The sequence below is a fragment of the Knoellia locipacati genome, from assembly GCF_007992835.1.
Classification (GTDB): domain Bacteria; phylum Actinomycetota; class Actinomycetes; order Actinomycetales; family Dermatophilaceae; genus Knoellia; species Knoellia locipacati.
The window spans coordinates 340713-453938 of record NZ_BKBA01000003.1 but is presented as its reverse complement, the minus strand read 5'-3'; the positions used below and the strand labels follow the sequence as shown (position 1 = coordinate 453938).

Below are 113226 nucleotides of genomic sequence, written 5' to 3'. Positions count from 1 at the left end.
CCACGCTGCTCGTCGGAGCGGGGTCGGCGTGGTCGGTGGTCGGTGGCTGGTGGCCCTCGCTCTCGAAGCCCGCGCAGCTGGGCACGGGCCCGCGGCACGTGCTCGTCATCGGGTCCGACGCCCGGGTCGGCGAGCCGCTCAAGGGCACGCGGGGCGACACGCTCCAGCTCGTCGGGATCGACACCGTCGGGGGCGCCGGGGTCATGGGACTGCCGCGCGACATCTGGGCGGAGATGCCGAACGGTGGGCACGCCAAGATCAACGCGGCCTTCGCCTTCGGCGGCGGCAAGGGGCAGCAGCAAGCGGTCACGGGCGTGACCGGCATACCCATCGAGGGCTACGTCGCCGTCGGGTTCGACGGCTTCGAGAAGATCGTCGACGAGGCGGGCGGCATCCCGATCACCGTGCCCAAGGCGCTGCGCGGTGCCGGGGGAGTGGGCATCATCGGGGCCGGCGCCCAGGTGCTCACCGGCGCGCAGGCCCTCGGCTACGCACGCGAGCGCAAGACGCTCCCCGACGGGGACTTCGGGCGGTCGCGGCACCAGGGCGACCTCATCCTCGCTGCCGCGATCAAGGCCCGGCTCGAGGGCGTGTCGTCGGTGCCGGCCCACCTCACGACCGTGTCGAGGTACGCAGACACCAACCTCACGGCCGCACAGGCGCTGACGTGGGCGGCGGCGTTCCACAAGGTCGACCCGACCAAGGTCGGCCGCACGGTCGCCACCGGAGGGTTCGGCTGGAGCAAGGACCGTCAGTCGATCGTCATCCCGAGCGCCCAGTCGCGGGCGGCGTTCGTGCGGTTCCGGTCGGGGCGGCTGTGACGCGTCTGCGCGTCTGTCGACACGCGGGCATGGTGGACTTGCGTGAAGGGTGGGACTGGAGTTACAGTCGTGTAGTTCTGTGACAGGATTGAATTCTGTGACGGATGTGACGTAGCGTCCTTTGTCGTCCCCTGACGCAAAGGACTTCGGTCATGCTGTTCGCCCCTGAGTTCCCCGCCCAGCCCACGCGTCGCCGGCCCCTGCGCCGCGCCGCCGTCGGCACGGCCCTCCTCGCCACCACGGCCGCTGCGGCGGTCCTCGGTCTGGCGACCGGAGCAGGCGCCACGGAGACGGTGTGGGACCGGGTCGCCCGGTGCGAGAGTGGCGGCAACTGGGCGATCAGCACGGGGAACGGCTACTACGGCGGGCTGCAGTTCTCGGCCTCGACCTGGACGGCCTTCGGTGGCCAGCGCTACGGCGCGACGGCCAACCTCGCCCCCAAGGCCCAGCAGATCGAGATCGCGCAGAAGGTCCTCAAGGCCCAGGGCCCCGGTGCCTGGCCCACCTGCGGCAAGCGCGCCGGCCTCACCGTCGCCAACGGGACCACGACGGCCGTCTCGCGCGACACGACCCGTTCGCTCTTCCCGCTCGCCGTCGACGGTCAGAAGGGGTCGATGACCCGCAAGGGTGTCGAGCAGTGGGTCGGTGGCACCGTCGACGGGTCGTGGTCACGCTCGGACGTCACCAAGCTCCAGCTCAAGGTCGGGTCGCGGCCCGACGGCAGCCTCGGTCCGAAGACGACGAAGGCTCTGCAGGCCAAGGTCGGGGCGACGCAGGACGGCTCGTGGGGTCCGAAGACGACCGCTGCGCTCCAGCGCTACCTCAACCGGCTGTTCGGCTGAGGCTCACGCCCCGGTGAGCTTCGCGACCTCGGCGACGTAGTCCGCCTCCGCCTGCTCGCCCGGCGTCCCGGACAGCGCCGACCACGCGTCGTACTTCGCGCGCCCCACGGGGTTGGTGAAGCCGGGTCGCCTGCCCTCGACGTCGCCGGAGGTCGCCTGCTTGTAGAGCGCGTAGAGGCGCAGCTTGGTGTCGTTGCCGGGATCGTCGGCGAGGTCTCCCACAGCCGCGACGGCCTTCTCGAACTCGGTGCCAGCCATGCCCGACAGGCTAGCGGCCGGATGTTCGGGCCGGGCTCGAGGAGCAGGTGTGCGGTGAGAGCGTCCGGCCGCCGTGCTTCCTCGTTGCGGGACGGCCCCGATCTGCAGTGTTTGTCGGCCAACGGCGCGCGACACGTATATCTTCCGTGGGGGCCCCGGCGAGCGGGGGCCGGGACCTTCTGGGAAACTGGCGGGAGAGGTGAGGAAGGTTGGGCATGGGGCCAACGAGGGAGTCGTCCGCGAGCGATCGCGAGATCGAGCGCTACGGCGTGCTCAGGGACCCCGCGGGCAAGGACCTCCAGGCCATCGTCGACCTCACGGCGGACCACTTCGGCGTGCCGTCCGCGGCCATCAACCTCATCACGAGCGACAAGCAGCACCAGATCGCGGCGGCCGGTTTCGAGCCCTCGATCTGTGCCCGTGAGGACTCGATGTGTGCGGTCGTCGTCGACGAGCCGGACGCGGTCGTCGTCCCCGACGCCCGGCTCGACGCCCGCTTCCGGAGCAACCCCTTCGTCACCGGCGCCATCGGGTCGGTGCGTTTTTATGCGTCGGCGCCGCTCCTCACCCCGGACGGCGTGCCCCTGGGCCGGCTCTGCGTCTTCGACGACGAGCCCCGTGAGACCACGCCCGAGGAGGACCGTGCCCTCGTCGTCCTCGCCGAGCGGGTCATGGACGTGCTCGAGCTGCGCCTGTGTCACCGCGAGGTCGAGAAGTCGCTCGGTGAGCTGACCCGCACGCGTGACGAGCTGCGTCGTTCCAACGATGCGCTGGCCCACTTCGCGAGCCAGGTCAGCCACGACCTGCGCAACCCGCTCATGGTGATCAGCGCCAACGCCGAGATGCTCGCCGCCGAGCCCGGTGTCGCCGACAGTCCCGAGCTGGCCGAGATGGTGCGCGAGATCAGTGACGCGGGCACCCGGATGGGCCGGCTCATCCGCAGCGTCCTCGCGCACGCGAGCGAGGGTGGTGGCTTCGCCGCCGACCTCGTGGCCCTGGGGCCGGTGTTCGGCCAGGCGGTGAGCGACCTGCGTCCCGTCGTCGGTGCCACGGCGGCCGAGGTCGTCGTGCACGACCTGCCGCACCTCCCGGGTGACCCGGACATGCTGTATGCCGTCGCCGTCAACCTCCTCGACAACGCCCTGAAGTTCACCCGGTCCGGCGTGCCGCCCCGGGTCGACGTGCGCGCCGAACGGCACGACGGGGTCTGGCGCGTGCTCGTGCGTGACGAGGGCATCGGGATCCCGGCGCAGCACGCCGAGTCGGTCTTCCTTCCCTATGTCCGCCTGTCGAACGACGGCCCCGACGACCCGGTGGACGGGCACGGAGTGGGCCTGGCGACGGTCAAGCGGATCGTCGAGGCGCACGGTGGCCGGGTGGGCGTCGAGCCCGACGCCGGCACCGGGGCGACCGTGTGGTTCGAGCTCCCGTCGGGCCCCGGCGCTGCCGAGTCCGGCGACCTCGCCGACGCCTGACCGGGCGGACGGGCGCAGCAGGCGACGTGGCGTCACGGCGCCGAATGTGTGGAATTTACGGCCAGTGGGCACTGTGCTGTGGAAATTGCACCGTGAGGGTGAGATGTGGCGAAGTTCCGCCTCCGGGGCCAATTTGTGGAACTCACGGGTAACCCGTGTGGAAGAGCCGTGGAAGTTGAATCTCTAACGTTCTTGGTATCCCACACCGGACTCGCCGGATCACCACCAGCCAGGAGCAGAAGTCATGAGCATCGCCGCCAAGAAGGTCCTCGTCCCCCTCACCGTTCTCCTCGCCGCCGGTGCGCTGGCCGTCGGGTCGGGTGCGACCTTCAGTTCCGAGTCGAACAACACCATCAGCACCGTCACCTCGGGCACGCTGCTCCAGAGCAACTCCAAGAACGGCGCCCAGATCTTCGGTCTCGACAACCTCAAGCCGGGTGACACGGTCAACGGGTCGGTCACCATCACCAACACCGGCTCCCTCCCCGCGACGTTCTCGCTGACCGAGGTCGCGTCGTCCAACACCTTCTCGGGCGCCAACCTCAAGCTCGCGATCAAGAACACCACGACCAACACCACCGTCTTCGACGGCACCTTCGGCGCCCTGGTCGACGGCGACAAGACCGACCTCGGCACGGTCGCGCCGGCCGCCGCGAACACCTACGTCTTCACCGTCACGCTGGACCAGAACGCCACGAACACCGAGCAGGACAAGACCGCGTCGGCCACCTACAAGTGGAGCTCGGTCCAGCAGGCCGCGACCGTCACCAACCAGTGACGCCACGGGGGCGTCGCCACGGCGCCCCCGTCACGGCTCGCCACCCCGGTGGCGAGCCGGAGTCAGGACAGCCACTCGGACACGGTAGGAGCCCACCATGCAGCGTCTCGCCACGACGACGTCACGTCTCGCGACCATCCTCACGAACGTCGTCCTCATCGTCGTCACGCTCGCCTGCACGGCATACCTGCTTCCGTCCGCCTTCGGCTACGAGCGCTACGTCATCACCGGCGGCTCGATGACCGGGTCGATCTCCAAGGGCTCGATCGCCTTCGAGAAGCGGGTGCCGGTCGAGGACCTGCAGGTGGGGGACGTCATCACCTACCTCCCGCCGGCCGCGAGCGGCGTCCCGAACCTCGTGACGCACCGCATCGTGGAGCTCGGCACCGACGACCGCGGCGCCTCGCGCCTGCGCACCAAGGGTGACGCGAACCCCGCGGTGGACCCGTGGACGTTCTCGCTCGTCTCGACCGAGCAGCCGGTCGTCCAGTTCTCGGTGCCGAAGGTGGGCTACCTGTTCATCGCGCTCGCCGACCGCCAGACCCGGATCCTCGTCATTGGGGTGCCCGCCGCGCTCATCGCGCTCATGGCCCTGGTCGAGCTCGTCAAGAACGTCGGCTCGTCGATGTCGTCCCGCCGCGGCGAAGTCGCGCGCACCACGTAGCACACCGGGGACCGCCCGGGGAGGTTCTGTGGACATCCCGTGGAGCGCTCTTCCGTAGCGTTTCTCCTGAGCACGCGGCACGCGTGCGCCAGACCTTCTCCACCCGACCGACCGACGAGGGAGCAGCCGTGTTCGACCGCCGCGCCGCCGCCCTCGTCGTCCTCGCGCTCGCGGCGGCGATCGGTCTCAGTGGCCCCACCTTCTCCTCGGCCGCCTTCACGACAACCACCGCCAGCACGGTCACCATCAAGGCCGCCTCGGACTGGACCCCGCCCGTCGTGACCATGGTCGCGCCCCCCACCCCCGTGGTCGGCACGGTGACCCTGACGGCGAACGCCTCCGACGCCGACAGCGGCGTGCGCGACGTGACGATCGAGCAGCGGGCGGCCGGCGCCGGCAGCTGGACCACGGTGTGCACCACCGCCACGGCGCCGTACTCGTGTGCCTGGAACACCACCTCGGTCCCCGACGGCACCTACGACGTCCGCGCCCGAGCGGTCGACCGCGCCGGCTACTCCACGACGTCGACCTCGGTCCGCACGAGCGTCGCGAACACGACGGCCGTGGTGCTCGCGTCACCGGGATCCTTCGTCCGTGGCGCCGTCCCGCTCTCGGCCAGCATCCAGAACTCCGGTGGCCTCACCTACACCGTGCAGATCCAGTCATCCGTCGCCGGCGCCAACACCTGGACGCCGCTCTGCTCGAACCTCTCCTCGCCCTACTCGTGCTCGTGGACGACGACCGGTGCAGCCAACGGCACCTACGACCTGCGGGCGGTCGCGACGACCGGGAGCTCCACCTTCACGTCGGCCGTCGTCCCCAACGTCACCGTGGACAACCTCGGCCCCACCGTGACGATGACCGACCCCGGGACTCCGCTGCGCGGCATACGGACCTTCGCCGCCACGGCCTCCGACGCCCACTCCGGCATCGACCAGGTGGCGCTCCAGTATGCCCTCTCCGGGTCCTCGACGTGGCAGGTCCTGTGCACCCGCACCGCCACGCCCTACTCGTGCTCGTTCGACACCGCGACCCTGGCCGACGGGACCTACAGCTTCCGTGCCGTGGCCCGCGACGTCGCCGGCAACGTCACGACCTCGGCGTCGGTGACGAACCGCGTCGTCGACAACACCGTCTCCTCGGTGTCGATGGTGGACCCCGGTGCAGTGCTCGCCGGCACGGTCTCCCTCGCGGCCAACGCGACCTCCACCGCGCCCATCACCTCCGTGCGGATCCAGTACGCCACCACCGGCAGCTCCACCTGGACCGACGTCTGCACCGACACCACGTCGCCCTACGCCTGCCCCTGGGACACGACCAAGGTCGCCGACGGCGCCTACGACTTCCGCGCGATCCTCACCCCTGCCACGGGCCCGACGACGACCTCGGCCGTCGTCACCGGCTCCCGCGTGGAGAACGACCCGCTCCGCGGCGTCGACGTCCAGGCCATCAACGGCGGGTCCACGGCCGGTCTGCTGGAGACCGGTGACCGCATGACCTTCACCTGGAACGCACAGCTCAACCTCGCCTCGGTGACGAGCGGCTGGACCGGGGCCAACCAGACCGTCTCCGTGGACGTCACCGGGAGGAGCCTGACCATCTCGCGCAGCGGAGGGTCGGTCAACCTCGGGTCGGTCGATCTCATCCAGAGCTACACCAAGAACCCGGTGAAGTTCGACGGCACCATGACCGCGAGCACCACCACGGTGGGCGGCGTCGCCCGCACGACGATCACGGTGGTCCTGGGCGCCAGGACCTCCGGAGGCGGCGGCCTTCTCAACACCGTGACCCAGCCGGGAGCGATGGTGTGGAACCCCTCCGGCACGGTCACCGACCTCAACGGCAGGGCCTGCTCGACGGCGCCCGTCACCGAGTCCGGCGCCATGGACGTGGAGTTCTGATGGCCTGCCACATCACCCGGTGCTCGGTCGGCGCAGCCGCCTGCACCGCCGCCCTCGGGCTCCTCCTGCTGGGGCTCGCGCACCAGGGATCGAACCCTGCCGTCGCCGTGACCGGCGCGATCGGGGCGCTCGCCGCCGCGTACTCCGTCGTCGGCCTCCTGCGCGGCCAGCGGTTCGAGGCGCGCCTCACCGCCGTGATCCTCGCGGCGGTGAGCGGGGTGCTCGCCCTCGTCGAGATGGTGCTCGGACCTCCCGGCTCGTCGGCCGCCGGCGTCTCGCCCCGCGGCCTGCTCGTGGTCGTGGCCAGCCTCGCCACGCTCGTCCTGCTGGACAGGGCGGCGCACCACCGCGGCGCGCGAGCCTTCTCGACCCGCATCTATGCTCAGTGACCATGGCGCACGTGCTGGTCGTCGAGGACGACGACAAGATCGCAGCTCCGCTCGTGCGCACGCTTGAGCGCGAGGGCTACACCGTCGAGCGCGTGGCCGAGGGGCTCGTCGCCATCGAGCGCGTGCGCGACACCGCCGTCGACCTCGTCCTGCTCGACCTGGGGCTCCCGGACGTCGACGGGCTCGACGTCTGCCGCACGATCCGCGACAGCGGCTACCGCGGCGGCATCATCATCCTCACCGCCCGTGACGGCGAGCTCGACCTCGTCGTGGGTCTCGACGTCGGCGCCGACGACTACCTCGCCAAGCCCTTTGGATTGTCGGTGCTGCTGGCCCGGGTCCGGGCGCTCTTCCGCCGCAACGGGATCGGCCCCCAGCCCACCCCCCAGCCCATGGCACCGCTCGAGCCGGTCAGCCCCCCGAGCGGGTTCCGCGTGGACGTCGAGGCGCGTCGGCTCTGGGCCGGCGACACCGAGGTCCAGGTGACGTCGAAGGAGTTCGACGTCCTCGCGCTGCTCGACTCCAAGCGTGGCGCCGTCATCAGCCGCGAGCAGCTCATCAACGACATCTGGGACGAGAACTGGTACGGCTCGACCAAGACCCTCGATGCGACCATCGGGCGACTGCGCCAGAAGCTCGAGGAGTCCCACGCGCCGGCGCGGATCACGACCGTGCGCGGTGTGGGCTTCCGTCTCGAGGACGTCCCCGATGCGTGAGCGACTCATCGCCCTCTTCGTCGGCCTCACGGTCGCGGTCCTCGCGCTGTCCGGCATCCCTCGCGCGTACGCCGTCGCGGACCTCGTCCACGTCAACGAGCAGAGCAAGGCGGAGCGGTCCGCGGACCTCATCGCGGTCGTCATCGGCGAGCGGGCATCGAGCAGGGGAGCCGTCACGGAGGCGTCCCTCGCGCCATTGCTCGACTCGGCGGAGAGCATCGAGTACGTCGCTCCCGGCGGCACCGTGACCCGTGCGGGCACCGCGGCGCAGCGCCCGTCACCCGACGACATCTCGGTGAGCCGCGAGGTCCCCGGCGGCGGCCGGGTCACCCTGTGGCGGTCGGGTGACGTCGTCGAGGAGGGCGTCTCGGACGCCGTGCTGCCGATGGTGCTGCTGGCGCTCGCGCTGCTCATCGCCGCCGCGCTCGTCGGCTCGGTGCTCGCCCGGCGCCTGTCGAGGCCCTTCGCCGAGCTGGCCACGGTGGCCGACGACATCGGTCAGGGCAGGTTCGACGTCGAGGTGCCGCACTACGCGGTCCCCGAGGCCGAGGCCATCGGTGACGCGCTGCGACGCGGCGCGGGGCGGCTCGACGAGCTCGTCGAGCGTGAGCGGTCGCTCGCGGTCAACGCCTCCCACGAGCTGCGCACGCCCATCGCGGCGCTGCGGCTCGAGCTCGAGGACCTCGCGATGTGGCCGCAGACGCCGCCGGAGGTCGCCGACGAGCTGCGTGGCTACATCCCCGAGCTCAAGCGGCTCAGCGCCGCGGTGACGCAGTACCTCGACACCGCACGGGACCAGCGCCGCGCCAACAACGACTTCGGCGCCTGACCGCGAGGCCCTAGATCGCCGGCTCGGCCACCTGCCCGAGCGCGGCGAACCGCTCGAGCCGGGCTGCGTGCCTCTCGTCGTCCGGGGTGGCGAGCAGCGTCGCGAGCTCGTGCTGCAGCACCGCGCCCAGTCGCCGGCAGAAGGCCTCGGGCTCCACCGTGGCGTCGGGCAGCTCGGGCACGACCCGGTCGACGAGACCGGCCCGGAGGAGGTCGGTGGACCTCACGCCCTGCGCCTGGGCCATCTCGGGGGCGTGGCTCACGTCGCGGTGGACGATCGCCGAGGCACCCTCGGGCGGCAGGGGTGAGAGCCACCCGTGCTCTGCCGCGACGGTGCGGTCGGCGGGGACGAGCGCGAGGGCGCCGCCCCCGGTGCCGGGTCCGAGCAGCACGGACAGCGTCGGCGCCCGGAGCTCGACGAGCTCGGCGAGGCAGCGGGCGATCTCACCGGCCATGCCGCCCTCCTCGGCCTCCTGCGACAGGGCCGCGCCCGGGGTGTCGATGACGGCGACGAGCGGCAGGTGCAGCTCGCGGGCGAGGCGCATGCCGCGCTGGGCCTCACGCAGGGCCGCCGGACCCATGGGTCGGGTCTCGGTCTGGCCGCGGCGGTCCTGGCCGAGGACGACGCACGGGACCTCGCCGAACCGGGCGAGCGCCAACAGGAGCCCGGGGTCGGACTCACCGGCCCCAGTTCCGTTGAGCGGCACCACATCTCGGGCCGCATAGCGCAGAAGCCGGCGTATGCCGGGTCGCTCCTTGCGTCGCGACGTCACCACGGAGTCCCAGGCCGGCGCGTTCTCGACGAGGGAGTCGAGGTCGGTGGGCAGGCTCGGGACGGCCGGGGTCCGGGAGGCAGTGAGGACGGTGAGCGCGCGGTCGAGGACGTCCGCGACACGCTCGGGTTCGAGGACGGCGTCGACGATGCCGTGGGCGAAGAGGTTCTCGGCACGCTGCACGCCCTCGGGGAAGGGGCGGCCGTGGAGCGCCTCGTAGACGCGGGGTCCGAGGAACCCGATGAGGGCTCCGGGCTCGGCCACGGTGACGTGCCCGAGCGAGCCCCAGGAGGCGAGGACGCCTCCGGTCGTGGGGTGGCGCAGGTAGACGAGGTAGGGGAGGCCGGCGGCCTTGTGCGCCGTCACGGCCGCCGTGATCCGCACCATCTGGAGGAAGGCGACGGTGCCCTCCTGCATACGGGTGCCGCCGCTCACGGGCGCGGCCAGGAGGGGCAGCCCCTCGGCGGTCGCTCGCCGGACGGCGCGGGTGAGCCGGTCGGAGGCGGCGACGCCGATGCTGCCCGCGAGGAACGCGAACTCACCCGCGACGACGGCGACGCGCCGACCGCGCAGCAGGCCCTCGCCCGTGATGATGGCCTCGTCGACACCCGACTTCTCGCGTGCGGAGGCCAGCGCGACGGCATACTCCGGTCCGGGACGGACGTCGACGGGCTCCTCGTCCCACGACGAGTACGACCCGGTGTCGAGGACGAGGGCGAGCAGGTCGTGGGCCCCGAGGCGCGTCGTGCTCACGACTGGTCCAGCCACGCGAGGACCGAGGCCTTGTCGGCGTCGAGGACCGGGGGAGCGGTGTGCTCGGTCCGGGTGGTCTCGGCGCCGTCGCCGTCGAAGAACCGCAGCGGTGGGCCGGGGAGGGTGACCGGTCCGAGCGCGTCGTGGTCGACGTCGACGAGCAGTCCCTGGGACCTCACCTGGTCCCACGCGTAGACCTCGTCGAGGGTGCGGACCTTGCCAGCCGGTATGCCGGCCTGCGCCAGTCGCGCGAGCAGGTCCTCGGCGTCGTAGGGGGCGAAGGCCTCCTCGACGAGCGCGATGACGTCGTCCCGGCGTGACACCCGCTCGGGGTTGCTCGCCAGGCCGGGGGCCTGCGCGTCGAGCCCGAAGCTGTCGCAGAAGCGTCGCCACAGGCCCTCGCTGCCGACCGCGATCTGCACTGCGCCGTCCCGGCAGCGGAAGAGGCCGTAGGGCGCGATCGACGGGTGGTGGTTGCCCTGCGCCCGGCCGGTCTCGTGGGCGACAGTCTGACGGGTGCCCTGGAAGGCGTGGATGCCGACGACCCCGGCGAGCAGCGAGGTGCGCACGACCTGGCCGCGACCCGTGCGCTCGCGCTCGAGCAGGGCGGCGAGGACGCCGTAGGCCCCCCACATGCCGGCGAGGAGGTCGGCGATCGGCACCCCGACCCGCTGGGGGTCCTCGGGGGAGGAGCCAGTGAGCGACATGAGACCCGCCTCGCCCTGGGCGATCTGGTCGTAGCCGGCGCGACCGCCCTCGGGTCCGTCGTGCCCGAACCCGGTGATGCTCAGGACGACGAGACGCGGGTTGATCTCGAGCAGGCGCTCGGCCGAGAAGCCGAGCCGGTCGAGCACCCCGGTCCGGAAGTTCTCGACGAGGACGTCGGCCCGCTCGAGCAGCGCGGTGAGCACCTCGCTGCCCGTGTCCGACTTGAGGTCGAGGGCGATCGACTCCTTGTTGCGGTTGCACGAGAGGAAGTAGGTCGACACCCCGTCGGCCGACCCGGAGGCGCGGCCCGCATCGTTGACGAAGGGCGGGCCCCAGCCGCGGGTGTCGTCGCCGTGGCCGGGTGCCTCGACCTTGATGACCCGGGCCCCGAGGTCACCGAACATCTGGCCGGCGTGCGGACCCGCGAGGGCGCGGCTGAGGTCGACGACGACGGTGCCGCTCAGCGGCCCGGCGCTCACAGCCATCCCGGGACGACGAGGACGGTCCACGTCACGAGCGGGGCGACGACGACGAGGCTCATGCCCCAGCGCATGAGCTGGCGGAAGACGGAGTCGCGGTCGCGGGCCTCGGCGTTGGCGACGCAGAGCGCGCCGTTGGTCGAGAACGGGCTGATGTCGACCACGGACGAGGAGATGGCGAGCGCGATGACGAGCCCGATGGCCCCGACCTGCCCGGTGAGCAGGAACGGGACGGCGAGGGGGATGAGTGCGCCGAGGATGCCGGTGGTCGAGGCGAAGGCCGACACGGTGGCCCCGATGAGGCAGATGAGCAGTGCCGCGAGGAGCGGTGCGCCGACTCCGGCGACCTGCTCGCCGAGCCACTCGACGGTGCCCTGGTCCTGCAGGAGGCTGACGTAGGTGACGATGCCGCCGACGAGGAGCACGGTGCCCCAGGCGATCTTGTCGACGGCGCCCTTGGCCGAGTTCGGGAAGACGAGGGTGAGCACGACGGCGACGCCGAGGGCGGTGAAGCCGACGTCGAACTTGAGCAGGAGCGCCGAGACGGCGAGGAATGCCAGACCGACGAGGGTCAGGGTGCGCTCGGGGTTGAGGCGGGAGTCGTCGTCGGCGGGTGCGGCCTCGGCGTCGCGGGCGGTGACGCCGGAGGAGGCCGAGGTGGGGGCCGGGGACGTCGACGAGGCGGTGGTGTCGGCGGAGGCGCCGCCGGTGCGGGCGCGCTCGACGGCCGACTCCGGGGTCCCGGTGACGGTCGCACGCGTGGCGGTGCGGCTCGCCGCGACGGCGGTGCTCGCGAGCTCGTCCTCCGCCTCGGTGTCACGACCGCGGCTCATGAGCTCGCGACCGCCGAAGAGCACGAAGGCGAGCAGCGTGATGACGAAGCACGACACGAGCGACAGCCCGAAGAGCAGGGCGGGGTTGGCGGGGAGGTCGTTGTCGGAGACCACGCCGTTGGTGATGGCTCCGAAGATGCCGATCGGCGAGAACGACCCACCGGTGGCGCCGAGCGTGATGGCCATGCCCATGAGGACGGGGCTGATCCGGTAGCGCGCTGCGAAGCCCATGCCGACCGGGGCCACGATGGCGACCGTCGCAGGGGTGGCCGCACCGATGCCGGCGATGACCGCGCAGATGCCGAACATCGCCCACGGGACGAGGGCGACACGGCCGCGCACGGCACGCACGCTGGCGTGGACCATCCAGTCGACCGTGCCGTTGTTCTTGGCCAGGGCGAAGAGGTAGGTGACGCCGACGAGGATGACGAACAGCGAGGCGGGGAAGCCGCCGACGACCTCGTCCGGGCCGACACCGAAGACGGTGACGCCCACGACGGCCGCCGACACGAGTGCGAGGGCGCCCATGTTGATGGACCGCACCGTCGCGACGAGGAAGACGAGGGCGAGGACCCCCAGGGCGATGACGTCGTGCATGCGAGCTCCTTTGCTCGTCGCGGCCCGGTTGGCCGTGGTTCAGTGGCCTAGCCTCTTGGCCAACGGACCATCTGTCAATAGATTGAGCCCATGACCACTGGGCCGCGAACGGGGGAGAGACGGTGACGAGCGTCGAACCGATGACGTCCAGCCACGTCGAGAACGCAGGTCAGGGCGGGTCGGCCGGGGGGCCGAAGCCGCTCGCGAGGCCGCGGCTCTACGAACAGCTCGCCGACCACATCGCGGACTTCATCGAGGCCCAGGGGCTCGCGCCGGGTGACCGCCTGCCGCCCGAGCGACGTCTCGCCAAGGACCTCGGCGTCAGCCGCGCCACGCTGAGCCGTGCCCTCGTCGCCCTCGAGGTGCGCGGGCGCCTCGAGGTCCGTCACGGTGACGGCGCCGTCGTCCGGGACCCGAGCGGGACGGTGGTCCTCCCGGCCCTCGACGAGGTCCCCCTGCACGAGCTGCGTGTCACGCGGCTGGCGACGATGACGCAGCTCGCGCTCGAGGCGGCCTCCCACCCCGACACCGCCTTGCGCTCCGCACTGCTCGCCGACGACGGCAGCCGGCGGACGCTGGGCGACGTGTGGTCGTGCGTCCTGCGCCTCGTCGACGAGGGCTCTCTGCTGGCCAGGCTCGACGCCTCGCTCGCCGTGCGGATGCAGCAGCTCGGAGCCGTGGAGGGTCACCCCGACGACGTCGCCGCGCTCGCCGAGGCCGTGCGCCGCGGAGGTGCCGACGCGGTGCCGGCAGCGGTCCGGGACGTCCTCGACGTCGTCGACGCGTGAGGCCCCGTGTCGGCCGCTGACGTCGTCGCCGTGCTCGCGGCCGGACTCGGGGCCGGCATCCTCACCTCGACCGTGGGCGTCGCCTCGCTCCTGAGCTTCCCCGTGCTCGTCGCCGTCGGGCTGCCGCCGGTGACGGCCAACACGTCGAACACCATCGGCATGACTCCCGCCGGGCTCAGTGGCTCCTTCGGCTACCGGGAGGAGCTGCGCGAGTTCCCGCGCGTCACGGGGATCGTCCTCGTGACGTCTGCCGTCGGCGCCGTCGCGGGGTCCGCCCTGCTCCTGGGCCTGCCGGGCTCGGTCTTCGAGGTGGTCGTGCCGTGGCTCATCCTCGCCACCTGCCTCCTCGTCGGGATCCAGCCCACGCTCAAGGCGTGGGTGCGCCGCCGCCACCCCGACGGGCACCACGACCAGGACCCCTCGCGCATGCCGGTCCTCACCCGGGTCCTGGCCACGGTGACCGGCGTCTACGGCGGCTACTTCGGGGCGGGGTCCGGCGTGATGATGCTCGCCGTCCTCGGCCTCGGGACCTCGCTCGAGTTCCGGACGCTCAACGCCCTCAAGACGTTCGCGGTCATGGTGTCCAACGTCGTCGCGACCGTCGTGTTCGTCGCGATCGCACCCGTCGACTGGCGGGCCGTCGTGGTGCTCGCCGCGGGCTCGGTCGTGGGTGGCTACGTCGGTGCCCGGATCGGCCGGGTCATGCCCGAGGCGCTCCTGCGCGGGCTCGTCGTCGCAGCCGGCGTCACTGCGGCCGTGCTCTTCTGGGTGCGCTGACCGCCGGCCACTCCGGGCGCGGTGACGCGAGTACGGTTCCGGAGATGAGCCAAGAACCCGCCGATGCCTCCGAGGACCGCGACGACGACGCCAACGTGGGCAGCCGCGCCGAGCTGCTGCCGGAGGAGCGGGCCGTCGACAGCGACGACCCCGAGGAGCAGGCTCGCGTCATCCTCGCCGAGTCGCAGGAGCGCACCGAGCAGCCCGAGGCGACGCGGCGAGAGTCGACGCAGACCCCCGACTGACGCAACAGGCCCGTCGTCCGGGGCGTCGCGGCGAGGGTCGTGCGGGAGAGCTGGCGAGGGGACTTGAACCCCTAACCACCTGTTTACAAGACAGGTGCGCTACCGATTGCGCCACGCCAGCGCGCGTCGGCGAGCAGTGCGCCCCCGACGGCGACCCGAACTTTACCCGCCGCGAGCCGGTGCCACGGTCCGGGACGATCGTCCCTGCCGAGCACGACCGGCCACCGACAGGGTGAGGGCATGACGCTGATGAGGCTCCTCGACCTCGAGGAGCAGCCGACCGTGACGGTGACCGGCAGACAGGGACTGGCGGAGGCCGACGTCCGGCCCGGCGTCATCCCGGCGTGCAGGGCCGTCGAGGCCCTGCACGCCGGGTCCCACGACACGCTCTCGCGCAGCCTCGGTGCCAACTCCGTCGCGGCGACGTGGCGCCCTCGCCTCCTCGTGCGGTGAGCTGACCGGGAAGGCGCAGCCGCGTCGTGGACGGGGGCGGCCGGCATACCCGCGTCGTCCCTAGAATCAAGCGGTGACGCGACCCCTCCGACGACAGATCCACGACATCGGTCGTCGTCGCGCGTGGGTCATCTGGGCCGTCGCGCTGTCGGTCTACGTCGTCGCCGTCTTCCACCGCACGTCGCTCGGTGTCGCCGGTCTCGTTGCGGCAGAACGCTTCCACATCACTGCGTCGCAGCTCGCGACGTTCACGGTGGTCCAGCTCGTCGTGTATGCCGGCATGCAGATCCCCGTGGGCGTGCTCCTGGACCGCTTCGGCTCGCGCCGGCTCCTGCTCGTCGGGCTCGCGCTCATCTCGGTCGGCCAGCTGTGGTTCGCGTTCGCCGGCAGCTTCGGGGTCGGGCTCGCCGCGCGCGTGCTGCTCGGCATGGGCGACGCAATGATCTTCACCAGCATGCTGCGCCTCGTCGCGCTCTGGTTCCGGGTCAAGCAGGCGCCGGTCATCACCCAGGTGAGCGGCATGGTCGGGCAGCTGGGTGCGGTCGCCGCCGCGACACCGCTCGCGGCCGCGCTGACCCGGTTCGGGTGGGAGCGGTCGTTCGGCATCTCGGCAGGCGTCGGCGCCCTGCTCTCGGTCGGGCTGTTCCTCGTCGTCAAGGACTCGCCCTACACGGGGATGGCCGTCGAGAAGATCAAGGTGCGCGCGCTCGCCCGCACGCTCGCAGAGGTGTGGGGCAACCCCGGGACGCGGCTCGGGATGTGGATCCACTTCACCGGCCAGTTCGGCGCCACGGTCTTCACGATGCTCTGGGGCTACCCGTTCCTCGTGCAGGGGCAGGGGCTCAGCGCCTCGACCGCCGGCGCCCTGCTCATCACGCTCACCCTGTCGGCGATGGTGGCCGGGCCGGTCGTCGGGCACCTCACCGGACGGCTGCCCTACCGGCGCTCGCAGATCGTGCTCACCATCGTCGCGGCGATCGCGGCCACCTGGGCGCTCGTCCTGCTGTGGCCAGGTCGTGCGCCGCTGCCGCTCCTCGTCCTGCTCGTCTGCGTCACCGGCTGCGGTGGCCCGGGCTCGATGGTCGGCTTCGACCTCGCCCGCAGCTTCCACCCCTCCGACCGGCTCGGGCGCGCGAGCGGCGTCATCAACATCGGCGGCTTCTTCGCCTCGCTCGTGACGATGGCGCTCGTCGGCCTCATCCTCGACGCCCGTGCTCCGGAGGGGCCCGGCAGCTACACCCTCACCGACTTCAAGGTCGCGATGTCGGTGCAGTTCCTCCTGTGGGGCCTCGGCGCGTTCCAGATCTGGCGCTACCGCTACAAGGGGCTCGAGTTCGTCGACGAGCACCCGGGAGCGCTCGACGCCCTGCGCTCCGGCGAGACCCTGCTGCCGGGCATCTCGCGCGACCCCGACTGATCCCGCGGCGTTTGCCGGGCGGACGCGTGTCGGTCACCGGCCGGGCCGGTTGCGACACCTATAAAGAGGTGACCGGGCCGTGTATGAGACGGCCCGGTCTGACGTTCTCCGGGGGAGACGGGGCCGGGCGGCGGGGTCGAGACAGCAGGACACGCCGCAGCGCGGGTCTCCGCACGGCGTGTCGTGCTACCTCGACCGGACGAGGGCCGCGGGCGGGCCGTCAGCGCAGGACGTGCCGACTGATGACGAGCCGCTGGATCTGGTTGGTGCCCTCGAAGATCTGGGTCACCTTGGCCTCGCGGAACATCCGCTCGACCGGGAAGTCGGCGGTGTAGCCCGCCCCGCCGAGGACCTGGATGGCGTCGGTCGTCACCTTCATGGCGGCGTCGGTGGCGAGCAGCTTGGCGACCGCGGCCTCCTTCGAGAAGGGGCGGCCGGCGTCCTTGAGGCGCGCGGCATACAGGTAGGCCGCCCGGGCCCCGGAGACCGCAGCCTCCATGTCGGCGACGAGGAACGCGAGTCCCTGGTTCGACGCGATCGCGCGCCCGAACTGCTGCCGCTCCTTCGCGTAGGCGGCGGCGACGTCGAGCGCGGACTGCGCGAGTCCCGTTGCGGCGGATGCGATCCCGAGCCGTCCGGCGTCGAGAGCGGACAGCGCGATGGCCATGCCCTGCCCCTCGTCGCCGATGCGGTTGGCGCCGTCGACGGGCACGCCGTCGAAGATCACCTCGCGCACCGTGTCGCAGTGCAGCCCCATCTTCTTCTCCGGCGCACCGAACGTCATCGCGTCCGAACCCGCCGGGACGATGAAGCACGAGATGCCGCGCCCTGCGTCGTCCGAGGTGCGTGCGAACGTCGTGTAGTAGTCGGCGTGGCCCGCGTGGCTGATCCAGGCCTTGCGGCCCTTGATCGCGTATGCCGTCCCGTCACCATCGCGGTTCGCGCGCGTCGTCATCGAGCCGACGTCGGACCCGGCCAGGGGTTCGGACAGGCAGTAGGCGCCGAGCTGGTCGCCGGAGAGCATCCCGGGCAGCAGCGCCGCGCGCTGCTCGTCGGTCCCGAAGGTCGTCACGGGGTAGGCCGTGAGCGAGTGCACGGACACCCCGACCGCCACGCTCATCCACGCCGAGGCGATCTCCTCGACGACCTGGAGGTAGACCTCGTAGGGCTGGCCTCCGCCACCGAACTCCTCGGGGTGGGGGAGCGACAGCAGTCCCGCCTGCCCGAGCGTGCGGAACACCTCGGTCGGGAACGACTCGCCCTCGGCCGCGGCCCTTTCGGCGTCGTCGACGCGCGGGCGCAGCTCCTTGGAGCAGATCTCGCGGGTCAGGGCGATGAGGTCGTCACCGTCGGAGGTGGGCATGAGGCGGGTCACCGGCATACCCGCGACTGTAACGCCAGCCGCAGCGGGTCCGGACGGGCCTCAGGGCCCGTCGACGAAGGGACGCATCGGCGAGAGCTCGGGTCGCTTGGGGTCGAGGTGGTCCCCGCTGGACTGGCCCTTCATCCGGCGCTGCACCCACGGCGCGAGGTGCTCGCGCGCCCACGCCGCGTGGGCCGCGAGCTCTTGGCGGCGGGTCGTCGCGTCGCCGGCGGGCAGCGGTGTGCGCCAGTCGTCCTCGTCGGTCGCGTGACCGAGCGAGGCCAGCGCGGCGAGGGCGACCCGACGGTGGCCCTCGGTGGTGAGGTGGATGCGGTCGTCCGCCCACAGCCGCCAGTCGCGCAGCGCGGGCATGCCCCAGAGGTTGAGGACGTAGCAGCCGTGGCGCTGGGCCAGCGTGAAGATGTTGGCGGCATGGACGGCGTGACGCCCGCGCAGCGGCTTGAGCAGGCCGGCCTCCTGCGGGTCGACAGGCGTGGCGAGCAGGACGTCGGAACCGTTCTGCCGCAACCGGACCACCGCCGCCTCGAGCGTCTCCATGAGCTGGTTGGTGTCGGCGTTGGGTCGCAGGAGGTCGTTGCCACCACCGACGAGCGAGACGAGGTCGGGCGACATCTCCATCGCCCGGTCGAGCTGCGGTCCGACGACGTCGTCGAGCAGCCGCCCGCGGACGGCGAGGTTGGCGTACGCGAAGGGCAGGTGCTCGACCTCGGCGAGGTCGTGCAGCGACTCGGCGAGCCGGTCGGCCCAGCCGATGTAGGCGTTGGCGTTCTCGGGGTCCGGGTCGGACATGCCCTCGGTGAACGAGTCGCCGATGGCGACGTAGCTGCTCCAGACGCGGTTGGCCCTGGGTGGGACGGGGTTCACGGCAGACTCCAGTCGAGCGGTGTGGCGCCCTGCTGTTCGAGCAGGGTGTTGACGCGGCTGAACGGTCGCGACCCAAAGAACCCGGAGTGCGCCGACAGCGGAGAGGGATGGGGGCTCTCGACACACGGTATGCCGTCGAGCCGGCTCCGCAGCGATCGTGCGTCCCTGCCCCAGAGGAGGGCGACGAGCGGGCCGCCGCGGGCGACGAGCGCGTCGATCGCGCAGTCGGTGACCTGCTCCCAGCCCTTGCCGCGGTGGCTCGCCGAGGCGCCGGGCCGGACGGTGAGGACCCGGTTGAGGAGCAGCACCCCGCGCTCGGCCCACGGGGTGAGGTCACCGGAGGTCGGCGCGGGGACACCGAGGTCGCTCTGGAGCTCGGTGTAGATGTTGGCCAGGCTGCGCGGGACCGGCCGGACGTCGGGCGCGACGGCGAAGCTCAGGCCGATGGGGTGGCCGGGCGTCGGGTAGGGGTCCTGCCCGACGACGAGCACCCGGACGTCGGCGAGGGGCTGCTCGAAGGCACGCAGGACGTGGGCCCCTGCCGGCAGGTAGCCGTGCCCGGCGGCGACCTCGGCCCGGAGGTACTCCCCGAGCTCGGTGAGGGTCGGCTCGACGGGCGCGAGCACCTGTGCCCACGACGGGTGCACGAGCTCGGCGAGGGGGCGGGTGGTCATCACCTCAACCTAGCTCGCAGTCCAAGACCCTTGACAACATACAACCGTTCGGTTGTATGTTGTCGTCATGACCACGACCGAGGAGCAGGAGGACAGGGCCGACGCCCTGTTCCACGCTCTCGCCGACAGGACCCGGCGCGACATCCTGCGTCGCGTCCTCGCGGGCGAGCACTCGGTCTCGACCCTGGCCCGCGGCTACGACATGAGCTTCGCGGCCGTGCAGAAGCACGTCGCGGTGCTCGAGCGGGCCGGTCTGGTGAGCAAGCGCCGTAGCGGGCGCGAGGCGCTCGCCAGCGGGGAGGTCGAGGCCCTGCGCTCGGTCGCCTCGATGCTCACCGAGCTCGAGTCGGTGTGGCGCGGGCGCATCGCGCGGATCGACGACCTGCTCGCCGGCCTCGCCGACGCCACGAACGACGCGCACCACACGATCGACACGACCGACACGCACCACCCCACCCAGGAGAAGGAGTAGTTCCCATGCCCGTCACCGACATCACGACCAACAGCGACGACCGCTCGATCGTCGTCACGTGCGACTTCCCGGCGCCCGTGAGCCGCATCTGGGAGTTCTGGACCGACCCGCGCCAGCTCGAGCGCTGGTTCGGTCCGCCCGGCTACCCGCTCACCGTCACCGATCACGACCTGCGCCCCGGCGGCCGCGTCACCTACTACATGACCTCGCCGGAGGGCCAGAAGTTCGGCGGCTACTGGGACGTGCGCTCGGTCGAGCCCACGAGCCGGCTCGCCTACGTCGACGGCTTCGCCGACGCCGAGGGCAACCCCGCCGAGGACATGCCGCTGGGTGACACGGTCGTCGACTTCAGCGAGCACGAGGGCGGCACCCGGGTGTCCTCGACCACGGTCTACGGCTCGGCGCAGGACCTGCAGAAGGTGCTCGACATGGGGATGGCCGAGGGGCTGACCCAGGCCGTCGGCCAGCTCGACGAGGCACTCGTGGCCGACGCCGCCTGATCCCCTCGCCCCGGGTCGGGGATGATGGCGCGCGTGACCTCACCGCGCTGGCAGACGATCTTCTTCGACCTCGACGGCACCCTCGCCAACACCATCCCGCTCATCGTGGCGAGCTATCAGCACGCCTTCCGCGAGGTGCGCGGGGAGGAGATCGACGAGGTCCGGGCCAGGTCCTGGATCGGCCGCCCGCTGCTCGCCGCCCTCCTCGAGGAGGACCCCGAGCGCGGTCACGACCTGGACCGGACCTACCGCGAGTGGAACCTCGCCAACACCGAGCGCCTCATCCAGCGGTATGCCGGCGTGCCCGAGATGCTCGAGAGCCTCACCTCGGCGGGGGCGAGGGTCCACGTCGTCACGAGCAAGCGCCGCGAGACGGCCCGACTGGCCCTGGCCGGTGTCGGGATCGACCACCTCATCGAGGTCGTGGGGGCGCTCGAGGACACGACGCGGCACAAGCCCGACGCCGAGCCGCTGCTCGCCGCCTCGCGCGCCGTCGGCATCGACCCCACCACGGCGGTCTACGTCGGTGACGCCACCGTCGACATCCTCGCCGCCCGCGCCGCCGGCATGCCGGGCGTCGCCGTGACGTGGGGCGCCGGTGAGCGCGAGGCCCTCGAGGCGACCCGCCCGGAGATGGTCGTCGACACCGTCGACGAGCTCACGGCATACCTGCTCGACGGGGCACGTGTGACTCGTGAGACGCGTGAGTAGCCCACCCCGAGATCTGTCCAGCGGACACGCCGACCCTAATGACAGCCGTGTCATTCGACCGATAGGGTGGCAGTCGCAGCCGCCGCATCATGAAGGGTCGAACCGTGAACGCCGTGCACGAAGAGCAGTCCGCAACGCCCGAGGTCGACGGGCTGACCGATCGTGACCGCCGGATCATCGACTTCGAGCGGCAGTGGTGGAAGTACGCCGGGTCCAAGGAGTCGGCGATCAAAGAGCTCTTCGACATGAGCCCCACGCGCTACTACCAGGTGCTCAACGCCCTCATCGACAGCCCGGTCGCGCTCGCCCACGACCCGATGCTCGTCAAGCGCCTGCGCCGCCAGCGCGCCACCCGCCAGCGCGCGCGCTCGGCCCGCCGCCTCGGTCTCCAGCCGCAGGGCTGACCCGTGAGCGAGCTCGACTGGAGCACGCCCGAGGGCCTCGCGGCCATCAAGGACCACCTCGCCGCACAGGTCGAGGGCTGGCGCCCTCCCGTCGCGCATGCTGTTGGGCTGAGCTCTGCGTCGAGCTCGGCCGAGTGGGGCTTCGCCCACGTGAACGTCCCCGGCGGCCGGCACGAGCTTCCCGCGGTCGTGCTCGCGACCATCCTGGGTCACGACGGGTCCACTGCGACCCTCGACCTCACCACCGCCCAGCTGGCCGCCGCCGTCGAGTCGCTCGCACCCGCCGAGGCCTGCACGTCGCTCGACCACCCCAACCTCGCCGCGTGGCGCGAGGTGCTCGCCGACGCCGGGTCAAACCCGGCCCGCTCGCTCGTCGCGGTGTTCGTCGCCGACCTCGACGACCCGGTGGCCTCGCAGGCCGACGGGGCCATGCGCGCCACCTTCGAGGGTCACGCCCCGACCCTCTGAGCCGCCCTGCGGGAGGTGACGGGTCCGCGAGGCAGGCGGACGGCACACCGAGTCGTTTGCACTCTCCACCCGCGAGTGCCAATAATGGGTTAGCACTCTCGGCATGAGAGTGACAGAACCTGGCCAGTCCGGTGAGGGTCGGCACGTGCGCAGACATGAGGTGCGCGGGCTCGGCTCGTCCGTCGCGGGCACCACCTGGCCGACACCTTCGTCGTGTGGGAGGAACCACTCGAATGGCCAAGATCATCGCTTTTGATGAAGAGGCTCGCCGCGGTCTCGAGCGAGGAATGAACATCCTCGCCGACGCCGTCAAGGTCACCCTGGGCCCCAAGGGCCGCAACGTCGTGCTGGAGAAGAAGTGGGGAGCCCCCACGATCACCAACGACGGTGTGTCCATCGCCAAGGAGATCGAGCTCGACGACCCCTACGAGAAGATCGGCGCCGAGCTGGTCAAGGAGGTCGCCAAGAAGACCGACGACGTCGCCGGTGACGGCACGACGACGGCGACCGTCCTCGCCCAGGCACTCGTCAAGGAGGGCCTGCGCAACGTTGCCGCCGGTGCCAACCCGATGGCGCTCAAGCGCGGCATCGAGAAGGCCGTCGCGGCCGTCTCGGACGAGCTGCTCGCCAACGCCAAGGACGTCGAGACCAAGGAGCAGATCGCTGCCACGGCCTCGATCTCCGCTGCTGACCCCCAGATCGGCGAGATGATCGCCGAGGCCATGGACAAGGTCGGCAAGGAAGGCGTCATCACCGTCGAGGAGAGCAACACCTTCGGCCTCGAGCTCGAGCTCACCGAGGGCATGCGCTTCGACAAGGGCTACATCAGCCACTACTTCGTCACCGACGCCGAGCGCATGGAGACCGTCCTCGACGACCCCTACGTGCTCGTCGTCAACTCCAAGATCGGCTCGATCAAGGACCTGCTGCCCCTCCTCGAGAAGGTCATGCAGTCCGGCAAGCCGCTGCTCATCATCGCCGAGGACGTCGAGGGCGAGGCCCTGTCGACGCTCGTCGTCAACAAGATCCGTGGCACGTTCAAGTCGGTCGCCGTCAAGGCTCCCGGCTTCGGCGACCGCCGCAAGGCCATGCTGGCCGACATCGCCATCCTCACCGGTGGCCAGGTCATCTCCGAGGAGGTCGGGCTCAAGCTCGACACCGCCGAGCTCGACCTGCTCGGCAAGGCCCGCAAGGTCGTCGTCACCAAGGACGAGACGACCATCGTCGAGGGCTCGGGCGACGCCGACCAGATCCAGGGTCGCGTCAACCAGATCCGCGCCGAGATCGAGAAGTCGGACTCCGACTACGACCGCGAGAAGCTCCAGGAGCGCCTCGCCAAGCTCGCCGGCGGCGTCGCCGTCATCAAGGCGGGCGCGGCCACCGAGGTCGAGCTCAAGGAGCGCAAGCACCGCATCGAGGACGCCGTGCGCAACGCCAAGGCTGCCGTCGAGGAGGGGATCGTCGCCGGTGGTGGCGTCGCCCTGCTCCAGGCCGGCAAGGCTGCCTTCGAGAAGCTCCAGCTCGAGGGTGACGAGGCGACCGGCGCCAACATCGTCCGCGTCGCGATCAGCGCCCCGCTCAAGCAGATCGCCATCAACGGCGGTCTCGAGGGTGGCGTCGTGACCGAGAAGGTGTCGAACCTCGAGTCCGGATGGGGCCTCAACGCCGCCACCGGCGAGTACGTCGACCTCATCAAGGCCGGCATCATCGACCCGGCCAAGGTGACGCGCTCCGCGCTGCAGAACGCCGCGTCGATCGCCGCGCTGTTCCTCACGACCGAGGCCGTCATCGCCGACAAGCCCGAGAAGTCGGCCCCGGCCATGCCGGGCGGCGACGAGATGGGTGGCATGGGCTTCTGATCTCCTGATCAGGACTCACCGGCACACGCCGGCACGAGGGCGGTCTCCCCACGGGGAGGCCGCCCTCTCGCGTCCCCTGTCCTGTCAGGGTTCTCTCAGGGTCGCCTCGGGGAGGAACCCCCTGCCGGTATGCCGGCCACGGTCCTACCGTTGACCGCATGACCACTGACCTCGCCCAGGAGCGCCGCGACACGACGGCAACGCCCAAGGTGGCTGCCCGCGTCACCGACCTCGTCAAGACCTACGGGTCCGGCGACACCGCCGTCACCGCGCTCAAGGGCGTCAGCCTCGACATCGCCGCCGGTGAGTTCACCGCCATCATGGGACCGTCGGGCTCGGGCAAGTCCACGCTCATGCACTGCGCGGCCGGGCTCGACTCGGTGACGCAGGGTTCGGTACGCCTGGGTGACACCGAGCTCACCACGCTCAAGGAGAAGGACCTCACCAAGGTCCGGCGCGACCACATCGGCTTCGTGTTCCAGTCCTTCAACCTCATCCCGACGCTCAACGCGGCCGAGAACATCCTGCTCCCGCTCTCGATCGCAGGCCGCAAGCCCGACCCGCAGTGGTACGACCACGTCATCGCCACCGTCGGCCTCGGCGACCGCCTCGGCCACCGGCCCGGCGAGCTCTCCGGCGGCCAGCAGCAGCGCGTGGCCTGCGCCCGCGCACTCGTGAGCCGGCCCGAGATCATCTTCGCCGACGAGCCGACCGGCAACCTCGACTCGACGTCGGGCGCCGAGGTCCTCGGCTTCCTGCGCCGGTCGGTCGACGACTTCGGCCAGACCATCGTCATGGTGACGCACGACCCGGGTGCTGCCAGCTGGACGGACCGCGTGGTCTTCCTCGCCGACGGCCGGATCGTCACCGAGCTGCGCGAGCCCACGCCCGAGCGGATCCTCGAGACGATGAAGAGCCTCGACGCGAAGGTGCAGGGCTGACCCATGCTGCGTGCCAGCTGGAAGAGCCTCATGGCCCGCAAGCTGCGGCTGTTCATGAGCGCCTTCGCGATCATCCTCGGAGTGGCGTTCGTCGCCGGTTCCTTCGTCTTCACCGACACCCTGGGTCGCAGCTTCGACTCGATCATGAACAGCACCGTCGGCGACGTCGTCGTGCGGCCCGTCTCGGGTGAGGTCGACCTCGAGTCGCAGCCCTCGTCGGCCACCGTGCCGGGCTCCCTCGTCAAGGAGCTCGCCTCCACGCCGGGCGCTGCCCGCGCCGACGGCAACATCACCAACTTCGGCACCTTCGTCGTCGGCAAGAACGGCAAGCTCATCGGCGGCTTCGGCCCGCCCGGGATCGGCGCCAACTACACCGAAGGGCCCGCGGCCAAGGGGCTGCAGCCGCTGAGCATCGACGTGGGTCGCTGGCCCACGGCCGCGGGCGAGGTCGTGCTCGACGAGAAGACCGCCGACAAGGCCGGCTACCTCGTCGGCGAGAAGGTCAACCTCGTGAGCTCGGGCACGCAGCCGCGCATCACCGCCAGGCTCGTCGGGATCGCGACGATGGAGGGCGGCACGGCCGGTGCCAGCCTGGCGATCTTCGACACCGCCGAGGCGCGCACGCTCTTCATGGACGGCAAGGACGTCTACACCGACATCTGGGTCACCGCGGCCGACGGCACGAGCCAGCAGGAGCTGCGCGACGCGGTGGCCGCCAGGCTCCCGGCCGGGGTCGAGGCCGTCACGGGTGACTCCGCGGCCAAGGCCGCAGCCTCGGACATCCAGGAGGCGCTCGGGTTCATCACGACGTTCCTGCTGATCTTCGCCGGAGTGGCGCTCGTCGTCGGGTCCTTCCTCATCGTCAACACGTTCAGCATCCTCGTGGCCCAGCGCTCCCGTGAGCTCGCGCTCTTCCGGGCCCTCGGCTCGACCCGGCGCCAGGTGGCGCGGTCGGTGCTCTTCGAGGCCAGCGTCATCGGGCTCGTCGGGTCGGTCATCGGCCTCGGTCTCGGCGTCGTCATCGCCATCGGCATCCGGACGCTGTTCGGCCAGTTCGGTCTCGACCTCAGCGGCCAGTCGCTCATCATCTCGCCGCGCACCGTCATCGTCTCGCTCGTCGTCGGCCTCGTCGTCACGCTCGTGGCGGCCTACCTGCCCGCCCGCAAGGCCGGCAAGGTGCCGCCCGTGGCGGCCATGCGTGACGACGCCGTCCTCGCCGAGAGCGGCATGCGCGGGCGGACCATCGTCGGCACGGGCCTCACCGTCGCCGGTGTCGGCCTCCTCGGGGCCGGCCTGTTCGCCGACGTCCCCAAGCCGACCTACTGGGTGGGCGGCGGCATCCTCGGGATCGTCCTGGGTGTGGCCCTCATCAGCCCGATCGTCGGGCGCCCCGTCATCGCCGCTATCGGCTGGCTCTACCGACGGACGTTCGGCGCCGTCGGCCTCATGGCCCAGCAGAACGCCCAGCGCAACCCGCGCCGGACCGGCGCCACCGCGTCCGCGCTCATGATCGGCGTGACCCTCGTGTCGATGATGGCGGTGTTCGGCGCCAGCGCGAAGGCGAGCATCGACAAGGCGGTCGAGAAGGAGTTCGTCGCCGACTACGTCGTCTCCAGCGTCGTCGGCACGCCGTTCTCCACCGAGGTGACCAAGGAGCTCGCGGCCGTCCCCGGCGTCAAGGAGGTCGCGGCGTTCCGCTGGGACGCCGTCAAGTCCTCGGCCAAGGGCGAGAACAGGGGCGTCATCGGGATCGACCCGAGCCACGTCGGTGTCCTGGGCCCGACCCCGATGGTCACCGGCCGCCTCGCCGACCTCACGGCGACGTCCGTGTCGATCTCGCAGGAGCGCGCCACGACGGACAGGCTCGAGGTGGGTTCGCGGATCGACCTCACCCGCGGTGGGACGACCAAGCCGTTCACGGTCGCCGCCATCCACGGCGAGTCGGCCCTGCTGTCGGCCGACTACCTCCTCAGCCTCCCGGCGCTGGAGTCGCTGGACGGCCCGAAGACCGACTCGTTCGTGTTCGTCTCCCGTGAACCGGGCACCGTGCCGGCTCAGGTGGGGCGCGACCTCGACAAGGCTCTGGCCGACCTGCCGGTCGTCACCGTCAAGGACCAGGGCGAGTTCGCCGACGAGCAGCGGGCCCAGGTCAACCAGATGCTCTATCTCATCTACGCGCTGCTCGGGCTGGCGGTCATCATCGCCATCCTCGGGATCATCAACACCCTCGCGCTGTCGGTGATCGAGCGGACCCGCGAGATCGGCCTGCTCCGGGCCGTGGGCCTCAGTCGGCGCCAGCTCAAGCGGATGCTGCGCCTGGAGTCGATCGTCATCGCCCTGCTCGGCGCCACGCTCGGGATCGGGCTGGGAGTGGCCTTCGGCGTCGCGCTGCAGCGTTCGCTCGCGGACGACGGCATCGACGTGCTCGCCGTGCCGTGGCCGCAGCTGGTGCTCTTCGTGGCCCTGTCAGGCCTCGTCGGGATCCTCGCGGCATGGTGGCCCGGGTGGCGGGCCTCGAAGCTCGACATCCTCAGGGCGGTCACCACCGAGTGACCCGGGGTGACCGGACCGGTGGCGGGTGCGACCTCAGGGGTTGTCGCGCCCGCCACCGGCGTCGCGGGGGCTCCGTCAGGTGAACATGCGCATGTTCTGGGCCTCGGTCTCGGCGTACTGCGCGCCCGCGGTGGCCAGCACCCGCCCGATCGAGTCGAGCGAGGTCTGGACCTGGCGCTGGGTGCCCTGCCACTGGGTGACGACGCCGTGGAACTGGGTGGCGGCCCCGCCCTTCCACGCGTCCTGGAGGGCGGTGAGCCGGGCGAGCATCTGGGCGACCTGGGCCTCGATCTCGCCGGAGATGCGCGCGATGTCGCCGGACGCCGCCTGGATGCGGTCGGTGTCGACCTGGAACTGCGTTGCCATGTCTGGTCCCCTCTGTCGGACCCGCACCGGCTGGTGCGGTCTGTGGCTTCGACCGTAGGGAGTTCGGCGTGATCGGCCGTGGAGTTGTCCACAGGCCCGGGGCCGCGAGCGGCATACGATCGCGGGGTGCTGCTCATCGACCCTCCCGCCTGGCCGGCCCACGGCCGGCTCTGGTCGCACCTCGTGAGCGACACCTCGTTCGACGAGCTGCACGCCTTCGCCGAGCGGGCCGGCATACCCCGTCGCGGGTTCGAGGGTGACCACTACGACGTCCCGGAGGAGCGCTACGACGCTGTCGTGGCCGCGGGAGCCGTGCCGACCGCTGGGCGTGAGCTGCTGAAGCGCCTGCAGCACAGCGGACTTCGCATCCCCAAGCGCAAGCACGAACGCGTCGTCATGAGCACGCCCGATGCTCCGTGGCTGCCGACCGGCGGGCGGGCGGACGTCATCGCCTCACGCCAGGACGACCCGCCACCCAACACCGTCGTCGTGCGCGCCGTGGTCCGTGAGCGACGAAGCCTGCTCCTCGGCGACCGCGCGGACGGAGGGGGACTGGACCTCCCGAGCCGTGAGGTGGCGGTGGGCGAGACGGCCCGTGAGGCCCTGCACCTGCTCTGCGAGGACCTCGGGACCCGGGCGGTGGGCGCCCAGCTGCTCGGCTACGTGCGCAACGTCGTGCGCGCCCCCGATGCGGGCTACCCGTGGCCGGTGCCGTTCGCGTGCTTCGCGCTCTTCACCGTGCCGGTCACCGACGTCGTCGTCGGGACGTGGTTCGCGCCGGAGGCGCAGCAGGCCGAGCTGGGGGAGCGCCACTGGTGGCCGCTCGTCGCTCCCGGCGCCGACGCGGTCGTGGGGCACTGACACTCCTGAGCCGACTGCGGGGCCTCAGCTCCGTCGCGCGAGGCGGTCGAGCTCGCGCCCGAGGTTGTCGCGGGCGCTCGCCTCCCACCGGCGCCGGGCGTGGTCGGTGCGATAGACCGACCCGCGCTCGAGGAAGGGTCGGAGGATGGCGCTGCGCCCCGTGGCGAAGGCGTCGTCCGGCACGGAGGCGTACTCCCGCCGGACGTCGTCGCAGTAGCCGTCGAAGCGCTCGGTCGGTGCGCCGAGGATCCAGAGGTCGGCGTCGTGGAACGCCGCCTGCGGCCCCGTCGTCTCGCTCACCTCGTGGGTCTGCGACGCCTCGACCAGCGAGCAGGTCAGGTCGACGACCCGACGGTCGACACCGCTGCCGGACAGGGCTGTTCGCGCCAGCTGCGAGCTGAGCCGTTCGTTGTCGGCAGGCGTCTCGACGTCGTAGACCGCGTCGTGGAACCACGCCGCGAGGACGGCGCCGGCCCAGTCCCGGTCGTTCTCGATGGCCGACGGCCGCAGCTCCGCGAGGGCACGCAGGACCTCGTCGAGATGCCGCAGGTCGTGGTAGCCGCGATGGGGCTGCGACCAGCGCCGCTCGAGGTCCTCACGGACGGAGAGGAGGCCGCGCACGTCACCCCTGACGACTCGCGCAGCCTCCTCCCACAGCTCGTCCCGCTTCATGCGGGCAGTCTGTCAGGCGGTCGCCTCCGGCAGCCGCGTCCGCTCCAGGGCCCTCGCGTATGCCGTCCCGCTGGCGAGGAGGAGCAGTCCCGTGACGATGAACGCCACGACCCGCCACAACCCGTCGAGGGTCGCGAGGTCGAAGAGGAAGAGCTTGGCGACACTCACCGCCGCCAGCCCGAGCCCGAGCCGCAGCGACAGGGCCCGGCGCGACTCGGCGCGCAGGCCGTGCAGCAGCAGCCACGCCGACGTCACCATCCACATCACCGTGGCGAGGGCGTGTCCGGCGAGGAAGCCCGCGGACGTGGCCCCGAGCGCCTCACCGAGGAGCAGGCCAACGGAGATGACGGCGACGGCGGACGTGGCGAGACCGGCGATGAGGGCGGCCACCCTCGTGAGACGACGGATGCGGGCCGGGATGCCCCGGACGACGTCGACACCCCAGGCGCCGAGCGCGGCGACCCCGCCGGCGAGGGCGCTGTCGAGCAGTGCCGTCGCGGCGTCGTGGTCCCGGGCCGACCAGAGGTCGACGTAGGCCGCGGGGTGCGTGAGGTAGGCGACCGAGGCCACCACGGTGGTCCCTGCCGCGACCCACAGCGTGACGCGAGAACGCGTCGTCACGGCGGCCGCGGCATACCCGAGGGCCGTGACGAGGATCCCGGAGACCACCCAGCGCTCGGGAGCGCCGCTCGTGACGGCGAGGAGGGCCGAGAGGCCGGAGATGGCACCGAAGGTCGTGGCCAGCGGCGTCGGAACGGGCCCGACCGGGCCGCGCGACGACACGGCGAGGGCCACGGCGAAGGCGACGGCGACGAGTGCGAAGCCGGTCGTGCGCAGGGTCTGGCCGTGGACACCGAAGGCGGTGAGGAGGGCGATCGTCGAGACGGCCACGATGGCGCTGCCGACGAGGTCGGTGCGGTCGTGGCGTGCGGCCGAGACGGCCCCCACGACGGCAAGCAGGGTGAGGGCGCCGGCCGCGACGATCGCGAGGCGCGACGGTGCGGAGTCGCCGGCGTCCACGGCGATCCCCGCCAGGATCAGGCTGGTCGCGGGCAGGGTGCGAGCGATGGCGAGCATCGGCCAGCCACGGTCACCCCGGACGAGCAGGGCGGCTGCCGACAGGACGACGACGAAGAGCGACACGTCGTCGCCGAACCCCTCGGTGACGACAGGGGCGAGCAGGCTCGCACCGAGGACGGTGACGACGGCGAGCAGCTGGCGGTCCCAACGACGAGCCAGCAGCAGCCCGCTCACCGCGACCACGGCCGCGATCGCCAGCCCGGCGACGCGGGGGACCCAGCCATAGACCGTGGTGACGGCGACGACGTCGAGGTAGCCCGCGGCATACCCGGTGGCCGCGATGGCGACGGGAGCGGCACTGGAGCGGCCCAGCCGGCTCTCACGACCACGGACCACGTGCGCGGCGGCGACGAGCCCGACGGCGAGGAGGACCCCCAGGGCGACCCTGAGCTCGGGCACGAACCAGCCCTGCTGCATCGCGAGGGCGAGCAGCAGCGCGACACCGATGAGCGTGACGACGGCGCCGGCCAGGGCGAGGACACGTGTCACGGCACCCTCGCGCTGCCACCACGACGGCACGGGAGCCGCGGCCGGCACCGGCGGGACGGGAGTCACGGGCGCGACCCGGCTGTCCGGAGCCGGTGCGGCCGCGGCGGGCGCGTGCGAAGGCCGGGGCGCCGTCGGGGCGGCGGCGGGCGCGTGCGCCGACCACGTGTCGGGCGAGGTCGCGGTCTGGACCTCGAGAGCCGCGCGCATGCGGGCGAGCCCGTTGCCCACGGCATACATCCGGTTCATCGCGTCGGCGAACTCGTTCTCGAGGCGCCGCACGTCCTGCAGCTGATCGGTCATGGGTACAGCGTGGAACAGTGAGTACCCCGACTCCATGAGTCGGGGTACTCACCGGTCCACCTCTCGAGGTGGTTCTTTGGTGCGGAGTCAGCTGGCCGGGGCCGCGGCGAGGGTCGCCGAGATCTCCTGGCTCTTGTTGTCGCGCAGGACCGTGAGCTTGACGGTGTCGCCGACGGAGTACTCGCGGATGTGGGCCACGAGCGACTCGGCCGAGTCGACCCGCTCGCCGTTGACGGCGGTGATGACGTCGCCCGACTTGAGGCCGGCCTTCTGCGCCGGGGTGTTCTCGGAGACGGTGCGCACCTGGGCGCCGGCGCGGGTGGCGTCGCCGTCGGATGCCGTGCCGTCGGTCGGCGCGACACCGAGGTAGGCGTGCTCGGCGGTGCCGTCGGCGATGAGCTGCTCGGCGATGGAGGCCGCCTCCTTGACCGGGATGGCGAAGCCGATGCCGATGTTCCCGCTCTGCGAGGAGCCGGAGGAGCCGAGCGAGGCGATCGAGGAGTTGATGCCGACGAGCTGGCCGTTGGCGTTGACGAGGGCGCCGCCGCTGTTGCCGGGGTTGATCGCGGCCGACGTCTGGATCGCGTTGGTCACGACGGGGTCGGCGTTCGACTGCTGCTGCTGGGGCTGGCCGAACGGGTTCTGCTGCTGCGGCTGCTCGTCCTGCGCCGCCTCGGTCGTCACGGGCCGGTTGAGCGCGCTGACGATGCCCGTCGTGACCGTGCCGGCGAGACCCAGCGGGTTGCCGACGGCCATGACCGGGTCGCCGACCTTGAGCGAGTCGGAGTCCCCGAGGGAGATCGGCTGGAGGTCCTTGGGCGCACCCTCGATGGTGACGACCGCGAGGTCGGTGGAGGGGTCGGTGCCCTGGATCCTGCCCTTGAACGTGCGACCGTCCGACAGCGTCACGGTGAGCTGCTTGGCGCCAGCGACGACGTGGTTGTTGGTGAGGACGTGGCCCGAGCCGTCGATGATGACGCCGGAGCCCTCGCCGCTGTCGGTCTTGATCGCGACGACGCTCGGCGACACGGCCGCGGCGGTGGCCGTCCAGTTGGGGGCCTGGGGGTTGCTCTGCGACACCGGAGCCGTCTGGGTGCCGCGACCCAGGCTGGAGGAGGACGACGCAGCGGAGGCGGTCTGCGTGTCCGGCGACCCCAGCTGGGTCGCGGCATAGGTGCCTCCCGACGCGAGTGCGGCGGTCAGCGCAGCCACCGCGAAGAGCTCGCCGACCCGGCGCCGCTGTCGCGGCTGGGGCTGGGGGCTCTGCGGCGCTGCCCCGGGGGCCGGCGGAGGGGGAAAGACCGGTCCTGCGGGTTCGTGGGCGCCGTACCAGGTGGTCGGCGCGGGCTGGCCGTGCTGCGACGAGGAGTACGCCCCGGTGGGGTGCTCGCGCGTGGCCTGCTGCGGAAGCGTCTGCGTGGTCGCACTGCCGTATCCGGGGTGCGGGGGGATGGGGGCGGAGGTCGAGGCGGGGGCCTCGGGAGCCTTCGGAGCCTCGGGGTTCGTGCCGGTCTGCTGTCCGGTCGGTCCGGGCTGCTGGTCGCTCATTGCGTCTCCTTCGTCGGGCTGGCACTGCTCACTCAAGTGGCCCGACCTCAAGGGGCGCTGGGCCGGGCCTGTGAGGCGCCTGTGGGTATCCGCACGACGAACGTCGCGCCCCCGCCGGTGGTCTCCTGCACGCCCACGCGGCCACGGTGCGCGGCGACGATGGCGGCGACGATGGCGAGCCCGAGGCCGTTGCCGCCCCCGGCCGTGCGTCCCCGCGAGGGGTCCGCACGGTAGAAGCGCTCGAACACGCGATGCGCTGTGCCAGAAGGGATTCCGTCTCCGTGGTCGCGGACCTCGAGCACTCCGTCGGATCCGTCGACGCCCACCGCCAGCTCGATCGGCGTGCCCGCCGGGGTGTGCCGGACGGCGTTGGCGACGAGGTTGGTGACGACCTGCCGGAGCCGCGACTCGGAGCCCCAGACCACGGTCGCGTCGACCGGTCCGGTGAGGCCGGTGAGCGAGATGCGACGCTCGGGCTCGCGGGCCCGGGCGTCGGCGGTCGCGTCGGCGGCGAGGACGGTGAGGTCGACCTGGGCCATCGCCGTGGTGGGCTCCTCGTCGAGCCGGGCCAGGGTGAGCAGGTCTTCGACGAGACCGCTCATGCGACCCGACTCGGACTCGATGCGCTCCATCGCGGCGCGGGTGTCCTCCGGCTTCGACAGGGCGCCCTGACGGTGGAGCTCGGCGTAGCCGCGGACGGTGGCCAAGGGGGTGCGCAGCTCGTGGCTCGCGTCGGCCACGAACTGGCGCATGCGGTCCTCGGAGGCCTCGCGCACGGCGAACGACGACTCGATCTGGGCGAGCATGGCGTTGAGACTGCGTGAGAGCGAGGTGACCTCGTCATCGGCTGCCCGCACCGGGATGCGTCGGGTGAGGTCGCCACCGGCGATGGCGGCCGCGGTGTCCTCGATCTGGGTGAGCGGGCGGAAGGCGCGGCGGACGGCGAACCACCCGAGCAGCGCCGAGGCGGCGAGCACGACGGCGCTCAGGGCGCCGGTGGTCACGAGGAGTCGCGCCACGGTCTGCTTGACCGAGCGCAGCGGGACGCCGACGGCGAACGTCGCCTCGTTCTTGCCGACGGTGCCGGCGATGAACCGCCAGTCCATCTCGCCGTCGACCGACTGCACGGTGAACGGCTTGCCGTTGCGCACCCGCGCGTCGGTGAGAGCGAGCCGCGGGACCTCGGGGTGCATCCGCTCGGTGGTCGGGTTGACGCTCATCGTCTCGCCGTCCACGGGGAAGAGGACGAACGCGTAGTTGGTGGGGGTGGTGTCCTCGTCGCCCTTGGTGAGATCCGTCAACGCCTGTGTCGCAACGGGTTTGGCGACACCCTTGAGCTCCGTGTCGACCCGCCCCAGGAGGTCGCGCTGCATGAGGTAGGCCGTCGCGAGGTTCGACACGAGCAGCGCCGCCGCGAGCACGATGAGGACGATGGCCACGAGGCGCACGCGCAGTGGCATCGCCTCGAGCCGCCTCACCACGGCCTGGGACGGGACGGTCGTCGACATCAGGTCTGCGGCGGCAGGCGCAGCACGTAGCCCACACCACGCTTGGTGTGGATGAGGGAGGGCAGTCCCTCCGTGTCGATCTTGCGCCGCAGGTACGAGATGTAGGACTCGACGATGCCGCTCTCGCCGCGGAAGTCGTACTCCCACACGTGGTCGAGGATCTGCGCCTTGGACAGCACCCGGTTGGGGTTGAGCATGAGGTAGCGCAGCAGCTTGAACTCGGTCGGGCTCGTCTCGATGACCCGACCGGCGCGGCGCACCTCGTGGCTGTCCTCGTCGAGCTCGAGGTCCTCGAACCGCAGGGCCGCGCTGTCGTCGACCTCGCCGCGGGTGCGGCGCAGGACCGCACGGATGCGCGCGACGACCTCCTCGAGGCTGAACGGCTTGGTGACGTAGTCGTCGCCGCCCACGGTGAGGCCCTTGATCTTGTCGTCGACGGAGTCGCGCGCCGTGACGAAGACGATCGGCACGTGTCGACCGGACTCGCGCAGCTTGCGGGTCACGGCGAACCCGTCCATGTCGGGCAGCATGACGTCGAGGACGCAGAGGTCGGGGTGCCGGTCCTCGGCGAGCTTGACGGCCTCACCACCGGTGGCGGCCGTGACGACCTCGAAGCCGGCGAACCTCAGGGAGGTCGCGAGCAGCTCGCGGATGTTGGGCTCGTCCTCGACGACGAGGAGCGTGGCCTCGGGGGTTGCTGGGTTGGCGCTCACCCGTCCAGTGTCCCGCTCCTGTCTGGGAGTTGGCTGGATGTATGCCGTGTCCTCGCCCTGCGTGCCTGTGGCTAGCGCGACTGCAGCGCGTCGAGGGCGACGGCCATGGCGGCACCGATGCGCCAGTCGAGCGCGTGGCCGTCGACGGGCGGCAGCTCGACCTCGTAGACGTCGCGCAGCGCCGGCTTCTTCGTGCTGCTCAGGACGACCTGGCCGTCGGGCATCGTGAAGTCGAAGTGAAAGAGGAACGGCACGGGGATGTCGCCGATGACCGGGATGAAGTCCCAGATGCGGCGCACGACGGCGATGGTGTGGTTGCGCTCCTGACCCAGCGAGGTCCGGCCGGCGCCGTCGGTGAGGTGCCAGGTCGAGCGGAGCAGCGACTTGCCGAAGTCCTTGCGGAACTGCCCGATCGGCGCTCCCGCAGCGTCGGTCACGTCGTAGGTCGCGCCGAGGTCCATCCGGGTGCGCGCCTTGAACCCGAAGACCGGCTGGCTCTTGCCCGCGTCGGAGAAGAACGTCACCTGCTCCTTGAACGCCATCCGCTTCTGCTCGGCGAAGGCCCAGAGACCGACCTCGGTGCCGTCGGGACCCACGCCGTGGATCTCGTAGCGGTTGACCATGAGGGTGAGCTTCTGGCGGACCCGGAAGCGGGTCGGCTGGGCGGTGGGCTCGGTCGGGGTGCCCTGCGGCGGCTGCGTCATGGGCGCCACTCTCACACACGTCGCACGCAAGAGCCGGTATGCCGTCCGCTCGCCTGCCGTCAGTCGAGGTCGGTGGCGTCGATGATGCGGTAGGCGTAGCCCTGCTCGGCGAGGAAGCGCTGGCGGTGGGCGGCGAAGTCGGCGTCGACGGTGTCGCGCGCCACGACGGTGTAGAAGTGCGCGGTCCGGCCGTCGCCCTTGGGTCGCAGCACCCGTCCGAGACGCTGGGCCTCCTCCTGGCGCGAGCCGAAGGTGCCCGACACCTGGATGGCCACGCTGGCCTCGGGGAGGTCGATCGAGAAGTTCGCGACCTTCGAGACGACGAGCAGGCTGATCGCGCCGGTCCGGAACGCGTCGTAGAGGCGCTGCCGCTCGGTCACCGTCGTCTCGCCAGTGATGACGTCCGCCCCGAGCCGCTGGGCGAGCTCGTCGAGCTGGTCGAGGTACTGGCCGATGACGAGCGTCGGCTCGCCGCGGTGGCGGGCGACGAGCTTCTCGACGACCGGGAGCTTGGAGTCCGAGCAGGAGGCGAGGCGGTACCGGTCCTCGGGCTCCGCGACGGCATACGCCATGCGTTGTCCGTCGGGAAGCGAGACCCGGACCTCGACGCAGTCGGCCGGTGCGATGTAGCCCTGCGCCTCGATGTCCTTCCACGGCGCGTCGAACCGCTTGGGCCCGATGAGCGAGAACACGTCGGACTCGAGGCCGTCCTCGCGCACGAGGGTGGCGGTGAGGCCGAGCCGACGACGGGCCTGGAGGTCGGCCGTCATCCGGAAGATGGGCGCCGGCAGCAGGTGCACCTCGTCGTAGACCACGAGCCCCCAGTCGCGGGCGTCGAGCAGGTCGAGGTGCGTGTAGACGCCCTTGCGACGCGTCGTGAGCACCTGGTAGGTCGCGATGGTGACCGGGCGGATCTCCTTGCGCGCGCCGGAGTACTCGCCGATCTCGTCCTCGGTGAGGCTGGTCCGGCGGAGCAGTTCGTCCTTCCACTGCCGTGCGGACACGGTGTTGGTGACGAGGATGAGCGTCGTCGCCGACGCCTTGGCCATCGCGGCCGCCCCGACGAGCGTCTTGCCCGCGCCGCAGGGGAGGACGACGACGCCGGAGCCGCCGTGCCAGAAGCCGTCGACCGCCTGCTCCTGGTAGGGCCGCAGGCTCCAGCCCCCGCCCTGGTCGAGGCTGATGGCGTGGGCCTCGCCGTCGACGTAGCCGGCCTCGTCCTCGGCCGGCCACCCGACCTTGAGCAGCTCCTGCTTGAGGTGGCCGCGCTCGCTCGGGTGGACGACGACCGTGTCCTCGTCGAGGCGCTCACCGATGAGCGGCTTGATCCGCTTGTGCCGCAGCACCTCCGCGAGCACGGCGCGGTCGGTGGTGCGCAGCACGAGACGCCCGTCGCCGTCCTTGGTCAGCGTGAGGCGGCCGTAGCGCGCCATCGTGTCGGCGACGTCGACGAGCAGCGCGTGCGGCACGGGGTAGCGGCTGTGCGTGACGAGGGCGTCGACCACCTGCTCGGCGTCGTGCCCCGCCGCCCGCGCGTTCCACAGCCCGAGCGGGGTGATCCGGTAGGTGTGGATGTGCTCGGGAGCCCGCTCGAGCTCGGCGAACGGTGCGATCGCCCGTCGTGCCTCCGCGGACCGAGGGTGCTCGACCTCGAGGAGGAGCGTCTTGTCGCTCTGGACGATGAGTGCGCCGTCAGTCAAGGGACCTCAGTACGAGTAGTCGGAGTCGTAGCTGCTGCCGCCGTCGAACCCACCCGAGGCACCGACGGCGATGAAGATGACGACGCCGATGACGGCGAGCGCCATGCCGATGCCGAAGGCGATCCAGCCCCACTTCGTGAGGCGGCGCGAGCCCTCGGGGTCGGTGGAGTTCTTGGTCAGCGCGATGATGCCGAGGATGAGCGGGACGATGCCGGGCACGCAGCAGCTCACGGTGACGATGCCGGAGATGATCGTGAGGACGAGTGCGCTCGTGTTCTGGGGCGGAGGGGCGCCGTAGGCGGCCGGCGGGGCCTGCCACTGGCCGGGCGCCTGGTAGGGCGGGTAGCCACCGGGCTGCGGCTGGGCTCCGCTCGCGGCGTACGGGTCGTATGCCGGCTGCGGCGCCGCGTAGGGGTCGTACGGCGGCGGTGGGGGCGTCGCGGCATACGGGTTGGTCGGCTGGGCGCTCGAGCCGGCGTAGGGGTTGCTGTCACCACGCGGCTGGACGTAGGGGGCGTCGTAGCCGGGGTACTGGGGGGCCGGCGGGACCGGGGGAACGGGAGCCTGCGGGGCCGCCTGGGTGTCGCCGCCCTGCGGGATGTGCTCGGTCGGCGCCGACTGCGGCTGTGGCGACTCGGGCGCGGGAGGGGTCGGGTCCTGTGAGGAGTGGGGTGCCGCCCAGTCCGGGCTGGCCGTCGGATCCGAGTACTCCCCCTGCTGCGGGTCCTTGTCGTTCTCGCTCATGGCGACAAGGTATCCCGCCGTGCCCTCCACGCGTGCCCAGGTCCGGAGGACTCGCACGAGGTGCGTGTCAGGATGAGGCATGAGCATGCGCACGCCACAGGTCGAGGCCGACCCGACGCTCCCGTCGGAGATCACGATCTACGAGGTCGGTGCCCGAGACGGCCTCCAGAACGAGAAGTCGGTCGTGCCCGCGCAGGTCAAGGCCGAGTTCATCCGGCGCATGGCGTCCGCCGGGCTCGCGACGATCGAGACGACGTCGTTCGTCAACCCCCAGTGGGTGCCGCAGCTCGCCGACGCCGCCGAGGTGCTCGAGCTGCTCGGCGACGAGGGGCGCGGCCCCCGCCGTCCGGTGCTCGTGCCCAACGAGCGTGGCCTCGACCGCGCCCTCGAGGCCGGTGTCGGGGCCGTCGCGATCTTCGGCAGCGCGACCGAGACGTTCGCCCGCAAGAACCTCAACCGCTCGGTCGACGAGTCCATCGACATGTTCCGCCCCGTCGTCGAGCGCTCGCGCGAGGCGGGCCTGTGGGTGCGCGGCTACGTGTCGATGTGCTTCGGCGACCCGTGGGAGGGCCCCGTGCCCGTCCAGCAGGTGGTCGACGTCGCCGAGCGGCTCATGGACCTCGGCTGCGACCAGCTCTCGCTCGGCGACACCATCGGCGTCGCCACCTCCGGCCACGTGGCCCACCTGCTCGATGCGTTGCAGGAGAGGGGGATCGGCCTCGACCAGACCGCCGTGCACTTCCACGACACCTACGGCCAGGCCCTGAGCAACACCCTCGTCGCCCTGCGCCACGGCATCACCGTCGTCGACTCGTCCGCCGGCGGGCTGGGCGGCTGCCCCTACGCCGAGAGCGCCACCGGCAACCTCGCCACCGAGGACCTCGTCTGGGCGATGGAGGGTGCCGGCATCCGCACCGGCGTCGACCTCGAGTCCCTCTTGTCCACCAGCTCGTGGATGGCGCAGCAGCTCGGGCGTCCCTCGCCCTCCGCCGTCGTCCGCGCTCTCACCAACCCCCTCTGATTGCCCCTCTGGGACGGCCCTGCTCGCGCGCAGCGCCCCTCGGGCTGTCCCGGAGGGGCAATCAGTGGGGCAACCTGAGCGTCGCCCCGGGCGGCGGACCGCTCACGTGGGGCGATGCGCGCTAGCTGCTCCTTCGTCGCAGACGCACGCCTCGCCCCACGTCACGCGACCGCCGCGAGGGGGCTCAGTCGGCGACGACGCCGGTGATGCGGTGGACCGAGAGGGTGCGCGTGACGCCCTCGCTGGTGCCGGTGACGCGTCCACCGTCGAGCCGCTCGGGATAGAAGAGCAGGCGCTGGGTGCGGCCGACGCCGTCGGAGTACCCGAGCCACACGGCGCGTCCGTCGGCGATGGCCTCGCGGAGCACGGCGACGGAGGTCGTCGGGTCGTTGGCGGGGATGGGTGGGCCGGTGCGACCGCCGGGTGCGGCGGCGGCGCGGGCGCGCGACTCCGTCTCGGAGGCGCGCAGGCCTGCGACGAGGGAGGTGATCTGGGCGTCGTCCATGGCCTGCACGAGGGCGGGGTCGACCGAGCTGCGGCGCACGACACGTCGGGCCGGCCGGGTCGGCACGGTGACGGTCCCGGCGGCGGACTCGGCGACGGGGGAGAAGCCCTCCTCGCGCAGCACCTCGAGGACGACGTCGGGTCGCACGGGTGAGGTGAGGACGGTCGGCGCGATCTTGCGCAGCTGGAGGGCGGAGAGCTGGCGGTGGGCGAGCATGACGTCGAGCCCGGCCTCGTCCTCGCTGCGGATGACGGCGCTGACACCGCGCACGCGCACCGTGCCGTGGCGGCGTGCGGCGTCGCGCACGAGGTACTCGAGGGGTTGTGGCACGGGGGTGCTGCTCGCGTCACGGAGTCCGGCGAGGATGTCCTCGCCGGTCCAGCCGGTGTCGAGGCAGCGACGGATCGAGTCCTCGCTGAAGCGGTGCACGGTGGCGCCACCGCGGGACTCGACGTCGGCGACCATCCGCAGGAAGGCGGCGAGCGAGCCGGTGACCGGCCCCGGGGCGATCGCGGTGAGGTCGGCCTGGAGCAGCACGGCCTCGACGGGTGTCGGCAGGTGCGGGTGGATCGACTCGGCGACACCCGCGATGTCACCCCCGGACGCGAGCAGCGCACGTCCGGCGACGCTGAGCGCGCCGTGCCCGGTGACACCGAGCCAAGCCGCCTCCGCGAGGACGGCCTCGACGACGCTCTCGAGGGTGCGGGGGACCCGCCGGGGCCTGCGCCACCGGACGGCTGCCGCGAGGTCCGAGGCGAGCGGGGCCACCCCGACGTCGGTCGCGGCGAGCAGGTCGAGCACGCCGCGGCGCAGGGACCGGATCGGCGGCCACTGCACGTCGCCGCCGAGGGCGTTGACCACGGACGAGGCGTCGGTGCGCGACCCCACGCGGTGCGGCGCACGGGTCGTCGACAGCCACGCCTGTGCGAGCCGGGCCCACCGCTCGCCACCGGGTTCGGTCTGCCACGCGTCGTACTCCGCGGTCGGCACCCAGTGCGGGTCCACCTCGCCGTCGTCGGCGACGAGGTCGGCGATGAGGGCGAGCTCGACGAGGTATGCCGTGTGCTCCGGTGCCGTGTCGAGGCGCGTCGCCGCGGCCTTGAGGTCGCGGACCGCGAGACCGCCGGTGCGCAGGACGCGCGGCGGCGTCTGCGACCACGCATCGAGGAGCTCGTCGAGGAGGGCCAGGACCTCGGAGGCGGCGGCGCCGGCGGCGGCGTCGACCGCGTCGACCTTGCGCTCGGGTCCGGTGACGGTCGGGGGCTCGAGCTGGACCTCACGGTGGACCCGGCCCTCACGCAGGGTCATCGCGACCTCGCGCGGGAGCGCGATCTGGTCGGCGGCGACCGCCCGCACGAGGCCCTGGGTGAGCAGCCAGCGTGGGCCGTCGTCGGAGGGCCCACGGCGCCCGGGGGCGTCCTCGGCGGCCACGATGCCCACCGCCGGGCCCCAGGTGAGGCGGTCGAGGACGGCGCGAGCCCGCGGGGGCGCCTGGGCGACCGCCGCACGGATCGTCGTCTCGTCGAGGGCGTCGCCCCCGGGCAGGTCGTCGCCGCTCGGTCCGAGCCCGGCGAGGGCCTCGCCGAGGACGTCCTTGGCGGTCCGCGTCACGACGGTTCCCTCGGGGGCGCGCCACACGAGGGCGAGGCGCCACAGGTCGTCGAGCAGGCGTGTGGCGCTCGCGGCGTCGATGCCGCCGAGCAGCCGCGAAAGCTCGGCGGGCGTGACGCTGTCGCCGGCCACCGCTGCGGCCTCGAGCGCCTGGATGTGTGCGAGGTCGAGTCCGTCGACCGCGCGCAGGGTGCTGGCGCGCGTCGAGCTGCGTGACGCGAGGGCCGTGAGGTCGCTGGGTGCCGGCCGGGCGAGGTCCGGCCTGGCTGCGAGCAGCGCGGTCAGCTCCGCGTCGGAGCGTCCCCGGATGTCGTCGGCCAGGGAGCGGCTCGGGGCAGGGGAGGCAGGCGGCACTGCACCACCGTAGTCCTGCGGTGCCACGCGTAGATTCGGCTTCCATGAGCGCACCCACGCCGTCCCCCACCGGCGAGCAGTGGCACCTGTCCGCCGGCTCCGACGAGCTCGTCGTCGTCGAGGTCGGCGGCGGCCTGCGCACGTGGACCCGCGACGGCGTCGACGTGCTCGCGGGCTACGCGGCCGACGCCCCGTGCACGAGCGGTCGCGGCCAGCAGCTCATCCCCTGGCCGAACCGGATCCGGGACGGTCTCTACTCGCGCGACGGCGTCGAGCACCAGCTGCCGCTCACCGAGGTCGAGCACTCCAACGCCAGCCACGGCCTCGTCCGCTGGGCGCCGTGGCGCCTCGTCGAACGCACCGCCTCCTCGGTGACCGTCGGTCACCGGCTCTTCCCGCAGCCGGGCTGGGACTGGCACCTCGAGTCCACGACGACGTATGCCGTGGCACCGGACGGTCTCACCGTCACCGTCCGCGTCGCGAACGTGGGGCAGGGGGTCGCGCCGTTCGGCTACGGCGCCCACCCCTACGTCGCCATCGGGGACGCACCCGTCGAGGACGTCGAGGTGGGCATCCCGGGCGCCACGTGGGTCGAGGTCGACGAGCGGCTCATCCCCACCGCCACGCACCCGGTCGACGGCTCGCCGTTCGACTTCCGGGCCCCCAGAGCGATCGGGACGCGGCGTCTCGACACGGCATACACGGATCTCGAGGTCGTGGACGGGCGCTGGACCGTCACGGTGACCACCCCCGGTCGCGGCTCCGTCGACGTCTGGGCCGACGCGGAGGCGCTGCCGTGGGCGCAGGTGTTCTCGGGCAAGGCCGAGGCCGGCCAGTCCGGCGAGCACGGGATCGCGGTCGAGCCGATGACCTGCCCGCCCGACGCCTTCCGCTCCGGCGACTCGCTGCTCGAGCTCGGCCCGGGCGAGGCGTGGACGGGGACGTGGGGGATCAGCCCGCGGTGACGCCGTTCTCGGTCGGGGTGAGGTGACGCTCGAGCACGACGATCGCGCCGGCCATGACCACGAGGCCGCCGACCATCGCGACGATGAACACTCCGGAGAGGTCGTGCTGGAGCAGGAACCCCGAGACGATCGGCCCCAGGATCGCGCCGCCCTGGAAGGCTCCGGCGTTGACGGCGTTGGCACGGCCGCGCACGTGGTCGTCGGCCATGTCGTTGGTGATGGCCGGGATCGCGATCTGCATGAAGATCTCGCCGAGCCCGAACACGCCCATGAAGGTGACGACCGCGACGGCGGCCAGCACCGCCGGTCCGATCCCCGCCGCCGAGAGGATGAGCCAGGACAGCACCCACAGCACCACCATGACGAGCAGACCGCGGGTGCGGCGGCGCCCGGTCACCGCCTTGAGCACCGTGAACTGGAGGGCGACGATGACGAGGGTGTTGATGGCGAACGCGAACCCGATGACCTGGGTCGAGACCTCGCCGACCTGCCGCGAGAACGCCGGGAAGCCCGACTCGATCTGGCCGTAGCCGATGAACGTGCACAGGAAGGTGATGAACGTCAGCCAGAGCACGGGCGGGCGCCGGAGCAGGTCGAGGTAGCCGACCGTCGGGGTGTCGGCGGAGCGCTCGGCCCGCCCGGAGACGGAGCGCAGGGGGCCGAGCAGCAGCCCGAGCGGCACGAGCATGCTCACCGCGTCGGCGAGGAAGATCAGCGTGAAGGTCATCGGCTCGCGCACGTCGACGAAGAGTCCGCCGATGACCCCGCCGAGCCCGATGCCGAGGTTGACGAGGGCGAAGTTGACCCCGAAGTACTGCTGGCGCAGCGGCCCCGACACCACGGACGCGATGAGGGCGTTGAACGCCGGCCACGACACCCCGAAGTTGAAGCCGAGGAGCACGAAGCCGACGACGAACATCGGCACGGAGGTGGCGAACGCGAGCACGGTGCAGCCGAGCAGCTGGGCGCTCGTGCCGGCGATGAGCATGCGACGGGCGCCGACCCGGTCGGTGAGCGAGCCGCCCGGCCCGGTGACGCACAGGGCGACGACGGCGATGAGGGCGAGCAGCGTGCCGGCCGTGCCGAGCGAGATGCCCCGGACCTCGTGGATGTAGATGACGGTGAACGGCAGTGTGAGGCCACGCCCGAGGGTCTGGATCGCGACCGTCGAGAGCAGCCACCGGCCCGGGGTCGGCAGGTCCGCCCAGAACTGCCTCAGGCTCACCTTGGGTCGCTCGGTCGCGGTGCTCACCGGAGAACTCTCGCAGGCAGGGCCGACACCCCCCAACCGAGTTTCCCGGGGTGGCCGGGCGGCGCGGGAAAGGTGTGCGCACGGCATACGGCGTCCGGGATAGCCTGTGCGGGTCAGCCCGGAGGTGCGATGCCCGCACTCCGGACCACCCACAGCAGTGACAGAGGTGCTCCGTGCCGACTGGCAAGGTGAAGTTCTACGACTCCGACAAGGGGTTCGGGTTCGTCTCGACCGACGACCCCGCCGAGGGCGGCGACGTCTTCGTGCCCTCGAGCGCCCTCCCCGAAGGCGTGACGTCCCTCAAGAACGGCGCCCGCGTCGAGTTCGGCATCGTCGAGGGCCGCCGTGGTGCGCAGGCCCTCTCGCTCCGCCTCCTCGAGCCCACCGCGAGCGTCACCGCCAACCGCAAGGTCCGCGACCGCAAGCCGGCGCAGGAGATGGAGGTCATCGTCGAGGACCTCATCACGCTGCTCGACTCGGTGCAGAGCTCGCTGCGTCGCGGCCACTACCCCGACAAGGGCCACGGCGGCAAGGTCGCCCAGGTGCTCCGGGCCGTCGCCGACGACCTCGACGTCTGATGCCGGCCGTCAAGCCCGATCCCACCCTCAAGGGTGCGCTCGACCTCGCCCGCGAGGCCGCCGAGTCGATCGCGGAGGCCGGCACCGTCGGTGACCACCTCGGCATGGAGATGGTGCAGGACCGCGTCGCGACGCACTACTTCGCATGCACGGCGAAGGCCTACCCCGGCTGGCGCTGGGCGATCACCGTCGCGCGCGTGCCGCGCTCCAAGGTCGTCACGGTCTCCGAGACCAACCTCGTCCCGGGTGACGGCGCGCTGCTGTCGCCGCAGTGGCTCCCGTATGCCGACCGGCTGGCTCCCGGGGACATCGGTCCCGGCGACGTCACGCCCAAGGTCGACGACGACCCGCTGCTCGAGGCCGGCTTCGAGGCCACGGGCGACGAGGACGTCGACGCGGTGGCGCTGCACGAGCTCGGCCTCGGCCGTCCGCGCGTGCTCTCGGCCGAGGGTCGCGAGGCTGCCGCTCAGCGCTGGTACGACGGCGACCACGGGCCCAACGCCCCCGTCGCCCAGAAGGCTCCGGCGCCCTGCTCGTCCTGCGGGTTCTTCATCCCGATGGCGGGTGCCCTGCGGTCTTTTTTCGGCGTGTGCGCCAACGCCTGGTCGCCCTCCGACGGTTCCGTCGTGAGCCTTGACCACGGCTGCGGCGCCCACTCCGAGGTCGACATCGACGCCCCCGAGCCCGAGGTCGTCGCGCCGCCGGTGCTCGACGACAACCAGCTCGAGACGGTCTGAAGCCCGACCATGGGTGAGGCCGACGGCGGGAGCGAGTCGCGCGTGGACGGCATACCGGCGTCCGAGGTGCCCGACGGCGTGACCGAGAGCGAGGTCGAGGTCCTGCGCGCGATGCAGGTCCCGACCCAGCGGATCATCGCCATCGGCCTGGTCCTGTGGCTGGTCGCGCTCGTCGTCACCCTCGTCGTGCCCGCGCTGCACGAGGGTGAGCGCTCCTGGTGGCCGTGGGGCTGCGTCGCCGGGTTCGTGCTCGGCTCGATCGGCTTCCTCTACGTCCGCCGCGGTCGCGGCAACGCCCACGACGCCGGCTGAAACCCCCGACTTATTGCCCGAATGGGACGGCACCAGCCGCGCGAAGCGCCGCCGTGCCGTCCCATTCGGGCAATAAGTCGGGAGAAAACGTCAGACGCCGAGGGCGGTCTTGATCGGGTCGATCGCGAAGTAGAGGACGAACAGCCCGGCGACGAGCCACATGAGCGGGTGGATCGCCGCAGCCTTGCCACGCACGACCTTGATGAGGACGTAGGCGACGAAGCCGGCGCCGATGCCCGCGGTGATCGAGTACGTGAACGGCATGAGCACGATCGTGAGGAACGCCGGGATGGCGATCTCGACGTCGTCCCAGTCGATCTCCTTGACCTGCTGCATCATGAGGAAGCCGACGAGGACGAGGGCCGGGACGGCCGCCTCGGAGGGGACGACCTTGATGAGCGGCGCGAAGACCATCGACAGCAGGAAGAGCAGGCCGGTGACGACCGACGCCAGGCCGGTGCGGGCACCCTCGCCGACACCCGAGGCCGACTCGATGTAGCTCGTGTTGGACGAGACGCCGGCGGCGCCACCGGCGGCGGCGGCGAGCGAGTCGACGACGAGGATCCGGTCGGTGTGGGGCGGCAGGCCGTCCTCGTCGAGGAGGTCGGCCTCGTGGCCGATCGCGGTCATCGTGCCCATGGTGTCGAAGAAGTCGGCGAGCATGAGCGTGAAGATGAGCAGCGCGGCCGAGACGATGCCGACCGACTGGAACGAGCCGAGCAGCGAGAACTGGCCGACGGTCGAGAACGACGGGGTGTCGATGATGTCGTCCGGCAGCGTCGGGACGATGAGGCCCCAGCCGGTCGGGTTGACCTTGTCGCCCATGACCATTGGGCCGATCTTGGCGATCGCCTCGATGACGATGGCGAGCACGGTCGTCGCGGCGATGGCGATGAGGATCGCGCCACGGACCTTGCGGACCCAGAGCACGACGATGAGGACGAGCCCGGCGACGAAGACGAACGTCGGCCAGCCGCCGAGGAAGCCGTCGACACCGAGCTGGACGGGCACGGTGCCCGAGGCGGTGCGGCGCACGAACCCGGCGTCGACGAAGCCGATGAGCGCGATGAAGAGGCCGATGCCCACCGAGATCGCGACCTTGAGCTGCTTGGGCACGGCGTGGAAGACCGCCTGGCGGAAGCCGGTGAGCACGAGCACGAGGATGATGAGGCCCTCGAGGACGACAAGGCCCATGGCGTCGGCCCACGTCATCTGCGACGCGACGGCGAACGCGACGAAGGCGTTGAGCCCGAGCCCGGTGGCGAGCGCGAGCGGGAAGTTCGCGACGACGCCCATGAGGATCGTCAGCAGGCCGGCGACGAGGGCGGTGCCCGCGGCGATGGCCGGGAGGTTGGACCCGTCGCCCGCGCCACCCCCGAGGAAGTCGCCGTTGACGTCCTTGGCGAACCCGAGGATGAGCGGGTTGAGCACGACGATGTAGGCCATCGTGAAGAACGTGACGACCCCGCCGCGCACCTCCCGGCCGATCGACGAGCCGCGCTCGGTGATCTTGAAGTAGCGGTCGATCGTGGAGGACCCGGTGCGCGGGTCGGCTGAGGTGGCAGTCGGCATGGCGGAACCATAGCGACCGGGGGGAGCGGACGGCATACGACGTCCAGCCCGGCCCTCGCGCACGCGGGAGGAAATACTTAGCACACGTAATGAGTTAGGCTAAGTATCATGACTTCTGACACCACGACCTCGTATGCCGCGCTGCGGCCGTCCGCGGTGTCCGCCCTCGCCGGTGAGCTCCGCCTGGCCTGCATGCGCATCTCGCGCCGGGTCCGCTACGAGAGCACCGACCTCATCGCGCCGCACCACTTCTCCGTCATGGCCCGGCTGGAGGAGTCGCCGCGCACCCCCGGTGAGCTGGCGGAGATCGAGAAGGTCAGCGCCCCGAGCATGACCCGCACCGTCGCCGGGCTGGCCGAGCTGGGCTACGTCGAGCGGACCCCGGGTACGGCCGACAAGCGCCAGGTCATCGTCACCCTCACCGACGAGGCCCGCAAGGTCCTCAAGGACACCCGTCGCAAGCGCGACGCGTGGATGTCGGTCCGTGTCGGCCACCTCGACCCCGAGGAGCAGGCCGTCCTGCTGCGGGCCTCCGAGATCCTCACCAAGGTGGCCAGCGAGTGAGCCCCACCTTCACCTCGTTCACCGAGCGCAACTACCGCATCTTCTACGCCGGGTCCTTCGTCTCCAACGTCGGGACCTGGATGGGCCGCGTCGCCCAGGACTGGCTCGTCCTCACCGAGCTCACCGACCACTCGAGCCAGGCGCTCGGCATCGTCACCGGGCTCCAGTTCCTGCCGTTCCTCCTGCTCGCCCCGTGGGCCGGCGCGATCGCCGACCGCTTCCCCCGGCGCCAGATCCTCCTCGTCACCCAGAGCCTGCTGCTCGTGACGAGCCTCCTGCTCGCGGGCCTCGTGCTCCTCGACGTCGCCACGCTCTGGCAGGTCTACGCGATCGCCCTCCTCCAGGGCGTCATCACCGCCATCGACAACCCGGCGCGGCAGTCGTTCGTCTCCGAGATGGTCCCGCGCGACAAGCTCGCCAACGCGGTGGCGCTCAACAGCGCCTCGTTCAACGCCGGCCGCCTCATCGGCCCCGGCGTCGCCGGCCTCATGATCGCGGGCTACGGCACCGGCTGGACCCTCCTCGTCAACGTCGGCACGTTCGTCTTCGTGCTCGTCGCGCTGGCACTGCTGCGCACGAGCGACCTCATCCCGGCACCGCTCACCCGCGGCAAGGGCGCGATCCGCGAGGGCATCCGCTACGTGCGCAACCGACCGGACATCCAAGTCGTCATGCTGCTCGTCTTCGTGCTTGGCACCTTCGGCATGAACTTCCAGGTGACGACGGCGCTCATGGCCACGCAGGAGTTCGGCAAGGGCCCGACCGAGTACGGCATCCTCGGCTCGATCATGGCGATCGGATCGCTCACCGCCGCGCTGCTCAGCGCCCGCCGCGGCGAGCCGCGGCTGCGGGTCCTGCTCCTGTCGATGGCCGGCTTCACCCTCTCGACGACGGCGGCCTCGCTCGCACCGACCTACGCGCTGTTCGCGCTGGCCCTCGTCCCGACCGGTCTCTCCGCGCTCACCGCGCTCACGACGGCCAACGCCATGGTCCAGCTGCGCACCGACCCACTCGTGCGCGGGCGCGTCATGGCGCTCTACATGGCGATCTTCATGGGCGGCACGCCCATCGGTGCCCCGATCATCGGCTGGATCGGTGAGGTCTGGGGAGCCCGCTGGACCATCGCCATCGGCCCCATCGCCATCGGCATCACGCTGGTTGCCGTCACGTGGTGGATCGCGCGGCAGCAGAATGTCCGCGTGAGCTACGAGTCGCAGCGCTCCCCGCGCATCACCATCGAGGCCTTCCCGGTGCGTGACACCGTGACCGAACCCGCGCCCGAGGCCGCGCGGTGACGCCGGCGTTCCGTCGCCGGATGACGCTCGGTGTCCTCGCGGTCCTCGTCGTCGTGGCGATCGTGTATGCCGTTCTCACCTGACGCGTCGCGCCTCACCTGACGCCGAGCGCGGCCCGACCCGACACCCCCTCCTGCTGGTGCCGGGTCGTGCCGCGTCGTGGTGGGGCGGCTCAGGGCCGCTGGGGACAGGCTCGTCAGGGGAGGAGCGTGACGGCGCTGTAGGGCAGCACCACGGGGACCGTGAGCAGGCCGCTCTTGACGGACACGGTGACGGTGTCCTTGACCGTGTCGACCTTGAGGATCTTCGCGGTGACCCCGAGGTAGGGGCCGGCGGTGATCTTCACCGTGTCGCCCACGGCGAACGGGTCGGGGTCGACGGCGACGGTCGGCGTCGGCACGGGGACCACCGGAGGCTTGGGCAGCGGCACGGTGGGCGGCTTGGGCAGCGGAACCGCCGGGGGCTTGGGAGCGGGGACGGGCGTCGTCGGCTTCGGCGCGGGCGCGGGTGCGACCGGCGACGTCGGCTTCGGGGCCGGTGCCGGCGTGGTGCCCGCCGCCGGCGTCGGGGTGGCGGTGGCGCCGGGCGAGGCGCTCGCCCCGGGGCCGGGCTGGGAACCGGCGGGGGGAAGGTAGGGCGAGCGCCCGGCATACCCGGGCGGGAGGGCCGTCGCAGGGACGACGGAGTGCCCGGCCCGGTAGGACGCGGCGATGCTCGTCACCTTGGCGACGTAGTCCATCGAGTAGTTGTAGCGGAGCACCGCGCGGGTGAGGTCGCCCGGCTGGGTGAGGTCACCCGGGCCCGAGCAGAGGTAGATGCCGGCGGCGGTCGCCGCGTCGGCCATGTTCTGGGGGTCGCGCCGGCCGTCGCCGTTGCCGTCGGCACCGACGGACTTCCAGGTGCCGGGGATGAACTGCATCGGCCCGACGGCGCGGTCGTAGACGACGTCGCGGTCGTAGCGGCCGCCGTCGGTGTCGGTGATGCGCGCGACGCCGCTGCCGGTGAGCGGGATGCCGTAGATGCCGGGCACGGCGGTGCCGGCGGCGTCGAGGAGGTTGCGACCCCAGCGGCCGTGGTCGCTCTCGACCTTGCCGATGCCGGCCAGCAGGGCCCAGTCGATCTTGCAGCCCGGGTCGGCCTGGGCGAGCAGCCGCTGCGCGGCCTGGTAGGCGGCGAGGGCCTGAGCGGGGATGCCGCTGGCGACACTCGTCATGCCCCAGGTCTGGGTCTGCGTGGGCAGCGCCTCGGGCGAGATGGAGGAGTTGCCCGCGGGCATCGCGAGCGGGGGGAGCGCGGGAAGTGCGGGCAGGGAGCTCACGCCACCGGCCTGCTCGACGGCGACGGGCGGGACGACGACGCGGGGGCGGGCCTGCTTCTGCGGCTCGGTGGCGGCGACGGCAGCGACGCCGGTGGTGGTCACGGCGATCGCGACGACCGCGCCCGCGACGCGCCGGCCCGTGGTCGTGCGCAGTGCGTCCAGCGTTGCCCGAGGTGTCAGGCCCATGTCCGCTCTCCTTGATGTCACGTCGTCGTGAACTCTCGCTCTCGCAAGGTTACCCGGAAGAAACCCCTGCACAGGCCTTGCGCGTGAGGGAACCCACGTCCCGGGGTGCCCACGAGTCACCACCTGCCACAGCGGTCCCGCCAGAACGCCAACCACCCCTCAGGAAGGGCTGCGATCGCAGCCTCTCCTGAGGGGTGGGTGGAGCGGGGAGCCGAGGGTCAGAGGGCCGCCACGACGTGCTCGATCGAGGCGATGAGCTTGCTGACGTCCTCGGGGTCGACGGCCGGGAAGGTCGCGACGCGCAGCTGGTTGCGGCCGAGCTTGCGGTAGGGCTCGGTGTCGACGACGCCGTGCGCACGCAGCGTCTTGGCGATGACCGAGGCGTCGACGGCGTCGTCGAAGTCGATCGTCGCGACGACCTGGCTGCGGGCGGCGGGGTCGGCGACGTAGGGCGAGGCGTAGTCGACCGACTCGGCCCACGCGTAGAGCCGGTCGGACGAGTCCTTGGTGCGGGCCGTCGCCCAGTCCAGGCCACCCTGCTGGTTGAGCCAGCGGACCTGCTCGTCGAGCAGCGCGAGGGTCCCCACGGCGGGCGTGTTGTAGGTCTGGTCCTTGCGGCTGTTGTCGATCGCCGTCGGGAGGCTGAAGAAGTCGGGCACCCAGCGGCCGGTCGCGGCGATCTCGTCGACGCGGGCCAGCGCGGCGGGGGAGAAGAGCGCGAGCCAGAGGCCACCGTCGGCGGCGAAGCACTTCTGCGGGCCGAAGTAGTAGACGTCGCTCTCGGCGACGTCGACCGGCAGGCCGCCGGCGCCGGAGGTGGCGTCGATGAGGACGAGGGCGTCGTCGGCGGCACCCTCGACGCGCGTGACGTCGGTCATGACGCCGGTGCTCGTCTCGTTGTGCGCCCACGCGTAGACGTCGATGCCGTCCTCGGCGACGGCCGTGGGGCGGGTGCCGGGCTCACTCTTGATGATCGAGGACTCGCCGAGGAACGGCGCATTGGAGGTCACGGCGCCGAACTTGCTCGAGAACTCGCCGAACGCGAGGTGCTGGGCGCGCTCGCGGACGAGGCCGAAGGCGGCGATGTCCCAGAACGCCGTCGCGCCGCCGTTGCCGAGCACGACCTCGTAGCCCTCGGGGAGGGAGAAGAGGTCGGAGAGGCCGGAGCGCACGGACTTCACGAGGTTCTTGACCGGGGCCTGGCGGTGGGAGGTGCCGAGCACGGTCGTGCCGAGGGAGGCGAGGAACTCGACCTGCTCGGGACGGACCTTGGACGGCCCGGAGCCGAAGCGGCCGTCGGCGGGAAGGAGGTCTGCGGGGATGGTGATGGCTGCGTCAGTCACCCGGCCATCCTCGCGCACCCGTCCGGCCCGTCCGTGCAGCAGTTCACCCACCGGACTCCTGCCCGCGGACCGAGACGGCTCGCGCACGAGGGACGGCACGGCATACGAGGAAGGAAGGACTCCGTATGCCGTGCCGTCACGTCGTGCGGTGGGGCTCAGCCCTCGCGGTAGCCGGCCACCGACTCGATGCCGCGGGTGGACTCGCCGATGTAGCGCGAGCTCGGCCGGATGAGGCGACCGGTCTGCTTCTGCTCGAGGATGTGCGCGGCCCAGCCGGCCGTGCGCGCCGAGACGAACAGCGGCGTCATCATGTTGCCGGGAACCTCGGCGAAGTCGAGCAGCACCGCCGCCCAGTAGTCGACGTTGGTCTCCATCTTGCGCTCGGGGTGGCGTTCGGCGAGCGCGGCGATGGCCGCCTTCTCGAGCTCGAGGGCCACCTCGTAGCGGGGTGCGCCGAGCCGCTTGCACGTGTCGCGCAGGACGGCGGCACGCGGGTCGTAGGCCCGGTAGACGCGGTGACCGAAGCCCATGAGGCGCTCGCCGCGGTCGAGGACACCCTTGACGTATGCCGTCGCGTCACCCGTGCGCTCGACGCCCTCGATCATGTGCTGGGCACGCGACGGGGCGCCACCGTGCAGCGGCCCGGACAGGGCCCCGATCGCGCCCGACATGCAGGCCGCGACGTCGGCGCCGGTGGAGGCGATGACGCGCGCGGTGAAGGTGGAGGCGTTCATCCCGTGCTCGGCCGCGGAGATGAAGTAGGCGTCGATGGCCTCGACGTGCTTGGGGTCGGGCTCGCCGCGCCAGCGGATCATGAAGCGGTCGACGATGGTCCGGCCCTCGTCGACGCGGCTCTGCGGCACCATCGGCTTGTCCTGGCCGTGGGCCGACTGCGCGATGAACGACAGCGCCATGACGGAGGCGCGGGCGAGGTTGTCGCGGGCCTCGGCGGCGTCGATGTCGAGCAGCGGCTTGAAGCCCCAGACGGGCGCGAGCTGCGCGAGCGCCGACTGGACGTCGACGCGGATGTCACCGGTGTGGACCGGCAGCGGGAACGGCTCGGCCGGCGGCAGGCCCGGGTCGAACTCGTTGTCCACGAGGAGGCCCCACACCTGGCCGAAGCTCACGCGGCCGACGAGGTCCTTGATGTCGACGCCGCGGTAGCGCAGCGCGCCACCCTCCTTGTCCGGCTCGGCGATCGTGGACTCGAAGGCGATGACGCCCTCAAGTCCCGGCCGGAAGTCGGGGTCGGGGGCGGTCTTCGCGGCCGCGCCTGCGGCAGTGGTCTCGGTCTCGGACTGCGTTGTCACAAGTTCCCTCGTCTCGGGTTCATCCGGTGTCGGGCAGCAACATTGTGCATGCCGAACCTCGGTGCGGGTGGATCAGTCTGTGGGTGGTCGACAGGTGGTCAGGAGTGGTCACGAGGTGGTGCGTCGATGGCGATCCACGTCTGGTCGGCCCGGGCGAGCAGCCGGCCGTCGGCGGTGAGGAGGGCCGAGCCCGCGTGCCGCTTGCGCCCGTCGTCGCCGCGCGACCACGACACCACGACGTGCTCCTCGCCGAGCACCGGAGGCGTGAAGACCCGGGCGGTCATCGTGCCGAGGACCATGAGCGTGGCCGGGAACCCGGCCGCCTTGCCGCCGGGGCAGTCGAGCGCGGCCCACACCTCGGGAGGTGAGTCGTCCCGGGGAGTCCAGGTCGCGGCATACGTGCTCGTGCCCTCGACCCGGCCGGAGCGCATCCGCAGGCCGGTCGGGTGGGCGGGGCCGCAGCCGTAGCAGGTGGGGAACGGGTGCTCGTCGGCCGAGAGCGCGTGCGCCTCGGCAGCGCGGGCCTGCTCGATGGTCACTCGGTCGGGCAGCGGCCCGTCGGGCGTCGGCGCGGCCGTGGCGCTCGCGACGACGTCGTCGCCGTCACGCAGGGTGGTCGTCTCGCCGACGTCGAGGGTGAGCTCGCGGTCCAGGGGCGGAGGGAGGCGTAGCCGCACCGACACCGCGGGGGACTCCTCGTTCACCGGCGTGGAGCTCGCCACGAGCCCGCTGACCCAGCCGCCGTTCCCCGACGTCGGGGGGCCGTTGTACCGACCGGGGATCACCACGTGCACGGGGACAACCTACGTGTGAGAGTGGCGGACGTGCCCGCCGCCGACGAGTTCTCGCTGCGCAGCATCGCCCTGCCGGCCTTCGGTCCCACGGCGGTGTGGTCGGTCGGGATCGGCGCGGCGCTGCCGGTCGTCGCCCTCAGCGCGCGCAACCTCGGGGCCAGCGTGGCGGTGGCGGCGGCGTTCGTCCTCATCGAGGGGATGACGGCCTTCGTCTCATCCCTGCCCGCGGGTTCGCTCGTCGCCCGGATCGGGGAGAGGCGAGCGCTCGCGGGCGCTGCGGTCGTCGACGCCCTCGGTGCCCTGCTCGCCGTCCTCGCGCAGAACCTCTGGACCCTCGGCATCGCCATCGGGCTCATGGGGACGACCGGGTCGGTCTTCCTCCTCGCGCGGCAGTCGTGGCTCACCGCCCGGGCCCCGGTGCGCATCCGGGCGCGGGCGATGTCGACGATGGGTGGCGTCCAGCGCGTCGGCCTGTTCGTCGGGCCCTTCCTCTCGGCCCCGATCATCGCCGTGTGGGGAACGCAGGCCGCGTATGCCGTCGCGGTCGTCGCGGGTCTGCTCGCCGCCGTGTGGGCGTGGTTCGGGCTGCGCGACCACGCCGGCGCCGACGGTCTCGAGGGGTCGGCGGCCTCCGGTGCCGCACCGCGCGAGCGCGTGGGGCTGCGGGACGTCGTGCGCAGCCACCGCAGGGTGCTCCTGACGATCGGGCTCGGGGTGCTCGTCATCGGCGCCGCGCGCCAGGGGCGGTTCGTCCTCGTGCCGCTGTGGGCGGAGTCGGTCGGCATCACCGACAGCCAGACGGCGTTGATCTTCGGGATCGCCGGGGGAGCCGAGGTGCTGCTGTTCTATCCAGCGGGCTCGGTCATGGATCGGTTCGGGCGGGTGTGGGTCGCCGTGCCGTTCCTCCTCGTCCTCGGCGTCGGGATGGTGCTGCTCCCGCTCGCCCACGGGTTCGGTGCCGTCGCCGCCGTCTCGACGGTCATGGGCATCGGCAACGGGCTCGGCTCGGGCATCGTCCAGACCCTCGGCGCCGACGCGGCGCCCGTGGCGGGACGGGCCCAGTTCCTCTCGGCCTGGCGGTTCCTCTCGCTCATCGGCCAGAACGGTGCACCCCTGCTCGTCAGCGGGGTGACCCTCCTCGCGGGGCTGGGCCCGGCCTGTGTCGTCCTGGGCGTCCTCGTCCTGGGAGGGGCGCCGTGGCTCGCACGATGGCTCCCGGCATACGACCCTCGTCGCGGGAGGGTCGGGGCTGCAGCGAGGTGAATGAGAGAATGTGCAGGTGACCGACCTCATCGACACCACGGAGATGTACCTCCGCACCGTCTTCGAGCTCGAGGAGGAGGGCATCACTCCTCTGCGGGCCCGCATCGCCGAGCGCCTCGGCCACTCCGGACCCACCGTGTCGCAGACGGTGGCGCGGATGGAGCGCGACGGGCTGCTCGCCGTGGCGGGCGACCGTCACATCGAGCTCTCCGACGAGGGCCGTCGCCTCGCGACGCGGGTCATGCGCAAGCACCGCATCGCCGAGCGGCTGCTCGTCGACGTCATCGGCCTCGAGTGGGAGTACGTCCACGACGAGGCGTGCCGGTGGGAGCACGTCATGTCCGACCGCGTCGAGCGCAAGATCCTCGCCCTGCTCGCCGACCACGCCGAGTCGCCGTACGGCAACCCGATCCCCGGGCTCGAGGAGTTCGGGGAGGCGGTGGCCGAGGGCTTCCTCACGGGGCTGTCCACACTGGCCGAGGTGGCCGAGTCCGAGCCGGTCACGGTGACCGTGCGCCGCATCGGTGAGCCCGCCCAGGTCGATCACGAGGCCCTCGGTCTCATCACCGCCGCCGGCCTGCTCCCCGGCCAGCTCGCGGTCGTCCGGCGCGACGGCGGCCGGGTCATCGCCGCGCTCCACGGTGCCGACGAGGCGACCGGTGTCTCGCTCCCGAACGACATCGCCAAGCACGTGTTCGTGGCGCGTGCCGCACGTCACACCTGACGTCCGGGAGGCGCTCCGCGCCGTGTCGGTGGCCGTGCTCGGCCACGCACGCGAGGACGCGCCGGTCCGGTGACGGCCCCTGGGGACTGTCGAGCGATCGCCGTTACCGGAATGTGACTTTGGGTGCAGGCGCCGCTACGGTGGGCGAACCCCTGATCCACCGAGAGGTTCTCTTTCGTGCTTTCCCCTGACACCCGCGCCGGTCGACGCCGCGCGCAGACGAACCGTCGTCTGCCCGACCTCACCACCGCGTTCTCCTCCCTGTCCCGTCCGACCCTCGTCAAGGGTCTCGTCGGTCTCGGTCTCGCCACGAGCGTGGCCGCCGCCGTCGCGATCCCCGTGCAGGCCTCACCCGGCCAGGTCGAGATCGGGTCCCAGACCACCGCCCTCGTGGCACGTGAGCGCGCCCAGGCCGCCCAGGACACGACGTCGCGCAGCACGGCTCGCACGTCGGTCTCCGGCTCCCGCGCCGCGATGAAGGCACCTGCGGCCGGCCAGAGCGCCGCCGTGTCGGCCGGCCCCGCCGGTGTGACCGCCGTGGCCAAGCCGAAGCCCAAGCCCACCCCGACCCGGACGCCCGCCAAGGTCGAGGCCAAGCAGGCCAAGGAGCAGCCCACGACCTCGTCGACCACCCCGCGGGCGGCCAAGGTCACCGGCAGCGGCGTCTCGATGGCGTTCTACGACTGGTGCCACGCCAAGAGCCTGGGCTCTAACGCGTCCAAGGTCTGCTCCGCGGTGCGCTCCAACTTCGGCATCGAGAACATCGGCGGGTTCCGCGCCGGCGCCGGCGACCACGGCTCCGGCAAGGCCGTCGACGTCATGGTCACCGGGTCGCGCGGCGACGCCGTCGCCCAGTGGGCCATCAACAACATGAGCGCCTACAACATCACCTACGTCATCTGGAAGCAGCGCATCTGGCTCGCTGGCGCCTCGAGCTGGCGTGCGATGGAGGACCGTGGCTCCGTCACGGCCAACCACTACGACCACGTGCACATCTCGGTCGAGTGACCTGAGAAGGCCGCGCTGAGGGCGGGTGGAGCCGAGAGGCCCCACCCGCCCTCCGTCGTCCTCCGCGGCGCCATCACGGGCTCTGAGGGCCTCCGGACGGCGCTGCGAAGTTCCCGCCGGAGGGCGCCGTGACCCAAACGTGACTTTCCCGAAAGGGTCCGGTACGGTGGCTTCGGCTCATCCTCCCCTGGGGTGAATCGTCATGACGGACTGCTGAGTCCTGCCACCGTCACTGACTGCAACGCAAACCGCTTGGCAGGAGCGGGGGACCCAATTCCGGGTCGACCTTCGGGTCGTCCCTTGGGGTTAAGCCAGTTCCGACTGGCCGGGCAGAACCTCCCGCCCGAACCCGACAGCTCACCCCGTAGGCATCGAGAGGTTCACCGTGGCTCACTCCACCCATGGGCGTCATCGCGCGCCCGGGCGACACAACCCCGTCGCCGAACTGTCCACGATCGCGTCGCGCGCAGGTGTGACCGGCGCCAAGGCATCCGCGGTTCTCGCAGCCTCGGGTGGCCTCGTCGCAGCCTTCGCGCTCCCGGCCTCGGCCGCGCCCGAGTCGGCCCCGAAGAGCGTCACGTCCGCCGCCCCGGCTGCTCCGGCCGCCGCGTCGGCAGCGCCCGCGATCTCCGCTCCGGCCTCCGCCACGCCCGTCAAGGGTGCCGCCGTCGGCGTCACCGGCGTCACGGTGGTCGCGAAGCCCAAGCCGAAGCCCAAGCCCAAGCCCAAGGCGAAGCCGGTCGTCAGCCAGGACACCCGCGAGGGGGCCCTCGTGGCCGCCGGCGAGCGTTCCACGCAGAAGGCCAGCCGCAGCACCACGCGCCTGCCCGTCTCGTCGGGCTCGGTCAAGCAGTCCTCGAGCGAGATCGTCAACATCGCGCGCAGCCTCCTCGGCATCGCCTACGTCTACGGCGGCGACGACCCCTCGGGCTTCGACTGCTCCGGCTTCACCCAGTACGTCTACCGCAAGGCCGGGATCTCCATCCCGCGCACCGCGTCGGCGCAGCAGCGTGAGGGCACCCGCGTCAGCAGCCCCCAGCCCGGCGACCTCGTCTTCTACGGCAGCCCTGCCTGGCACGTCGGCATCTTCACCGGTGGCGACATGATGATCGACTCTCCCCGCACCGGGAAGTCGACCAGCGAGCGCAACATGTTCGGCACGCCGACCGAGTTCCGCCGCTACTGAGCAGCGACTCCCGGCACGACGCCTGAGCGAGCGCCCCTGACCCGCACGGGTCAGGGGCGCTCGTCGTCCGTGGCCGTGCCCGGTGTGCTTGGGTGGAGAGATGGCCGAGCTCGTGCTGGATCTCTGGGGTGATGTGATGGACCCGTGGTCGCACGTCGCCAAGCGTCGCGTCGAGGCGGCGGTGGTGGCCTCGACCAGACCTGCCGACATCGTCCTCGTCCACCACGTGCTCCCGGGTCCGCCGGTGGCGCCCGCAGAGCTCGAGGAGGCCGGCGTCCTCGGGCGCCCGGACGGCATCGACGTCACCCTCTCGGAGGTGCCCTCGACCGACCCGACGGACGCGCACCGGCTCGTCGCGCTGGCCCACGCGCTCGGCGGGCCCGCCCTCCAGGGCGCCATGCTCGAGCGCCTCTTCGTCGCCGTCTTCACCGAGCAGCTCGACGTCGGCGACATGATGGTGCTCCAGCGGCTTGCAGCCGAGGCGGGCCTCGACGAGCGCCGGGTGGCGGCCGTGCTCGCCTCCTCGGACCACGCCGCCGACCTCGCGTCGGACGTCTCGACCGCCCACGACCTCGGCATCGAGAAGGCACCGCACCTCGTGGTCGACCACCGGTTCGGCCTCGGTGGCCCCGCCGAGGTCGAGGACTACCTCGCCCTCATCGAGCGGGCACTGGCAGAGCAGCCCTAGTCCCGAGGGGGCGCACGCGCGAGGGGGTCCCACCGCCGGGTGCGGACGGCATACCCCTGAGGTCCGTGAGGCCGGCGCGGAGGTGACCACACCGGTCGCTGAGCCGACCCCCGTCGTCAGGAAACTGGCAGGTTGGGCTGCATAGGTTCGTTCCGTCACCCATTTCGAGGAGCTGCCATGTTCGACCTGATCAACGGAATCCCCCTGCACCCACTGGTGGTGCACGCCATCGTCGTCCTGCTCCCGTTGGCGACCCTCGGCACGATCGCCATCGCGGTGCGACCTCGGTGGCGCCGGTCCTACGGCCCGCTGGTCGTCGCTGCCGCCGCCCTCGCTGCGGTGCTCAGCCCCGTCGCGACCCAGAGTGGGGAGGCGCTGGAGCGGCGCGTGGGCGACCCCGGTGTGCACGCCGAGCTCGGCGACACCCTCGTCTTCTTCGCCATCGCGCTCACGCTCGCGTCGGCCGCGCTCGTCTGGCTCGAACGGCGCGCCTCATCGCCGACGCGCGCGGCATCGGCGGGTGGGTCACGTCTCACGACGGTGGTGGCGATCGTCGCCGTCGTCATCGGGCTCGCGTCGGCCGTGCAGGTCTATCGCGTCGGTGACTCCGGCGCCCGCGCCGCCTGGGGTGACGCGGCGACCCAGTCCGGGAGACCATGACGCCATGCTCGTCGGCGTGTGTGAGGACGACCCGGGGATCCGCTCCGTCGTCGCCCAAGCCTTGTCGTTCGCGGGGCACGACGTCGTCACGGCGCACCGCGGCAGCGAGGCGCTGACCCGTCTGGGACGCGACAGCGGGGTGTCGGTGATCGTCATGGACATCGGGCTGCCGGACTCCGACGGGCGCGACGTCGTGCAGGCGCTCCGTTCGGCGGGCCAGCCGGCGCCGGTCATCTTCCTCACGGCGCTCACCGACGTGCACCACCGCATCTCGTCGTTCCACGCCGGGGGTGACGACCACCTCGGCAAGCCCTTCGACGTCCGCGAGCTCATCGTCCGGGTCGAGGCACTGGGCCGTCGCATGTCGTCGCCGCCCCTGCCGGCCCCGGCCGGCCTCGGCAACCTCAGCATCGACCCGACGGCCCACGCGATCAGCACGGGCGACGACGAGGTGCTGCTCAGTCCCACCGAGTTCCGCGTCCTTGCCGCCATCGCGTCCCGGCCCGGTGAGGTGGTGCGGAGGGCCTCGGTCGTCGCCGCGGCCTGGTCCGACGGCGCGCTCGTCACGGACAACACGCTCGACTCCTTCATCCGGCGGGTGCGGCGCAAGCTCGACGAGGTCGGCGCCACGGTCGGCATCGAGACCGTCCGTGGTGTCGGGTACCGCATCCGATGACCGACTCGCGCAAGTGGCGCTCGCTGCGCCGCCAGCTCGTCCTGGCCACGCTCGGCGTGACTGCGGTCGGCGTCGTCGTGCTCACGGCGGTGTTCCACCTCGTCCTCGAGGACCTCGGTCGCGGCGACGTCGATCGGGTCCTCGCGACCCGGTCCGACGCCGTCGTCCGTGCCGTGGAGGCGGAGCGTGGCGACCCGTTGACCGTCCCCGCGGGGGTGCTGGACGCCGGGGAGGTGGTCTACGACGCCCGCGGTGAGCGCGTGGCGGGCACGCCGCTGCGAGGCCTCGACGACGCCTACCTCCGCCTGGCCGCGAAGGGCGGGCCCGCGGCGACCCGGGTGGGGGAGTCCGCCAGTCTGCGCGCGGCCCCGGTGACGACCGACGGTGGGCGCGGGATGGTCGTCGTCGGTGTCTCGCTCCGGCCCTACGAGACCGGGGAGGGCTATGCGCTCGCCCTCAGCGTTGCCTCGGGGCTGCTCGTCGTCGCCTTCTCCGGTCTGGTGGCGAGCTGGGTGGCCCGGCGCGCCCTCCGGCCGGTGGGGGAGATGGCGGCCACCGCGGCCTCCTGGAGCGAGCACGACCTCGGTCGGAGGTTCGACCTCGGGCCCCCGACCACCGAGCTCACCGCCCTCGGCGCCACCCTCGACGGCCTCCTCGACCAGGTCGCCACCGCCATCCGGGCCGAGCAGCGGCTCACCGCCGAGCTGGCCCACGAGCTCCGCACGCCCCTGACGACCCTGCAGGGCCTCACCGACCTCACCCTGCTCCGCGACGACCTCACCCCGCCGGTGCGCCGACAGCTCGAGGACGTCGCCACGACGGCCCGCTCGATGGGGCAGACGGTGACGACGCTGCTCCACGTCGCCCGGACCGAGTCCGCGACCGCCTCCAGCGCCTCGCTGCGTGACGTCGTGGCGGCTGCCGTCGACGCGGTGGGCGAGCTCGAGGGCAGTGCGGAGGGCTCCGGGGGAGGCGCTGGGGAGGGCTCCGGGGAGGCGCCGGCGATCCGCGTCGACGTCGGCGACCACCGGCTCGGCATCCCGCACGACGTGGCCGTCCGTGCCCTCGTGCCGGTGCTCGACAACGCCGTCGTCCACGCTGGCTCGGCCATCCGCGTCACGAGCGGTGCCGCGCAGAGGGGGTTCGTCTGCGTCGTCGTGGAGGACGACGGTGGTGGCGTGGCCACCGACCTCGACATCTTCGAGCCCGGGGTGTCCACGCGTGGCACCGGACTGGGGCTCGCCCTGGCACGCCGGGTCGCGCGCTCGGCCGGTGGGGACGTCACCCTCACGAGCCGGTCGGAGCCGACGAGGTTCGAGGTCCGGCTGCCTCTGGGCTGACCCTCGGCCCGTGGTCAGGTGTCTGGCAGGTTCGCGAGCGCAGGATGGAGGGGCGGCCCGTCTGCCACGACCGCCAGAACCCGAGCACCGGAGCACGATGAACCTCCTCAGCCACCACCTCTTCACCTGGACGAACTCCCTGTCGCGAGCCACACCGGTCCTCCACGGACCCGCTCGGGTGTTCGCCACCTACGGCGTCGTCCTCTTCGGGATGGCACTGCTCGTGGCCCTGTGGCAGGCGCGCCACGCGTCCGACACCGCCCTCGCCTCCGTGGGCTGGGCCGGGTTGGGGACGCTGGTGGCGCTGGGCGTGAACCAGCCCGTGGGTGCGCTGTTCGCCGAACCACGGCCGTATGCCGGGCATCCCGAGGTCCTCGTCCTCGTGTCCCGCACGACCGACTGGTCCTTCCCCTCGGACCACTCCGTGATGGCCGGGGCGTGCGCCGTCGGTCTGCTGGTCGCCGCCCGCCAGCACCGGGCCTTCCGGCGCCTCGCGCTGCTGGCGGTCGTCGCCGCGGCCCTCATGGCGGTCGACCGGGTCTACGTCGGCGCGCACTACCCCCTCGACGTCGTGGCGGGTCTGATGCTCGGAGGCGCGGTCTCTGCCGCCGGGTGGCTGGCGCTGCGGTGGTTGCTCGTCCCCGTCGCCGCCTGGCTGAGGCGCCTGCCGGGGGTCCAGTCCGTCTTCCAGGCACGGGTCGGGAGCGGTCCGGAGCCCGGCAGCGCGGCGATGGGTCCAGCGTGAGTTCGCTCCTCGACTCGATCCTCACCGCGCCGGCGGTGTGGGTGCTGGTCGTCGTCGGGCTGGTGGTCTTCGCCGAGGACGCCCTCTTCGTCGGGTTCGTCCTGCCGGGCGAGTCCGTCGCGGTCCTCGGCGGGGTGGCCGCCCACCAGGGACACGTCCACCTCTGGGAGGTGATGACGGTCGTCGTCGTGGCCGCGGTCGTCGGTGACACCGTGGGGTTCGAGGTCGGTCGCCACTTCGGGCCGCGCATCCTGTCGTCACACCTGCTCGAGCGTCGCCGCGCCCGCATCGACTCCGCCCGGGACTTCCTCTCGCGCCGGGGTGGCTGGGCGGTCTTCCTCGGCCGCTGGACCGCGTTCTTCCGTGCGGTCATGCCGGCCCTCGCGGGGACCTCGGGGATGCCGTACCGCACGTTCGCGACCTACAACGTGCTCGGCGGGGTCCTGTGGGGCTGCACCGTCGTCACCGCGGGCTACCTCGCGGGCTCCTCGTATGCCGCGGTCGAGAAGGCCATCGGACGTGGCAGTGCGCTCGCGGTCCTAGCCGTGGTGCTCGTGGCCCTGCTCGTCTGGCACCTGCGACGGCGTCGCGCCGACGCGGACACCGCGTGACCCAGCCCGGCGGATCGGTCGACGGTTGGTCGTCTGGTGCCCTCGGCAGGATTCGAACCTGCGACACCTTCTTTAGGAGAGAAGTGCTCTTCCCCTGAGCTACGAGGGCGGGGAGGCCGGATGGCCGCGGACCAGCCTAGTTGACGTGCGGCGCCCGGTCGCACGCGCGACTGCGCAGGGGAAACGGGCACTTCGCAGCACCGCGGCGGGGGTGCCCAGTGCACGCAACCCACCTCGGGCGGGAAAGGTGGGGCGCGGACGGCATACTTCGGCGGGTGACCGCAGCCCCCGCACCGGAGACGCATGACGACCCCGTGCAGCGGCGGACCGTCGCGACGTTGTCGATGTCGCAGGTGCTCGGCGGCGTCTCGCTCGCGAGCGGGGTGGCCGTCGGCGCGCTGCTCGCCGAGCAGGTGTCGGGGTCGCCGACGTATGCCGGTCTCGGCTCGACCTTCCAGGTGCTCGGCTCGGCGCTCATCGCCATCCCGATGGCCCGGCTCAGCGCGGCACGCGGACGACGCCCCGGGCTGGCGCTCGGCTACGTCCTGTCGTTCGTCGGCGCCCTCGGCCTCATTGCGTCCGGCATCGTCGGCAGCTTCGCGCTGCTGCTCGTGGCCAGCCTGCTCTTCGGCGGCTCCACCGCGTCGAACAACCAAGCGAGGTATGCCGCGGCCGACCTCGCGAACCCGGCCCACCGTGGGCGCGACCTCAGCCTCGTCGTGTGGGCCACGACGATCGGCAGCGTGCTCGGACCCAACCTCGTCGGCCCGAGCGAGCCGGTGTCCCGCCTGCTGGGGATCCCGCGGCTCACCGGGCCGTTCGTCTTCTCGCTCGTGGGGCTGACCCTGGCCGTCCTCGTCCTGTTCGTCAGGCTGCGACCGGACCCGCTCGTCGAGGCCCGGCGCCGCGCGGCCGACCTCGACCCGCACGCCGTCGGCCCCACGCACGGCTCGATCGGGCGCGGTCTGCGGGTCATCGCGGCCCGGCCGCAGGCGCTGCTCGGCGTCATCACGCTCGCCCTCGGCCACGTGACGATGGTGAGCGTCATGGTCATGACGCCGCTGCACATGCGTCACGGGCATGCCGACCTCACGATCATCGGGTTCGTCATCAGCATGCACATCCTCGGGATGTTCGCGTTCTCACCGCTCACGGGCATGGCCGTCGACCGGCTGGGCGGGCGCACCGTGGCGATGGTGGGGTCGGGCATCCTCGTCGTCGCGACGCTGCTCGCGTCCACGGCGCCGATGGGGCACTCGAACCGGCTGCTCGCCGGGCTGTTCCTGCTCGGGCTGGGCTGGTCGTGCACGCTCGTCTCCGGCTCCACCCTGCTCACGAGCGCCGTGCCGACGACCGAGCGGCCCGGCGCGCAGGGGGCGAGCGACCTCGTCATGGGGCTCGCGGCCGGCATCGGCGGCGCGCTCGCGGGGGTCGTCGTCGACCGCGCCAGCTTCCACGCCCTCGCGCTCGGTGCGCTCGTCGTCGCCGTGGCGATCGGCGTGGCGGCGCTCGTCCTGCGCGACCGGGAGCCGGTCAGCGTCCGCTGAGCCCGGGCCAGCTCGGCGTGCGCTTCTCGGCGAACGCCGCGACACCCTCGGCGCGGTCCGCGCTGAACGCCGTGTCGTGCCAGCGCGCGTCCTCGATGTCGAGGCCCTCGGCCAGCGACACGTCCATGCCGCCGCGCATCGCGGCCTTGGCGTTGCGCACCCCGACGGGGGAGTGGGCGGCGATCCGCGTCGCGAGCTCGAGCGCGGTCGCACGCGGGTCGTCGACGACCCGGTCGGCCAGACCCAGTGCGAGGGCGGCCTCGCCGCCGACCCGGCGCGCGGTGAAGATGAGGTCGGCGGCACGCGACCAGCCGATCCGGCGGGTGAGCAGCTGGGTGCCGCCGCCGCCCGGGATGACGCCGACCGAGACCTCGGGCAGCCCGAAGGTCGCCTCCGGCGAGGCGACGATGAGGTCGCAGGACAGGGCGATCTCGCAGCCGCCGCCGAGCGCGTAGCCGTCGACCGCCGCGATGACGGGCACCGGCAGGTCCAGGACGCTCCGGTATGCCGTCCTGTTCCCGGGCCGCTGCGCGCGCAGCTCGTCGTCGGACAGGGCGTTGCGCTCCTTGAGGTCGGCGCCGACGCAGAAGGCCTTGGGGTGCGACGACGACACGACGACTGCCCGGGCGGTGTCGTCGGAGGCGACCGACTGCGCGGCGTCGGTGAGGGCCCCGGCCATCGCGGTCGAGACGGCGTTCATCGCCTCGGGACGGTCGAGGACGAGCTCGACCACCCCCGAGTCGTGCCGGACGACCCGCACGAGGTCGGAGGACGAGGGGGTGGGCTGCGGCGCTGCATCCTGGGACATGACGCCATCCTCGCCGATCCCGCCGGCGCGCAGGCAGGTGGTCGTGAACGCGGGCGTCCGCCACGAGTGGCGGCACACGGCATACGGGCGGGTCGTTGTTAGCCTGCTGAGGTGAGCGAACCGGGACCGCAGTCAGAGATCGACTCGCGGACCGAACGGGTCCGCCACGCCGTCGCGGGCTGGACCCGGCACCTCGTCGACCTGGGCGGGCGCAACACGCTGCTCTGGTACCGCGACCTCCCGTCGGGCACCCTCGACCTCACGACGGCCCACCCCGGCGGGGTCGCGATGCTCCTCGCCGGCCGACCGACCCGGCTGAGCGACCTCGTGCGCGAGCCTGCGGCCTTCGACGAGGCCCGGCGGCGGGCCCGCACCATCGCCGGAAAGGCGCGTGAGCTGCGCGAGGAGCGGGGCATCGACACCGGCTTCGTCGCCGTGGGCATGGCGACGTGGAGCCTCGGTCGCGGTGGCGCCGCAGCGGCCCGACAGCCGGCGGCCCCGGTGCTGCTGCGCAGCTGCACCCTGCGGCCGACGACGCCGCAGCACGACGACTACGAGCTCGACCTCGGCGACGAGATCGAGCTCAACCCGGTGCTCGAGCACTATCTCGCGTCCGAGCAGGGGATCACCCTGGACTCCGAGCGGCTCGAGGGCCTGGCCCACACGTCCAACGGGTTCGACCCCTACCCTGCGTATGCCGCGCTGACCGAGGAGTGCGCGTCGGTCCCGGAGTTCGAGGTGACGCCCCGGATCGTCCTCGGCACCTTCTCGTACGCCAAGCTGCCGATGGTCGCCGACCTCGCCGCGCACGGTGACGCGCTCGCCGACCACGACGTCATCGCGGCCATCGCCGGCGACCCGACGGCGCTGCGCTCGGTCCGGCACGAGCTGCCCTCGCGTGCCGCCGACGTCGTGCCCGACCCCGCGAGCGGTCTGCTCATCCTCGACGCCGACTCGTCGCAGCAGGAGGCCATCGAGGCCGCGCGCTCGGGTGCCCACCTCGTCATCCACGGGCCGCCCGGCACCGGCAAGTCGCAGACCATCGCCAACCTCGTCGCGGCGCTGGCCGCCGACGGCAAGCGGGTCCTCTTCGTCGCCGAGAAGCGCGCGGCGATCGACGCCGTCGTCGGCCGGCTCGACCGCGTCGGGCTCGGCGACCTCGTCCTCGACCTGCACGACGGCGCCCGCGGCCGGCGCCGCATCGCCGGTGAGTTCGTGGCTGCGCTCCCGGGTCGTTCGCCCCGCCCCGCCGACCCGCCGAGCCGCGACGTCGACCGGCTCCGCGCCGCGGCCGCCACCCTGCGCGAGCACCGCGACGCCATGCACGACCCGCGCCACCCGTGGGGCGTGTCCGTCCACGACGTGCAGGAGGCGATCAGCGGGCTCGGTGCCGTCGAGCGCCCGCCGCACTCGCGTGTCCGCATCCGGGGTGAGGCGCTGCAGTCGCTCCCGCGCGACCGCTACGAGCTGCTCACCCGCGAGCTCACCCGCGTCGGCTCCCTCGGCGCCTGGCGCACCGACCGTGGCGAGGACCCCTGGTACGGCGCCACCGTGCGCACCCCCGAGGACGCCGTGCGGGCCCGTGAGCTCGTCGAGCGCTGGTCCGGGTCCGCGGTCGCCGACGTCGGGCAGACCCTCGCCGACGTCTTCGCCGGGCTGCGGCTCCCGGACTCGCGCACGGTGCGCGACTGGGGCCGCGTGCTCGACACCGTCGCCGAGGTGCGCGACACCCTCGAGACCTTCCGGCCCGAGATCTTCGACGTGCCGCTCGGCGAGTTCGTCGCCGCCACGGGGACGGGGGACTACCGCGCGTCGGTGGGCTCCGACCTCGGGTGGTGGGAGCGTCGGGGGCTGCGGCGACAGGTGCGGCGCTACGTCCGCCCGGGCCGACCGCCCGCCGACCTGCACGTCGCCCTGCTCGCCGCCAACGAGCAGCGCAGTGCGTGGAAGGAGATGGCCGGTGCCGGTGGACGGCCCGAGATGCCGGCCGACCTCGACCGCGCCATGGAGGCGTATGCCGGCTTGGCCGCCGACCTCGCATGGCTCGACGAGCGGGTGCCGCGCACCGGCGACTCCGCGTCCCTGCTCGACGTGCCCCGCGAGGAGCTCGCCGAGCGGCTGCAGACGCTCGCCGACGCCCCCGAGCGGCTGGCCGTCATCCCCTCGATCATCGGGCCCGTCGAGTCCATGCGCGACGCCGGTCTCGGTGCGCTCCTCGACGACCTCGCCGCACGACGCGTCCCCGCCGACGACGTCGCCGCCGAGGCCGACTTCGTCTGGTGGAGCTCGGTACTCGACGACATCGCCCTGCGCGACGCACGCATCGGCGCCCACGACGGCGAGGACCTCCGCCGCACCGTCGGCGAGTTCGCCGGTGCGGACCGGGAAGTGCTGCGGCAGAACGCCTCCCGCGTCCGCGCGGCCGTGCGGGCCAATGTCGACCGGGTGCTCGGCGACTCGCCCGAGCTCGAGAGCATCGTGCGGGCCGAAGGTGCGAAGGCCCGCCGCCACCGCCCGCTGCGCGACCTGCTGCCGGTCGCCGGTGAGCTGCTCACCGCTGCCCGCCCGTGCTGGGTCATGAGCCCGCTCGTCGTCGCCTCGGTGCTGCCCCCGGGGGTGTCGTTCGACGTCGTCGTCTTCGACGAGGCGTCGCAGATCCCGCCGGCCGAGGCGGTGTCGGCGATCTCTCGAGCCCGCCAGGTCGTGCTCGCCGGTGACGCCAAGCAGCTGCCCCCGACGTCCTTCTTCACCACCGTGAGCGAGGGTGGCGACGCCGCTCCGGACGACTCGCTCAGCGAGGGGGTCGAGTCCATCCTCGACGTTCTCGCCGCCACCCTGCCCAGCCGCCACCTGTCGTGGCACTACCGGTCGCAGGACGAGCGCCTCATCTCGTTCGCCAACGAGCACGTCTACGACGGCTCGCTCGTGACCTTCCCCGGCACGGGGTCCGCTCCGGTGCTGCGCCACGAGCTCGTCGACGGCGTCGGCGTCATGGCCGACGGTGCCGCCAGCGTGGAGACCACGCAGGCCGAGGTCGAGCGGGTCGTCGAGCTGGTCCTCGAGCACGCCCGCACCCGTCCGGGCGAGAGCCTCGGTGTCATCGCGCTCGGACTGGCGCACACGCAGCGGCTCGACGACGCCGTCCGGCGCGCGCTCCAGGGGCTCGACCCGCAGACGGCCGCGTTCTTCACCGAGGACGTGCACGAGCGCTTCTTCATCAAGAACCTCGAGCGGGTCCAGGGCGACGAGCGCGACGCCATCATCCTGTCCGTCGGCTACGGCAAGACGCCGCACGGCCGGGTCCTGCACCGGTTCGGTCCGCTCAACGTCGAGGGCGGCGAACGCCGGCTCAACGTCGCCATCACCCGGGCCAAGCGACGCATGACCGTGGTGTCGTCGATCGGCGCGGACGAGCTGGACCCCACCCGTCTCAAGGCCCGGGGTGCACAGATGCTGCGGGACTTCCTCGCGCACGCCGCTGCGTCGACGGCGGCCGCCGCGACGGGAGAGCCGGCCGAGGTGGCCCCCAGTGCTCCCGTGCAGTCCGTCGTCATGGCCGAGTTCGCCCGGCGGCTGCGGGCCGGCGGGCTCGTCGTCCACGAGCGCTACGGCTCGTCGGCCGACCCGATCGACCTGGCGGTGGAGGACCCGAACCACCGCGGTCGACTTCTCGTCGCGGTCGAGTCGGACGGACCGGAGTATGCCGCGATGCCCAGTGCCCGCGACCGTGACCGGCTGCGTGCCGAGCACCTCTCGCGCCTCGGGTGGAAGCACGTGCGGGTGTGGACCCGTGACGCCTTCCGCGACCCGGCCCGTGACGTCGCCCGGATCCAGGCCCTGGCCGAGCGCGGGGGACAGTGACCCGGCGCAGCCGTCGCGCGTCCAGCGCCCCGCAGCGGGTCGGCTCGGACGAGGGCCTCACGTCGAGCCGCCCCACGGCCGAGACCTCGGGTCAGGAGCCCGAGGCGGCGACGCCGACGGAGGCCGAGGCGGGCGCGAAGGTGGGCGGACGGCATACGCCGCGCAGGGCCGAGCAGACCAAGGACGACACGGACGAGGGCTGGGGCGAGCCCGGGGACGACGACGCGTCGGCCCGGTGGCTGCGCGAGAACCGTCCACCGCACTGGTCCTGAGGACGCGGCACGGGGCGGCGGCCAGCGAGTGCTGGCCGCCGCCCCGTGGCGGTTCGGACGTGTGACACCCCGGAAGGGACTCGGTCAGAGGGTGGGACGCGCGCGCAGGCTGTCGCGGATCTCCTTGAGCAGCTCGGTGTTGGGGTCGACCGTCTCGGCCTCCGGCTCGGAGGGGAAGAGCCGCTCCTTGGCGGCCTCGTAGGGCTTGACGACGAAGAAGTAGACGACGGCCGCGAGGATGAGGAACGCGATGAGCGCCGTGATGAAGGCGCCGAGCGGGATGCCGCCGGGCTTCCAGGCGTTGAAGTCGGGCTGGTCGCCAGCCTTGCCCACGATGCCCATGATGACGTCGACCATCTTCTTGACGACCTCACCGAACGCTCCGGCGATGACGAAGGCGACGGCGAGCTCGACGAGGTTGCCCCGCATCACGAAGTCCTTGAAACCCTTCATGGGTCCTGTCCTTTCAGTAGGAAATGGCACCTGACATGCAGTGTCGAGGCCTTCCCACGCTACAAGCGTGCACGGCGGTTCGCTCGGCACAGTGCCGGACTTCTGAGGACCGGCACGCGAGGGCTCAGCGGGTCACGACGACGAGGACCGCCGGTGCGCCCCCCTCGGGTCGCCCACCAGCGAAGATGCGCTCGAGGTCCTCCGGGGCGAGGGCGACGACGAGCCCCCTCAGGCCCCCGTCGGCACCCGGCAACGATCCGGTGAACGACGGCTTGTCGGGCGTGTCGACCCCCAGCACGAGGACCTCGCGGGCCAGGGCGGGGCCGCCGGTCTCGGGATAGACGACGACCCGACGGCCCGCCGACACCAGGTCGAGCGCCTGCCCGTCGGCGACGACGAGGTGCGCCGCGACGGTGCCGGCCGGTGCGCCGTCGGCGGCTGAGCGGGGGACGAGCCGCGTCGACGTGACCACCTCGCCCGGCTCGACCCGTGAGGCGAGGCGTCGCCCCACCACAACCCCCGGGTCGGCGACCGTGGCCACCGGACGGGTGTCGCCGGCGACCTCGACCACGCGCACGTCGGACGGCGCCAGGACCGAGCCGGCTGCCAGCGACGAGGTCGAGACGAGCACCCGGGTCGTCGCCGGTGGGGGTGGCCGCACGACCCCGACGAGCAGGAGCGTGGCCGCGGCGGCACAGAGCCCGGCCAGGGCCCGCCGCAGCGTCCGGCGCCGCCACCGGGCCCGGCGGGAGCGACCGAGGACCCGGGGACGACGCAGGCTGGGGAGGAGGAGGCGGGGCATGTCCCGACGCTAGGGAGCGCGCCGTGCCCGGAACAGGCGACGGGGCGAGGTTGTGGACGGTGACCCACCTCTCGGGGCGCCTGTGGACGAGCAGGAAGTCGCCGTTCGAGGCCCTGCGGCACTACGGTCAGGTTGTGAGTGACGACGACGCGACCCCGACCGAGACCGAGCCCGAGACCGAGCAGCCCACCTTCGCCGAGCTCGGCCTCGACGAGCGGGTCGTCAAGGCGCTCAAGGACATCGGCTACGAGACCCCCTCGCCGATCCAGGCCGCGACCATCCCCGCGCTCCTCGAGGGCCGCCACGTCGTGGGCCTCGCCCAGACGGGCACGGGCAAGACGGCGGCGTTCGCTCTCCCGATCCTCAGCCGCCTCGACGCCAAGCAGAAGTCGCCCCAGGCCCTCGTCCTCGCACCGACGCGCGAGCTCGCGCTCCAGGTCTGCGAGGCGTTCGAGAAGTACGCGTCGAAGATGCCGGGCATCCACGTCCTCCCGGTCTACGGCGGTCAGGGCTACGGCGTCCAGCTCAGCGCCCTGCGCCGTGGTGTGCACATCGTCGTCGGCACCCCGGGCCGGATCATGGACCACCTCGAGAAGGGCACGCTCGACCTCTCCGAGCTGCGCTTCCTCGTCCTCGACGAGGCCGACGAGATGCTCAAGATGGGTTTCGCCGAGGACGTCGAGACCATCCTCAAGGACACCCCCGACGAGAAGCACGTCGCGCTGTTCTCGGCGACGATGCCCTCCCAGATCCGCCGGATCTCGAAGAAGTACCTCACCGACGCCCTCGAGATCACCGTCGAGCGCAAGGCCACGACCGCCCCCAACATCACCCAGCGCTACCTCTTCTGCTCCTACCCGCAGAAGATCGACGCCCTGACCCGCATCCTCGAGGTCGAGAACTTCGAGGGGATGATCGTCTTCGTCCGCACCAAGAACGAGACCGAGATGCTCGCCGAGAAGCTCCGGGCCCGTGGCTTCTCGGCCACGGCCATCAACGGTGACATCGCCCAGGCGCAGCGTGAGCGCACGGTGGCCCAGCTCAAGTCGGGCAAGCTCGACATCCTCGTCGCCACCGACGTCGCCGCCCGTGGCCTCGACGTCGAGCGGATCAGCCACGTCGTCAACTACGACATCCCGACCGACACCGAGTCCTACGTCCACCGGATCGGCCGTACCGGCCGCGCCGGCCGCTCGGGTGACGCGATCTCGTTCGTCACGCCGCGCGAGAAGTACCTCCTCAAGGCGATCGAGAAGGCCACCAAGACCACGCTCACCGAGATGCAGCTCCCGTCGGCCGAGGACATCAACGCGACCCGTCTCGGGCGCTTCGACGACCGGATCACCACGGCGCTGCAGTCGAGCGACATCGACGCCTTCCGCGACGTCATCGCGCACTACGTCCGCAACCACGACGTGCCCGAGTCCGACGTGGCCGCGGCGCTCGCCATCGTCCTCCAGGGCGACGAGCCCATGCTGCTCGACCCCGAGCCGGTCCGTCCGCCGCGTCGAGAGCGCGACGAGCAGCGGCGCGACCGGGACGACCGCGGCGGGAAGTTCGACCGCGACGACCGCGGCGGGCGACCGGACCGCGGCCCCAAGCGGGGCCAGTCGGGTCCCATGACGAACTACCGCATCGCCGTCGGGCGGCGCCAGCACGTCGAGCCACGCCAGATCGTCGGCGCGCTCGCCAACGAGGGGGGCCTCGGTCGACAGGACTTCGGGCGGATCGACATCCGGGCCGACCACTCGATCATCGAGCTGCCCGCGACGCTGCCGGCGGGCGCGTGGGAGAAGCTGCGCGGGACGCGGATCTCGGGTCAGCTCATCGAGCTGCGCGAGGACTCCGGCCGTCCCGGACGCCCCGACAGGAAGCCGCACCGCAAGGGCCCGCGCCCCTGAGCGCCGACGCCGTCCCGGTTGGGGAGACTCAGGCGGAGGCGGCGGTCGAGCTGCTGCTCGAGGACGTGCTGGACGAGCTCGACGGGGTCGAGGTCGACGACGTCGACGACGAGGAGCTGCTCGTGCTCGACGACGAGTCGGACGGCGGGCTCGCCGGCGTCGAGCTGGTCGACGAGGAGCGCGAGTCGGTCCGGTAGAACCCGGAGCCCTTGAAGACGACGCCGACCGAGTTGAAGACCTTGCGCAGGGACCCGCCGCACTCGGGGCAGACCGTGAGCGAGTCGTCGCTGAACGACTGGACCGCCTCGAAGTGGTGGTCGCAGTCGCGGCACGCGTAGGCGTACGTGGGCACGGGGTTCCTCCTGGGCGATGCGGGTGAGCAGGGTCAAGGATACGGAACGCGCGGACATGCTCCGGTATGCCGGCCGCCCACCGGGCGCACCCGGCATACCGCACCGCCTGTGGCGTCCGCAGGAGTGGTCGCCTTCTCGACCAAGGTCGCGGACGCACGGGTATGCCGTCCTGTGGCGCCCGCAGGAGTGGTCGCCTTTCCGACCAGGGTCGCGGACGCCGGCCGGGGAGCCGGTCAGTCGGGCGAGGACCAGCCGGCGAGGCGGCCCTGGAGGCTCACGGCACGCAGCCGCTTCTCCACGGCGGCGCGGGCGGTGGCGGGGGTGACGATGAGCAGCTGGTCGCCGCGGCGCAGCGGCGTCGTCTCCTTGGGCACGAACGACGCGCTCTCCCGGACGACGAGCGCGACGTTGGCGCCGGGTGGCAGCCGCAGCTCGTAGACCTGGACCCCGGCGAGCCGCGACCGTGGGCCGACGGTGACCTCGAGGAGGTGGGCCCCGATGTCGTCGAACGGTGTCGCCTCCAGCGCGAGGTCGTAGGTGTGGTGGGCGCGGTCGAGGCCGAGCCGGTGCGCCACCCACGGCAGGGTCGGGGCCTGGACGAGGGTGAACATGATGACGAGGACGAAGACGAGGTTGAAGATCCACTCGACGCCCTGCGTGCCCGCCGTCATCGGGACGGTGGCGAGCACGACCGGCACGGCGCCGCGCAGACCCGCCCAGGCGAGGAAGCCCTGGGTGCGCCAGCCGATCCCGAACGGCGTGCACGACACGAGGACGGACAGGGGTCTGGCCAGGAGCAGCAGCACGAGCCCGAGCACGAGCGCCGGGACGATCTGGGAGGGGAAGCCGCGCGGGTCGGCGAGCAGCCCGAGCATGACGAAGAGGCCGATCTGGGCCAGCCAGCCCAGCGCTGTCGCGAAGCCGGCCACGGGCGCACGGTGGGGCAGGCCCATGTTGCCGAGCACGAGCGAGGCGAGGTAGCAGGCGATGAACCCGGAGGCGTGCACGACGTCGGCCGCGGCGTAGGCGAGCACCGACACCGACATGACCCCGATCGCGAACAGCGCCGAGGAGCCTCCGGCGACCCGGGCCATGAGCTTGCCGCCGAGCCAGCCGACGCCGAGACCGACGATGGTGCCGACGACGAGCTCGAGGGTGATGAGGGCGGCGAGCGACCACCATGAGCCGACCCCGGTGCCCGCGGCCGAGCCCGTGGCCAGCGCGGTGACGATGATGACGACGGGGGCGTCGTTGAAGCCCGACTCCGCCTCGAGCATGCCGCTCACGTGCCGGGGGAGCGGCACCTTGCGCAGCACGGCGAAGACCGCGGCGGCGTCGGTCGAGGCGAGGATCGCGCCGATGAGGAGCGCGGTGTTCCACGAGAAGTCGAGGACGAACCGCGCCGCGACGGCGACGACGGCGATCGACACCACCGCGCCGACGGTCGCCAGCGCCGCCGCGGGCGCGAGCGAGCCGCGGATCGTGTCCCACTTCGTCGTCACCCCGCCCTCGGTGAGGATGAGGACGAGGGCGGCGTACCCGAGGACCTGCGTGAGCTCGGTGTCGGAGAAGTCGATGCCGAGTCCGCGGTTGCCGAGCACGAGCCCGATCGCCAGGTAGATGAGCAGCGACGGCAGGCCCGAGCGGGTCGAGAGCCGGACGGCGGCGATCGCGACGATGAGCACCGCGGCGCCCACGAGCAGAGCGATCGAGAGGGCGTGCAGGTTGTCGGGCTCGGCGGTGACCACGGTGTCGACGGCGACCTTGGACGACATGCCGGCGCCCGGCAGACCCAACGTCGTGATCACGGCCCGTCCTTGCAGGTGGTGAGGATGTCTGTCCTAGTCTCGCAGGGTGAGTCCTCTTCGCGTTGCGCGTCGCGCTGCCCTGGTCCTGGCCGGCATCCTCGTCGTCGCTGCTCTCGTCCTCTCGGTCGTCGGCGTCTCCCTGGTCCGCAGGTCCTTCCCGCAGACCGAGGGCGAGATCAAGGTCCCGGGGCTGGCGGCCAAGGTCGACGTGTTGCGCGACGAGCGTGGCGTCCCCCAGATCTACGGCGACAGCCTCACCGACATCGCCAAGGCACAGGGCTTCGTCCACGCGCAGGACCGGTTCTTCGAGATGGACCTGCGCCGCCACGTGACGTCCGGCCGGCTCTCCGAGCTCGTCGGCGACGCGGGGCTCGAGACCGACAAGGTCGTGCGCACCATGGGCTGGCGCCGGGTCGCCGAGACCGAGCTCCCGACGCTCGACCCGCAGACGCGGACCACGCTCCAGGCCTATGCCGACGGCGTCAACGCCTATCTGCGTGGGCGCTCGCCGTCGCAGGCCTCGCTCGAGTACGTCGTCCTGGGCACCCGCGTCTCGGACTACCAGATCGAGAAGTGGACCCCGGCCGACTCGATCGCCTGGCTCAAGGCGATGGCGTGGGACCTGCGGGGCGACTACTCCAACGAGCTCGCCCGGGCCCGGCTCTCGACGCGGGTCACCGGCGCCCAGATCGCCGAGCTGTTCCCGCCCTACGACACGGCCAACACCCCGATCCTCACGGCCGACCAGTGGGCACCCCGCTCGACGCCCGGCCAGGTCTCGTCGAGCGTCCCGTCCGCACTGCGGTCGGCCGCCACGGGCGCCTCCTCGCGTGACGTCGCCGACGCGCTCGGCAGCTCCTCGGCGCAGGACGCGTATGCCGCAGTCGGCCGTGCGCTCTCGGCGGTCCCCGCGCTCATGGGTCGCGGCGAGGGCATCGGGTCCAACTCGTGGGTCGTCGGCCCGCAGAAGTCGGCCACCGGCAAGCCGCTGCTCGCCAACGACCCCCACCTCGCCCCCGGCATCCCCGGCATCTGGTACCAGGTCGGCCTGCACTGCCGCCAGAAGTCCGAGCAGTGCCCGCTCGACGTCGCCGGGTTCTCGTTCTCAGGGGTTCCGGGCGTCGTCATCGGCCACAACGACAAGATCGCGTGGGGCTTCACCAACCTCGACCCGGACGTCAGCGACTTCTACCTCGAGAAGGTCGACGGCAACCGCGTGCTGCGCGGCCGGACGTGGGAGCCGCTGCAGACCCGGCGCGAGGTCATCAAGGTCGCGGGCAAGCCCGACGAGACGATCACGGTGAGGTCGACGCGCCACGGGCCGATCATGTCCGACGTGCTGCCGGCGCTCGACGACGCCGGTGAGCGCTCACCCGTGCCGGTGGTCGAGGGCCAGGCACCCGCGACCCAGCAGGACTTCGCTGTCTCGATGGCGTGGACCGGTCTGCAGCCCGCCAGGACCGCCGACGCGATCTTCGCGCTCAACACCGCCCAGGACTTCACCGAGTTCCGCCAGGCGGCCAAGCTCTTCGCGGTGCCCGCGCAGAACCTCATCTATGCCGACGTCGACGGCCACATCGGCTACCAGGCCCCGGGCCAGGTGCCGGTGCGCGTCTCGGCCTTCAAGGGTGCGCCTCCTGGCTTCTGGCCGGCGCCGGGCTGGGACGAGACCTACGACTGGCAGGGCTACGTCCCGTTCGACTCGATGCCCTACGCCCTCGACCCGGACGAGGGCTTCATCGTCACCGCCAACCAGGCCGTGACGGCGAGCCCGACGCCGTTCCTCACCACCGAGTGGGACTACGGCTACCGCTCCCAGCGCATCCGCGAGCGCATCGAGGCCGCGACCAAGGGCGGCGGGACGGTCACGGTGGCCGAGATGGCGCAGATCCAGATGGACTCGCGCAACGAGTTCGCTCCCACCCTCGTCAAGGCCCTCCTCGCCGTGCCGCTGGCGGGTCCCGGCGACACCGACGCCCAGGTCGCCTTCACGCGTGAGGCGCAGGACCTGCTGCGCGACTGGGACTACACGACCCCGGCCGACGGCTCGCGAGCCGGTGCGGCCGCCGCCTACTACAACGCGGTCTGGGCCAACCTGCTGCGGCTGCTCTTCGACGACGAGGCGCCTAAGGGGCTCGAGGCCGACGGCAACAGCCGGCACATGGCCGCGGTCGCCCGGTTGCTCGAGAACCCCAAGAGCGCCTGGTGGGACAACCGCCAGACCCCGGGTGTCACCGAGAGCCGCGACGAGATCCTCCGCCAGGCCCAGGTCGAAGCCCGGCTCGAGCTCACGAGGAAGATTGGCAAGGACCCCGACGACTGGCGCTGGGGCAAGCTGCACACCCTCGAGCTCACCCACCAGGTCCTCGGTGGCGACAGCGTCCCCGGCATCGTGCGCAGCATCTTCAACCGCGGCGACTACGAGATGCCCGGCGGCTCCTCGATCGTCAACGCCAACGGCTGGCGCGCCAACCTCGGCTACGAGACGAGCTGGGCGCCCTCGATGCGCATGGTCGTCGACCTCGGCGCGTTCGACCGCTCGACGTGGGTCAACCAGACCGGCGCGAGCGGCCACGCCTTCAACGGCCACTACGACGACCAGACCGAGGACTGGGTCGCCGGTCGACAGCACCCGTGGCCGTTCACGCAGAAGGCCGTGCGTGAGGCCACCGACGAGGAGCTCACGCTCGTCCCCGGCAGCTGACCGGGGCTGAGCGGGTCCGGCGCCTCAGAACCAGGTGGTCCCGTCGACGGTGAGCACGCCGTCGACGGGCAGGTCGTGCGCGTCACGGGGGAGGGGTGCCGCGCGGACGTCGCGCACCTCGCCGGGGTGGAGGACGACGACGATGCGTGACCCCGCGCCCCGGCGCAGCAGCGCCCGGTCGTAGCTCCCCCCGCCACGCCCCAGCCGCGTGCCACCGGTGTCGGCCGCGAGGCCGGGAGCCAGGACGAGGCCGGCGGCCGAGACGGCATCGGGACCGAGCGGCATACGACGTCCGTCGGCCGCGTCGCACCAGTCGAGGTCGTTGTCGGGCAACGTGATCGGGACGAGGACCCGTATGCCGTGGGCCGCGAGAGCCGAGAGCGTCGCCGCCGTGGGTGGCTCGGTCCGCATCGCCTCGTAGGCCGCGACGGTGGAGCCGGCGGTGAGCCCGAGCTCATGCACGAGCTCGAGGACCCGCTGCGCGAGGGCGGCGTCGTCGGTGTCGCGGTCGCGGTCGGCGACGATCCCGCGCCGCGCCGCCAGCAGCCCGGGACGGAGGGCAGCCTTGTCGCCGCTGTCGCCGTTGCCGTCGTCGCTCGCCGGGGTCACCGTCATGCCACCAGTGTCACCGGCGACTGGCACGGCATGGGCACGGCTCGCTCACCTAGGGTTGCCGACATGGGCGACGACGGGCTTCGACAGGCCACACACCTGATGCGTGACCGGGGCGTGGACGCGCGCGCCATCGGTGCGTTCACCCGCTTCTACGGCCTGCTCGAGGCCGAGGCGACCGGCTACATCACCGAGGACTCCATCGAGCCGCTCGGTGCGGTGCAGTCGCTCGCCGAGCTCGAGGTCGATGAGGCCGAGCTGCCGGCCGTGCTCGCGGCGTCGGCGGTGCTCAAGCTCAACGGGGGGCTCGGCACGTCGATGGGGATCTCCGGGCCCAAGACGGCCCTGCCGGTGCGTGACGGACTGAGCTTCCTTGACATCATCGCCAGGCAGGTCCTCGCGATCCGGGAGAAGTACTCCGTCGACCTCCCCGTCGTCTTCATGGACTCGTTCCGGACCCAGGACGAGACGCTCGAGCTGCTCGCGAAGCATCCCGGGCTCGAGGTCGAGGGCCTGCCGCTGTCGTTCCTGCAGAGCGCGGAGCCCAAGCTGCGCTCCGACGACCTCACCCCCGTGTCGTGGCCCGCCGACCCCGAGCTCGAGTGGTGTCCTCCCGGGCACGGCGACGTCTACATCGCGCTCCAGTCCAGCGGGCTGCTCGACACGTTGCGGGACAGGGGAGTTCGCTACCTCTTCCTCTCCAACGGCGACAACCTCGGTGCGACGTTCGACCCCCGCATCCCCGCCTGGATGGCGCGCGACGGCGTCCCCTACGTCGCCGAGGTCTGCGCGCGCACCCGCAACGACCGCAAGGGCGGGCACCTCGCCCGGCGCCGCAGCGACGGCCGGATCGTCCTGCGCGACTCCGCCCAGGTCGCACCCGGTGAGGAGGAGTACTTCGCCGACAACGAGCGCCACGAGTTCTTCCACGTCAACAACCTCTGGGTCGACCTCGACGTCCTCGCCGACCAGCTCGCGCAGCGGGCGGGCGTCCTCGAGCTCCCGATCATCGTCAACCGCAAGACCGTCGACCCGACCCGCAAGGACTCCACGCCGGTGATCCAGATCGAGTCCTCGATGGGCACGGCGGTCGAGGTGTTCGAGGGCTCGCAGGCGCTCTTCGTGCCGCGCGACCGCTTCCGTCCGGTCAAGACGACCAACGAGCTCCTCCTCGTGCGCTCCGACCTCTACGAGCTCGACGACGAGAGCCGGGTCGTCTCGCTCATCGACCACGACGAGCCATTCATCGACCTCTCGAGCGAGTTCCGGTTCATCCAGGACTTCGACGCCCACTTCCCGCACGGCGTCCCCGCGATCCGCGAGGCGCACTCGCTCGTCGTCGACGGCGACGTGACCTTCGGCCGCGACGTCAGCTGCGTCGGCGACGTGACGATTCGGGCGGACTCGCCCCGGGTCATCGACGACGGCGCCCGCCTCGAGGGGGAGGTGTGAGGTCGGTCGAGGAGCACCGGGCGGCGCTCGTCGCCCTCGTGTCGCCCCTCCCTCCGGTCCGCGTCGCCCTGGGTGACGCGCTGGGGCGCGTCCTGGCTGCCGACGTGGTCGCGACCGTGGACCTCCCGGGCTTCGACAACAGCGCGATGGACGGGTATGCCGTCCGCTCGGCCGACGTCGCCGGCGCCAGTGCCGCGTCCCCCGTGGTGCTCGACGTCGACGGCGACATCGCGGCCGGTGACACGCGCCGTCACGTGCTCCGGCCCGGTGCCACGATGCGCATCATGACCGGCGCGCCGCTGCCCGAGGGCGCGGACGCGGTCGTGCCGGTCGAGGAGAGCGACGGCGGCGTGCAGCGGGTGACCCTGATGCTGGCGGCCGAGTCGGGGCGGCACCTGCGCCGTCGTGGTGAGGACGTCCGAGCCGGAGACGTGGTGCTGCGAGCCGGCGTCCGGGTGAACCCCGGCAGGCTGGCCCTCATCGCGGCGGCCAACGTGCCCGAGGTGTCTGTGGCCGCGCGGCCCCGGGTGTCAGTCGTCTCCACCGGTGACGAGCTGGTGCTCGCGGGCTCCTCGCTCGACCACGGCCAGATCGTCGACTCCAACCGGCCGATGCTCATGGCCCTCGTCGAGGCGGCCGGAGCCGAGCTCGTGGGGTTCGGGCACCTGGCCGACGACGCCGAGGCCATGGCCGCCCTTCTCGCCGACGTGCCCGGGCAGCCCGACCTCGTCCTCACGACCGGCGGCGTGTCGATGGGTGCCTACGACACGGTCAAGGAGGTGCTCACGGCCTCGGGTGAGGTCGAGTTCAGCAAGGTCGCCATGCGGCCCGGCATGCCGCAGGGGGCGGGTGTCGTGGGGGAGCGGCGGACCCCGATCGTCACCCTGCCGGGCAACCCGGTGAGCTCCTACGTCTCGTTCCACGTGTTCGTGCTGCCCGTGCTGCGCGCCCTCGCCGGCCTGCCACCCGAGGCCGCGACGACCGAGGCCGTGGCGTCGCAGGGCTGGTCGTCCGTGCCCGGCAAGGTCGAGTTCACCCGGGTTGTGCTCGAGGGCGGTCGGGTGCGCCCCTCGGGTGGTCAGGGCTCGCACATGCTCGGCGCCCTGGCCGAGGCGACCCACCTGGCCGTGGTCGACGCGGCGACCACGGGCGTGAGCGAGGGTGACGTGGTCCGCCTCCTCCCGCTCGTGGGTGAGAATTGACCTCGTGGCCACCGACGACCCGGGCTCGACCCGACAACCTCTCGCTCCACCCGAGATGCCAACCCGGGTCGAGGCCAGCATCCTCGGGTCACCCGATAATGCTGACCGCGGGCAGGTGGGGGAAAACGGTCGGTTGACGCATGTCCGCGCCGACGGCACGGCGCACATGGTCGACGTCTCCGCCAAGGCCGTCACCGCCCGTGAGGCCAGTGCCCGCGGACGCGTGCTGCTCTCGCCCGCCGCCGTCGCCGCCCTGCGGGACGGGACCGTCCCCAAGGGTGACGCGCTCGCGGTCGCGCGGCTGGCCGGCATACAGGCGGTGAAGCGCACCCCCGAGCTCATCCCGCTCGCGCATCCCGTCGCGGTGCACGCCGCAGCGGTCGACCTCGACGTCGCCGACGACGGGGTCGACATCTCGGCCACCGTCCGCACGGCCGACCGCACCGGCATCGAGATGGAGGCGCTCACCGCGGTGGCCGTCGCCGCGCTCGCTCTCATCGACATGGTCAAGGCCGTCGACAAGCACGCCCGCATCACCGACGTCCGGGTCACCGCGAAGTCCGGTGGCCGGTCCGGCGACTGGAGCGCGCAGTGACTGCCGACCTCGCGGGACGGCGCGCCGTCGTCGTCACCGCCTCGACCCGGGCGTCGCAGGGCGTCTATCCGGACAAGGGCGGGGCGCTCATCGTCGAGACGCTGCGCGCGTGGGGCGCGGTGGTCGACGACGCCACCGTCGTGCCGGACGCCGAGATCTCCTCGACCCTCGTCGCCGCGATCGGCGCCGGCCCCGACCTCGTGCTCACGACGGGCGGCACCGGCATCAGCCCCACGGACGCGACGCCGGAGGCGACCGCACCCCTGCTCGACCGCGAGGTCCCGGGCATCGCCGAGGCGATCCGGGCCGCCGGTGTCGCCGCCGGCGTGCCGACCGCCATGCTCTCGCGGGGGCTCGCCGGCGTCGCCGGACGCACGCTCGTCGTCAACCTCCCCGGCTCGACGGGTGGCGTCCGCGACGCCCTGGCCGTCCTCGAGCCCGTGCTCGGCCACGCGCTGAGCCAGCTCGCCGGCGGGGACCACTGATGCGCTGGGGCCGCGCCCGCGAGGAGTGGTCGGTCGTCCTCACCGGCACGACCCCGAGCGGCCACCCGATCCTGCTGCGGCCGTTGCGCCACGAGGACGCCGACGACTACGTCTCGGTGCGCGCCCGCAACCGGCACTGGCTCTCGCCGTGGGACGCGACCTCACCGGTCCGCGTCACCGGCTCGCGCACCTTCGACGACGTCGTCGCGTTCTACCAGGAGGAGGCGCTCGCCGGGCGGATGCTGCCGTTCGTCATCGAGACCGGGGGTGAGCTCGTCGGGCAGGTCAACGTGAGCAACATCGTCCTCGGGTCGTTCCGCTCCTGCACCGTCGGCTACTGGGTGGCCCAGGCCGTGGCGGGGCGCGGCATCGTGCCGACCGCGCTGGCCCTGGCCGCCGACCACGCGTTCGGGGTGCTGGGGTTGCACCGGGTCGAGGTCAACATCCGCCCCGAGAACGTCGCCAGCCTCGCCGTCGTGCGCAAGCTCGGCTTCCGCGACGAGGGGCTGCGGCCGCGGATGCTCCACATCGACGGCGACTGGCGCGACCACCGGTCGTTCGCGCTGACGACCGAGGACCTCGACGGGGAGAGTGTCATGGCCCGTCTGACCCACTCGTCACAGCAGTCACTTGGGCGACACACCGACTGGGGTCCGACTGCCTGACGTCCCGCACGCATAACGTCGGGTCCGTGCAGCCGAGCAGCCTCATCTTCCTGGTCATCATCGGGATCTGGGCTGCCTATTTCGTCCAGTACTGGGTCCGTCGGCGCGAGCACCTCGCCACGATCCGGTCCGTCGACGCCTTCTCCGAGACGATGCGGGTCCTGCAGCTGCGTGCCCCGCTCTCGACCGTGGACACGGGCAGCCAGGCACCCCGCACGTATGCCGTGAGTCCCGCCCGCGCGATGCGCCCGCAGGTGACGGTCAAGCGGGCCGAGGCCTCGACGATGTTGCGTGAGGACTCCGCGGCGGCGACGTCGGCGTCCTCGCCCTCGACGCAGTCCACCTCCGTTCCGCGCCAGCGGCCGCTCCCCGCCCGTGAGGTCGAGCCGGAGGTCGCGACGATGCGTCCCGGCCGCGCCACCCGGGGCATCGTCCTCGTCGTCGGGCTCCTCGGCACGGTGGTCTTCGGTCTGCTCGCCGCGTTCGGCGTCCTCGTCGCGTGGGCACCGCTCGTGCCGCTCGCCATGGCCGGCGCCGGCTTCGGCTGGCTGCGTGCCGGGGTCCGGGCCGAGGTCCGTGCGCGCCGCGAGGCCCAGCGCCCGCTCCGCCGTGCCTCCGCCCCCGTCCGTCCGGCGGCCCCCGCCGTCGCGCCCGAGCCCGTCGCGTCGTCCGAGCAGCCTGTCGAGGCCGAGGTCGCGACCCCGGTCACGTCGGCCCCGTTCGACGTCTCCGCGCACACGAGCGAGTCCCAGGCCGAGCCGGTCCTCGAGCAGCCCGTCGTCGAGCAGCCGGTCGTGCAGCAGCCGGTCGTGCAGCAGCCCGCCGCCGAGCACGAGGTGGCCCTGCCCGAGGTCGACGAGGACGACATCCCACTCACCTGGGACCCCCGTCCGGTGCCTCGCCCGACCTACACGATGAAGGCCAAGGCGCCCGAGCGTCCCTTCGCCGCACCTCAGGCGGAGCCGGAGCGCGAGGCCGAGGAGACGGCATACGACGAGCTTCCCCAGCGACGGATCAGCGGCCTCTGACCGCAGATCCCCGCACGACGACAGACGCCGGCCCCCGAGAACCTCGGGGGCCGGCGTCGTCGTGTGAGGGGCTACTTCTCGGCGTCGGCCTCCTCGACCTCCTCCTCGAGGTCCTCGGGGACCTCTCGGCTGTCGAGGAGGTGGTGGCCGACCGCGTTGAGCACGGCGACGAGGGGGACGGCGATGAGGGCGCCGAGGATGCCCGCGACGACGACACCGGCGGCGATGCCGAGGATGACGGCGAGCGGGTGGACGCGGACGGCGCGGCCGAGGAGGAACGGCTGGAGCACGTGCGACTCGAGCTGCTGCACCGCGATGACGCCGCCGAGCATGATGAGGGCCTGGACCGGTCCGAGGGCGACGAGGGCGAGCAGCACCGGGACGGCGCCCGAGATCGCCGCGCCGATGACCGGCACGAACGCGCCGAAGAAGACGAGCACGGCGATGCCGGAGGCGAACGGGACCCCGAGGACGGCCGCGACGATGCCGATGCCGAGGGCGTCGACGGCGGCGACGAGGATCGTGGCGCGGGTGAACGCAGACAGCTGCCCCCAGGCGATGACACCGGAGGTGTGGACGCGGTCGCGCGAGGTGCGGGGGAAGAGGCGCACGACCCAGGCCCAGATCCGCTCGCCGTCGTAGAGGAAGAAGAAGAGCGCGAACATCGCGATGAAGAACCCGGCGACGACGTGGGTCACGGTGAGGCCGGCCTGGGCGGCGGTCTGACCGAGGCTGCCGCTGCCCGAGCTCGCCTGCTCGCGCACCTTGTCGATCCACTCGTCGACCTGGGTGTCGGTGATCCCGAAGGAGGTGCGGAACCAGCTGCGCACCTCGTCGACGCCCTGCCCGACCTGGTTGCTGATGTCGCCGAACTGCGAGGTGAACTGCGACCCGACGAAGCTCAGCGCGCCGATGATGAACGCCAGCGTCCCGACGACGGTGAGTCCCGCTGCGGCTCCACGCGGCAGCACCCTGGACAGCAGGCGCACGACGGGGAAGAGGAGGGCGGCGAGCAGCAGCGCGACGATGAGCGGCACCGTGACCTCGGAGAGGTAGGCGAAGAGCCACAGCGTCCCGAGGAGCGCGGTCGCCACGACGATGAGCCGCCACGCCCATTCACTCGCCGTGCGCACCCCCATCGGGACCTGCCACGCCGCCGGCTGGTGCGTCGGGTCGGTGTCGACGGGCTCGGCCGTCGTGGTGGGCTGAGGCGCTGGTGCCCCGAGTCGGGGGAGGCCCGCGGGGTCGGCCTGACCGGCCCTGCTGGACGGCATACGAAGTCGCATGTGTGTGAGCGTATGCCGGGCGATCCCGGTTTCGTCCGCGGCTGTCCCCGGTGTTATCGTGACTCCGCTCTGGGGCTGTGGCGCAGTTGGTAGCGCGTCTCGTTCGCAATGAGAAGGCCAGGGGTTCGAATCCCCTCAGCTCCACCAGTCGCAGAAGGGCCGAGTCATCCGACTCGGCCCTTCTGTCGTCTCCTGACCCGTGCGGGCCGTGCCGCACGGTGGCCGCCGGGAACCGACTAGTGCATCTCCGGCAGCGGGTTGGGCCGGTTGGGCCGATCCCAAGATGGCCCCCGGTGCGGTGACCGATCGCTTCGGGCCCGTGTCACGGTGAAGGGCATGAGGCACCTCCGGTCACCCGCGCCGACGACCCGTCAGGGCCGGCTCGTGGTCGCGCGGGCGACGGCCGTCGTCCTCTGGCTGGCCTTCGGCTATGGCGCCATCGGGGCGATCCTCTCGGTCTACATCGCGGACACCTACGGGCGGCCCTCCATGCTGCGCGTCGGTGCCGCGCTCGTGCTGCTCGCCGGGGTGTCGGCCGTGGGGCTCTCACGGGTCCAGGCGGTCTCGACGCGGCACTGAACTGAGCGGCCGCGGGACCACGAGCCGTGTGATGTGTCGTGAGAAGGTGAGGGAGCGTACCCCTGACGCTCCATCCCTTCTCGAGGGCCGAGTCTCATCCGACTCGGCCCTCTGTCGTTCCCGAGAGGACCCCGTTCCATGGACCCCAGGACCATCGTCATCACCGGAGCCAGCGACGGCATCGGCGCCGCAGCCGCGCGCGAGCTCACCGCCCACGGTCACCGGGTCGTGCTCGTCGGACGCAGCCCCGAGAAGACCCGGGCCCTGGCGGAGGAGCTCGGCGCGCCCTTCCACCTCGCGGACTACGCCGAGCTCGACCAGGTGCGCCGGCTCGCGGACGAGCTCTCGACGGCATACCCCCGGATCGACGTCCTCGCCAACAACGCCGGCGGGATCATGGGCGACCGGACCCTCACCGTCGACGGGTACGAGAAGACGTTCCAGGTCAACCACCTCGCGGGCTTCCTCCTGACCCAGCTGCTCCTGCCGACGCTCGTCGCCAGCGACGCCACGGTCATCCAGACGTCGTCGCGCGCGGCCCGGGCCTTCGGCCGGTTCGACATCGACGACCTCCAGAACGAGAAGGCGTACTCACCGCAGGTCGCCTACGGCAACGGCAAGCTCGGCAACATCCTCTTCACCCGCGAGCTGCACCGGCGCTACGCCGACCAGGGCATCTCGACCGTCGCCTTCCACCCGGGCATCGTCGGCAGCAACTTCGCGCACGACACGACCCACCCGATGCGGTTCGTCTACCACACGCCCATCGTGCGCAACCTCTTCACCGTCTCGTCGAGCAAGGGTGCCGAGCAGCTGGTCTGGCTGGCGGAGGGGCAGCCCGGGACGCAGTGGGAGCGGGGCGGGTACTACGAGAAGAAGAAGCCCGCGTCGTCGAGCCCGCACGCCCACGACGACGAGCTCGCCCGGCGCCTCTGGGACGCGTCCGAGCAGATGGTCGCCTGACCGGACTTCGTCATTCGGCATCCGCCGAGGCCGCCGGGTGGGCGCGGGCCCATGCGACGATCTCGTCGGGCCGGTTGATCGCAGTGCCGTCGTCGAGGACGAGCACCGGCACGAAGAACGAGCCGGTGAGCGCGTGCACCTCGCGTCGGACCTTGCGCTGGAGGAGGCGCGGCAGGTGCTCCTGTCCCCTGGCCTTGACGATCTCGGGGCTGTGTCCGGCGTCGACCAGGGCCTGGTGCGCCTTGTGGCAGTCGTGGTGCTCGTTGCCGCCCGTGCCCCAGCAGATGTACAGCCTCATGTCGCCCTCCTGACGCTCGCTGCCTCCGGCGGACCTACAGGTCGAGCATCCTCGGACGGTCGGAGTCGGCACGCACGAGGTAGCCGCAGCGCCGGCACTCACGCATGTCGAGACCCTCGCGACGGAACCGGCGCCACCGGTGCCCGCGCACCCGGCATACGAGGTCCTTGGCCCTCATGCCGGTCAGTCTCCACCCTGGCTCGACCACCGTCCATGGCCCGCTCGGTCGGTGCCGGCGGTGGCCAGCTGCCGTGGGCACCTCGCGGGCAACGTCGCGGCTGGTGCCGTCGCGAGGCCCTCGGTGTGGTGAGATTCGTCGCGTGGGTGTCGTCGACTCGCTGGACCGCTTCCAGCGCAAGCACCGCGTCGTGGGCTACCCGCTCGCGGTCGTCTACAAGTTCTTCGACGACCAGGCGGGCTACCTCGTGGGCCTCATCGCCTACTACGCGTTCCTGTCGTTCTTCCCCCTGCTCATCATCTTCACGACGGTCCTCAGCGTCGTCCTGTCGAACTATCCCGACCTCCAGCAGCGGGTCCTGGACTCCGCGCTCTCGGAGATCCCCGTCATCGGAGCGCAGCTGGGTGAGCCGCAGTCCCTGCGCGGGAGCGCTACGGGGATCATCGTCAGCGGCATCGTCGCGCTCTACGGCGGGCTCGGTGTCGGACAGGCGTTCCAGTACGCGATGAACTCGGTGTGGGGGGTGCCGCGCAACGCACGGCCCAACCCGTTCCACGCACGGGGCCGCAGCTTCGTCCTCCTGCTGACGATCCTGCTCTTCGTCGTCATCACGACCACGATCACGATCCTCAGCGCCCGAGGCATCAACAGCTACCCGGTGCTCACCCGGGGCGCCGTGACCGTCGCGACGCTGCTCGGGACGGCTCTCGCGTTCGCTCTCGGGATGCGCCGAGCCGTGGCCCTCGACCTCAGCCTGCGACAGGTCGCGGTCGGTGCCATCGGGGCGGCCCTCACCTGGCAGGGGTTGCAGACCTATGGAGTGGGGTTCGTCGAGCGAGCGATGAGCTCGACCTCTGCGACCAACGGGGTCTTCGGGCTCGTCATCGGTCTGTTCGCCTTCTTCCACCTTGCCGCCCTCGGCACGATCCTGTTCGCCGAGGCCGACGTCGTGCGGGCCAACAACCTCTACCCCCGGGCACTGCTCACACCGTTCACCGACAACGTCGACCTCACCGACGGCGACCGCCGCGCGTACGCGCAGCAGGCCCGCATCGGCAGGTTCAAGCAGTACCAGCAGATCGACGTCGACTTCGAGCGCGTCGTCGACCCGCCGCCGGCCGACCCGAGCGACTCGCGGCGCTGAGACCCACGGGCTCAGCCGGCGGACCCCGCCGGCGCGGCCGCCACCTGCGTCGTCGTCACCGCGCGCTCGCAGAGTCCGAGGAACGCGCCGAGGGCGATGAGCTCGTCGGGTGTGCGCGGAGCGAAGTCCGTGAGCACGCTCGACCGCACGATGTATGCCGCGTGCTTGCCCCGTGAGACCGCCACGTTGATGCGGTTGCGCTGGAGGAGGAAGCCCATCCCGCGGGAGACGTCGGCGTGGGCGGACGCGGCCATCGACAGGATCGCGACCGGCGCCTCCTGGCCCTGGAACTTGTCGACCGTGCCGACGGCGACGTCGTCGTAGCCGGCCGCCCGCAGGCGAAGCTTGAGCACGCCCACCTGGCTGTTGTAGGGGGTGATGACGCAGAAGTCCTGCTGGGTCAGCGCCCGTCCGGTCGCGGCGTCCGGTTCGTCCGGAGCGGTCCACGTGCGCCCGATGAGGTCGTCCACGAGGGCGACCACGGCATCGGCCTCCTCGGGCGAGAAGTTCTTGTTGTCGCGGTGGTCGACGAGCACCTCGTGGACGCCGGGCTCGACGCCGTCGAGCGAGCGCCTCGCCGTGACGTGGTCCTCGGAGGTGAGCTGCCCGGCATACGACAGGTGTGAGACGGCCTCGGTGAGCCTCGGGTGCATGCGCCACGTCGTCTCGAGGAAGTAGCCGAGCTCGCGCGGGAGGAGGTCGTCGTCGCCGGCGAGCCAACCGAGTGCCGAGTGGTCGATCGGCTCGGCATGGGTACCCTGCGACACCTGCGGCAGCTGGGCCGGGTCGCCGAGCAGCAGCAGGCGCTGGCCCGCCATCGACACCGCGAGGGTCTTGCCCAGCGAGAACTGCCCCGCCTCGTCGATGACGACGAGGTCGAGTGAACCGCGCTCGATCCGGTGGGTGTTGGTGAGGTCCCAGGCCGTCCCGCCCACGACGACACCAAGGCCGGCCGCTGCGCGCTCGGCGACGAACCCGGCGAGGTCGTCGGACTTTGCGAGGGCGGTCCACTCGGGGGCGTCGGCGTACTTGGGGGCCTTGCCCACCTGTGCTCCGTCGACACCGGCACGGACCACGGCGTCGAGGATGTTCTCGACCGCGGCGTGCCCCTGCGAGCAGACGCCGACCTTCCAGCCCAGACCCACGAGGCGGGCGATGACCCGGGCGCCGACGTAGGTCTTGCCCGTCCCGGGCGGCCCCTGCACCGCGACGTAGGAGTCGTCCATGCCGGTCAGGGCGGCGGTGATGGCCTCGATGAAGCGGCCGTCGCCCGTGCCGGGACTGGGAAGGGGCTCGCCGGAGCGCAGGCGTGGTGGCGTGCGCAGCAGGACGTCGATGCCCGCGCGCTGGGGGAGCCTCGGGTGCCCGTGCAGGACCTCGCGCGCGAGCTCGCGCAGGGCGGCGTCGATGCTCCCCGTGCCGACGGTGCCCTTGGGGACGAACGCCACGGGGAAGTCGTCGATCTCGGTCTTGGCGGGGGCGTTCTCGAGGATGGTGAGCCGTTGGAAGACCCTGCCGTTGTCCGAGATCTCCTCCTCGGCCTCGATGATCTCCACCCCACCGGGGCTCCGGGCGTGCGCGTTGCCCGGGAGGTGGTCCGCCGGCGGCGGGAACGCTGGCGGGGCGGCGTAGAGCGCGGCCACCTGGCCTCCGACGTCGAGCAGGGTGCCGCCGGCCGGGTCGACGCGCACGGCGTAGCGGCGCTTCGAGCCGCTGCGGGGAGTGGGCTTGTGCCACCCCTCGAGCAGCTCCGGCTCGCCCTCGATGACGGCGACGCCGCTCGAGCGCATCCAGCTCTGGACCGGGTGCTTGATCCGGTCGTAGTGCTCCCACCAGAAGGGCTTGTCCTCGCGGGCATGGAAGAGCACCGACGCGGCGACCAGCGCGACCGCGTGGTCCCGGGGGGTGCGTTGCGCCGGCTGGACGTCCTCGACGAGAGCACGCAGGGCGGCCTCGAGCTCGAGCGCGGCGGCGCGGTCCTCACTCACCGGTTTGGGTTCCACGACCTCGACGACCTCGCCCGTCCCGCCGCCCGGGACCTGGCGCACGAGCCAGTCCCGCAGCAGGCGGGTGGAGATGCAGTCGTCCTTGTTGTACTCGGCGATCCCGTCGAGGATGTCCTTGGCGGCGTCGTAGCGCTGCTCGACGCGCGCCATCATGAACCGGTGGTACTCGACGATCGAGTCGTCACCCTTTTGCAGGTCCGCGGTGCGCGCCTGCATGTAGAGGGGCTCGAGCTTCTTGATCGAGTACGACCGCTGCGAGACCCGGATGGCTCCTCGCACGGTCGCATAGAGGTCGACGAACACGTCGTCGCGCAGGAACTGGTCGACGTCGTCCTCGCACACGGCATGCCGTGAGGCCAGCCTCTTGAGTGCCGCCGTCTCGTACGGCGCGTAGTGGTAGATGTGCAGCCCCGGCCACTGGCGGCGCCGCTCCTTGACGTAGTCCACGAACGCGATGAGCGCCTGCTTCTCCTGCGCCCGGTCGTGGGCCCAGAAGGGCAGGAAGACGTCCTCGCCGGAGTCCACCTCCACCACGCCGAAGAGGTACTCGAGGCCCCAGTCCCGTGACCCTCGCTCGGACCAGAGGGGGTCGCCCTCGAAGTCGAAGAAGAGGTCGCCCGGGCTGGCCACGGGGAGCTGGCGGATGGGCGCCTCGTCGTGGACCTCGAACGCCATGGGGGCGTGGGGGTCGTCGAGCTGGGTGAGCTGGAGCCGCGCCTGGGCGCGCAGCCTCTCGACCCGGGACTCCTGGATGCCGGCGACGTGCCCGGTCGAGGCAGCCAGGTCGTCGATCGTCGTGATGTCGGCAGCGAGGAGGTGCTTCCTCGTGCTCGGCCGCACGCCCGCGACGAGCAGCAGGTCGCGGTGTGCTAGCACCTCGGCCTCGCAGACCTCGCAGCGCCCGCACGCCAACCACCGCTCGTCGCCCCACCGTCCGGGCGCGTCCGACGCGAGGTGCTCGTCGATGACGCGCTGGAGCCGGGCGAGCCGTGACCGGTAGACCGGCACGATCTCGGCGAGGGGGTAGTCGCGACGGTCGTCGTTGCCGAGCACGAGCCGAGCCACGGGCGCGGTCGGGACACCGTGATCCTGGAGCTGCGCGGCATACGCGGCGACCTGCAGCAGGGCGGGGACGTTGGCCGAACGCGCGAGCTTGGTGTCGCTGACGAGCCAGCCGTCGTCGGTGCGCTCGAGGAAGTCGGCGTAGCCGAGGACATCACCGTCGAAGAAGGTCGCCTGGCACAGGACGGCCGCGTCCGACTCCAGTGCCGCGAGGGTCTCGCGCATGGCGGCCTCGCGGCCGGCTCGGGAGTGCTCGCCACCGGTGAGGTCGCGCACCCGACCCGGGTACAGCGCGCCCAGCCGGATCCGCTCGAGGTTCTCGTGGGCGTTGCCCAGCTCGATGATGCGGTCCATCATGTCCGAGCGCTCCTCGTCGGCCCGGGGAGCACGCCCGAGGAGCCCGTCGAGGTCCCGGATCAGCGCGAACTCGCACTCCGACGCGGTGCGCAGGTCGTGCGGGCTGATGACGGGGCGGTCCTCGCCCGGGAAGAAGAACACCACCTCACCGTAGGCGTGGCGACTGACAGGGCGGGGGACCGACTCAGATCCAGGAGCGGAACCACATGAGCCGCAGCCAGTGGTCGTAGGGGACGACCTGCGCGGTGTAGATCGGGTAGAACCACGCGAACAGCGCGATCGTCAGCAGCAGGTACGCCCCGACCACCAGGGCCCCCGTCCGTCGTCGCTCGCGCGTCGCCTCGGGCCCCCCGAGGACGAGCCCGATGCAGAAGACGATCGCGAGCACGACCCACGGCTCGAACGCCACGGTGTAGAACGCGTAGATCGTCCGCTCCTGGTACAGGAACCACGGTCCGTACCCAGCGAGCACCCCGGCCAGCGCCGCACCCGCGCGCCAGTCGCGGCGCACGACCCAGAAGAACGCGCACACGAGCAGCGCCACGATGCCGACCCACCACACCGACACCGTGCCGATGGTGTGCACCGCCTGCGAGCACTGGTCGACGGCGCACCCGCCCTGCCCCTTGGTCGTCCCCTCGTAGAAGAACGACGTCGGCCGCGCCTGGATCATCCAGCCCCACGGGTTCGAGGCGTACGAGTGCGGGGTCGTCAGCGTGGTGTTGAACTGCCACATGTCCTGGTGGTACTTCACCCAGTTGCGCAGCACCGGCGGCAGCCACTGGATCCCCTCGCCCGGATGGAAGGTGTTCCACTGCCGGTGGTAGCCGTTCGACGTCGCGAACCAGCCAGACCACGACGCGACATAGACGACGGCGGACGTCACGACGAGCTGCACCGCGGCATACGGGCCGTCCTTGAACACGCCCTCGCGCCACCAGGGACGGATCCCCACGGCCCGTCGCGCCCCCATGTCCCAGAAGACGGTCATGAGGCCGAACACCGCGAGGAAGAACAGCCCCGACCACTTCGTCGACAGGCAGAGCCCCAGCGAGAGCCCCGCGAGCCAGCGCCAGGGCCGCGCTCCCAGCCACGGCCCTCGGTCAAGCCGTATGCCGTTTGCCTGGCTCCCGGCCCACGTCGCCAGGCGTTCGCGCGTCGTGTCGCGGTCGACGACGAGCGCGGCGAACCCGGCCAGCGCGAAGAACGACACGACCATGTCGAGGATGCCGGTGCGCGACATCGCGACGTGCGTGCCCTCGACGGCGAGGAGGAGCGCGGCGGTGCAGCCGAGGAGCGTCGAGCCGAACATCCGCCGGGCGACACGTCCGAGGATGAGGATCGAGAGCGTGCCGAGGGCGGCGACGGCGAAGCGCCAGCCGAACGAGCTCGTCGGCCCGAACAGCCACTCGCCCGCGCCGATGAGCCACTTGCCCACGGGCGGGTGGACGACCATGTCGCCCTGGTCGCTGAAGACGGCGGTGGTGCCGGCGTTCCAGAGCTTGTCGGCGTCCTCGTTCTTGCCCTGGACGCGCAGCTCGACGCCGTGCTGGATGAGCGACCAGCCCTGCTTGACGTAGTAGGTCTCGTCGAAGACGAGCGAGTGCGGCCGGTCGAGGTGCCAGAAGCGGAGGAACCCGCCGACCGCCGCGACGAGCAGCGGTCCGACCCAGCCCCAGACCACGTCGGTGGGTCTGGTCCCGAGCAGGCGGGCGCGCAGCTCGTCGGTCCGGGTCACCGGCACATCGTAGGCATCCCTCATGTGCGCCGCCCGTGCAAGGATCGCGGCATGACTTCTGCGTCGGGTGAGGGTGTGCTCGTCCTGGCGGCGACGCCGATCGGCGACCCGCGTGACGCGGCGCCACGGCTGGCCGACGAGCTCGCCACCGCCGACGTCATCGCCGCCGAGGACACCCGACGGCTCCGGCGGCTCTGCCAGGCCCTCGACGTCAACCCGACCGGCTCGGTCGTGAGCTACCACGAGCACAACGAGGCCTCACGGACCGCGGACCTCGTCGAGAGACTTCGCGAGGGCGCTCGCGTCCTCGTCGTCACCGATGCCGGTATGCCGTCCGTCTCCGACCCGGGGTACCGCCTGGTGTCGGCCGCCGTCGGGATCGACGTCCGCGTGACGTGCGTACCCGGCCCGTCGGCGGTGCTCATGGCGCTCGCCGTGTCGGGGCTGCCGGTCGACCGGTTCTGCTTCGAGGGGTTCCTGCCACGCAAGGGCGGTGAGCGGGTGCGGGCGCTGAGGGCCCTCGCCGACGAGCACCGCACGATGGTGTTCTTCGAGGCGCCCCATCGGATCGCGAAGTCGCTCGCCGACATGGAGGCGGTCTTCGGTGGGCAGCGCCGCGCGGCGGTGTGCCGCGAGCTCACCAAGACCTACGAGGAGGTGCGCCGCGGCTCGCTCGTCGAGCTCGTCGCGTGGGCCGACGACGGCGTCAAGGGCGAGATCACCGTCGTCGTCTCGGGCGCGGACGTGGTCGTCGGCGACGTCGACAGCCAGCTCACCGGCATCCTCGACCGGGTCGCGGCGGGGGAGCGACTTAAGGACGTGTGCGCTGACGTCGCGTCGGCGACGGGCCTGTCGAAGAAGGCGCTCTACGACGCGGCGCTCGCCGCCCAGCGCTGACGCCCTCGGCCCTCCCGGTCCCCATCCGACTTATTGCCCGATTGGGACATGTGCGCGGGATCTTCGATCCGTCGACCATGTCCCAATCGGGCAATAAGTCGAGTCAGCAGGTGACGCAGGTCCGCGCGGTCGGTCGCGCCTCGAGCCGCGCCGCTGCGATCGCCCCGCCGCACCGCTCGCACGTGCCGTAGGTGCCGTCGTCGAGCCGGGCCAGGGCGGCGTCGACCTCGTCGAGGTGCGCACGCGCCTGCTGCGCCAGGGCGTCGACCTGCGAGCGCTCGAAGGCGATCGTCGCGCCCTCGGGGTCGTGCTCGTCGTCGGCGTTGCTGTCGCGTGAGGCGTCGACGATCCGCTCGAAGTCGCCGGTCAGCGCCGCCAGGCGCTCGAGCGTCGTCCGGCGGTCCTGCTCGAGGACGTCACGGGTTCGCTCCATCACCTCAGGCTGTCACGCGGCCCCGACACCGTCGGGGCCGCGCGCTCACGGCGCCGGGTAGTCCACGACGTAGCTCGGCTGGCCCGACCGTGTGCTGTCGACCCGGGCGCCGGTGTCGTTGACGACGTGCTCGATCGCCCCGGCGTCGAGGTTGACGGTGAGGACGTGGTGCAGCCGCACGCCGGCCCGCTCCGGCACCTCGAACCCGCGCTCGGTGACGATCGAGGGGTCGTTGCGGTTGAAGACGTAGACGCCGCCACCGAAGAGCCGGTGCCGCTGCACGCCGTCGCCGACCTTGAAGCCGGTCCAGCCACGGGTGCCGTCCGGACGGTTCCACTGTGCCTGCGAGGGCGGGTCGTAGGGCAGCTCGTTCTGGTAGAGCACGACCTCGCCGTCCTCGCCGTTCCAGATCGTGTTGTGCTGCTGGTAGTGCTCGACGAAGAGCCCGGTCGCGTGCACCCGGTCGCCGTTGACGACGAGCCCGACCCGGCCGATGTTCGTGCGCCAGCGGTCGGTGTCGCCGCTGGCCCCGGCCGTGAACCCCTCGATGCCGTGGTCGGCCCGCCACACCCACGCGTGGTCGATGAGCACGTCGTCGGCGTCGACCTGGAGCGACACGTCGGCCTTCCCGACGTGGGGTCCGCCGACGCGGAAGTAGACGTCGTTGAGGGTCGTGCTCGGTATGCCGTCTGCCCCCTTCGCGTGCTGGCCCGCCGGTCCCGGGCGGCCCACCTGCATGAGCGTCGGCGACAGCGTCGTGCCGGCGTCGATGTTGACCCCGGCGACGACGACACCGTGCGCCTGCTTGTCGACGACGAGCGGCACCGCGCCACGCACGGCGGTGAGCGTCGCCTGCCCCATGCCGAGGACGACGGTGTCGTCGCGTCGGATGACCAGGCTCTTGTCGACGTCGTAGATGCCGGGGGTGAGCAGCAGGTGCTTGCCGCGGGAGAGCTGGCTGGCGAGCTCGGTCGCCGAGTCGGCCGGCGTCGCGACGTGGAACGCCGACAGCGGGAGGGTGCGGCCGGCGGCCGTGCCCGTGGTCCAGTCGGGCCCGCGCGAGCTCGTCCGGGCGTCGGGCACCCGCACCTGCCAGGCGCCCTGCCCGTCGACGAAGAGGAACGGCTTCTCGCGGCTGACTGAGGTGCGCTCGAGGGTCGTGTACGGCGGGTTCGGGAAGCCCTGCTCGGACGGCGCACCCACCGTGCCGGCGAAGACCTGGTTCCACACCCCGTTGGACCAGCCGCCGATCTCGGAGTTGCGGGTGATCCACTGCTGCTGCGACCCGTTGACGACGAAGTCGGCGCGCGAGTCGGCGAGGTAGCCACCGCTCGCGAACTGCGGGCCGGCGGTGCAGTAGTCCATGAGCGAGAGGTTCCCGCCGCGGATGTCGACGCGGCGCAGCGACGACGCCTGCGAGACCGCCCAGAAGTTCGCCGATGCCCGGCACCCGTCCTGGCCCGTCCCGTTGACCTGGATCGTGAGGTTCGACATCGAGCGCCAGAAGTTGTTGAGGGCCACGCAGTACGGCTGAGACGGCCCGTCGGTGAGGCACCGGTTGTAGACCTCGACCTTGCCGTTGATGACGGTGTCCGACGGGGACGCCCCGAGCCCCGCGACCTCCGTGTAGTAGCCCACCTTGATCTGCAGCGGCTGGGTGGCGGTGCCGTAGGTCCCCGGCTTGAACAGCAGGCTCCACCGGGCGCTGCCCATCTCGTTGTCGACCTGCTGGGCGTGGATCGCGTCGGCCCGGGCCTGGATCTGCGCGACCGGCATCGACGGGTCGAAGACGACGACGCGGGGGCCCAGCGTCGTCGCGCCACCCGGGGGTGCCTGCGACAGGGCAGGTGCGGACACCGCGGGTACGGAGGCGGCCGCGGGTCCCCCGAGCAGGGCGGTGCAGGCGGCCAGCCCCGCGGCGGCCAGGAGGGCGAGGCGGCGGGACCGCGGTGCGGGTCGGGTGACGGGGGACAGGGCACCGAGCATGGGCAGACCTTTCGCCGTCGGGGCAGCGCTGCCCCGAAGTCGCCAGCATGCCAGTGCGGGTGTGACCTGCGCCACACCTGGTTCCCGTGCCGTCGCCGGTCGCGTGCGTCGCGAACGCGGCTGCTGCTGTCGGCCGCCCTGTCGGATCCGCTCGTTAGGTTGGGGGACATGCAGACACGCACCCTCGGAGACATGCAGGTCGGCGCCATCGGCCTGGGCCTGATGACGTTCGACCAGAGCGGGAGCCAGCCGCGTCAGCAGCTGCTCGACACGGTGACGGCGGCGCTCGACGCCGGCGTCACGCTGTTCGACACCGCCGACGCCTACGGCCCCGGCGAGGAGAAGGGTGAGGGTGCCCAGGGCGAGAACGAGCGGCTCATCGCCTCGATCCTCGACGAGCTCGGGGTGCGCGACCGGGTGCTGCTCGCGACCAAGGGCGGCCACGTCCGCACCGAGGGCGGCGGCTGGGACACCGACAGCTCGGCCGACCACCTCCGCGCCGCCGTCGACGCCAGCCTCGGACGCCTCGGCGTCGAGCAGCTCGCGCTCTGGCAGCACCACCGGCCCGATCCGGACGTCCCCTACGACGAGGTCATCGCGACCCTCAAGGAGATCGCCGACAGCGGCAAGGTCGCGCGCGTGGGCCTGTCCAACGCGAACCCCGAGCAGATCCGGGCCGCGCACGCCGTCCTCGGTGAGTCCCTCGTGAGCGTCCAGAACCAGTTCAGCCCGGCCTTCCGCAGCAGCCGTCCCGAGATCGACGTCTGCGAGGAGCTCGGCCTCGCCTTCCTCCCGTGGAGCCCCCTCGGCGGGCTCGGCGACGCCAAGGCGCTCGCCGACAAGTACCCCGCGTTCGCCGAGGTCGCCGACGCCCACGGCGTCAGCGCCCAGCAGGTCGCCCTCGCCTGGGAGCTCGCCCAGTCGCCCGTCGTCATCCCCATCCCCGGGGCGAAGCGTCCGCAGTCGGTCACCGACTCCGCGGCCGCCGCCGACCTCGAGCTCACCGCGGAGGAGCTGGCCCGTCTCGACGGGTGAGGTGGGAGCAGGAGGGGTGCGCGGGTCCCACGATCCGCGTCGGCCGGCATACGCGTCGGTAACGTGCATATCTCACACGTGGGTTAGGCCTGCCTGAGCAGGTGACCGCTCGCAGGTCGGGGTACCTTTCGTTCCATGCCCACGACGACGCTCTCCCCGCGCGGGACCACGGCGCGGAGCACGACGATCGCGCTCAAGCTGCTCATGGCAGTGACCGGCCTGGTCTTCGTCGGATATCTCCTGCTCCACATGTACGGCAACCTCAAGGCGCTGCAGGGAGAGGAGGCGTTCAACTCCTACGCAGAGCACCTGCGGACGTTCGGTGAGCCGATGCTCCCGTACGGCGGCCTGCTCTGGATCGTGCGAGTCGTCCTGCTCCTCTCGATCGTGGGCCACGCGTATGCCGCCTACACCCTCTGGAGCCGGGCCGGCTCCGCGCGACGCACGAAGTACGCCGCGGTCAAGACCGCCGCCACGTCGCAGTGGATGCGTTGGGGCGGGACGTTCCTCCTCGTCTTCATCGTGTGGCACCTGCTGCACTTCACGATCGTCAAGATCTCCCCGAACGCGGACAAGCAGGGGGTCGACGTCACGGCCAACCCCTACAAGCTCGTCGTGGCGAGCTTCGAGGTCTGGTGGATGCTGCTCATCTACATCGCGGCCATGGTCGCGCTGTTCATGCACCTCATGCACGGCGTCTACAGCGCGCAGCAGACCCTCGGCTGGACGAGCTCGCCCAAGGCGCACGCCCGGGCGCGCACCATCGGCCTCGTCGTCGCCGCGCTCATCGTCGTCGGGTTCCTCATCCCGCCGCTGTCCATCGCATTCGGCCTGATCGACTGAAGGTGTCGCTGACCCATGACTGAGAACACCACTGGCACGAACGGCTCCACCGGCTCCTCGAGCCCCTACGGCGGGCTCTACACCGAGGGCGTCGCGATCGCCGACCACAAGGCGCCGGACGGCCCCATCGAGAGCAAGTGGACCCGCCGCAAGTTCGAGGCGGCCCTGGTCAACCCGGCGAACCGACGCAAGATGTCGGTCATCATCGTCGGCACCGGACTCGCGGGTGGTGCTGCCGCCGCGACCCTTGGCGAGGCCGGCTACCACGTGAAGTCCTTCTGCTTCCAGGACTCCCCGCGCCGCGCGCACTCGATCGCCGCGCAGGGTGGCATCAACGCCGCGAAGAACTACAAGGAGGACGGCGACTCCGTCCAGCGCCTCTTCTACGACACGGTCAAGGGTGGCGACTACCGCTCCCGCGAGACCAACGTCTACCGCCTCGCCGAGGTGAGCGCGAACATCATCGACCAGTGCGTCGCGCAGGGTGTCCCGTTCGCCCGCGAGTACGGCGGCCTGCTCGACAACCGCTCCTTCGGTGGCGTCCAGGTGTCGCGCACGTTCTACGCCCGCGGCCAGACGGGGCAGCAGCTGCTCATCGGCGCCTACCAGGCCCTCGAGCGCCAGGTCGCCGCCAAGACGGTCGAGCAGTTCACCCGCCACGAGATGCTCGAGGTCATCGTCGACGGTGAGGGTGCGGAGCGTCGCGCCCGCGGCATCATCGTCCGCGACCTCGTCACCGGCGAGATCGAGACCCACCTCGCCGACGCGGTCGTGCTCGCCTCCGGTGGCTACGGCAACGTCTTCTTCCTCTCCACCAACGCGATGGGCTCCAACGTCACCGCGTCGTGGCGTGCGCACCGCAAGGGCGCCTACATGGCCAACCCCTGCTACACGCAGATCCACCCGACCTGCATCCCGGTCTCGGGCGAGCACCAGTCCAAGCTCACGCTCATGTCCGAGTCGCTGCGCAACGACGGCCGCATCTGGGTGCCCAAGAACCGCGAGGACTGCGACAAGGACCCGCGCGAGATCAAGGAGGAGGACCGCGACTACTACCTGGAGCGGATCTACCCCGCCTTCGGCAACCTCGTGCCCCGTGACATCGCCTCCCGCCAGGCCAAGAACGTCTGCGACGAGGGTCGCGGCGTCGGCCCGGTCGTCGGCGACTTCCGCCGCGGCGTCTACCTCGACTTCGCCGACGCCATCGAGCGCCTCGGGCGGGACGCGGTGGAGGCCAAGTACGGCAACCTCTTCGACATGTACGCCCGGATCACGGGCGAGGACCCGTATGCCGTCCCGATGCGGATCTACCCGGCCGTCCACTACGTCATGGGCGGGCTCTGGGTCGACTACGACCTGCAGTCCTCCATCCAGGGCCTGTTCGTCACCGGTGAGGCGAACTTCTCCGACCACGGTGCCAACCGCCTCGGGGCCTCGGCCCTCATGCAGGGCCTGGCCGACGGCTACTTCGTCCTGCCCAACACGATCCGCGACTACCTCGCCAAGGTCCCGAAGTCGGACCTCACGCAGGACAGCCCGGCGGTCGTCGAGGCGCGTCAGGCCGTGGCCGAGCGGACCGAGCGCTTCCTGTCGATCAACGGCGAGCGCAGCGTCGACAGCTTCCACCGCGAGCTCGGCAACATCATGTGGGAGTACTGCGGCATGGAGCGCAGCGAGGAGGGCCTGCTCAAGGCCATCGACCTCATCCGCGGACTGCGCGACGAGTTCTGGCGCAACGTGCGCGTCCTCGGGTCGGCCGACACCCTCAACCAGTCGCTCGAGAAGGCCGGCCGCGTCGCCGACTTCCTCGAGCTCGGTGAGCTCATGTGCATCGACGCCCTGCACCGTCGCGAGTCCTGCGGCGGTCACTTCCGGGCCGAGAGCCAGACCGAGGACGGTGAGGCGCTGCGTCACGACGACGAGTTCGCCTACGTCGCAGCCTGGGAGTTCACGCCGCCGAGCGGCGAGCAGGAGGGGGTCGGTGCCGGCATGGGCACGCCCGTCCTCCACAAGGAAGACCTCGTGTACGAGTTCATCGAGCTGAAGCAGCGGAGCTACAAGTGAATCTCACCCTCAAGATCTGGCGACAGACCGGGCCCAACGACAAGGGCGGCCTCGTCACCTACCAGGTGTCGGACATCAGCCCCGACATGTCCTTCCTCGAGATGCTCGACGTCCTCAACGAGGAGCTCAACGCCAAGGGCGACGAGCCGATCGCGTTCGACAGCGACTGTCGCGAGGGCATCTGCGGCATGTGCGGCCTCATGATCTCGGGCCATGCCCACGGTCCCGAGCGCACGACGACCTGCCAGCTGCACATGCGCTCGTTCAAGGACGGCGAGACGATCACCGTCGAGCCGTGGCGCGCCGAGGCGTTCCCGATCGTGCGCGACCTCGTCGTCGACCGTGGCGCCTTCGACCGCATCATCCAGTCGGGTGGCTACATCTCCGCCAACACGGGCGCGGCCCCGGACGCCCACGCGGCGCCCGTGCCCAAGCCCAACGCCGACCGCGCCTTCATGGCGGCCGAGTGCATCGGGTGCGGCGCCTGCGTCGCCGCCTGCCCCAACGCCAGCGGCATGCTCTTCATGGGCGCCAAGATCACCCACCTCGGTGAGCTGCCCCAGGGGCAGCCCGAGCGCGACGCCCGCGTCGTGTCGATGGTCAACCAGCACGACCACGAGGGCTTCGGCGGCTGCACCAACATCGGTGCCTGCTCGCAGGCCTGTCCCAAGGGCATCCCGCAGGACGTCATCAGCCAGCTCAACAAGGACCTGCGCACGGCCCTCAAGCACGGCCACTGACGCAGCCCCCGGACGCACCCGGCACACCGAGAAGCCTTCGGTATGCCGGGTGCTCCCGTTTGTCGGGCCCATCTCGCGTCGTCGGGCGACAATTTGCCCCCGACAACGTGAGGTCACCCCGACAGGCGGCGGGCTCACCGCGTCCTGGAGGCGTCATAGCCAGGCGAGGTGGTCCTTGAGCAGGGCGTAGCCGACGAACGCGACGACGTCGAGCACCGTGTGCGCCACGACGAGCGGCCCGACCCGCTTGGTCCTCGTGTAGAGCCACCCGAAAACCAGCCCCATGACGGCGTTGCCGACGAACCCGCCGAACCCCTGGTAGAGGTGGTACGACCCGCGGATCAGCGCTGACGACACCAGGATTCGCGATGTCGACCACCCGGCCTGCGACCACCGGGTGAAGAGGTAGCCCACCATGAGCACCTCCTCGAGCACCGCGTTCTGCGCGGCGGCGAGCACCAGCACGGGGATGGCCCACCAGGCCCCACCGAGGTTCGCCGCGGCGATGGTCGTGTTGAGGTCGAGAGCTTTGGCGACGGCATACAGGCCCAGGCCCGGGATGCCGATGAGCGCCGCGAGACCGAGTCCGCGCACGAGGTCTCGCGCCGGCTGGGTCCAGTCCCACCCGATCGCGAACCGCGCCCGCACGTCGCCGCGCGAGAGCAGGTGCAGCGCGAGCACCACCGGCACGAGCGCCAGTGCGATGCCGACGAGCTGGTAGGCGAGGTCGAGCCACGGGCGGTCCGGCGTCACCGACGAGTTCATCGCCGTCGTCTGCGACCCGAGCGGCCGGCCGGCGGTGAGCTTGCGGACGAGCGAGAGCACGCTCCAGATCGCCGAGGCGCCGAGCGAGACGCCGAGGACGAGCCACGTCTCTGCGAGCAGGTCGCGCCGGGTCAGGGCGCGCTGCGCGACGGGTGCCTCCATGCCGCGCAGCCTATGCAGCGAACGTGCACGCCCGCTGGGAGCCAGCCCTCAGGCGCGTGGGTATGCCGTGTCCGGCCGGACGCGTGGCTCTCGCCTCCGTCGCCACCTGCGGACCTTGAGCCAGAGCCAGATGAGCAGCCAGGCAAGCGCAACGAGCGCGACGATCACGAGCACCGGGATGAAGATCGCGACGAGCGACAGGCCGAGCGAGGCCCCGTCCTCGGCGGTCGAGACCACAGGTGCGCCGGCGCCGAGGGTGCCGGCGTTGATCGCGGGCCGGGCGGCCATCTTGCCCGTGTGGACGAGACCCGAGACGACGATGCCGAGCACGACACCGACCCACGGGTTGTCGCCCATCCACGTGGACTTGTCGAGGTCCTCGGCGGCCGTCGTGGCGGCGAAGATCAGGCCACCCATGCTCGGCCGGATGAACGTCTGGATCGCGTCGTTGACCGTGTCGACGGCGGGGATCTTGTCGAGGACGAGCTCGGTGAGCAGGAGGATCGCGCCGACGCCGATCGCCCACGGCGACTCGATCCACTGGAAGCTCGAGGGCAGCGTGATGACGTCGGTGAACCGTGCGATGAGCGCGACGATCATGAACGGGATGTAGGCGTTGAGCCCCGCCGCGGCGGAGAGCCCCATGCCGGTGAGTGCGGCGATCACGTGCGACCTCCTGGTCCGTCGGCGCAGGTCGTGCGCCGTTTCAGGTCATGTCTACTCGAATCGGGGTCGCGGAACACCGAGGGGCGGCGCGGAGTTTGACCTGCCGACCAGCCACCCGAGGAGCCCGCCTTGTCGACCCGACTCACCGTCACCAGCACCGAGCAGCTGACCCCGCGTCTGCGGAGGGTGTGGTTCCGCAGCGAGGACCTGTCGGCGTTCGAGGGGAGCGACGCGACCGACCGCTACGTCAAGCTCGTCTTCCCCCGGCCCGGTGTCGAGTACCCGGAGCCGCTCGACATGCGCGCCCTGCGCGGGACGATGCCGCCCGAGGACCTGCCCGTCGTGCGGACCTACACCGCGCTCTCCCCCGACGTCGCGGCCGGGACCGTCGCGATCGACTTCGTCGTCCACGGCGACGAGGGGGTGGCGGGCCCGTGGGCGGCCGCCGCGCAGCCCGGGCACACGCTGCTCGCCAACGGCCCCGGTGGGGGCTACCGCCCGGACCCGGACGCCGACTGGCACCTCCTCGCCGGCGACGAGTCCGCCATCCCCGCGATCACCGCTGCCCTTGCCGCCCTGCCCGACGACGCGGTGGCCAGGGTCGTCCTGCTCGTCGACGACACCGCGCACCACGCCGAGCTCTCGTTCCCCTCCGGCGCCGAGGTGACCTGGGTCCACCGCGCGGACGCGGGAGACCTCGTCGAGGCCGTCCGCACGCTCGACTGGCCCGAGGGCCGGGTGCACGCCTTCGTCCACGGTGAGGGTGGCGCGGTGATGCACGGCATTCGTCCGCACCTCCTGCGCGAGCGCGGTCTCACCCGTGACCAGGTATCGATCTCGGGCTACTGGCGGCTGGGCCGCACCGAGGAGGGCTTCCGCGACTGGAAGTCCGAGCTCGCCGCCACCGAGTCCGCGACCTGACGACGTCGTATGCCGTGTGGTCCCGGGAGGGGACCACACGGCATACGACGGGGTGCGTCTCCTCAGACGTCCCCACCGGCTCGTTTGCGGGCGACGATCCGGCCGAGGACGGCATACCCGACGAGCAGGTGCGCCGCACCGACGACGCGGGCGACGGACGGTCCGCCGATCCCGAGCGCGGGGACGGTGACGACCGCCCAGCTCTCGGCGACCATCGGCCAGTAGCGCGAGGCGCCGGTCCAGCGGCCGGCGACCGCGATCCGGATGCCGATGAGGAACATGCCGAGCATCGACAGCGGCCAGCACAGGTCGAGCATGAGCCAGCCGGGCTGGGTGAGGTCCGACAGGCGCAGCGCGTCGACGGTGGTCGAGGCGATGGCCAGCGAGAGGGCGACGACCTCGGCGCGGAGGACGAACCGGGCGAGGCGTCCGGCCCCCAGCGCCCGGGTGCGCCACAGCACCCGCAGCAGGAACAGCACGCCGACCTGGAAGAAGCCGGAGCCGAGCGCGAACCCGATGAGCGGGACGCTCTCCTGCCCGGGGTCGGCCCCGAAGGCCGCGATGGCGACGGCCCACGCGACGGCGCCGGCGGTGAGCATCCCCCCGTGGAGGCGGAAGGGACGGGCGCCGTCCGAGGTGGAGGTGGGGGAGGTGGCGCCGCGCTCGAGGTCCGAGCGGGCGGGGGCGGGGGTCTGGGTGACGGACATGGCAGGTGCTCCTTGGTGGGTCCGGCGCCCCGGTGGCGCCGCTGACCGCAACGTTCCGGCAGCGGGCGACCCGGCCGACAGGGAGCGCCGTCCCGTCCGTGGTCCCGGCGATGTCCCGTCCCGGACGGGACACCAACCCCCTGACACCGGGACGCCGCCACGGGCACACTGGCGCCGTGACCGCTCGTGCCGCGTCCGCGCCCGCGACCCCCATCGGGTCGGAGCGCAGCGTGCGGCTCCCGGGTCTCGGCGGCGCCACGCTGCTGGCTCTCCTCCTCCTGGCCCTCGTCGTGGCGAGCCTGCTGCTCGACGCACGGTCGACCGATGCCGAGCGCGCCGCCGCCGTCGCGGAGCGGGGCGCGGTCAGTGCCGCGATCGGGGCCCTCGTCGGCTGGTGCGGCGCCACGATCCTCGCGTTCCGCCCGCGGCACGTCGTCGGTCGGGTCCTCGCCGCGACCGGGGTGTTCTGGGCGGTCGACGGACTGTGCGAGTCGTATGCCGTCCTCGGACTGGGCTCGCGTCCGACCCTGCCGCTCACGGGGCTGGCCTACTGGGTCGTGGCCGAGGCCGGGGCGTTCCTGCTCGTGGCGCTGCCCGTGCTGCTCGTGCTCTACCCGACGGGCCGGCTGCCGCGGGGCAGGTGGCGGGTGGTCGGCATCGGAGCCGTCCTCATGTCGCTCGCGCTGCCGTCGTCGCTCGTCCTCGCCCCCGACGCCGTCGTCTACGACGGGAGCCTCCCGGTCGAGGTGCTGCGTCAGCTGCCCGGGATCGCGCTGCCCCTGCCCGAGCAGGTGGCCGTCGTCGTGCTCCGGGTCGGGCAGGTGGTGACGATGCTCGCGCTGCCGCTCGCGGCGTCGGTGGTTTTCGCCCGTCACGCCCGCGCCGAGGGGGTCGAGCGGACCCAGCTGCGGTGGCTGCTCTGGGCCGCCATCGTGTGCCTCCTGGCCGGTGGGGTGATGCTCGTCGACCTGGGCGGTCCCGTCGGGTTCGCGGCGCTCGTCCTCGCCCTGCTGGCGACGAGTGCCTCGGTCGTCATCGGGGTGGTGCGGCCGCACACCGGCGACATCGACGCCCTCGTCGGCGGGACCCTCGTCTACGGCGGGATCGCGGCCGGTGTCGTGGCCCTCGACGTCGCCGTCCTCGCTGCCGCCAGCCGCCTGCTCGGCGACCGGCTGGAGGAGCGGCAGGTGACCCTCGTCGTCCTCGTCCTGGCCGTGGCGGCCTACGGGCCGCTGCGTTCCTGGCTGGGGACCGTGGTCCGCAGGCAGGTGCTCGGTCGGCGGGGGGAGCGCTACGAGGTGGTGTCGACGCTCGCCGCGCGGCTCGAGGCCTCCGGCGGGCTCGCGGACCAGCTGCCCACCCTCGCGGCATCCGTGGCCGAGGCCTTCCGCGTGTCCTGGGTGAGGGTCGAGGTGCTGGGGCCCGGGGGCGCGGGGCTGTCGGCGCAGCACGGGCGGGAGCCGACGGCGACCCGGACCTTCCCGATCTCGTACCGCGACGAGCGGATCGGGTCACTCTCGCTGCCCGACGGCGGCATCCGCGGGATGCTGTCCGGGCGCGACGAGGCCCTGCTGCTCGACGTCGTGCGCCAGGCCGCCATCGCGGTCCGGTCCACCCTCCTCGCCACCGAGCTGCAGGAGTCGCGCGAGCGCCTCGTGCTGTCGCGCGAGGAGGATCGCCGCCGCATCCGCCGCGACCTGCACGACGGCCTGGGACCGGTGCTCGGTGGGGTGGCGATGCGCCTCGACGCAGCGGGCAACGCCGTGACGACCGACCCCGACACCGCCCGCCGGCTCGTCGTCCAGTCACGCTCCGACATCACCGAGGCGCTCGCCGACGTCCGGCGGCTCGTGCACGGGTTGCGTCCGCCTGCCCTGGACGACCTCGGGCTCCGCGCGGCGGTCGACCAGCAGGTCGACAGGGTGCGCAGCGACCGCCTCGCCGTCGACGTCGAGGCCGACGAGCTCGCCCCGCTGCCGGCGGCGGTCGAGGTCGCGGCCTACCGCATCGTCTCGGAGGCACTGACCAACGTCGCCCGGCACGCGGCCGCGACCCGCTGCACCGTCCGGCTGCGGATGGACCACGCCGACCTTCTCGTCGAGGTCTCGGACGACGGCCGTGGGATCGGGCCCGACGTCGTCGCCGGTGTGGGGCTGCGCTCGATCCGCGAACGCGTCGAGGAGCTGGGAGGTCGCAGCGACGTCGAATGCCCGGCGCGCGGTGGCACCCGCGTGCGAGCATGGCTGCCGATCACCAGGGAGGTGCGATGACGTCTCAGGAGAGGGCGATTCGCGTCCTCATCGCCGACGACCACCCGATCTTCCGCGACGGCCTCGCGAGCCTGCTCGAGCCCCACCCGGGTATCACCGTCGTCGCCCGCGCTGCGGACGGCGCCGAGGCCGTGGCGCTGGCGGGCGAGCACCGTCCCGACGTCGTCGTCATGGACATCCAGATGCCCGAGGTCAACGGCATCGAGGCGACCCGCCGGATCCTCGCGAGGTGGCCCGGCACGGGCGTGCTCATGTTCACGATGGCCGAGGACGACGGGCTGCTGCTCTCGGCGATGCGCGCCGGCGCCCGTGGCTACCTCGTCAAGGGCGCCGCGCAGGAGGAGGTCACCCGGGCGATCGAGTCGGTCCACTCCGGCGGTGTCGTCTTCGGCGCCTCGCTCGCCTCGCGGATCGGCGAGCTGCTCACCCCTCCTCCCGCCCGCTCGGTCGGGGAGTTCCCGATGCTCACCGAGCGCGAGCGCGAGATCCTCGACCTCATCGCCGCCGGGCGCAGCAACGGGCAGATCGCCGCCGAGCTCTTCCTCGCCCCCAAGACCGTGCGCAACAACGTGTCGGCGATCCTCGCCAAACTGCAGGCGACCGACCGGGCCGAGGTCATCATCCGGGCCCGTGACGCCGGCATGGGTCAGGACTGACGGGGAGCGGGCGTCGCGGGTGGGCGGACGGCATACGGGCAGGGTGGCCGCGCCGCCTAGGATTCAGCAGTGAGCAAAATCCTGTCTGCAGTCGCCTGGCCGTACGCCAACGGTCCGCGCCACCTCGGCCACGTGGCCGGGTTCGGTGTGCCCTCCGACGTCTTCAGCCGCTACATGCGGATGGCCGGGCACGACGTCCTCATGGTGAGCGGCAGCGACGAGCACGGCACCCCGATCCTCGTCCTCGCCGACCAGGAGGGTGTGACGCCGCAGGAGCTCGTCGACAAGAACCACGCGATCATCGCGCGCGAGCTCGCCGACCTCGGCTGCTCCTACGACCTCTACACGCGCACGACGACGGCCAACCACTACTCGGTGGCGCAGGAGCTGTTCACGCAGGTCCACGCCAACGGCTACATGATCGAGCAGACGACCCGCGGGGCGATCAGCCCGAGCACCGGCCGCACGCTGCCCGACCGCTACATCGAGGGCACCTGCCCCATCTGCGGCTACGCCGAGGCGCGCGGCGACCAGTGCGACAACTGCGGCAACCAGCTCGAGCCCACCGACCTCATCGACCCCAAGAGCAAGATCAACGGTGAGACGCCGGAGTTCATCGAGACGCAGCACTTCTTCCTCGACCTGCCCTCCCTGGCCGATGCCCTGCGCGAGTGGCTCGAGGGCCGCGAGGCGAGCGGCACGTGGCGCCCCAACGTCATCAAGTTCAGCCTCAACATCCTCGACGACATCCGCCCGCGCGCGATGACCCGCGACATCGACTGGGGCATCCCGGTGCCGCTCGAGGGCTGGGAGGACCAGCAGACCAAGCGGCTCTACGTCTGGTTCGACGCGGTTATCGGCTACCTGTCGGCGTCGGTCGAGTGGGCGCGGCGCCTCGGAGAGCCGGACCGCTGGCGCGAGTGGTGGGTCGCGGGCACAGTCCCGGAGGCTCAGGACTCCTACTACTTCATGGGCAAGGACAACATCACCTTCCACTCCCAGATCTGGCCGGCCGAGCTCCTCGCGTACGCCGGTCGCGGCGCCAAGGGCGGCGAGCCGGGGGCGTTCGGCGAGCTCAACCTGCCGACCGAGGTCGTGAGCAGCGAGTACCTCACGATGGAGGGCAAGCAGTTCAGCTCCAGCCGCGGGCACGTCATCTACATCCGCGACGTTCTCGAGCGCTACGGGCCCGATCCGATCCGCTACTTCATCTGCGCCGCCGGCCCGGAGAACCAGGACAGCAACTTCACCTGGGCCGAGTTCGTCCAGCGCAACAACTCCGAGCTCGTCGCCGGCTGGGGCAACCTCGTCAACCGCACCGGCGCGATGATCGCCAAGAACTTCGGCGAGATCCCGCAGCCGGGTGCGCTCGAGCCCGTCGATGAGGCCGTGCGCGCGGCCACGCTCAGGGCGTTCGACACCGTCGGCGACCTGCTCGCCAAGCAGCGGATCAAGGCCGCCGTGGGCGAGGCGATGCGCGCCGTGGGCGACGTCAACAAGTACGTCACCGACACCGAGCCCTTCAAGCTCAAGGGCGACGACCAGCGCGAGCGCCTCGCGACCGTGCTGCACACCCTCATCCAGTGCGTGAGCGACCTCAACACGATCCTCGCGCCGTTCCTGCCGCACGCCTCCAACCGGGTGCATGCCTTCATCGGGGGCGAGGGGGAGTTCACGCCGATGCCGGTCATCGAGGACGTCAGCGGGCTCGACGACGGCGACGCCGACCGGACCTACCCGATCATCACGGGCGAGTACTCCGCGACGCCGCGCTGGGAGTCCCGACCGGTCAGGGTGGGCGCGCCGATCGCCAAGCCCACCGGTGTCTTCGTCAAGCTCGACGAGTCGGTCGTGGCGGAGGAGCTCGAGCGGCTCCAGCAGTCGTGAGCACTCCCACGCGCACCGCCGTCCCCGAGCTGCCCGACCCGCTGCCGATCGCGGTCGTCGACAACCACACCCACCTCGACATCGAGCGTGAGGGCGTGGCCGTCGACGTCGCCGACCTGTTGGCCCGGGCCAAGTCGGTGGGTGTCGACCGCGTGGTCCAGATCGGCTGCGACCTCCCGGCCGCGCGCCAGACCGTCGAGATGGTCGACACGTATGCCGCGATGCTCGGTGGCGTCGCCCTGCACCCCAACGAGGTGCCCGGGCTCGCCGCGAGCGGCAGTCTCGACGCGGCATACGAGGAGATCGAGAGCCTCGCGGGGCACCCCCGGATCCGGGTCGTGGGGGAGACGGGTCTGGACTACTTCCGCACCGGCCCCGACGGGCAGGGCGTGCAGCAGGACAGCTTCCGCTGGCACATCGACCTCGCCAAGCGTCTCGGCAAGGCGCTGCAGATTCACGACCGTGACGCCCACGACGACGTGCTGCGCATCCTCGAGGAGGAGGGTGCGCCGGATTCGACTGTGCTGCACTGCTTCTCGGGTGACCTGACGATGGCGCAGGAGTGCGCGGAGCGCGGCTACTACCTGTCGTTCGCGGGGACGGTGACGTTCAAGAACGCGCACGGCCTGCGCGACGCGCTGTCGGTCACGCCCCTCGAGCGGCTGCTCGTCGAGACCGACGCGCCCTACCTCACGCCGCACCCCCACCGGGGCGCCGTGAACGCCCCGCACCTCGTGCCGCTCACGGTCCGCGCGATGGCCGCGACGCTCGGTGTCGCGGTGCCGACGCTGTGCCAGTCGCTGTCCGAGAACTCGGAGCGGGTCTACGGACCCTGGTCCTGAGCGCACCCGTCACAGGCGCCACATCCGTGACACCCGTGGTCCACGTCACCGTTACCGAAATTTGACCTTTGCCGTGAATGTCGGGATGGTGGATGGGTTGGCCGGAGCTGGGCTTCGGGCGAAGACAGGGGCGAGGACGCCGGTTTCACCACCGAGCGCACCTCGCTCTCCTGTTGTCGGAACCCCTCCCCTGGGGGCTCCGCGGGTCCACCCCTGAGGACCTGTCGCTCGCCTCGGTGTCCGGAGAGACCGATCCCTGGAGCACTCTTGATTTCTCGTCCCCTGCGTCTTGCTGCCCAAGGTGCTGCGGCACTGACGGTGGCCGCCGGTTCCTTCGGCGTTGCCCACCTCGACAAGGCAGTCGGCCTCTCGGTCGACGGACAGTCCTCGTCACTGCACGTCTTCGGCTCGACCGTGGGCGACGCGCTCGCGAAGAAGGGCATCACGCTCGGCGAGCACGACCAGGTCGTCCCCTCCGTCGGCAGCCCGATCGAGGACGGCGACACGATCTCCGTGCGCTACGGCCGCAAGCTCACCGTGAACGTCGACGGTGTCGCCAAGGAGTACTGGACGACGGCCACGACCGTCGACGCCGCCCTGCGTGACCTCGACATCCGCGCCGGCAGCAACGCCAAGCTCTCGGCGTCGCGCTCGCAGCCGATCGGCCGCAAGGGCCTCGCCCTCACCGTGACCACGCCCAAGGCGTTCACCGTGACGCAGGCCAAGAAGACCACGACCTTCACGACCGACGCCGCGACCGTCGGCGAGGCCCTCACGAAGGCCGGCGTCGCCGTCGACCGTGACGACATCGTCGCCCCGGGCCGCAGCGCCCTGCTCACCCGCGGCCTCGCCGTCGGCGTGACCAAGGTCGACGTCAAGACCACGCGCAAGACCGAGTCGGTCGCGTTCGGCACGGTCACCAAGAAGGACGCGACCCTCCTGCAGGGTCAGAAGAAGGTCCTCACCGCGGGCAAGGCCGGCGCGCGTGCGCTGAGCCTGCGCCTCACCTACCTCGACGGCGCCCTCAAGGGCACCAAGGTCCTCTCGAGCTCCATGACGAGCCAGCCGGTCGCGCAGGTCGTCGCCGTGGGCACCAAGGCCAAGCCGGTCGCGCCCAAGGCGCCGGCCACCCCCGCCCCCAGCGCCGGCAACACCTCCGGCGCCGGCATCAACCTCTCGAACGCCGCGATGTGGGACCGCATCGCCGAGTGCGAGTCGAGCGGCAACTGGTCGATCAACACCGGCAACGGCTACTACGGCGGCCTGCAGTTCGACATCCGCACGTGGCTCGGTGCCGGCGGTGGCGACTTCGCCTCGCGCCCCGACCTCGCGTCGCGCGCCGAGCAGATCACCGTCGCCAACCGCGTCTACGCCGACCGCGGCCTCCAGCCGTGGGGTTGCGCGCACGCAGCCTGACCCGTCAGGCACCCAGCCTGACCCGTCAGGCGCACCGCCTGACCCGTCAGGCACACCGCCTGACCCGTCAGGCACACCGACTGAGGCCGGGCCCCGTATGAGAGGGCCCGGCCTCAGCCGTGTCTCGCCTAGGGTTGCGCCCATGTCGACGTCAGGGCTCCTCGGAGCCGCCCAGATCCGCGACCTGGCCGCGCGCCTCGGCATCCGCCCCACGAAGACCTGGGGGCAGAACTTCGTCATCGACGCCAACACCGTCCAGCGCATCGCGCGCGTGGCCGGGATCGGCGCGGACGACGTCGTCGTCGAGGTCGGCCCCGGGCTCGGTTCGCTCACCCTGGCCCTGCTGCCCGTGGCGCGCTACGTCACGGTCGTCGAGGTCGACCCGGTCCTCGCCGAGGCGCTGCCCGAGACGGTGCGCACCGTCGCCCCCGCCGTCGCCGACCGGCTCACCGTCGTGCACGCGGACGCGCTGCGTGTCGAGGAGCTGCCCGGTGAGGCCCCCACCGCCCTCGTCGCGAACCTGCCCTACAACGTCTCGGTCCCGGTCGTGCTGAGCTTCCTCGAGCGCTTCGAGTCCATCGAGCGCATCCTCGTCATGGTCCAGCTCGAGGTCGCCGAGCGCCTGGCGGCCACCCCGGGCTCGAAGATCTACGGCGTGCCCAGCGTCAAGGCCGCCTGGTACGCCGACGTCGCGCTCGCCGGCAACGTCAGCCGCTCGGTGTTCTGGCCCGTGCCCAACGTCGACTCCGGCCTGGTGTCGCTCACCCGGCGGCAGCCGCCGGAGACGTCGGCCACCCGGCAGCAGGTCTTCGCGTGCATCGACGCGGCGTTCGCCCAGCGCCGCAAGACCCTGCGTGCGGCGCTCGCCTCGTGGGCCGGCTCGCCCCAGGCCGCCGAGGCCGCCCTCGTCGCCGCGGGCATCGACCCGCGCACGCGGGGTGAGCAGCTCGACGTCCACCAGTTCGCGGCGATCGCCAGCGCCCACGCCGCGTCGGCGGCCGCGTCAGTGGCCGAGCAGCCCCAGTAGCCGGCGCTCGGTTCCGTCCGAGAGCCCGCACCGTCTGGGGTCGGTCGCCTCGCGGGTCTCCTCGTATGCCGCAGCGTCCCGGAGCGTCTCCGTCACCGGTCGGCGGGTCAGCCCGGCCGCCACGGCCGCGGCACCCGTGTGGGCGCCGAACCCTCGCCACTCGGAGTCCGAGATCCACAGGGGCAGGCTGTCCTCGCCCATCCACTCCTGCACCCCGTGCTCGGCGAGCCACGTGGCGGAGGCCGTGACGAGGGGACCGGTGTGCCCCGCGACGTCACGGGCCGCGGACAAGAGCCCGCCGAGGGTGTCGGGATCTCCGACGGCGTCGTAGGTGCCGGAGGTGCGGGAGTCGGCGCACCGCACGAGCCAGGCCGAGAGGTCGCGCACGTCGATGACCGCCATGGGCAGGGTCGGGTCGTCGGGGGCGAGGACGGCCCCGCCGTCGCCGACCGGGTGGGCGAAGCGCCACGGCCACCAGCCGGACCGCCCGGAGGCGTCGCCCGGTCCGCCGATGAGCCCTGCCCGGGCGACGAGCGAGCGGTCGGCGCCGAAGCCGTCGAGCACTGCGGCCTCGCAGGCGACCTTGGCCTCGCCGTAGGTGCTCATGTCCTCCATGACGTCGCCCTCCAGGGGCGGCAGCAGCGGGACCGACTCGTCGGTCGTGAGACCGGAGTGGACGGCATACACGTTGCCGGTCGACACGAAGACGTAGTGCTCCGCCACGGGTTCGAGCGCTGCGACGGCGCGCCGGACCTGGCCCGGCTGGCGGGAGACGTCGACGACGGCGTTCCAGCGCGTCGTCGCGTCGGTCACCGGGGCGAGGCCGTCGGGAGCGTCACGGTCGGCGCGCACCCACGCCACCCCGTCGGGCACCTCGCCGGCCACGCCACGGGCCACGCAGGTCACGTCGTGACCGTCGGCCACCGCCTGCTCCGCCACCGCACGTCCGAGCATGGCCGTCCCACCGAGCACGAGAAGTCGCATGGGCCCAGTGGACCCCGGGTCGGGGCTCACCGGCCACCCTGTTCGCTCTGCGCGCAGCGACGGTGGGGGTGCGGCCTCGCGGGCGGCCCCACGGATGCGGGCGCGACCTCGGTCCATGACTAGGGTGGCGGCATGACC

The 113226-nt window shown here is 72.0% G+C and carries 107 protein-coding genes, 3 tRNA genes, 1 pseudogene and 1 riboswitch (2 of these 112 running past the window's edge); of the genes and pseudogenes, 68 read left to right on the top strand and 43 right to left on the bottom strand.

The window, feature by feature from the left end:
* Both KLO01_RS03635 and KLO01_RS17475 read left to right on the top strand, forming a co-directional pair.
* Positions 1-821 carry the 3' portion of an LCP family glycopolymer transferase gene (locus tag KLO01_RS03635; RefSeq protein ID WP_147062176.1) on the top strand. It extends 304 nt beyond the left edge of the window, so the window shows 821 of its 1125 coding nt (coding positions 305-1125); the start codon falls outside the window, past its left edge; its stop codon occupies positions 819-821.
* Positions 822-973: 152 nt separating this feature from the next.
* Positions 974-1663, top strand: coding sequence for a transglycosylase family protein (locus KLO01_RS17475; RefSeq protein WP_147062174.1), 690 nt, complete (start codon positions 974-976; stop codon positions 1661-1663).
* A gap of 3 nt (positions 1664-1666) precedes the next feature.
* On the opposite strand, the gene KLO01_RS03625 is transcribed toward KLO01_RS17475, so the two are convergent.
* Positions 1667-1921, bottom strand: coding sequence for an acyl-CoA-binding protein (locus KLO01_RS03625; RefSeq protein ID WP_147062173.1), 255 nt, complete (start codon positions 1919-1921; stop codon positions 1667-1669).
* 215 nt (positions 1922-2136) lie between these two features.
* Between KLO01_RS03625 and KLO01_RS03620 the strand changes: the two genes are divergently transcribed.
* The 7 genes from KLO01_RS03620 to KLO01_RS03590 all read left to right on the top strand — a co-directional run bounded on the left by KLO01_RS03620 (position 2137) and on the right by KLO01_RS03590 (position 8673).
* Complete coding sequence (locus KLO01_RS03620; protein ID WP_147062170.1) at positions 2137-3396, top strand: sensor histidine kinase; 1260 nt, start codon at positions 2137-2139, stop codon at positions 3394-3396.
* 244 nt (positions 3397-3640) lie between these two features.
* Positions 3641-4174: a TasA family protein gene (locus KLO01_RS03615; RefSeq protein WP_147062169.1), complete on the top strand. Its 534-nt coding sequence runs from the start codon at positions 3641-3643 to the stop codon at positions 4172-4174.
* 97 nt (positions 4175-4271) lie between these two features.
* A complete protein-coding gene (locus KLO01_RS03610) occupies positions 4272-4838 on the top strand; it encodes a signal peptidase I (protein WP_147062168.1) in 567 nt (188 codons plus the stop codon).
* A gap of 83 nt (positions 4839-4921) precedes the next feature.
* A complete protein-coding gene (locus tag KLO01_RS03605) occupies positions 4922-6739 on the top strand; it encodes an Ig-like domain-containing protein (protein ID WP_147062167.1) in 1818 nt (605 codons plus the stop codon).
* Positions 6739-7128, top strand: coding sequence for a hypothetical protein (locus KLO01_RS03600; protein ID WP_147062166.1), 390 nt, complete (start codon positions 6739-6741; stop codon positions 7126-7128). The genes KLO01_RS03605 and KLO01_RS03600 overlap by 1 nt, the downstream gene beginning before the upstream one ends.
* A gap of 2 nt (positions 7129-7130) precedes the next feature.
* Positions 7131-7844, top strand: a complete 714-nt coding sequence (locus KLO01_RS03595; protein ID WP_147062165.1) for a response regulator transcription factor — start codon at positions 7131-7133, stop codon at positions 7842-7844.
* Positions 7837-8673 carry a histidine kinase dimerization/phospho-acceptor domain-containing protein gene (locus KLO01_RS03590; protein WP_186827895.1) on the top strand — a complete coding sequence of 279 codons (837 nt, stop codon included), beginning with the start codon at positions 7837-7839 and terminating at the stop codon, positions 8671-8673. Before KLO01_RS03595 ends, KLO01_RS03590 begins: the two co-directional genes overlap by 8 nt.
* Before the next feature lie 10 nt (positions 8674-8683).
* Here the strand turns inward: KLO01_RS03590 and KLO01_RS03585 are convergent, their stop codons facing one another.
* Genes KLO01_RS03585 through KLO01_RS03575 form a run of 3 tightly spaced genes read right to left on the bottom strand, consistent with a single transcriptional unit; the run spans position 8684 to position 12815 of the window.
* Complete coding sequence (locus KLO01_RS03585) at positions 8684-10198, bottom strand: carboxyl transferase domain-containing protein (protein ID WP_147062163.1); 1515 nt, start codon at positions 10196-10198, stop codon at positions 8684-8686.
* The gene (locus KLO01_RS03580; RefSeq protein ID WP_147062162.1) at positions 10195-11391 is read right to left on the bottom strand and encodes a CaiB/BaiF CoA transferase family protein; all 1197 of its coding nucleotides are present in this window, start codon (positions 11389-11391) and stop codon (positions 10195-10197) included. Before KLO01_RS03580 ends, KLO01_RS03585 begins: the two co-directional genes overlap by 4 nt.
* On the bottom strand, positions 11382-12815 hold the full coding sequence (locus tag KLO01_RS03575) for an SLC13 family permease (RefSeq protein WP_147062161.1): 1434 nt from the start codon (positions 12813-12815) through the stop codon (positions 11382-11384). The genes KLO01_RS03580 and KLO01_RS03575 overlap by 10 nt, the downstream gene beginning before the upstream one ends.
* Positions 12816-12955: 140 nt before the next feature.
* Here KLO01_RS03575 and KLO01_RS17040 point away from each other — a divergent pair, with 140 nt between their 5' ends.
* From KLO01_RS17040 to KLO01_RS03560, 3 genes are read left to right on the top strand one after another with little or no spacing between them, the layout of a single operon-like run.
* Complete coding sequence (locus KLO01_RS17040) at positions 12956-13603, top strand: FadR/GntR family transcriptional regulator (protein ID WP_186827894.1); 648 nt, start codon at positions 12956-12958, stop codon at positions 13601-13603.
* Between the two features lie 6 nt (positions 13604-13609).
* Positions 13610-14380, top strand: a complete 771-nt coding sequence (locus tag KLO01_RS03565) for a sulfite exporter TauE/SafE family protein (RefSeq protein WP_147062160.1) — start codon at positions 13610-13612, stop codon at positions 14378-14380.
* 44 nt (positions 14381-14424) lie between these two features.
* Positions 14425-14625, top strand: a complete 201-nt coding sequence (locus KLO01_RS03560; protein ID WP_147062159.1) for a hypothetical protein — start codon at positions 14425-14427, stop codon at positions 14623-14625.
* Between the two features lie 48 nt (positions 14626-14673).
* Here KLO01_RS03560 and KLO01_RS03555 read toward each other — a convergent pair.
* Positions 14674-14746: transfer RNA gene (locus KLO01_RS03555), tRNA-Thr, on the bottom strand.
* A gap of 119 nt (positions 14747-14865) precedes the next feature.
* On the opposite strand from KLO01_RS03555, the gene KLO01_RS03550 reads away from it, so the two are divergent.
* Both KLO01_RS03550 and KLO01_RS03545 read left to right on the top strand, forming a co-directional pair.
* Positions 14866-15078 carry a hypothetical protein gene (locus KLO01_RS03550; protein WP_147062158.1) on the top strand — a complete coding sequence of 71 codons (213 nt, stop codon included), beginning with the start codon at positions 14866-14868 and terminating at the stop codon, positions 15076-15078.
* Between the two features lie 73 nt (positions 15079-15151).
* Positions 15152-16495 (top strand): MFS transporter, encoded by a 1344-nt coding sequence (locus tag KLO01_RS03545; RefSeq protein ID WP_147062157.1) that lies wholly within the window; start codon positions 15152-15154, stop codon positions 16493-16495.
* A 220-nt stretch (positions 16496-16715) separates the two neighbouring features.
* On the opposite strand, the gene KLO01_RS03540 is transcribed toward KLO01_RS03545, so the two are convergent.
* The 3 genes from KLO01_RS03540 to KLO01_RS03530 are packed head-to-tail and all read right to left on the bottom strand — an operon-like array spanning position 16716 to position 19417.
* Positions 16716-17876 carry an acyl-CoA dehydrogenase family protein gene (locus tag KLO01_RS03540; protein WP_147062156.1) on the bottom strand — a complete coding sequence of 387 codons (1161 nt, stop codon included), beginning with the start codon at positions 17874-17876 and terminating at the stop codon, positions 16716-16718.
* A gap of 42 nt (positions 17877-17918) precedes the next feature.
* Complete coding sequence (locus tag KLO01_RS03535) at positions 17919-18743, bottom strand: SGNH/GDSL hydrolase family protein (RefSeq protein WP_147062155.1); 825 nt, start codon at positions 18741-18743, stop codon at positions 17919-17921.
* The gene (locus KLO01_RS03530) at positions 18740-19417 is read right to left on the bottom strand and encodes a uracil-DNA glycosylase (RefSeq protein WP_147062154.1); all 678 of its coding nucleotides are present in this window, start codon (positions 19415-19417) and stop codon (positions 18740-18742) included. The genes KLO01_RS03535 and KLO01_RS03530 overlap by 4 nt, the downstream gene beginning before the upstream one ends.
* A 67-nt stretch (positions 19418-19484) precedes the next feature.
* On the opposite strand from KLO01_RS03530, the gene KLO01_RS03525 reads away from it, so the two are divergent.
* The 8 genes from KLO01_RS03525 (at position 19485) to KLO01_RS03490 (ending at position 27325) form a co-directional block, all read left to right on the top strand.
* Entirely contained in the window at positions 19485-19889 is a 405-nt protein-coding gene (locus tag KLO01_RS03525; protein WP_147062153.1) for an ArsR/SmtB family transcription factor, read from the top strand.
* A 5-nt stretch (positions 19890-19894) separates the two neighbouring features.
* The gene (locus KLO01_RS03520) at positions 19895-20389 is read left to right on the top strand and encodes an SRPBCC family protein (RefSeq protein ID WP_147062152.1); all 495 of its coding nucleotides are present in this window, start codon (positions 19895-19897) and stop codon (positions 20387-20389) included.
* Positions 20390-20422: 33 nt separating this feature from the next.
* A complete protein-coding gene (locus KLO01_RS03515) occupies positions 20423-21100 on the top strand; it encodes an HAD family hydrolase (protein ID WP_147062151.1) in 678 nt (225 codons plus the stop codon).
* Positions 21101-21204: 104 nt separating this feature from the next.
* Entirely contained in the window at positions 21205-21504 is a 300-nt protein-coding gene (locus tag KLO01_RS03510) for a DUF3263 domain-containing protein (protein ID WP_246136032.1), read from the top strand.
* A gap of 3 nt (positions 21505-21507) precedes the next feature.
* Entirely contained in the window at positions 21508-21972 is a 465-nt protein-coding gene (locus KLO01_RS03505; RefSeq protein ID WP_147062149.1) for a hypothetical protein, read from the top strand.
* Between the two features lie 233 nt (positions 21973-22205).
* A complete protein-coding gene (gene groL, locus KLO01_RS03500; RefSeq protein ID WP_147062148.1) occupies positions 22206-23831 on the top strand; it encodes a chaperonin GroEL in 1626 nt (541 codons plus the stop codon).
* Positions 23832-23989: 158 nt separating this feature from the next.
* Complete coding sequence (locus KLO01_RS03495) at positions 23990-24772, top strand: ABC transporter ATP-binding protein (RefSeq protein WP_147062147.1); 783 nt, start codon at positions 23990-23992, stop codon at positions 24770-24772.
* A 3-nt stretch (positions 24773-24775) separates the two neighbouring features.
* Positions 24776-27325 (top strand): ABC transporter permease, encoded by a 2550-nt coding sequence (locus tag KLO01_RS03490; RefSeq protein ID WP_147062146.1) that lies wholly within the window; start codon positions 24776-24778, stop codon positions 27323-27325.
* Between the two features lie 75 nt (positions 27326-27400).
* Here the strand turns inward: KLO01_RS03490 and KLO01_RS03485 are convergent, their stop codons facing one another.
* On the bottom strand, positions 27401-27691 hold the full coding sequence (locus KLO01_RS03485; protein WP_147062145.1) for a WXG100 family type VII secretion target: 291 nt from the start codon (positions 27689-27691) through the stop codon (positions 27401-27403).
* 126 nt (positions 27692-27817) lie between these two features.
* On the opposite strand from KLO01_RS03485, the gene KLO01_RS03480 reads away from it, so the two are divergent.
* On the top strand, positions 27818-28552 hold the full coding sequence (locus tag KLO01_RS03480) for a DUF4031 domain-containing protein (RefSeq protein WP_147062144.1): 735 nt from the start codon (positions 27818-27820) through the stop codon (positions 28550-28552).
* Between the two features lie 24 nt (positions 28553-28576).
* Here KLO01_RS03480 and KLO01_RS03475 read toward each other — a convergent pair whose 3' ends face one another.
* The 9 genes and pseudogenes from KLO01_RS03475 to KLO01_RS03440 form a co-directional block, all read right to left on the bottom strand.
* On the bottom strand, positions 28577-29224 hold the full coding sequence (locus tag KLO01_RS03475; RefSeq protein ID WP_147062143.1) for an HD domain-containing protein: 648 nt from the start codon (positions 29222-29224) through the stop codon (positions 28577-28579).
* 12 nt (positions 29225-29236) lie between these two features.
* Positions 29237-29845, bottom strand: a complete 609-nt coding sequence (locus tag KLO01_RS17615) for a DUF2339 domain-containing protein (protein ID WP_486328315.1) — start codon at positions 29843-29845, stop codon at positions 29237-29239.
* A 105-nt stretch (positions 29846-29950) separates the two neighbouring features.
* Positions 29951-31000 (bottom strand): annotated as a pseudogene (locus KLO01_RS17610) (DUF2339 domain-containing protein); the annotation flags it as partial.
* Between the two features lie 180 nt (positions 31001-31180).
* A complete protein-coding gene (locus KLO01_RS03465; RefSeq protein WP_147062141.1) occupies positions 31181-32641 on the bottom strand; it encodes a S1C family serine protease in 1461 nt (486 codons plus the stop codon).
* A 47-nt stretch (positions 32642-32688) separates the two neighbouring features.
* On the bottom strand, positions 32689-34149 hold the full coding sequence (locus KLO01_RS03460; protein WP_147062140.1) for a sensor histidine kinase: 1461 nt from the start codon (positions 34147-34149) through the stop codon (positions 32689-32691).
* Positions 34149-34862 carry a response regulator transcription factor gene (locus KLO01_RS03455; RefSeq protein ID WP_147062139.1) on the bottom strand — a complete coding sequence of 238 codons (714 nt, stop codon included), beginning with the start codon at positions 34860-34862 and terminating at the stop codon, positions 34149-34151. Before KLO01_RS03455 ends, KLO01_RS03460 begins: the two co-directional genes overlap by 1 nt.
* 71 nt (positions 34863-34933) lie before the next feature.
* A complete protein-coding gene (locus tag KLO01_RS03450) occupies positions 34934-35566 on the bottom strand; it encodes an LURP-one-related family protein (protein ID WP_147062138.1) in 633 nt (210 codons plus the stop codon).
* A 59-nt stretch (positions 35567-35625) separates the two neighbouring features.
* A complete protein-coding gene (locus KLO01_RS03445) occupies positions 35626-37266 on the bottom strand; it encodes a DNA repair helicase XPB (RefSeq protein ID WP_147062137.1) in 1641 nt (546 codons plus the stop codon).
* Between the two features lie 6 nt (positions 37267-37272).
* Positions 37273-38010: a DUF4190 domain-containing protein gene (locus KLO01_RS03440; RefSeq protein ID WP_147062136.1), complete on the bottom strand. Its 738-nt coding sequence runs from the start codon at positions 38008-38010 to the stop codon at positions 37273-37275.
* Between the two features lie 85 nt (positions 38011-38095).
* Between KLO01_RS03440 and KLO01_RS03435 the strand changes: the two genes are divergently transcribed.
* The gene (locus tag KLO01_RS03435; RefSeq protein WP_147063089.1) at positions 38096-39031 is read left to right on the top strand and encodes a hydroxymethylglutaryl-CoA lyase; all 936 of its coding nucleotides are present in this window, start codon (positions 38096-38098) and stop codon (positions 39029-39031) included.
* A 184-nt stretch (positions 39032-39215) separates the two neighbouring features.
* On the opposite strand, the gene KLO01_RS03430 is transcribed toward KLO01_RS03435, so the two are convergent.
* Positions 39216-41501, bottom strand: coding sequence for a helicase-associated domain-containing protein (locus KLO01_RS03430; protein WP_147062135.1), 2286 nt, complete (start codon positions 41499-41501; stop codon positions 39216-39218).
* 44 nt (positions 41502-41545) lie between these two features.
* Between KLO01_RS03430 and KLO01_RS03425 the strand changes: the two genes are divergently transcribed.
* Positions 41546-42466, top strand: a complete 921-nt coding sequence (locus tag KLO01_RS03425; protein ID WP_147062134.1) for an aldose 1-epimerase family protein — start codon at positions 41546-41548, stop codon at positions 42464-42466.
* Here the strand turns inward: KLO01_RS03425 and KLO01_RS03420 are convergent.
* The gene (locus KLO01_RS03420; RefSeq protein ID WP_147062133.1) at positions 42453-43718 is read right to left on the bottom strand and encodes an MFS transporter; all 1266 of its coding nucleotides are present in this window, start codon (positions 43716-43718) and stop codon (positions 42453-42455) included. The genes KLO01_RS03425 and KLO01_RS03420 overlap by 14 nt on opposite strands.
* Before the next feature lie 173 nt (positions 43719-43891).
* On the opposite strand from KLO01_RS03420, the gene KLO01_RS03415 reads away from it, so the two are divergent.
* Genes KLO01_RS03415 through KLO01_RS03405 form a run of 3 tightly spaced genes read left to right on the top strand, consistent with a single transcriptional unit; the run spans position 43892 to position 45345 of the window.
* Complete coding sequence (locus tag KLO01_RS03415) at positions 43892-44296, top strand: cold-shock protein (protein ID WP_147062132.1); 405 nt, start codon at positions 43892-43894, stop codon at positions 44294-44296.
* Positions 44296-45033 carry a DUF3027 domain-containing protein gene (locus KLO01_RS03410; protein ID WP_147062131.1) on the top strand — a complete coding sequence of 246 codons (738 nt, stop codon included), beginning with the start codon at positions 44296-44298 and terminating at the stop codon, positions 45031-45033. Before KLO01_RS03415 ends, KLO01_RS03410 begins: the two co-directional genes overlap by 1 nt.
* A gap of 9 nt (positions 45034-45042) precedes the next feature.
* A complete protein-coding gene (locus KLO01_RS03405) occupies positions 45043-45345 on the top strand; it encodes a DUF2530 domain-containing protein (RefSeq protein WP_147062130.1) in 303 nt (100 codons plus the stop codon).
* Between the two features lie 90 nt (positions 45346-45435).
* Here KLO01_RS03405 and KLO01_RS03400 read toward each other — a convergent pair whose 3' ends face one another.
* Positions 45436-46917 (bottom strand): NCS2 family permease, encoded by a 1482-nt coding sequence (locus KLO01_RS03400; RefSeq protein ID WP_147062129.1) that lies wholly within the window; start codon positions 46915-46917, stop codon positions 45436-45438.
* Between the two features lie 108 nt (positions 46918-47025).
* Here KLO01_RS03400 and KLO01_RS03395 point away from each other — a divergent pair, with 108 nt between their 5' ends.
* Together KLO01_RS03395 and KLO01_RS03390 are read left to right on the top strand one after the other, a co-directional pair.
* Positions 47026-47481, top strand: a complete 456-nt coding sequence (locus KLO01_RS03395) for a MarR family winged helix-turn-helix transcriptional regulator (protein WP_186827892.1) — start codon at positions 47026-47028, stop codon at positions 47479-47481.
* Entirely contained in the window at positions 47478-48776 is a 1299-nt protein-coding gene (locus KLO01_RS03390; protein ID WP_147062128.1) for an MFS transporter, read from the top strand. The genes KLO01_RS03395 and KLO01_RS03390 overlap by 4 nt, the downstream gene beginning before the upstream one ends.
* 196 nt (positions 48777-48972) lie before the next feature.
* Here the strand turns inward: KLO01_RS03390 and KLO01_RS03385 are convergent, their stop codons facing one another.
* The 4 genes from KLO01_RS03385 to KLO01_RS03370 all read right to left on the bottom strand — a co-directional run bounded on the left by KLO01_RS03385 (position 48973) and on the right by KLO01_RS03370 (position 53727).
* Complete coding sequence (locus KLO01_RS03385; RefSeq protein ID WP_147062127.1) at positions 48973-50280, bottom strand: KOW motif-containing protein; 1308 nt, start codon at positions 50278-50280, stop codon at positions 48973-48975.
* Between the two features lie 218 nt (positions 50281-50498).
* Positions 50499-51623: a phosphoserine transaminase gene (serC, locus tag KLO01_RS03380; protein ID WP_147062126.1), complete on the bottom strand. Its 1125-nt coding sequence runs from the start codon at positions 51621-51623 to the stop codon at positions 50499-50501.
* Between the two features lie 155 nt (positions 51624-51778).
* Entirely contained in the window at positions 51779-52933 is a 1155-nt protein-coding gene (locus KLO01_RS03375) for a citrate synthase 2 (protein ID WP_147062125.1), read from the bottom strand.
* Positions 52934-53031: 98 nt separating this feature from the next.
* Entirely contained in the window at positions 53032-53727 is a 696-nt protein-coding gene (locus KLO01_RS03370) for a hotdog family protein (protein WP_147062124.1), read from the bottom strand.
* 30 nt (positions 53728-53757) lie between these two features.
* On the opposite strand from KLO01_RS03370, the gene KLO01_RS03365 reads away from it, so the two are divergent.
* The 10 genes from KLO01_RS03365 (at position 53758) to KLO01_RS03320 (ending at position 62628) form a co-directional block, all read left to right on the top strand.
* The gene (locus KLO01_RS03365; RefSeq protein ID WP_147062123.1) at positions 53758-54990 is read left to right on the top strand and encodes an MFS transporter; all 1233 of its coding nucleotides are present in this window, start codon (positions 53758-53760) and stop codon (positions 54988-54990) included.
* A 16-nt stretch (positions 54991-55006) separates the two neighbouring features.
* Complete coding sequence (locus KLO01_RS03360; RefSeq protein WP_147062122.1) at positions 55007-55714, top strand: iron-dependent transcriptional repressor DtxR; 708 nt, start codon at positions 55007-55009, stop codon at positions 55712-55714.
* A 177-nt stretch (positions 55715-55891) separates the two neighbouring features.
* Positions 55892-56722: a VldE C-terminal domain-containing protein gene (locus tag KLO01_RS17365; protein WP_147062121.1), complete on the top strand. Its 831-nt coding sequence runs from the start codon at positions 55892-55894 to the stop codon at positions 56720-56722.
* Positions 56723-56954: 232 nt separating this feature from the next.
* A riboswitch (cyclic di-AMP (ydaO/yuaA leader) is annotated at positions 56955-57105 on the top strand.
* Positions 57106-57194: 89 nt separating this feature from the next.
* Complete coding sequence (locus KLO01_RS03350) at positions 57195-57908, top strand: C40 family peptidase (protein WP_147062120.1); 714 nt, start codon at positions 57195-57197, stop codon at positions 57906-57908.
* A 100-nt stretch (positions 57909-58008) separates the two neighbouring features.
* Entirely contained in the window at positions 58009-58596 is a 588-nt protein-coding gene (locus tag KLO01_RS03345; RefSeq protein WP_147062119.1) for a DsbA family oxidoreductase, read from the top strand.
* 177 nt (positions 58597-58773) lie between these two features.
* Positions 58774-59256, top strand: a complete 483-nt coding sequence (locus tag KLO01_RS03340; protein ID WP_147062118.1) for a DUF2231 domain-containing protein — start codon at positions 58774-58776, stop codon at positions 59254-59256.
* A gap of 16 nt (positions 59257-59272) precedes the next feature.
* The gene (locus KLO01_RS03335; protein ID WP_222611914.1) at positions 59273-59932 is read left to right on the top strand and encodes a response regulator transcription factor; all 660 of its coding nucleotides are present in this window, start codon (positions 59273-59275) and stop codon (positions 59930-59932) included.
* The gene (locus tag KLO01_RS03330) at positions 59929-61272 is read left to right on the top strand and encodes a sensor histidine kinase (protein WP_147062116.1); all 1344 of its coding nucleotides are present in this window, start codon (positions 59929-59931) and stop codon (positions 61270-61272) included. Before KLO01_RS03335 ends, KLO01_RS03330 begins: the two co-directional genes overlap by 4 nt.
* Before the next feature lie 97 nt (positions 61273-61369).
* Positions 61370-62017, top strand: coding sequence for a phosphatase PAP2 family protein (locus tag KLO01_RS03325; protein WP_147062115.1), 648 nt, complete (start codon positions 61370-61372; stop codon positions 62015-62017).
* Complete coding sequence (locus KLO01_RS03320; protein WP_147062114.1) at positions 62014-62628, top strand: DedA family protein; 615 nt, start codon at positions 62014-62016, stop codon at positions 62626-62628. The genes KLO01_RS03325 and KLO01_RS03320 overlap by 4 nt, the downstream gene beginning before the upstream one ends.
* A 34-nt stretch (positions 62629-62662) precedes the next feature.
* Here the strand turns inward: KLO01_RS03320 and KLO01_RS03315 are convergent.
* Positions 62663-62737: transfer RNA gene (locus tag KLO01_RS03315), tRNA-Arg, on the bottom strand.
* Positions 62738-62903: 166 nt separating this feature from the next.
* Between KLO01_RS03315 and KLO01_RS03310 the strand changes: the two genes are divergently transcribed.
* Positions 62904-64175, top strand: coding sequence for an MFS transporter (locus KLO01_RS03310; protein ID WP_246136031.1), 1272 nt, complete (start codon positions 62904-62906; stop codon positions 64173-64175).
* On the opposite strand, the gene KLO01_RS03305 is transcribed toward KLO01_RS03310, so the two are convergent.
* Positions 64162-64983 (bottom strand): enoyl-CoA hydratase/isomerase family protein, encoded by an 822-nt coding sequence (locus tag KLO01_RS03305; RefSeq protein WP_147062113.1) that lies wholly within the window; start codon positions 64981-64983, stop codon positions 64162-64164. The genes KLO01_RS03310 and KLO01_RS03305 overlap by 14 nt on opposite strands.
* A 111-nt stretch (positions 64984-65094) precedes the next feature.
* Between KLO01_RS03305 and KLO01_RS03300 the strand changes: the two genes are divergently transcribed.
* The gene (locus KLO01_RS03300) at positions 65095-68844 is read left to right on the top strand and encodes an AAA domain-containing protein (RefSeq protein WP_147062112.1); all 3750 of its coding nucleotides are present in this window, start codon (positions 65095-65097) and stop codon (positions 68842-68844) included.
* A complete protein-coding gene (locus KLO01_RS03295) occupies positions 68841-69116 on the top strand; it encodes a hypothetical protein (RefSeq protein WP_147062111.1) in 276 nt (91 codons plus the stop codon). The genes KLO01_RS03300 and KLO01_RS03295 overlap by 4 nt, the downstream gene beginning before the upstream one ends.
* 84 nt (positions 69117-69200) lie before the next feature.
* Here the strand turns inward: KLO01_RS03295 and mscL are convergent, their stop codons facing one another.
* Both mscL and KLO01_RS03285 read right to left on the bottom strand, forming a co-directional pair.
* Complete coding sequence (mscL, locus tag KLO01_RS03290; RefSeq protein WP_147062110.1) at positions 69201-69569, bottom strand: large conductance mechanosensitive channel protein MscL; 369 nt, start codon at positions 69567-69569, stop codon at positions 69201-69203.
* Positions 69570-69693: 124 nt separating this feature from the next.
* The gene (locus KLO01_RS03285; protein WP_147062109.1) at positions 69694-70371 is read right to left on the bottom strand and encodes an SAF domain-containing protein; all 678 of its coding nucleotides are present in this window, start codon (positions 70369-70371) and stop codon (positions 69694-69696) included.
* Between the two features lie 134 nt (positions 70372-70505).
* Here KLO01_RS03285 and KLO01_RS03280 point away from each other — a divergent pair, with 134 nt between their 5' ends.
* Positions 70506-72272, top strand: a complete 1767-nt coding sequence (locus KLO01_RS03280) for a DEAD/DEAH box helicase (RefSeq protein WP_147062108.1) — start codon at positions 70506-70508, stop codon at positions 72270-72272.
* 28 nt (positions 72273-72300) lie between these two features.
* Here KLO01_RS03280 and KLO01_RS03275 read toward each other — a convergent pair whose 3' ends face one another.
* Together KLO01_RS03275 and KLO01_RS03270 are read right to left on the bottom strand one after the other, a co-directional pair.
* Positions 72301-72624, bottom strand: coding sequence for an FmdB family zinc ribbon protein (locus KLO01_RS03275; RefSeq protein WP_147062107.1), 324 nt, complete (start codon positions 72622-72624; stop codon positions 72301-72303).
* Positions 72625-72858: 234 nt separating this feature from the next.
* Positions 72859-74433 carry a potassium/proton antiporter gene (locus tag KLO01_RS03270; RefSeq protein WP_246136030.1) on the bottom strand — a complete coding sequence of 525 codons (1575 nt, stop codon included), beginning with the start codon at positions 74431-74433 and terminating at the stop codon, positions 72859-72861.
* A 46-nt stretch (positions 74434-74479) separates the two neighbouring features.
* Between KLO01_RS03270 and KLO01_RS03265 the strand changes: the two genes are divergently transcribed.
* Positions 74480-77137 carry a penicillin acylase family protein gene (locus KLO01_RS03265; RefSeq protein WP_147062106.1) on the top strand — a complete coding sequence of 886 codons (2658 nt, stop codon included), beginning with the start codon at positions 74480-74482 and terminating at the stop codon, positions 77135-77137.
* 24 nt (positions 77138-77161) lie between these two features.
* On the opposite strand, the gene KLO01_RS03260 is transcribed toward KLO01_RS03265, so the two are convergent.
* Complete coding sequence (locus KLO01_RS03260) at positions 77162-77752, bottom strand: 5-formyltetrahydrofolate cyclo-ligase (RefSeq protein ID WP_147062105.1); 591 nt, start codon at positions 77750-77752, stop codon at positions 77162-77164.
* 63 nt (positions 77753-77815) lie between these two features.
* Between KLO01_RS03260 and KLO01_RS03255 the strand changes: the two genes are divergently transcribed.
* The 6 genes from KLO01_RS03255 (at position 77816) to KLO01_RS03230 (ending at position 83176) form a co-directional block, all read left to right on the top strand.
* On the top strand, positions 77816-79201 hold the full coding sequence (locus tag KLO01_RS03255) for a UTP--glucose-1-phosphate uridylyltransferase (protein WP_147062104.1): 1386 nt from the start codon (positions 77816-77818) through the stop codon (positions 79199-79201).
* Complete coding sequence (locus tag KLO01_RS03250; RefSeq protein ID WP_147062103.1) at positions 79198-80403, top strand: molybdopterin molybdotransferase MoeA; 1206 nt, start codon at positions 79198-79200, stop codon at positions 80401-80403. The genes KLO01_RS03255 and KLO01_RS03250 overlap by 4 nt, the downstream gene beginning before the upstream one ends.
* Positions 80404-80569: 166 nt before the next feature.
* Positions 80570-80998, top strand: a complete 429-nt coding sequence (gene moaC, locus KLO01_RS03245; RefSeq protein ID WP_246136075.1) for a cyclic pyranopterin monophosphate synthase MoaC — start codon at positions 80570-80572, stop codon at positions 80996-80998.
* Positions 80995-81483 (top strand): MogA/MoaB family molybdenum cofactor biosynthesis protein, encoded by a 489-nt coding sequence (locus tag KLO01_RS03240; protein ID WP_147062102.1) that lies wholly within the window; start codon positions 80995-80997, stop codon positions 81481-81483. The genes moaC and KLO01_RS03240 overlap by 4 nt, the downstream gene beginning before the upstream one ends.
* Positions 81483-82148, top strand: coding sequence for a GNAT family N-acetyltransferase (locus tag KLO01_RS03235; RefSeq protein ID WP_147062101.1), 666 nt, complete (start codon positions 81483-81485; stop codon positions 82146-82148). The genes KLO01_RS03240 and KLO01_RS03235 overlap by 1 nt, the downstream gene beginning before the upstream one ends.
* Before the next feature lie 26 nt (positions 82149-82174).
* Positions 82175-83176 (top strand): SepX/GlpR family protein, encoded by a 1002-nt coding sequence (locus KLO01_RS03230; RefSeq protein ID WP_147062100.1) that lies wholly within the window; start codon positions 82175-82177, stop codon positions 83174-83176.
* 71 nt (positions 83177-83247) lie between these two features.
* Here KLO01_RS03230 and KLO01_RS03225 read toward each other — a convergent pair whose 3' ends face one another.
* Positions 83248-84462 (bottom strand): AI-2E family transporter, encoded by a 1215-nt coding sequence (locus KLO01_RS03225; RefSeq protein ID WP_246136029.1) that lies wholly within the window; start codon positions 84460-84462, stop codon positions 83248-83250.
* A gap of 71 nt (positions 84463-84533) precedes the next feature.
* Between KLO01_RS03225 and KLO01_RS03220 the strand changes: the two genes are divergently transcribed.
* From KLO01_RS03220 to KLO01_RS03210, 3 genes are all read left to right on the top strand, one after another.
* Positions 84534-84609: transfer RNA gene (locus tag KLO01_RS03220), tRNA-Ala, on the top strand.
* Between the two features lie 189 nt (positions 84610-84798).
* Complete coding sequence (locus tag KLO01_RS03215; protein ID WP_147062099.1) at positions 84799-85041, top strand: hypothetical protein; 243 nt, start codon at positions 84799-84801, stop codon at positions 85039-85041.
* 138 nt (positions 85042-85179) lie between these two features.
* Positions 85180-86004: an SDR family NAD(P)-dependent oxidoreductase gene (locus KLO01_RS03210; protein WP_147062098.1), complete on the top strand. Its 825-nt coding sequence runs from the start codon at positions 85180-85182 to the stop codon at positions 86002-86004.
* A 10-nt stretch (positions 86005-86014) separates the two neighbouring features.
* On the opposite strand, the gene KLO01_RS03205 is transcribed toward KLO01_RS03210, so the two are convergent.
* Both KLO01_RS03205 and KLO01_RS17035 read right to left on the bottom strand, forming a co-directional pair.
* Complete coding sequence (locus KLO01_RS03205) at positions 86015-86302, bottom strand: hypothetical protein (RefSeq protein ID WP_147062097.1); 288 nt, start codon at positions 86300-86302, stop codon at positions 86015-86017.
* 34 nt (positions 86303-86336) lie between these two features.
* Positions 86337-86480, bottom strand: coding sequence for a hypothetical protein (locus KLO01_RS17035; protein WP_186827891.1), 144 nt, complete (start codon positions 86478-86480; stop codon positions 86337-86339).
* A gap of 142 nt (positions 86481-86622) precedes the next feature.
* Between KLO01_RS17035 and KLO01_RS03200 the strand changes: the two genes are divergently transcribed.
* Entirely contained in the window at positions 86623-87624 is a 1002-nt protein-coding gene (locus tag KLO01_RS03200; protein ID WP_147062096.1) for a YihY/virulence factor BrkB family protein, read from the top strand.
* An 11-nt stretch (positions 87625-87635) separates the two neighbouring features.
* On the opposite strand, the gene KLO01_RS03195 is transcribed toward KLO01_RS03200, so the two are convergent.
* Positions 87636-91190 (bottom strand): TM0106 family RecB-like putative nuclease, encoded by a 3555-nt coding sequence (locus KLO01_RS03195; RefSeq protein ID WP_147062095.1) that lies wholly within the window; start codon positions 91188-91190, stop codon positions 87636-87638.
* 43 nt (positions 91191-91233) lie between these two features.
* Positions 91234-92787, bottom strand: coding sequence for a dolichyl-phosphate-mannose--protein mannosyltransferase (locus KLO01_RS03190; RefSeq protein WP_147062094.1), 1554 nt, complete (start codon positions 92785-92787; stop codon positions 91234-91236).
* Positions 92788-92838: 51 nt separating this feature from the next.
* Here KLO01_RS03190 and rsmI point away from each other — a divergent pair, with 51 nt between their 5' ends.
* Positions 92839-93684: a 16S rRNA (cytidine(1402)-2'-O)-methyltransferase gene (rsmI, locus tag KLO01_RS03185; RefSeq protein WP_147062093.1), complete on the top strand. Its 846-nt coding sequence runs from the start codon at positions 92839-92841 to the stop codon at positions 93682-93684.
* Positions 93685-93787: 103 nt separating this feature from the next.
* Here the strand turns inward: rsmI and KLO01_RS03180 are convergent, their stop codons facing one another.
* Together KLO01_RS03180 and KLO01_RS03175 are read right to left on the bottom strand one after the other, a co-directional pair.
* A complete protein-coding gene (locus KLO01_RS03180) occupies positions 93788-94117 on the bottom strand; it encodes a TraR/DksA family transcriptional regulator (protein WP_147062092.1) in 330 nt (109 codons plus the stop codon).
* A gap of 45 nt (positions 94118-94162) precedes the next feature.
* Positions 94163-96103: a pectate lyase-like domain-containing protein gene (locus KLO01_RS03175; protein WP_147062091.1), complete on the bottom strand. Its 1941-nt coding sequence runs from the start codon at positions 96101-96103 to the stop codon at positions 94163-94165.
* A 168-nt stretch (positions 96104-96271) separates the two neighbouring features.
* Between KLO01_RS03175 and KLO01_RS03170 the strand changes: the two genes are divergently transcribed.
* The 4 genes from KLO01_RS03170 to KLO01_RS03155 all read left to right on the top strand — a co-directional run bounded on the left by KLO01_RS03170 (position 96272) and on the right by KLO01_RS03155 (position 100785).
* Complete coding sequence (locus KLO01_RS03170; protein ID WP_147062090.1) at positions 96272-97138, top strand: aldo/keto reductase; 867 nt, start codon at positions 96272-96274, stop codon at positions 97136-97138.
* A 135-nt stretch (positions 97139-97273) separates the two neighbouring features.
* Positions 97274-97981: a succinate dehydrogenase cytochrome b subunit gene (locus tag KLO01_RS03165; protein ID WP_147062089.1), complete on the top strand. Its 708-nt coding sequence runs from the start codon at positions 97274-97276 to the stop codon at positions 97979-97981.
* A 15-nt stretch (positions 97982-97996) separates the two neighbouring features.
* Positions 97997-100045 carry a fumarate reductase/succinate dehydrogenase flavoprotein subunit gene (locus KLO01_RS03160; protein ID WP_147062088.1) on the top strand — a complete coding sequence of 683 codons (2049 nt, stop codon included), beginning with the start codon at positions 97997-97999 and terminating at the stop codon, positions 100043-100045.
* Positions 100042-100785: a succinate dehydrogenase/fumarate reductase iron-sulfur subunit gene (locus tag KLO01_RS03155; protein WP_147062087.1), complete on the top strand. Its 744-nt coding sequence runs from the start codon at positions 100042-100044 to the stop codon at positions 100783-100785. Before KLO01_RS03160 ends, KLO01_RS03155 begins: the two co-directional genes overlap by 4 nt.
* A 153-nt stretch (positions 100786-100938) precedes the next feature.
* Here the strand turns inward: KLO01_RS03155 and KLO01_RS03150 are convergent, their stop codons facing one another.
* Positions 100939-101712, bottom strand: coding sequence for a CPBP family intramembrane glutamic endopeptidase (locus KLO01_RS03150; RefSeq protein WP_147062086.1), 774 nt, complete (start codon positions 101710-101712; stop codon positions 100939-100941).
* A gap of 48 nt (positions 101713-101760) precedes the next feature.
* Positions 101761-102378 (bottom strand): DUF4126 domain-containing protein, encoded by a 618-nt coding sequence (locus KLO01_RS03145; RefSeq protein ID WP_147062085.1) that lies wholly within the window; start codon positions 102376-102378, stop codon positions 101761-101763.
* A 129-nt stretch (positions 102379-102507) separates the two neighbouring features.
* Between KLO01_RS03145 and KLO01_RS03140 the strand changes: the two genes are divergently transcribed.
* Positions 102508-103299, top strand: coding sequence for a siderophore-interacting protein (locus KLO01_RS03140; protein ID WP_147062084.1), 792 nt, complete (start codon positions 102508-102510; stop codon positions 103297-103299).
* A gap of 62 nt (positions 103300-103361) precedes the next feature.
* On the opposite strand, the gene KLO01_RS03135 is transcribed toward KLO01_RS03140, so the two are convergent.
* Positions 103362-104006: a hypothetical protein gene (locus KLO01_RS03135; RefSeq protein WP_147062083.1), complete on the bottom strand. Its 645-nt coding sequence runs from the start codon at positions 104004-104006 to the stop codon at positions 103362-103364.
* 176 nt (positions 104007-104182) lie between these two features.
* Between KLO01_RS03135 and KLO01_RS03130 the strand changes: the two genes are divergently transcribed.
* The 6 genes from KLO01_RS03130 to rsmA all read left to right on the top strand — a co-directional run bounded on the left by KLO01_RS03130 (position 104183) and on the right by rsmA (position 112104).
* Positions 104183-106276 carry a sensor histidine kinase gene (locus KLO01_RS03130; RefSeq protein WP_147062082.1) on the top strand — a complete coding sequence of 698 codons (2094 nt, stop codon included), beginning with the start codon at positions 104183-104185 and terminating at the stop codon, positions 106274-106276.
* Positions 106273-106932 (top strand): response regulator transcription factor, encoded by a 660-nt coding sequence (locus tag KLO01_RS03125; RefSeq protein WP_147062081.1) that lies wholly within the window; start codon positions 106273-106275, stop codon positions 106930-106932. Before KLO01_RS03130 ends, KLO01_RS03125 begins: the two co-directional genes overlap by 4 nt.
* A 69-nt stretch (positions 106933-107001) precedes the next feature.
* On the top strand, positions 107002-108819 hold the full coding sequence (gene metG / locus KLO01_RS03120) for a methionine--tRNA ligase (protein ID WP_147062080.1): 1818 nt from the start codon (positions 107002-107004) through the stop codon (positions 108817-108819).
* Positions 108816-109661 (top strand): TatD family hydrolase, encoded by an 846-nt coding sequence (locus KLO01_RS03115; RefSeq protein ID WP_147062079.1) that lies wholly within the window; start codon positions 108816-108818, stop codon positions 109659-109661. Before metG ends, KLO01_RS03115 begins: the two co-directional genes overlap by 4 nt.
* A 318-nt stretch (positions 109662-109979) precedes the next feature.
* Positions 109980-111077: a resuscitation-promoting factor gene (locus tag KLO01_RS17470; protein ID WP_147062078.1), complete on the top strand. Its 1098-nt coding sequence runs from the start codon at positions 109980-109982 to the stop codon at positions 111075-111077.
* A gap of 142 nt (positions 111078-111219) precedes the next feature.
* Positions 111220-112104 carry a 16S rRNA (adenine(1518)-N(6)/adenine(1519)-N(6))-dimethyltransferase RsmA gene (gene rsmA, locus KLO01_RS03105; RefSeq protein WP_147062077.1) on the top strand — a complete coding sequence of 295 codons (885 nt, stop codon included), beginning with the start codon at positions 111220-111222 and terminating at the stop codon, positions 112102-112104.
* Here the strand turns inward: rsmA and KLO01_RS03100 are convergent.
* On the bottom strand, positions 112081-113088 hold the full coding sequence (locus KLO01_RS03100; protein ID WP_147062076.1) for an NAD-dependent epimerase/dehydratase family protein: 1008 nt from the start codon (positions 113086-113088) through the stop codon (positions 112081-112083). The two genes, rsmA and KLO01_RS03100, sit on opposite strands and share 24 nt — an antisense overlap.
* A gap of 132 nt (positions 113089-113220) precedes the next feature.
* On the opposite strand from KLO01_RS03100, the gene KLO01_RS03095 reads away from it, so the two are divergent.
* A protein-coding gene (locus KLO01_RS03095; protein WP_147062075.1) for a 4-(cytidine 5'-diphospho)-2-C-methyl-D-erythritol kinase crosses the window boundary here: on the top strand, positions 113221-113226 show its beginning. Its footprint extends 933 nt past the window's final position; 6 of the gene's 939 nt are visible here — the first part of the coding sequence; its start codon is at positions 113221-113223; the stop codon falls past the right edge of the window.

Excerpts from the sequence above, each read along its gene's own strand:
- KLO01_RS03550 (WP_147062158.1), top strand. The coding sequence starts at position 14,866 with ATGACGCTGATGAGGCTCCTCGACCTCGAGGAGCAGCCGACCGTGACG.
- KLO01_RS17475 (WP_147062174.1), top strand. The coding sequence starts at position 974 with ATGCTGTTCGCCCCTGAGTTCCCCGCCCAGCCCACGCGTCGCCGGCCC.
- KLO01_RS03205 (WP_147062097.1), bottom strand. The coding sequence starts at position 86,302 with ATGAGGCTGTACATCTGCTGGGGCACGGGCGGCAACGAGCACCACGAC.
- groL (WP_147062148.1), top strand. The coding sequence starts at position 22,206 with ATGGCCAAGATCATCGCTTTTGATGAAGAGGCTCGCCGCGGTCTCGAG.
- KLO01_RS03125 (WP_147062081.1), top strand. The coding sequence starts at position 106,273 with ATGACGTCTCAGGAGAGGGCGATTCGCGTCCTCATCGCCGACGACCAC.
- KLO01_RS03615 (WP_147062169.1), top strand. The coding sequence starts at position 3,641 with ATGAGCATCGCCGCCAAGAAGGTCCTCGTCCCCCTCACCGTTCTCCTC.
- KLO01_RS03135 (WP_147062083.1), bottom strand. The coding sequence starts at position 104,006 with ATGTCCGTCACCCAGACCCCCGCCCCCGCCCGCTCGGACCTCGAGCGC.
- KLO01_RS03345 (WP_147062119.1), top strand. The coding sequence starts at position 58,009 with ATGGCCGAGCTCGTGCTGGATCTCTGGGGTGATGTGATGGACCCGTGG.
- KLO01_RS03385 (WP_147062127.1), bottom strand. The coding sequence starts at position 50,280 with ATGGGCCTGACACCTCGGGCAACGCTGGACGCACTGCGCACGACCACG.
- moaC (WP_246136075.1), top strand. The coding sequence starts at position 80,570 with ATGGTCGACGTCTCCGCCAAGGCCGTCACCGCCCGTGAGGCCAGTGCC.
- KLO01_RS03450 (WP_147062138.1), bottom strand. The coding sequence starts at position 35,566 with ATGACGCAGCCGCCGCAGGGCACCCCGACCGAGCCCACCGCCCAGCCG.
- KLO01_RS03440 (WP_147062136.1), bottom strand. The coding sequence starts at position 38,010 with ATGAGCGAGAACGACAAGGACCCGCAGCAGGGGGAGTACTCGGATCCG.
- KLO01_RS03540 (WP_147062156.1), bottom strand. The coding sequence starts at position 17,876 with ATGCCGGTGACCCGCCTCATGCCCACCTCCGACGGTGACGACCTCATC.
- KLO01_RS03475 (WP_147062143.1), bottom strand. The coding sequence starts at position 29,224 with ATGAAGCGGGACGAGCTGTGGGAGGAGGCTGCGCGAGTCGTCAGGGGT.
- KLO01_RS03425 (WP_147062134.1), top strand. The coding sequence starts at position 41,546 with ATGAGCGCACCCACGCCGTCCCCCACCGGCGAGCAGTGGCACCTGTCC.
- KLO01_RS03100 (WP_147062076.1), bottom strand. The coding sequence starts at position 113,088 with ATGCGACTTCTCGTGCTCGGTGGGACGGCCATGCTCGGACGTGCGGTG.
- KLO01_RS17035 (WP_186827891.1), bottom strand. The coding sequence starts at position 86,480 with ATGAGGGCCAAGGACCTCGTATGCCGGGTGCGCGGGCACCGGTGGCGC.
- rsmA (WP_147062077.1), top strand. The coding sequence starts at position 111,220 with ATGTCGACGTCAGGGCTCCTCGGAGCCGCCCAGATCCGCGACCTGGCC.
- KLO01_RS03175 (WP_147062091.1), bottom strand. The coding sequence starts at position 96,103 with ATGCTCGGTGCCCTGTCCCCCGTCACCCGACCCGCACCGCGGTCCCGC.
- KLO01_RS03235 (WP_147062101.1), top strand. The coding sequence starts at position 81,483 with ATGCGCTGGGGCCGCGCCCGCGAGGAGTGGTCGGTCGTCCTCACCGGC.
- KLO01_RS03530 (WP_147062154.1), bottom strand. The coding sequence starts at position 19,417 with ATGACCACCCGCCCCCTCGCCGAGCTCGTGCACCCGTCGTGGGCACAG.
- KLO01_RS03580 (WP_147062162.1), bottom strand. The coding sequence starts at position 11,391 with ATGGCTGTGAGCGCCGGGCCGCTGAGCGGCACCGTCGTCGTCGACCTC.
- KLO01_RS03340 (WP_147062118.1), top strand. The coding sequence starts at position 58,774 with ATGTTCGACCTGATCAACGGAATCCCCCTGCACCCACTGGTGGTGCAC.
- KLO01_RS03325 (WP_147062115.1), top strand. The coding sequence starts at position 61,370 with ATGAACCTCCTCAGCCACCACCTCTTCACCTGGACGAACTCCCTGTCG.
- KLO01_RS03405 (WP_147062130.1), top strand. The coding sequence starts at position 45,043 with ATGGGTGAGGCCGACGGCGGGAGCGAGTCGCGCGTGGACGGCATACCG.
- KLO01_RS03180 (WP_147062092.1), bottom strand. The coding sequence starts at position 94,117 with ATGGAGCGAACCCGTGACGTCCTCGAGCAGGACCGCCGGACGACGCTC.
- KLO01_RS03150 (WP_147062086.1), bottom strand. The coding sequence starts at position 101,712 with ATGGAGGCACCCGTCGCGCAGCGCGCCCTGACCCGGCGCGACCTGCTC.
- KLO01_RS03520 (WP_147062152.1), top strand. The coding sequence starts at position 19,895 with ATGCCCGTCACCGACATCACGACCAACAGCGACGACCGCTCGATCGTC.
- KLO01_RS03485 (WP_147062145.1), bottom strand. The coding sequence starts at position 27,691 with ATGGCAACGCAGTTCCAGGTCGACACCGACCGCATCCAGGCGGCGTCC.
- mscL (WP_147062110.1), bottom strand. The coding sequence starts at position 69,569 with ATGAAGGGTTTCAAGGACTTCGTGATGCGGGGCAACCTCGTCGAGCTC.
- KLO01_RS03255 (WP_147062104.1), top strand. The coding sequence starts at position 77,816 with ATGGGCGACGACGGGCTTCGACAGGCCACACACCTGATGCGTGACCGG.
- KLO01_RS03400 (WP_147062129.1), bottom strand. The coding sequence starts at position 46,917 with ATGCCGACTGCCACCTCAGCCGACCCGCGCACCGGGTCCTCCACGATC.
- KLO01_RS03575 (WP_147062161.1), bottom strand. The coding sequence starts at position 12,815 with ATGCACGACGTCATCGCCCTGGGGGTCCTCGCCCTCGTCTTCCTCGTC.
- KLO01_RS03330 (WP_147062116.1), top strand. The coding sequence starts at position 59,929 with ATGACCGACTCGCGCAAGTGGCGCTCGCTGCGCCGCCAGCTCGTCCTG.
- KLO01_RS03490 (WP_147062146.1), top strand. The coding sequence starts at position 24,776 with ATGCTGCGTGCCAGCTGGAAGAGCCTCATGGCCCGCAAGCTGCGGCTG.
- KLO01_RS03170 (WP_147062090.1), top strand. The coding sequence starts at position 96,272 with ATGCAGACACGCACCCTCGGAGACATGCAGGTCGGCGCCATCGGCCTG.
- KLO01_RS03560 (WP_147062159.1), top strand. The coding sequence starts at position 14,425 with ATGAGCCAAGAACCCGCCGATGCCTCCGAGGACCGCGACGACGACGCC.
- KLO01_RS03160 (WP_147062088.1), top strand. The coding sequence starts at position 97,997 with ATGACTGAGAACACCACTGGCACGAACGGCTCCACCGGCTCCTCGAGC.
- KLO01_RS03595 (WP_147062165.1), top strand. The coding sequence starts at position 7,131 with ATGGCGCACGTGCTGGTCGTCGAGGACGACGACAAGATCGCAGCTCCG.
- KLO01_RS03495 (WP_147062147.1), top strand. The coding sequence starts at position 23,990 with ATGACCACTGACCTCGCCCAGGAGCGCCGCGACACGACGGCAACGCCC.
- KLO01_RS03225 (WP_246136029.1), bottom strand. The coding sequence starts at position 84,462 with ATGCGACTTCGTATGCCGTCCAGCAGGGCCGGTCAGGCCGACCCCGCG.
- KLO01_RS03410 (WP_147062131.1), top strand. The coding sequence starts at position 44,296 with ATGCCGGCCGTCAAGCCCGATCCCACCCTCAAGGGTGCGCTCGACCTC.
- KLO01_RS03610 (WP_147062168.1), top strand. The coding sequence starts at position 4,272 with ATGCAGCGTCTCGCCACGACGACGTCACGTCTCGCGACCATCCTCACG.
- KLO01_RS03305 (WP_147062113.1), bottom strand. The coding sequence starts at position 64,983 with ATGTCCCAGGATGCAGCGCCGCAGCCCACCCCCTCGTCCTCCGACCTC.
- rsmI (WP_147062093.1), top strand. The coding sequence starts at position 92,839 with ATGACTTCTGCGTCGGGTGAGGGTGTGCTCGTCCTGGCGGCGACGCCG.
- KLO01_RS03465 (WP_147062141.1), bottom strand. The coding sequence starts at position 32,641 with ATGAGCGACCAGCAGCCCGGACCGACCGGACAGCAGACCGGCACGAAC.
- KLO01_RS03165 (WP_147062089.1), top strand. The coding sequence starts at position 97,274 with ATGCCCACGACGACGCTCTCCCCGCGCGGGACCACGGCGCGGAGCACG.
- KLO01_RS03460 (WP_147062140.1), bottom strand. The coding sequence starts at position 34,149 with ATGTCGACGACCGTCCCGTCCCAGGCCGTGGTGAGGCGGCTCGAGGCG.
- KLO01_RS03395 (WP_186827892.1), top strand. The coding sequence starts at position 47,026 with ATGACTTCTGACACCACGACCTCGTATGCCGCGCTGCGGCCGTCCGCG.
- KLO01_RS03590 (WP_186827895.1), top strand. The coding sequence starts at position 7,837 with ATGCGTGAGCGACTCATCGCCCTCTTCGTCGGCCTCACGGTCGCGGTC.
- KLO01_RS03620 (WP_147062170.1), top strand. The coding sequence starts at position 2,137 with ATGGGGCCAACGAGGGAGTCGTCCGCGAGCGATCGCGAGATCGAGCGC.
- KLO01_RS03625 (WP_147062173.1), bottom strand. The coding sequence starts at position 1,921 with ATGGCTGGCACCGAGTTCGAGAAGGCCGTCGCGGCTGTGGGAGACCTC.
- KLO01_RS03525 (WP_147062153.1), top strand. The coding sequence starts at position 19,485 with ATGACCACGACCGAGGAGCAGGAGGACAGGGCCGACGCCCTGTTCCAC.
- KLO01_RS17040 (WP_186827894.1), top strand. The coding sequence starts at position 12,956 with ATGACGTCCAGCCACGTCGAGAACGCAGGTCAGGGCGGGTCGGCCGGG.
- KLO01_RS03210 (WP_147062098.1), top strand. The coding sequence starts at position 85,180 with ATGGACCCCAGGACCATCGTCATCACCGGAGCCAGCGACGGCATCGGC.
- KLO01_RS03215 (WP_147062099.1), top strand. The coding sequence starts at position 84,799 with ATGAGGCACCTCCGGTCACCCGCGCCGACGACCCGTCAGGGCCGGCTC.
- KLO01_RS03600 (WP_147062166.1), top strand. The coding sequence starts at position 6,739 with ATGGCCTGCCACATCACCCGGTGCTCGGTCGGCGCAGCCGCCTGCACC.
- KLO01_RS03260 (WP_147062105.1), bottom strand. The coding sequence starts at position 77,752 with ATGACGGTGACCCCGGCGAGCGACGACGGCAACGGCGACAGCGGCGAC.
- KLO01_RS03285 (WP_147062109.1), bottom strand. The coding sequence starts at position 70,371 with ATGCCCCGCCTCCTCCTCCCCAGCCTGCGTCGTCCCCGGGTCCTCGGT.
- KLO01_RS03435 (WP_147063089.1), top strand. The coding sequence starts at position 38,096 with ATGCGCACGCCACAGGTCGAGGCCGACCCGACGCTCCCGTCGGAGATC.